The sequence below is a fragment of the Chitinophagaceae bacterium genome (assembly GCA_016717285.1).
Lineage (GTDB): Bacteria > Bacteroidota > Bacteroidia > Chitinophagales > UBA10324 > JACCZZ01.
The window spans coordinates 924,557-1,039,899 of record JADKFU010000005.1 but is presented as its reverse complement, the minus strand read 5'-3'; the positions used below and the strand labels follow the sequence as shown (position 1 = coordinate 1,039,899).

Annotated in this window: 102 protein-coding genes, 6 tRNA genes and 3 pseudogenes (2 of these 111 running past the window's edge); 45 read left to right on the top strand and 66 right to left on the bottom strand. The window is 40.3% G+C overall.

From position 1 onward, the window contains the following. The 17 genes and pseudogenes from IPO83_14165 to IPO83_14085 all read left to right on the top strand — a co-directional run. Window positions 1-428, top strand: the 3' portion of a protein-coding gene (locus tag IPO83_14165) for an ABC transporter ATP-binding protein (GenBank protein ID MBK9732396.1). 337 nt of this gene lie to the left of the window's left edge; 428 of the gene's 765 nt are visible here — the last part of the coding sequence; the start codon falls outside the window, past its left edge; it ends in the stop codon at window positions 426-428. Between the two features lie 593 nt (window positions 429-1,021). Then, window positions 1,022-1,471, top strand: a complete 450-nt coding sequence (locus IPO83_14160; protein ID MBK9732395.1) for a hypothetical protein — start codon at window positions 1,022-1,024, stop codon at window positions 1,469-1,471. Beyond that, window positions 1,468-2,388 (top strand): IS3 family transposase, encoded by a 921-nt coding sequence (locus tag IPO83_14155; GenBank protein MBK9732394.1) that lies wholly within the window; start codon window positions 1,468-1,470, stop codon window positions 2,386-2,388. The genes IPO83_14160 and IPO83_14155 overlap by 4 nt, the downstream gene beginning before the upstream one ends. 206 nt (window positions 2,389-2,594) lie before the next feature. After that, window positions 2,595-2,783, top strand: a complete 189-nt coding sequence (locus IPO83_14150) for a hypothetical protein (GenBank protein ID MBK9732393.1) — start codon at window positions 2,595-2,597, stop codon at window positions 2,781-2,783. After that, entirely contained in the window at window positions 2,761-2,856 is a 96-nt protein-coding gene (locus IPO83_14145; GenBank protein ID MBK9732392.1) for a hypothetical protein, read from the top strand. The genes IPO83_14150 and IPO83_14145 overlap by 23 nt, the downstream gene beginning before the upstream one ends. Then, window positions 2,849-3,403: a DUF3050 domain-containing protein gene (locus IPO83_14140; GenBank protein MBK9732391.1), complete on the top strand. Its 555-nt coding sequence runs from the start codon at window positions 2,849-2,851 to the stop codon at window positions 3,401-3,403. Before IPO83_14145 ends, IPO83_14140 begins: the two co-directional genes overlap by 8 nt. Next, complete coding sequence (locus IPO83_14135) at window positions 3,400-4,281, top strand: amino acid ABC transporter substrate-binding protein (protein ID MBK9732390.1); 882 nt, start codon at window positions 3,400-3,402, stop codon at window positions 4,279-4,281. Before IPO83_14140 ends, IPO83_14135 begins: the two co-directional genes overlap by 4 nt. A gap of 4 nt (window positions 4,282-4,285) precedes the next feature. Further along, on the top strand, window positions 4,286-4,951 hold the full coding sequence (locus IPO83_14130; GenBank protein MBK9732389.1) for an ABC transporter permease subunit: 666 nt from the start codon (window positions 4,286-4,288) through the stop codon (window positions 4,949-4,951). A gap of 119 nt (window positions 4,952-5,070) precedes the next feature. Further along, window positions 5,071-5,685 (top strand): annotated as a pseudogene (locus tag IPO83_14125) (ATP-binding cassette domain-containing protein). Continuing rightward, entirely contained in the window at window positions 5,669-6,121 is a 453-nt protein-coding gene (locus IPO83_14120) for a hypothetical protein (protein MBK9732388.1), read from the top strand. Before IPO83_14125 ends, IPO83_14120 begins: the two are co-directional and overlap by 17 nt. Next, complete coding sequence (locus IPO83_14115) at window positions 6,099-7,517, top strand: hypothetical protein (GenBank protein ID MBK9732387.1); 1,419 nt, start codon at window positions 6,099-6,101, stop codon at window positions 7,515-7,517. The genes IPO83_14120 and IPO83_14115 overlap by 23 nt, the downstream gene beginning before the upstream one ends. A 146-nt stretch (window positions 7,518-7,663) precedes the next feature. Then, the gene (locus IPO83_14110; protein ID MBK9732386.1) at window positions 7,664-7,852 is read left to right on the top strand and encodes a hypothetical protein; all 189 of its coding nucleotides are present in this window, start codon (window positions 7,664-7,666) and stop codon (window positions 7,850-7,852) included. Then, window positions 7,849-8,043: a hypothetical protein gene (locus IPO83_14105; protein MBK9732385.1), complete on the top strand. Its 195-nt coding sequence runs from the start codon at window positions 7,849-7,851 to the stop codon at window positions 8,041-8,043. Before IPO83_14110 ends, IPO83_14105 begins: the two co-directional genes overlap by 4 nt. An 18-nt stretch (window positions 8,044-8,061) precedes the next feature. Continuing rightward, window positions 8,062-9,354, top strand: a complete 1,293-nt coding sequence (locus IPO83_14100; GenBank protein MBK9732384.1) for a hypothetical protein — start codon at window positions 8,062-8,064, stop codon at window positions 9,352-9,354. Window positions 9,355-9,491: 137 nt separating this feature from the next. Further along, window positions 9,492-10,136: a hypothetical protein gene (locus IPO83_14095; protein ID MBK9732383.1), complete on the top strand. Its 645-nt coding sequence runs from the start codon at window positions 9,492-9,494 to the stop codon at window positions 10,134-10,136. 1,369 nt (window positions 10,137-11,505) lie between these two features. Continuing rightward, window positions 11,506-12,219, top strand: a pseudogene (locus tag IPO83_14090) (transglycosylase domain-containing protein). 13 nt (window positions 12,220-12,232) lie between these two features. Next, window positions 12,233-13,153 (top strand): hypothetical protein, encoded by a 921-nt coding sequence (locus tag IPO83_14085; protein MBK9732382.1) that lies wholly within the window; start codon window positions 12,233-12,235, stop codon window positions 13,151-13,153. Window positions 13,154-13,724: 571 nt separating this feature from the next. On the opposite strand, the gene IPO83_14080 is transcribed toward IPO83_14085, so the two are convergent. The 3 genes from IPO83_14080 to IPO83_14070 all read right to left on the bottom strand — a co-directional run bounded on the left by IPO83_14080 (window position 13,725) and on the right by IPO83_14070 (window position 16,473). Further along, window positions 13,725-14,870 carry an IS91 family transposase gene (locus IPO83_14080; GenBank protein MBK9732381.1) on the bottom strand — a complete coding sequence of 382 codons (1,146 nt, stop codon included), beginning with the start codon at window positions 14,868-14,870 and terminating at the stop codon, window positions 13,725-13,727. 2 nt (window positions 14,871-14,872) lie between these two features. Further along, window positions 14,873-15,760, bottom strand: coding sequence for a tyrosine-type recombinase/integrase (locus IPO83_14075; GenBank protein MBK9732380.1), 888 nt, complete (start codon window positions 15,758-15,760; stop codon window positions 14,873-14,875). 467 nt (window positions 15,761-16,227) lie between these two features. Then, complete coding sequence (locus IPO83_14070; protein ID MBK9732379.1) at window positions 16,228-16,473, bottom strand: hypothetical protein; 246 nt, start codon at window positions 16,471-16,473, stop codon at window positions 16,228-16,230. Window positions 16,474-16,717: 244 nt separating this feature from the next. On the opposite strand from IPO83_14070, the gene IPO83_14065 reads away from it, so the two are divergent. Next, the gene (locus IPO83_14065) at window positions 16,718-17,275 is read left to right on the top strand and encodes a bifunctional (p)ppGpp synthetase/guanosine-3',5'-bis(diphosphate) 3'-pyrophosphohydrolase (protein ID MBK9732378.1); all 558 of its coding nucleotides are present in this window, start codon (window positions 16,718-16,720) and stop codon (window positions 17,273-17,275) included. A 265-nt stretch (window positions 17,276-17,540) separates the two neighbouring features. On the opposite strand, the gene IPO83_14060 is transcribed toward IPO83_14065, so the two are convergent. Continuing rightward, window positions 17,541-17,735: a hypothetical protein gene (locus tag IPO83_14060; GenBank protein ID MBK9732377.1), complete on the bottom strand. Its 195-nt coding sequence runs from the start codon at window positions 17,733-17,735 to the stop codon at window positions 17,541-17,543. A 242-nt stretch (window positions 17,736-17,977) separates the two neighbouring features. Between IPO83_14060 and IPO83_14055 the strand changes: the two genes are divergently transcribed. Further along, window positions 17,978-19,684, top strand: a complete 1,707-nt coding sequence (locus tag IPO83_14055) for a DUF262 domain-containing protein (GenBank protein ID MBK9732376.1) — start codon at window positions 17,978-17,980, stop codon at window positions 19,682-19,684. A 194-nt stretch (window positions 19,685-19,878) separates the two neighbouring features. Then, window positions 19,879-20,406, top strand: coding sequence for a hypothetical protein (locus IPO83_14050; GenBank protein MBK9732375.1), 528 nt, complete (start codon window positions 19,879-19,881; stop codon window positions 20,404-20,406). 493 nt (window positions 20,407-20,899) lie between these two features. Here the strand turns inward: IPO83_14050 and IPO83_14045 are convergent, their stop codons facing one another. After that, entirely contained in the window at window positions 20,900-21,061 is a 162-nt protein-coding gene (locus IPO83_14045) for a hypothetical protein (GenBank protein MBK9732374.1), read from the bottom strand. 304 nt (window positions 21,062-21,365) lie between these two features. Here IPO83_14045 and IPO83_14040 point away from each other — a divergent pair, with 304 nt between their 5' ends. From IPO83_14040 to IPO83_14020, 5 genes are all read left to right on the top strand, one after another. Then, window positions 21,366-21,608 (top strand): DUF433 domain-containing protein, encoded by a 243-nt coding sequence (locus IPO83_14040; GenBank protein MBK9732373.1) that lies wholly within the window; start codon window positions 21,366-21,368, stop codon window positions 21,606-21,608. Next, a complete protein-coding gene (locus IPO83_14035; protein ID MBK9732372.1) occupies window positions 21,592-21,912 on the top strand; it encodes a DUF5615 family PIN-like protein in 321 nt (106 codons plus the stop codon). The genes IPO83_14040 and IPO83_14035 overlap by 17 nt, the downstream gene beginning before the upstream one ends. A 517-nt stretch (window positions 21,913-22,429) precedes the next feature. Further along, window positions 22,430-22,633, top strand: a complete 204-nt coding sequence (locus IPO83_14030; GenBank protein ID MBK9732371.1) for a hypothetical protein — start codon at window positions 22,430-22,432, stop codon at window positions 22,631-22,633. Next, a complete protein-coding gene (locus IPO83_14025; protein MBK9732370.1) occupies window positions 22,630-23,046 on the top strand; it encodes a hypothetical protein in 417 nt (138 codons plus the stop codon). Before IPO83_14030 ends, IPO83_14025 begins: the two co-directional genes overlap by 4 nt. Window positions 23,047-23,483: 437 nt before the next feature. Continuing rightward, window positions 23,484-25,622: a T9SS type A sorting domain-containing protein gene (locus IPO83_14020; protein ID MBK9732369.1), complete on the top strand. Its 2,139-nt coding sequence runs from the start codon at window positions 23,484-23,486 to the stop codon at window positions 25,620-25,622. Window positions 25,623-25,800: 178 nt separating this feature from the next. Here IPO83_14020 and IPO83_14015 read toward each other — a convergent pair whose 3' ends face one another. The 18 genes from IPO83_14015 to IPO83_13930 all read right to left on the bottom strand — a co-directional run bounded on the left by IPO83_14015 (window position 25,801) and on the right by IPO83_13930 (window position 45,899). Next, window positions 25,801-26,043 carry a hypothetical protein gene (locus IPO83_14015; protein MBK9732368.1) on the bottom strand — a complete coding sequence of 81 codons (243 nt, stop codon included), beginning with the start codon at window positions 26,041-26,043 and terminating at the stop codon, window positions 25,801-25,803. A gap of 13 nt (window positions 26,044-26,056) precedes the next feature. Continuing rightward, window positions 26,057-27,379 carry a cell division protein FtsZ gene (ftsZ, locus tag IPO83_14010; protein ID MBK9732367.1) on the bottom strand — a complete coding sequence of 441 codons (1,323 nt, stop codon included), beginning with the start codon at window positions 27,377-27,379 and terminating at the stop codon, window positions 26,057-26,059. A gap of 223 nt (window positions 27,380-27,602) precedes the next feature. Continuing rightward, on the bottom strand, window positions 27,603-28,907 hold the full coding sequence (ftsA, locus tag IPO83_14005) for a cell division protein FtsA (protein ID MBK9732366.1): 1,305 nt from the start codon (window positions 28,905-28,907) through the stop codon (window positions 27,603-27,605). A gap of 28 nt (window positions 28,908-28,935) precedes the next feature. Then, window positions 28,936-29,796, bottom strand: a complete 861-nt coding sequence (locus IPO83_14000) for a hypothetical protein (GenBank protein ID MBK9732365.1) — start codon at window positions 29,794-29,796, stop codon at window positions 28,936-28,938. A 36-nt stretch (window positions 29,797-29,832) separates the two neighbouring features. Further along, complete coding sequence (locus IPO83_13995) at window positions 29,833-31,203, bottom strand: UDP-N-acetylmuramate--L-alanine ligase (protein MBK9732364.1); 1,371 nt, start codon at window positions 31,201-31,203, stop codon at window positions 29,833-29,835. Between the two features lie 253 nt (window positions 31,204-31,456). Beyond that, window positions 31,457-32,557 carry an undecaprenyldiphospho-muramoylpentapeptide beta-N-acetylglucosaminyltransferase gene (gene murG / locus IPO83_13990; protein ID MBK9732363.1) on the bottom strand — a complete coding sequence of 367 codons (1,101 nt, stop codon included), beginning with the start codon at window positions 32,555-32,557 and terminating at the stop codon, window positions 31,457-31,459. Next, on the bottom strand, window positions 32,541-33,689 hold the full coding sequence (locus IPO83_13985) for a cell division protein FtsW (protein ID MBK9732362.1): 1,149 nt from the start codon (window positions 33,687-33,689) through the stop codon (window positions 32,541-32,543). Before IPO83_13985 ends, murG begins: the two co-directional genes overlap by 17 nt. An 86-nt stretch (window positions 33,690-33,775) precedes the next feature. Then, entirely contained in the window at window positions 33,776-35,110 is a 1,335-nt protein-coding gene (gene murD / locus IPO83_13980; GenBank protein ID MBK9732361.1) for a UDP-N-acetylmuramoyl-L-alanine--D-glutamate ligase, read from the bottom strand. Window positions 35,111-35,199: 89 nt separating this feature from the next. Then, window positions 35,200-36,447: a phospho-N-acetylmuramoyl-pentapeptide-transferase gene (locus IPO83_13975; GenBank protein ID MBK9732360.1), complete on the bottom strand. Its 1,248-nt coding sequence runs from the start codon at window positions 36,445-36,447 to the stop codon at window positions 35,200-35,202. Window positions 36,448-36,535: 88 nt separating this feature from the next. Next, a complete protein-coding gene (locus tag IPO83_13970) occupies window positions 36,536-38,002 on the bottom strand; it encodes a UDP-N-acetylmuramoyl-L-alanyl-D-glutamate--2,6-diaminopimelate ligase (GenBank protein MBK9732359.1) in 1,467 nt (488 codons plus the stop codon). Next, window positions 37,999-40,104: a transpeptidase family protein gene (locus IPO83_13965; GenBank protein ID MBK9732358.1), complete on the bottom strand. Its 2,106-nt coding sequence runs from the start codon at window positions 40,102-40,104 to the stop codon at window positions 37,999-38,001. Before IPO83_13965 ends, IPO83_13970 begins: the two co-directional genes overlap by 4 nt. Continuing rightward, a complete protein-coding gene (locus tag IPO83_13960; protein MBK9732357.1) occupies window positions 40,094-40,501 on the bottom strand; it encodes a hypothetical protein in 408 nt (135 codons plus the stop codon). The genes IPO83_13965 and IPO83_13960 overlap by 11 nt, the downstream gene beginning before the upstream one ends. A gap of 27 nt (window positions 40,502-40,528) precedes the next feature. Further along, entirely contained in the window at window positions 40,529-41,425 is an 897-nt protein-coding gene (gene rsmH, locus IPO83_13955) for a 16S rRNA (cytosine(1402)-N(4))-methyltransferase RsmH (GenBank protein ID MBK9732356.1), read from the bottom strand. A gap of 76 nt (window positions 41,426-41,501) precedes the next feature. Beyond that, a complete protein-coding gene (gene mraZ, locus IPO83_13950; GenBank protein ID MBK9732355.1) occupies window positions 41,502-41,963 on the bottom strand; it encodes a division/cell wall cluster transcriptional repressor MraZ in 462 nt (153 codons plus the stop codon). 216 nt (window positions 41,964-42,179) lie between these two features. Further along, entirely contained in the window at window positions 42,180-43,313 is a 1,134-nt protein-coding gene (locus IPO83_13945; GenBank protein ID MBK9732354.1) for a T9SS type A sorting domain-containing protein, read from the bottom strand. Between the two features lie 151 nt (window positions 43,314-43,464). Continuing rightward, on the bottom strand, window positions 43,465-43,980 hold the full coding sequence (locus tag IPO83_13940; GenBank protein ID MBK9732353.1) for a shikimate kinase: 516 nt from the start codon (window positions 43,978-43,980) through the stop codon (window positions 43,465-43,467). 96 nt (window positions 43,981-44,076) lie between these two features. Then, window positions 44,077-45,303, bottom strand: coding sequence for a DoxX family protein (locus tag IPO83_13935; GenBank protein ID MBK9732352.1), 1,227 nt, complete (start codon window positions 45,301-45,303; stop codon window positions 44,077-44,079). Beyond that, window positions 45,300-45,899: a DUF1599 domain-containing protein gene (locus IPO83_13930; protein MBK9732351.1), complete on the bottom strand. Its 600-nt coding sequence runs from the start codon at window positions 45,897-45,899 to the stop codon at window positions 45,300-45,302. The genes IPO83_13935 and IPO83_13930 overlap by 4 nt, the downstream gene beginning before the upstream one ends. Between IPO83_13930 and folP the strand changes: the two genes are divergently transcribed. From folP to IPO83_13910, 4 genes are all read left to right on the top strand, one after another. Next, window positions 45,872-46,738: a dihydropteroate synthase gene (gene folP / locus IPO83_13925; protein MBK9732350.1), complete on the top strand. Its 867-nt coding sequence runs from the start codon at window positions 45,872-45,874 to the stop codon at window positions 46,736-46,738. The genes IPO83_13930 and folP overlap by 28 nt on opposite strands. Next, a complete protein-coding gene (locus tag IPO83_13920) occupies window positions 46,722-47,522 on the top strand; it encodes a TIGR00159 family protein (protein ID MBK9732349.1) in 801 nt (266 codons plus the stop codon). Before folP ends, IPO83_13920 begins: the two co-directional genes overlap by 17 nt. A gap of 91 nt (window positions 47,523-47,613) precedes the next feature. Further along, window positions 47,614-49,659, top strand: a complete 2,046-nt coding sequence (locus IPO83_13915) for a S9 family peptidase (GenBank protein MBK9732348.1) — start codon at window positions 47,614-47,616, stop codon at window positions 49,657-49,659. Between the two features lie 242 nt (window positions 49,660-49,901). Next, window positions 49,902-51,593, top strand: a complete 1,692-nt coding sequence (locus IPO83_13910) for a gliding motility-associated C-terminal domain-containing protein (protein MBK9732347.1) — start codon at window positions 49,902-49,904, stop codon at window positions 51,591-51,593. A gap of 93 nt (window positions 51,594-51,686) precedes the next feature. On the opposite strand, the gene IPO83_13905 is transcribed toward IPO83_13910, so the two are convergent. Continuing rightward, window positions 51,687-52,214 (bottom strand): tetratricopeptide repeat protein, encoded by a 528-nt coding sequence (locus IPO83_13905; GenBank protein ID MBK9732346.1) that lies wholly within the window; start codon window positions 52,212-52,214, stop codon window positions 51,687-51,689. A gap of 248 nt (window positions 52,215-52,462) precedes the next feature. On the opposite strand from IPO83_13905, the gene IPO83_13900 reads away from it, so the two are divergent. The 8 genes and pseudogenes from IPO83_13900 to IPO83_13865 all read left to right on the top strand — a co-directional run bounded on the left by IPO83_13900 (window position 52,463) and on the right by IPO83_13865 (window position 66,441). Then, a complete protein-coding gene (locus tag IPO83_13900) occupies window positions 52,463-53,743 on the top strand; it encodes a hypothetical protein (GenBank protein MBK9732345.1) in 1,281 nt (426 codons plus the stop codon). Between the two features lie 133 nt (window positions 53,744-53,876). Beyond that, the gene (locus IPO83_13895) at window positions 53,877-54,827 is read left to right on the top strand and encodes an ROK family protein (protein ID MBK9732344.1); all 951 of its coding nucleotides are present in this window, start codon (window positions 53,877-53,879) and stop codon (window positions 54,825-54,827) included. Window positions 54,828-54,866: 39 nt separating this feature from the next. Further along, entirely contained in the window at window positions 54,867-57,215 is a 2,349-nt protein-coding gene (locus IPO83_13890) for a beta-N-acetylhexosaminidase (protein MBK9732343.1), read from the top strand. A gap of 9 nt (window positions 57,216-57,224) precedes the next feature. After that, window positions 57,225-57,932 carry a copper homeostasis protein CutC gene (locus IPO83_13885; GenBank protein ID MBK9732342.1) on the top strand — a complete coding sequence of 236 codons (708 nt, stop codon included), beginning with the start codon at window positions 57,225-57,227 and terminating at the stop codon, window positions 57,930-57,932. A gap of 1 nt (window position 57,933) precedes the next feature. Continuing rightward, window positions 57,934-60,603, top strand: coding sequence for a glycoside hydrolase family 2 protein (locus IPO83_13880; GenBank protein MBK9732341.1), 2,670 nt, complete (start codon window positions 57,934-57,936; stop codon window positions 60,601-60,603). Between the two features lie 54 nt (window positions 60,604-60,657). Beyond that, entirely contained in the window at window positions 60,658-62,130 is a 1,473-nt protein-coding gene (locus IPO83_13875) for a TPM domain-containing protein (GenBank protein ID MBK9732340.1), read from the top strand. A gap of 284 nt (window positions 62,131-62,414) precedes the next feature. Continuing rightward, a pseudogene (locus IPO83_13870) lies at window positions 62,415-65,226 on the top strand (GH92 family glycosyl hydrolase). A gap of 276 nt (window positions 65,227-65,502) precedes the next feature. Next, window positions 65,503-66,441, top strand: a complete 939-nt coding sequence (locus IPO83_13865) for a DUF4421 family protein (protein ID MBK9732339.1) — start codon at window positions 65,503-65,505, stop codon at window positions 66,439-66,441. 26 nt (window positions 66,442-66,467) lie between these two features. Here the strand turns inward: IPO83_13865 and IPO83_13860 are convergent, their stop codons facing one another. The 18 genes from IPO83_13860 to IPO83_13775 form a co-directional block, all read right to left on the bottom strand. Next, window positions 66,468-66,977, bottom strand: a complete 510-nt coding sequence (locus IPO83_13860) for a YkgJ family cysteine cluster protein (GenBank protein MBK9732338.1) — start codon at window positions 66,975-66,977, stop codon at window positions 66,468-66,470. A 174-nt stretch (window positions 66,978-67,151) separates the two neighbouring features. Beyond that, window positions 67,152-67,739, bottom strand: a complete 588-nt coding sequence (locus IPO83_13855) for a riboflavin synthase (protein MBK9732337.1) — start codon at window positions 67,737-67,739, stop codon at window positions 67,152-67,154. A 127-nt stretch (window positions 67,740-67,866) separates the two neighbouring features. Next, on the bottom strand, window positions 67,867-70,560 hold the full coding sequence (locus IPO83_13850) for a gliding motility-associated C-terminal domain-containing protein (protein ID MBK9732336.1): 2,694 nt from the start codon (window positions 70,558-70,560) through the stop codon (window positions 67,867-67,869). Between the two features lie 163 nt (window positions 70,561-70,723). After that, window positions 70,724-71,170 carry an NAD(+)--rifampin ADP-ribosyltransferase gene (gene arr / locus IPO83_13845; protein MBK9732335.1) on the bottom strand — a complete coding sequence of 149 codons (447 nt, stop codon included), beginning with the start codon at window positions 71,168-71,170 and terminating at the stop codon, window positions 70,724-70,726. 70 nt (window positions 71,171-71,240) lie between these two features. Next, complete coding sequence (locus IPO83_13840) at window positions 71,241-72,038, bottom strand: hypothetical protein (GenBank protein MBK9732334.1); 798 nt, start codon at window positions 72,036-72,038, stop codon at window positions 71,241-71,243. Window positions 72,039-72,066: 28 nt separating this feature from the next. After that, window positions 72,067-72,513, bottom strand: a complete 447-nt coding sequence (locus tag IPO83_13835) for a GNAT family N-acetyltransferase (protein MBK9732333.1) — start codon at window positions 72,511-72,513, stop codon at window positions 72,067-72,069. 102 nt (window positions 72,514-72,615) lie between these two features. After that, window positions 72,616-73,287 carry a DUF998 domain-containing protein gene (locus tag IPO83_13830; GenBank protein MBK9732332.1) on the bottom strand — a complete coding sequence of 224 codons (672 nt, stop codon included), beginning with the start codon at window positions 73,285-73,287 and terminating at the stop codon, window positions 72,616-72,618. Between the two features lie 14 nt (window positions 73,288-73,301). Continuing rightward, window positions 73,302-74,132, bottom strand: a complete 831-nt coding sequence (locus tag IPO83_13825) for a hypothetical protein (protein MBK9732331.1) — start codon at window positions 74,130-74,132, stop codon at window positions 73,302-73,304. 134 nt (window positions 74,133-74,266) lie between these two features. After that, window positions 74,267-75,472 carry a YHYH protein gene (locus tag IPO83_13820; GenBank protein MBK9732330.1) on the bottom strand — a complete coding sequence of 402 codons (1,206 nt, stop codon included), beginning with the start codon at window positions 75,470-75,472 and terminating at the stop codon, window positions 74,267-74,269. A 75-nt stretch (window positions 75,473-75,547) separates the two neighbouring features. Beyond that, window positions 75,548-76,240, bottom strand: coding sequence for an SGNH/GDSL hydrolase family protein (locus IPO83_13815; protein MBK9732329.1), 693 nt, complete (start codon window positions 76,238-76,240; stop codon window positions 75,548-75,550). 143 nt (window positions 76,241-76,383) lie between these two features. Next, window positions 76,384-76,827 (bottom strand): hypothetical protein, encoded by a 444-nt coding sequence (locus IPO83_13810; protein ID MBK9732328.1) that lies wholly within the window; start codon window positions 76,825-76,827, stop codon window positions 76,384-76,386. Window positions 76,828-77,013: 186 nt separating this feature from the next. Further along, window positions 77,014-77,466, bottom strand: a complete 453-nt coding sequence (locus IPO83_13805; protein MBK9732327.1) for a VOC family protein — start codon at window positions 77,464-77,466, stop codon at window positions 77,014-77,016. 279 nt (window positions 77,467-77,745) lie between these two features. Next, the gene (locus IPO83_13800) at window positions 77,746-78,243 is read right to left on the bottom strand and encodes an SRPBCC domain-containing protein (protein ID MBK9732326.1); all 498 of its coding nucleotides are present in this window, start codon (window positions 78,241-78,243) and stop codon (window positions 77,746-77,748) included. Between the two features lie 301 nt (window positions 78,244-78,544). After that, on the bottom strand, window positions 78,545-78,910 hold the full coding sequence (locus IPO83_13795; GenBank protein MBK9732325.1) for a DUF2200 domain-containing protein: 366 nt from the start codon (window positions 78,908-78,910) through the stop codon (window positions 78,545-78,547). A 269-nt stretch (window positions 78,911-79,179) separates the two neighbouring features. Further along, window positions 79,180-79,929, bottom strand: coding sequence for a succinate dehydrogenase/fumarate reductase iron-sulfur subunit (locus IPO83_13790; GenBank protein MBK9732324.1), 750 nt, complete (start codon window positions 79,927-79,929; stop codon window positions 79,180-79,182). A 93-nt stretch (window positions 79,930-80,022) separates the two neighbouring features. Beyond that, window positions 80,023-80,373, bottom strand: a complete 351-nt coding sequence (locus tag IPO83_13785; protein MBK9732323.1) for a four helix bundle protein — start codon at window positions 80,371-80,373, stop codon at window positions 80,023-80,025. A gap of 105 nt (window positions 80,374-80,478) precedes the next feature. After that, window positions 80,479-82,395, bottom strand: coding sequence for a fumarate reductase/succinate dehydrogenase flavoprotein subunit (locus IPO83_13780; GenBank protein ID MBK9732322.1), 1,917 nt, complete (start codon window positions 82,393-82,395; stop codon window positions 80,479-80,481). 10 nt (window positions 82,396-82,405) lie between these two features. Further along, entirely contained in the window at window positions 82,406-83,092 is a 687-nt protein-coding gene (locus IPO83_13775; protein MBK9732321.1) for a succinate dehydrogenase cytochrome b subunit, read from the bottom strand. A 283-nt stretch (window positions 83,093-83,375) separates the two neighbouring features. Here IPO83_13775 and IPO83_13770 point away from each other — a divergent pair, with 283 nt between their 5' ends. The 3 genes from IPO83_13770 (at window position 83,376) to IPO83_13760 (ending at window position 88,557) form a co-directional block, all read left to right on the top strand. Further along, the gene (locus tag IPO83_13770; protein ID MBK9732320.1) at window positions 83,376-83,981 is read left to right on the top strand and encodes a hypothetical protein; all 606 of its coding nucleotides are present in this window, start codon (window positions 83,376-83,378) and stop codon (window positions 83,979-83,981) included. A 319-nt stretch (window positions 83,982-84,300) separates the two neighbouring features. Next, window positions 84,301-85,998: a DEAD/DEAH box helicase gene (locus IPO83_13765; GenBank protein MBK9732319.1), complete on the top strand. Its 1,698-nt coding sequence runs from the start codon at window positions 84,301-84,303 to the stop codon at window positions 85,996-85,998. A 525-nt stretch (window positions 85,999-86,523) separates the two neighbouring features. Continuing rightward, complete coding sequence (locus IPO83_13760) at window positions 86,524-88,557, top strand: SBBP repeat-containing protein (protein MBK9732318.1); 2,034 nt, start codon at window positions 86,524-86,526, stop codon at window positions 88,555-88,557. A gap of 41 nt (window positions 88,558-88,598) precedes the next feature. Here IPO83_13760 and IPO83_13755 read toward each other — a convergent pair whose 3' ends face one another. From IPO83_13755 to IPO83_13745, 3 genes are all read right to left on the bottom strand, one after another. Next, the gene (locus tag IPO83_13755; GenBank protein ID MBK9732317.1) at window positions 88,599-90,716 is read right to left on the bottom strand and encodes an aryl-sulfate sulfotransferase; all 2,118 of its coding nucleotides are present in this window, start codon (window positions 90,714-90,716) and stop codon (window positions 88,599-88,601) included. A gap of 279 nt (window positions 90,717-90,995) precedes the next feature. Next, window positions 90,996-91,487: a DUF3276 family protein gene (locus IPO83_13750; GenBank protein MBK9732316.1), complete on the bottom strand. Its 492-nt coding sequence runs from the start codon at window positions 91,485-91,487 to the stop codon at window positions 90,996-90,998. A 140-nt stretch (window positions 91,488-91,627) separates the two neighbouring features. After that, a complete protein-coding gene (locus IPO83_13745) occupies window positions 91,628-93,436 on the bottom strand; it encodes an ABC transporter ATP-binding protein (protein MBK9732315.1) in 1,809 nt (602 codons plus the stop codon). Window positions 93,437-93,613: 177 nt separating this feature from the next. On the opposite strand from IPO83_13745, the gene IPO83_13740 reads away from it, so the two are divergent. After that, window positions 93,614-94,720, top strand: coding sequence for a Glu/Leu/Phe/Val dehydrogenase (locus IPO83_13740; protein MBK9732314.1), 1,107 nt, complete (start codon window positions 93,614-93,616; stop codon window positions 94,718-94,720). A gap of 132 nt (window positions 94,721-94,852) precedes the next feature. Next, on the top strand, window positions 94,853-95,797 hold the full coding sequence (gene nusB / locus IPO83_13735) for a transcription antitermination factor NusB (GenBank protein ID MBK9732313.1): 945 nt from the start codon (window positions 94,853-94,855) through the stop codon (window positions 95,795-95,797). A 102-nt stretch (window positions 95,798-95,899) separates the two neighbouring features. On the opposite strand, the gene rplK is transcribed toward nusB, so the two are convergent. From rplK to IPO83_13645, 18 genes are all read right to left on the bottom strand, one after another. After that, the gene (rplK, locus tag IPO83_13730; GenBank protein ID MBK9732312.1) at window positions 95,900-96,337 is read right to left on the bottom strand and encodes a 50S ribosomal protein L11; all 438 of its coding nucleotides are present in this window, start codon (window positions 96,335-96,337) and stop codon (window positions 95,900-95,902) included. 201 nt (window positions 96,338-96,538) lie between these two features. Then, on the bottom strand, window positions 96,539-97,084 hold the full coding sequence (nusG, locus tag IPO83_13725; protein ID MBK9732311.1) for a transcription termination/antitermination factor NusG: 546 nt from the start codon (window positions 97,082-97,084) through the stop codon (window positions 96,539-96,541). 17 nt (window positions 97,085-97,101) lie between these two features. Next, the gene (gene secE, locus IPO83_13720; GenBank protein ID MBK9732310.1) at window positions 97,102-97,293 is read right to left on the bottom strand and encodes a preprotein translocase subunit SecE; all 192 of its coding nucleotides are present in this window, start codon (window positions 97,291-97,293) and stop codon (window positions 97,102-97,104) included. 34 nt (window positions 97,294-97,327) lie between these two features. Further along, window positions 97,328-97,400: transfer RNA gene (locus IPO83_13715), tRNA-Trp, on the bottom strand. 227 nt (window positions 97,401-97,627) lie between these two features. Beyond that, complete coding sequence (gene tuf, locus IPO83_13710; GenBank protein MBK9732309.1) at window positions 97,628-98,815, bottom strand: elongation factor Tu; 1,188 nt, start codon at window positions 98,813-98,815, stop codon at window positions 97,628-97,630. Window positions 98,816-99,103: 288 nt separating this feature from the next. Continuing rightward, a tRNA-Thr gene (locus IPO83_13705) sits at window positions 99,104-99,176 on the bottom strand. 68 nt (window positions 99,177-99,244) lie between these two features. Continuing rightward, window positions 99,245-99,317 (bottom strand) — tRNA-Gly (locus IPO83_13700). A gap of 137 nt (window positions 99,318-99,454) precedes the next feature. Beyond that, window positions 99,455-99,537 (bottom strand) — tRNA-Tyr (locus IPO83_13695). Between the two features lie 69 nt (window positions 99,538-99,606). Beyond that, a tRNA-Thr gene (locus IPO83_13690) sits at window positions 99,607-99,680 on the bottom strand. 289 nt (window positions 99,681-99,969) lie between these two features. Then, window positions 99,970-100,269, bottom strand: a complete 300-nt coding sequence (locus IPO83_13685; protein ID MBK9732308.1) for a ribosome-associated translation inhibitor RaiA — start codon at window positions 100,267-100,269, stop codon at window positions 99,970-99,972. Window positions 100,270-100,312: 43 nt separating this feature from the next. Beyond that, window positions 100,313-101,197, bottom strand: a complete 885-nt coding sequence (locus IPO83_13680; GenBank protein ID MBK9732307.1) for a tyrosine-type recombinase/integrase — start codon at window positions 101,195-101,197, stop codon at window positions 100,313-100,315. A gap of 58 nt (window positions 101,198-101,255) precedes the next feature. Beyond that, complete coding sequence (locus tag IPO83_13675) at window positions 101,256-101,453, bottom strand: 30S ribosomal protein S21 (GenBank protein ID MBK9732306.1); 198 nt, start codon at window positions 101,451-101,453, stop codon at window positions 101,256-101,258. 327 nt (window positions 101,454-101,780) lie between these two features. Beyond that, complete coding sequence (locus IPO83_13670) at window positions 101,781-103,049, bottom strand: glycosyltransferase (protein MBK9732305.1); 1,269 nt, start codon at window positions 103,047-103,049, stop codon at window positions 101,781-101,783. A 72-nt stretch (window positions 103,050-103,121) separates the two neighbouring features. Continuing rightward, window positions 103,122-104,165, bottom strand: coding sequence for an NAD-dependent epimerase/dehydratase family protein (locus IPO83_13665; protein ID MBK9732304.1), 1,044 nt, complete (start codon window positions 104,163-104,165; stop codon window positions 103,122-103,124). Between the two features lie 269 nt (window positions 104,166-104,434). Next, entirely contained in the window at window positions 104,435-105,379 is a 945-nt protein-coding gene (locus IPO83_13660) for a glycosyltransferase family 2 protein (protein MBK9732303.1), read from the bottom strand. Window positions 105,380-105,387: 8 nt separating this feature from the next. After that, on the bottom strand, window positions 105,388-105,915 hold the full coding sequence (locus IPO83_13655) for a DUF4199 domain-containing protein (protein MBK9732302.1): 528 nt from the start codon (window positions 105,913-105,915) through the stop codon (window positions 105,388-105,390). A gap of 3 nt (window positions 105,916-105,918) precedes the next feature. Then, window positions 105,919-107,187, bottom strand: a complete 1,269-nt coding sequence (locus tag IPO83_13650) for a dihydroorotase (GenBank protein ID MBK9732301.1) — start codon at window positions 107,185-107,187, stop codon at window positions 105,919-105,921. Beyond that, a complete protein-coding gene (locus IPO83_13645) occupies window positions 107,188-109,218 on the bottom strand; it encodes a BatA and WFA domain-containing protein (protein MBK9732300.1) in 2,031 nt (676 codons plus the stop codon). 237 nt (window positions 109,219-109,455) lie between these two features. Here IPO83_13645 and IPO83_13640 point away from each other — a divergent pair. Further along, window positions 109,456-109,529 (top strand) — tRNA-Pro (locus IPO83_13640). Between the two features lie 27 nt (window positions 109,530-109,556). Here IPO83_13640 and ruvB read toward each other — a convergent pair. Next, window positions 109,557-110,585, bottom strand: a complete 1,029-nt coding sequence (gene ruvB / locus IPO83_13635) for a Holliday junction branch migration DNA helicase RuvB (protein ID MBK9732299.1) — start codon at window positions 110,583-110,585, stop codon at window positions 109,557-109,559. Between the two features lie 252 nt (window positions 110,586-110,837). Here ruvB and IPO83_13630 point away from each other — a divergent pair, with 252 nt between their 5' ends. Both IPO83_13630 and IPO83_13625 read left to right on the top strand, forming a co-directional pair. Further along, the gene (locus tag IPO83_13630) at window positions 110,838-112,094 is read left to right on the top strand and encodes an asparagine synthetase B (GenBank protein MBK9732298.1); all 1,257 of its coding nucleotides are present in this window, start codon (window positions 110,838-110,840) and stop codon (window positions 112,092-112,094) included. 25 nt (window positions 112,095-112,119) lie between these two features. Further along, on the top strand, window positions 112,120-112,647 hold the full coding sequence (locus tag IPO83_13625; GenBank protein MBK9732297.1) for a hypothetical protein: 528 nt from the start codon (window positions 112,120-112,122) through the stop codon (window positions 112,645-112,647). 30 nt (window positions 112,648-112,677) lie between these two features. On the opposite strand, the gene IPO83_13620 is transcribed toward IPO83_13625, so the two are convergent. Both IPO83_13620 and IPO83_13615 read right to left on the bottom strand, forming a co-directional pair. Then, the gene (locus IPO83_13620; protein ID MBK9732296.1) at window positions 112,678-114,597 is read right to left on the bottom strand and encodes a hypothetical protein; all 1,920 of its coding nucleotides are present in this window, start codon (window positions 114,595-114,597) and stop codon (window positions 112,678-112,680) included. Between the two features lie 132 nt (window positions 114,598-114,729). Then, a protein-coding gene (locus tag IPO83_13615) for a purine-nucleoside phosphorylase (GenBank protein MBK9732295.1) crosses the window boundary here: on the bottom strand, window positions 114,730-115,343 show its 3' portion. 199 nt of this gene lie beyond the right edge of the window; only the last 614 of its 813 coding nucleotides appear in the window; the start codon falls outside the window, past its right edge — the gene reads right to left on this strand; the stop codon is at window positions 114,730-114,732.

Genomic DNA, 115,343 nt, shown 5'->3' with positions numbered 1-115,343 from the left:
ATTTTAATGTTGTTGAAAAAATCCTTTGTGATATAGGATTAGAACATCTAAGAGAAAGATACTATACAGAATTAAGTGGAGGAGAAAAACGCCTAATTTTAGTTGCAATGGCACTAGCTCAAGAAACAAGAATAATTTTAGTTGATGAGCCAACAACATTTTTAGATTTCAAAAATGCAATGATTGTAATAAATAAAATTAAAAACCTTTCAAAAGAATTAGGAAAATTAATCGTAGTTACAATGCACGACATTAACCAAGCAATCTCTATAGCTGACCAAGCATTAATTTTGTATTCAGAGGATTGCTTTGATTTTGGCAATGCCGATGTTACAATTAATGAAATCAATTTGCAAAGGCTTTATGGAATGGAATTTAAGACAATGTATGACGACAACTTTAAATTTATTGTTCCAAGAAGAGGTTGAATAAAATGAAATACGGATTTTAAAAAATTATCAAATGTCTTCAAAGTGGTATACCGTCGACTGCCAAGATTGTGGTTCAGAAATTTCAGTTCATTAGGACTGGGACAGAACACAGACTTTGTGCAAATCTTGTTAAATGATGACACAATTATTCGTTTCAAAGAAAACATAAGGGGATTTATTTTCAAGGAGAAATATACAGACACTAATAAAAAGAAAAAGTAATGAATACAAACCTTGACATACAAATATTCGCAGAGGGAGAAGCACATGCACACAACAGCGGGTTTAAGAAATTGGCGGTTCAGTGGTTACAGGAAGTTCAGTTTTCCAATGAAACATTTGTGGTAACAGACAGTTTACGGGTCCGAAATCGCCAACTTCTTAAACCCACAAACCTTACCGGAAACCCTAAGAGGACAGTGCTAACAGTAAACGAACAGACATGAAACGAACAATTTTGGACACAATTACAGACAGACTGACCACCAACCCGACCAGCCAACGATTCGTTTTTTAATTTTTTTTGCCAACGCACAAATTTTTTAATTTGACTTGTCCTGAAATAGGTTTACACTAAAACAGTGTAAAAAATGGACAAGCAAAAAAGAAAAATCATTCAAAAAAGAGGGAAGCACTATTCAGAAACGGAGCGTAATGCCATTATCCGGGAGATGCTCAAAAACAATTGGACCAAACAATACACTTGGATGCTCTACACCGGTGAAGTTGAAGAAAGAGGGCAAGTGCTGCGATGGATGCGAAAGCTGGGTTATGTAGGCAAGATTGAGCATAAGCAATTCGTGAGCAAAAGAAGCATTCGTAGATTTGAAATAAAATCTACAGGCATGGCTAGCAAGAAAAAGCCGGAAGGAGAACCGTTTGAAGTTTTACAATTAAAGAAGCGTGTTGCTGAATTAGAGAAACAATTGAAAGATGCCGAGATGAAAGCTATTGCTTACGCTACAATGGTTGACATTGCTGAAAAAGAATTCAATATTCCGATTAAAAAAAAGTTCAATACCAAACCATTAGGGAAATGAAAACCAATTTTTCACACATAGGACTTGCCAGATTATGTGGATGGTTTGGTATCACCAGACAGGCATATTACCAGGAAATGTGGAAGGAAATGGAAGTGGGCATTGAAACAGAAGTGCTGCTCAAAGAAGTGCAGCACATCCGTAAAGACCACAAGAGAATCGGAACACGAAAGCTCTACCAAATGCTTACACCGGTGATGATGGAACATCAGATAAAAATCGGTAGAGATAAATTGTTTGACCTCCTGTCCGCCCATCAAATGCTCATACGCAGACGGAGAAGAAACATACGGACCACATTTTCCAATCACTGGTTACGGAAATATCCGAACCTCATCCGGGGCTTTATCCTCACTGCTCCAAATCAACTTTGGGTAAGCGATATTACTTACTGGAAAGTGAACAACATGACGGTTTACATCACTTTTATTACAGATGCCTATTCACACCGCATTGTCGGGTATAACCTTGCCGAATCATTAGAAGCAATAGAAAGCATCAAGGCATTGCAAATGGCTCTCTCTGCCTTGGGGGCAGAGAGCCATTTGAATCTTATCCATCACAGCGACAGAGGGCTTCAGTATTGCAGTGGTGCGTATGTAAAATTATTGCTTGACAGCAGCATTCAAATCAGTATGACTGAATCAGGTGACCCATTAGAGAACGCTGTTGCGGAAAGAGTAAATGGAATTTTAAAAGAAGAATATTTAGATACACAGCAAATCAAAACAGTGAAAGAAGCAATTGCTTACTTGCACAAAGCAATTAAACTTTACAACAGCAAACGACCTCACATGAGCATCAGTAACTACACTCCTGATGCAGTTCATCATGCAACAGAGCCAATTGATGTACAGAGATTGTGGAAGAATTATTACCCAAATAAAAAACCAACTGTAAACTCATATCAGGACTAACAATAAATTTGTAAATGAATAGCAGGATTAATTTTAAAAACTGTAAACTTTTTTCAGGACGAGACACAAGAGTGTTTTCTCCCACGCTCTATTAAATCCGCAATTCAGTTATCCAAATCCTACTCTCATAAATAACCCAAGATAACGCAGTTCAACGCAGCCGACTTTTACCTTTGCGGTCATGATTAAAATAAAACTGAGTTAGAATGAAATTATTTCTTGACGACCTTGAACTCGAAAAGTCAGGTCTATCCGAACAGATTAGAAAGGTAACAATCGAATTGCAGCAGCATCCGCTTTACAGCACTGTAAAAACAATTGAAGACATAAAAAATCTATATGCAGTTTCAGGTATGGTGCGTGTGGGATTTTATGGCACTATTAAAATCGCTTGAACAAGGTTTGTTAGTTGCCGATGTTGAATGGGTTCCACCACAAGACGGAAGGATAGGGCGCATACATCTATGAGATTCTTTTAACAGAAGAAACCGACATTACTGATTCCGGTTCTGGTCATTGCAGTCATTTTGAAACTTATTTGAAAGGAATGAAACAAGCAGGAGCAGATACAAAACCTATTGAAATTTTCATTTCTAACTTGAAAGCAAAAAAAAGTTTTGATGCAGCAGTTGTAAATACAGGAATACCTGATGCAGCATTGGAGTTTGTGAGAAACACTTTGAAACATGCAAAGTCAGATTTACCAAAAGCCGTTTCCGTTTTTTGTTTAAGCCGTGAGGGAATAATACCCGGCATGTTCACCACATTTCTTGAAAACATAAATCTGCAAAACAACCTTTCCACCTTTCACTGGTATTTAAAGCGACACATTGAGGTTGATTCAGACAGCCACGGGCCTTTAAGTGTGAAATTGTTTAAGATGGTAGTTGGCAATGACAAGCAACAACTAACGGAAGCATTGGAAGCAGCTTTAGATGCACTTACCGCAAGAAAAAAATTTCTCGACACAATACTTAATCACATTCAATTAAAATCAAAAAAAAAATTAAAATGAAAAAACAAAAAGCACCGTTCATCAGCTTTGCTGCACTTGTGTTGGCAATGCTATACCTGTTTACAGGTTGCACCAATGGAGGCAAGCCCATTGTGCAATCACAAAGCAATCTATCGGTTTACGACCGTGTCGTAAAAGATTCTGTTATCCGTTGCGGTTACACTATTTACCCTCCGGGCTGTATGAAAGACAGTTCTGGTAAATTAGTCGGAGTATTTGTTCAAACGCTTGAAAAAGCAGCAAGCGATTTAGGATTAAAAGTTCAGTGGGTGGAAGAAGTTGGATGGGAAACACAAATTCAAGGTTTGGAAAATGACCGTTACGATATGATAGGCAGTTCTGTTTGGTCAAATCCTAAGAGAGCAAAACTGACTACACTCACAATACCGCTTTACTTTAGTCCAATTGATATTTATGTTCGCAACGATGAAAAGCGTTTCGATAATGTTTCTGATTGGAGCGTATTAAATGACCCTCGATATAAAATTTCAGTTGTTGACGGTGGCACTGGTGATGTAATCCGCAAGAACCGTTTTCCAAAGGCAACGGCAGTTTCATTACCTGAAAATACTGATTTCGGAACTTCATTCCTTGATGTCGTAAATAATAAAGCTGACTTTCTTTTGATGGAGCCGTTTCAGGCAAGCAAGTTCATTCAGAGCAATGGTTACAAAGTGAAAAATATTTCTGCCACCAAACCGCTTTACATGTTTGGCAACAGTTACATGTTCAAACGCAGTCAACCCGAATTTGAACATATGCTTAACACAGAGTTTCAAAATCTGATTAACAACGGTTATGTGGATGACCTGCTCAGTAAGTATGAAAAATTTCCGAACAGTTTCTTGCGAGTGCAGAAACCTTACGCTATAAAATAATGACATGAGTGTTTACGAGATACTTTCAAATTATCACAAAGAGCTTTGGTCAGGGCTGAAGGTTACACTTCAGCTTTGCGGCTTTGTGTATCCCATTGGAATTATCTTGGGTTCACTCATTGGGATTGCAAGACACAAATGGAAAATCGTTGCGGGTATTCCGGGCTTCGTTTTTTCACTCATTATTTCTTCAACACCCATTTTAGTTTTTCTTTTTTGGTTGCACTATCCCTTGCAATTCATGTTGCAAATTGTAGTTGACCCTTTCATTACTTCCGCTATTGCTCTTAGTGTTGTAATGACGGTAATTGTTTCGGAGCAAGTGCGACATGCACTCAATGATTTCCCAACTCAATACTTGCTTTCAGCAAGAGCATGTGGATTAACGACTAAGCAAATCGTGATAAAAATTCAACTGCCTATGATATTCCGGCAGATGCTTCCCAATTTATTGTTTGCAATGGTTACAGTGTTGCAAGCAACACTGTTCACCAGTATGATTGGACTGAATGAAATTTTCAGAGTAGCACAGCAAATCAACAGCGACATTTATCAGCCCGTGCAGATTTACACTGCACTTGCAATATTCTTTATCGGTGTTTGTGCAGTGCTGAATATTTTGGCGTTCTGGCTAAAGTCACGATTAAAATGGAGTTTCTCCGAAGTATAAAAACAATGCTACAAGCCATCAACATATCAAAATCTATTGCCGGAAGAAAAATTCTTTCGGAGATTGATATTGTTGTCACTCCAGGACATGTAGTTGCACTTGTAGGACCAAGTTGAGGTGGCAAAAGCACACTCCTACGCAATCTTTCATTACTCGAAAAACCTGACACAGGTAAAATTATTATTGATGAAAGGCACTTTAATTTTCCGATGAACGGAAAATTTTTTCCAAATCACATTCACCCTTTGGTGTCAGTCGTATTTCAGCAATTTCATTTATGGCCACATTTAAAAGTAAAAGACAATTTGCTGATGCCATTGCAACAGCAGCGCATCAGTTTTAGTCAAACTGAATTTGATGAATTGACAAATTATTTTGAGGTGGACACTCTGCTAAAAAGATTTCCGCATCAAATAAGCGTTGGACAAAAACAGCGCATCGCTTTTATTCGTGCAGTGCTGTTGAAACCAAAATATCTTTTGCTTGATGAAATTACAAGCGCACTCGACATTCAGCACATTGGTAAACTGCTTCGCTTTGTAAAACAACTTTCACAGAAAGGAACAGGAATTTTAATTGCAACACATCTTATTGGCTTTGCAGCCAATATAGCTGACCAAATTGTTTTTTTGAACGAAGGAAAAATTGTTGAGCAAGGGAACAAAACTATTTTGAAGCAGCCGCAAACGGAATTATTCACCAAGTTTCTAACCTACCTTGAATATGCTGGCTAAAGGGTATCACATACAAAGATTAAAGCCGGAGGTTGAGGAAAATATCCGAGAAATTCTTCGTGAGGGTTCTGAAAAAGTAATCGGGATTCTCCACGAACACTTCAAAGATTTTGTTCCTGACGATAGTGAAATGTTTTTTGAGCAAGTGCTTATTCAAGTGGCAACAACAGTCAGTAAAGTCGCTTCACTATCGGAATTAAATTTTGACCAAACGAAAAAAAAACGAATTGCCTTTTTGCCCGGCTTCACCATGAAAGGCAAGGACAAAAAACGGGTAACACACAAAGTAAAGTTTGAAAAAAAATTTATTCCCTCTGATATTGCTTTTAATATTTCAGGCAAAGAAAAAGTAGAACGGGTAAAGGAAGTAGTTACGAATCAGGCATTGCTTTACTATCATTTGTTGGAGCATCATGATGATGATACAAAATTTTGAACGGTGGCACACACCAGTTTCTTATTACCAACGCTACCAGTTTAAGAACGGAATCAAAATATCACTTAGACCTGTTGCAGGTTTTACGGGTAAGAAAAATTCAAAGCCGCAGGATGAAATTACTTTTCTCACCATTGAAGTTGATTTCAAAAAACTGAATACAGTTGAAAAACTCTACAATCATTTTGACAATAACTTAAATAAAGGAAACCCTGAACTCAGGTGGCCTCTTAATGTTCAGGACAAAGAAGGCGACTACATGAAAAAGATTTCTACTTACAAGATGCGGGGCTATCTCGTTTCGCTTTGGTATAAAATACTGCACGACACGAACAAGGAAAATATTCCTGAATGGTTTACTGAGTGCATAGATTTTGCCGATACATCGGGCTTTGAAAAACTTAAAGAGCGTTTACAAAAATTGCAGAAAGCAATTGCAAATAGTAACGGTGAGCATTATTCTTTTTGGTATAGTTTGGCATTTAATCATCTTCCAGATTTCACTGCACCTGATGAGCCTGTAAAAGAAACTTTAGGTTCTGCAATGCTCATGACGAATTTTGAATTGAAACCACAATTCTTTTTTTGGGTGCAGCCGTGGGTGAATAGAGTTTACAGGCACATACGGGATTTTGAAACTCTTGAAAAAGCAATTTCAGCTACGAGGCAACAACTCATGAGTGTTTACGCTGGTGATAAAAAATACCTCCCGAATATAGTTCAAGGTGATAGATTAGTAAGGGCTGACCATGCTTACAAACACGACAAGGAACTCATATATTATTATCAGGAATTTTTTGGCAAAGAAACGGAAGCTACCATCAAAGAGCTATACGAGAAAGCCATAACCCTTGTAAACTCTATTACTCTTATCCATTTAATACAACTGAATTATACTTCGAGTATTCCGTCAAATCTTGAAGCAGTAATTACAAAATATCGTAAGGAGGTTGATAAAATTTTGCCGTCAAAAAATTTTGGTTTTAATGCCTTACTGGAAAATCACACTGATTCCAAAACAAAAATTCTTTTCAAGAATAGATTATTGGGGAGAATGGCTACCTTAATTTTTTATTGCAACTACAAATATTCAATTGAGCAAATTCATTCCATTCTTACACACAAGGTGAAAGAAATTGGAAAGACACACGGTAATACTAAAAACTGTTACAGTGTGTGTCGGGCAAACTACTTCATAGATGAACTTGTAAGCAACAACGATGATAGTGCGAAGGAACATTCTATTGAAAAAGTAATGCAATCTGTTTCACCACATGAAAAAGAGTTAATAGAAGCATCAAAGAAAAATTTTGACAGATTTTTGTCAAGTGTTTCTGATATTGATGCTACTGAAAAGACCACATTAAAAACACAACTCACAGCAATATTTCGCTAAATGATTTTACATTTTTGGTTCAAATATTTAAGCAGATAATCTCAGATAATCTTTCGGGTAACCTGCTAAATCACCGCTTAGATTATACGAGTTACAGTTCCCTCCTCCTCTAAGAACCCGACCTTTGGCTCATAATCAAAAAGATTATGAAGCCAGTTTTACAAAACAAAATTTTATCGCAGCAACAGCAGCAATCGCCTTCGGTGAAGATGATTGACCCTGCTGTTTTTTACCGCATTGTAAATGCACGGCATTTGAATTTAAATCAACTGCTAAAAGAAACTTTCACCGCATTCAAAACAAATTCTCAAAAAATCAAAACTGACAGCGCATGAAACCTACAAACAAATTCAACGAAACGGTAAACACCGCTGCACCGGAAAAGAAAAGCAGTAGCCAACCCAACGGCCAACAAGAGCAACCACCAATAGTCGGTTCGCTTGAAAACATTGAAGTTGTGAAGGGCTTAATCAACCACCACATTGAGTGGGCTTACAACGATACAGACCCAAACAAAAATTCCTAACCAATAAAAATTAGCAACATGGAAAAAGTCCTACATTATTATTATCAGGCGCAAAAGGATGTTCGCCTTAATAGCATCCCACACCGCAAACCCGATGGCACATATAAATGGTGCAACGGGCAACTTGAAATTTTGAACGGAGAAAAGTTCAAGCAGCTACGGCTAAACAACAACGAAGTTGAACACCTGACCAACCGTAAGACCAACATCAAACGGGAAATGTTGGTGTATCAAAACCCAACCGGAAAACTTTCAAACGAGGGTGAACGGTTGTCGGCAAACTATCAACCGGAGATAGACGATGAAGAACTCACTTTGCGTGGAGCAAAATCCGAGTTGAGAAAATTTGAGGATGATATGTTGAATCGTGGCGTGGTGATACCGGACGGAAAAGCGAAGGAGAAAACAAAGAAGCCGGAGCCGAAGAAAAAAAGCAACGGCTTCAACTTCAAAACCATTTTCAGTTTCTTGGGCATTTGGTTGGTGGGTGAAATCTTTATGACTTATGTGCAGTGGAACGGCTTACGCAACGATAAAGGAATTGAGGACATGGTAGTGCGTAGCTTATCGTTTGGCGTTATTCTTTTCCTTGTTCACTTGGTGGCACACTTCAACCGCAACCGCAAGCGGTTGGTTTATCCAATCTTTATTGGTTTCAGTTTGCTAATGCTTATGACTATGTTGTTTGCACCGCTCCTTATTAATAAGGCGTATCCGGCAGGTGATGATGCTGCAACAGTATCGCAACAGTGGTCGCTTACAAATGCACCTGCAACAACAACAGGCGCAATAACTACAAATCCATTTTGGATTGAGTTCTACCGTGAGAACGAAATGATACCTGCCATTTTATGTTTTCTGTTTTTTGTGGCGATGCAAAGTTTTATGAATAACAAGAAGAAAGAAGAACCCGAACAAGCAGCAGAGCCGGAAGAAAAACCTGAATCGTTACATGACCACATTTTAAGAAGGCGTGAATACCTGACAGAAAAAATTTCTGAAAGCGAAAGCCGCTTAAAAGAGTTTAAAGCAAAACAGCGTGACGAAATCACAAACACCACCGGCAGTTTGCAGGACATTCTTGTAAAACTTGAAGCTATGAAAAATGAGTGGGCAGAGCTTGACAAAAAAATTGCTGCCATTAAAACCACATCGGAAGAATTTCTCACCGACCTTGAAATAGAGTTGAACGAATACAGCGTAGAGTTTTTAGATGTGCTGAACAGTGATGAAGTAAAACACTCTTTGGTATCACCCGAATGGCAAACCCGTAACGACATTTCTAACTTCTATAAAATCCAAATCGAATAACCATGAAACAGCAACATTTTATTTTGCGATTGATAACCGCCATTGCGCTTATACTCCCGTCATGCAAATCGCTAATTGAATGTGACAGCATCGCACCAAAGCAAGCGACTTTTTTAATGGATGTAAGCGACAAAAAATTGTTTGCCGACATTGAAAATGATTTGACAACCAACTTCCCCGGCTTCATGCAGAAGTCAGGGCTTGGCAATATTACACCGTGTCAGAGTTTCACTCTTTCGTTTGCACACATGAGCGCAAAGGAGGATTTGAATATTGCATCTGCAACCATCGCCATCAATCGCAAAGGTCAGAGCAAGAAAGAAGAAAGCAGACAGGCAAACCCTACACCGCTTGTTCAACTTATGCAGAAAAAAATAAGCGACTATAAGCAATTGACGGAAGACCCACTTATGACATCAGGCAGCAACATTGCAAATGTTTTGTTGAAGGCAATCATCCAATCAAACCCAGATGCGGAAAATTATTTTTTTCTTTTTTCTGACATGTATGAAAATAATTTGCAGCTAAATCTTTACAAAGGAGTGCCGGACAAAAAAGATGTTCCGAAAATTATTTCAAGGATGATAGAGCCATCGGTGCTTGATAAATTTCATAAGCTACAAAAGGAAGGACTGCAAGAAAAAATAATTATAGTCATGAAGCAAGAACCATCAGGTAGAAAAAATCAGCGTGCCGTTAAAGATTTTTGGATAGCTGTATTTTCTGAACTCAAATTACAAACTCAATTCGTTGATAATCTCACAAACACCATTGACCTATGATTATACTTTTAGCTCTACTCACATTTGCCGTTTTGCTTAAAGTCCTTCAAATGCTTTTGAAGGATTTCACACGGTTCATTTGGAAGAAAACAACTTCCATCAGTTTGCCCAATTCGTTTGTTGACTTTGGCGAGTATGCAGTAACCGCATTTTTTGTTGTGGCGCTATCAGTATTGGGTTTGTTGTTTTACAAATTCGGAACAGCATTTTTTGCTTACATATTTTCAGGCGACTTGATTTCTTTTTTCGTTACGCTAAGAGGCGTGTTTTCCGTTGAGAGCGATATTCAAAACCCTTTCAGTTTTCAGCACATTGTTTCAGGTTTGGTTTTAACTCCGGCACTTCAGTTCGCAACATTTTATTTCATCTACCGGAGCATAAGGACATTTATGTTTTCCATTAACCGGACTTTCGGACATTCATATTCTGAAAGCGATGTTCTGTATTTCGGTTTTCTTTCTTCACTCTTTTTCATCTTGCTTGAAATTATTTTTTACAGTCAGAACATTCCGACCGTTTCAGGCGTGGCACATTTCACCTACTTAGCGATTTCAAAAATTTCTGCCATCACTTATTACTTAGCAGTAGCACACATTCAACTTTTGAAAAATGAGGAATACAAAAACTCATTGCCTACTTATGTTCATTTGAAAAAGCGTGAGTCGGCTGTAGTTCTTTCTCCTTTGAAAATTATTTTGGTGACATATTTCATTGGTGTAATTCTTAACGCACCATTTTGCACCGGAACACAGTTCATGCAAAACAATTTGTGGGTGATTCTCATTTTCGTTGTATCATGCGCTATCTTCTTTTTCATTTTGCGTTTCTTCCTTTCAGGAGGGTTCAATTATTTAGGTGTGGTGATGTTGGCTGAAAGTTCAGAACACTTAACTGCAAACGGGAAACTGTTTGAAGCGAAAACTGAAATAAGAATTTTTATTGCAACAGCAGTAATTGCTTTTCTGTTTGCGATTCTCAAACTGAAATTATTTTTCGTAATCATTTTCCTTTTCACAGTTGTAATACTGCTTTACATTTTTCTTCATGCTGTTTGCTATTTGGCAGGGCTTGCTTTTTCAATCGGTAGAATGAAATGGAAGAAGCAAGAGCCGGAGGAAATAAAAGGCGAAGTCGTAGGAAAGTATTTGCTGACAACAATAAAGGCAGCAGCGAAAGCAACAACGCCAATGTTTGGTTTTATCTTTTTTGTTTTTGTGCTGTTCAGTTTTTTTCCAAAACATTTTGTTCATACAAACGAAAACTATGTTCACTCTGTTTTTGATGAAACGGGAAATCCTTTGTATGTAGAACACACAGAAGGGAACGGATGTGTGCCGGTGGCACACTCACAAATTCCTAACTTCTTTTCAAATGCCTTTACTTACAGGAGGACAGAAGTTTTACAAAACAGAATAGTTGGTTGCCACAGAAATCAAATTGGCATGGAATATCACTTGCAACTTTCTATCGTTTCTTCACAGGCGGAGGTGGCTCAAATCTGAACATGCAATTGATAAAAAACATTGCGTTCCCAAAATCATTTCCGCAAGATGTTCAGCGCAAATTTTCTGAAAGTTTAGCAGCGTATCAGTTATCACTTCAAACTTCTGACACTGCAATCATCACGGACTACCTGAATGAGATAAGCATGACAGGAGGAAAAAATCAAAGCGGAGTAATGCAAGGAAGTTTATACACTTTCGGTTTGCCAATCACTGAATTGAATCCGCTTGAAATAATGTATTTGGTAGCGACACTAAAAAGAGGTTCGCAATTTAAAACGCAAAACGGTTTCATCAATTATCAGGATGCAGCAGACCACAGCGAAGAAATTGCAGCAGCATTATTAGAGCAAGCAAAATCGTGGGAGGAACAGGGCTTACTTACAAAGCGTGAATACAACAGTTTGCGAAACCAAGAGTTGCGGTTTGTAAACAAACCTTACTGGACAATTTGCGGAACAACAACAAATCAATTTCTGCTAAAGCAGATGAAAGAATCCAAGGTTAAGTGTATCGCATACAATTCAAGTATCACATTCGCTAATCAGCAACACATTACAAACGCTGTAAAAAAAGTTTGATACAGAGTTTCAATTGTTCAAAAGAATTCAAGGTTTCGACCTTTACACAGCAGCAGTTGTTGTTGATGTGAAAACAGGAAATGTAATTGCTCATTACGGAAGCGAAGGAGTTACTGACCTGACACAGTTTGCCGGAGGCAATCCGGTTGGTAGTATTATCAAACCGTTCATCTTGCTTCAAATGCTTGAAGCAGGTTTTAAGTTTGACAACATTTCACTTTATGACGGACAGATAAAAGGTAAACGCACTCCGAACAATTACAGCGGACATTATTCAAACACGAATGTTGGCATCAATGAAATTTTGGGAAAGTCGCTCAATGCGCCAATGGTAAATATCCGACAGGTAACAGACCCGTTGACTTTATTCAACAGCGTTGAAGAACATTTTACTGACATGAATATTTCCAACGACAACTTTTTGCATTTAGATGATGCGAACAGAAGAACCGAACACGAAATAAATTATCCGTTAGGTAGCCGCAACATGACTTTGTTTGAAATTGCACAAGCATATCAGACGTTATTTAACGGTGGACAATGTTTGCAGCTCTCCGTATTTTCATCTGCTTACGACCCGTATAAAAACACCACACAACAATTCAATCAGAAGCAGCGACAGGTTTACAACCATGACAACGCTGACTTGATTGCGACTGCACTCAATAACGCCATGCAAACAGGAGGAACAGGCACACACATAAAGAGTTTACTTCCGCAGGATGTTACCTTCTATGTAAAGACAGGCACATCAGACGAAGCCAAACACGGTTACACAGTTTTGTGTGACGGAGAAACATTGATTGTAACATACATCTCTTACGGAAAAGTTGAGAACGATTATTTGAAGTTAGGACAACTTCCAATTCCATTTGAATCCGGTGGAAGAAGTGCAGGTGTATTAGCAGCAGACATTTACAACGAACTGAAATAAAAAGCCAACGCACATTGCAAGCACATTTTATTTTTTGCAAACGCACAAAGCCAACGCAGAAAAAAATAAAAAGAGCTTGCAATCTTCCACCCAAAAAGAAATTCAATTTATTTTTCTCCCACCCTACGGTGTTTTAATTTTTTTTGCCAACGCACGGTGCCAAATCGGACGGACAGTTCTTCTAATGTAGAGTGCTTTTAATTACCTTCCTGCGGACATTGAACAGAACCGCTTCGTATGAACAGCAAGGCAGCACATAACAACCAAGGCTTCGTTGCGTGCGGAGCGCGAACAATGAAGCCGATGTTGCACGGAACCTCCGGTAGTTTTTCCCGGTGATTTGAGCTACTTGTTTTTTGTTATGGGGTTTGCGTTATTGTGCTGCTTAATGATACTGCAACATTGCCCTTTTGATTTGAGGACGATATATCCAAAGTCCTGCTGCTAAAATATTTTTGATACCTGTTGCTATACATTTGATGCTGATCTGATCATTAAGGATGGATTTTATTTCTCTGTGGCTTGTTTTTTTCACCTCCTGTCAAAGCTTCGCTACTCCGATCAATCGCGATTATTTTTTTTCACTCAACTCTTGTTTTGATTTTTCAATGTTTAAGTAAACACGTGGAGGCCCACGCTTAGGCAACAACTCAATGGTGATCATCGTGGCCGTTTTGCAACACGGACAAATCTTCGGATCAAATGTTTTTAATTCGCGCACTTCACTTTGTACCGATGTGATGGATGATGTCTGGGCTTTGATCACAGGAAGGGCCACCTTCTTACGCGTGCTGCTCAGTATGCCGTAATGGCGGATTCTCACAAATCCTTTCGGCAGGATGTGCAGCGTGAACCTGCGGATGAACTCCATCGCATGTAAAGTGAGTTCCTGCTTTGATGCTCCTTTACGGTAATCTTTGTAAGTGAACCTTACCGTATCTTCTTCAATAGCTGTGATGCGGTGATTGCTGATCGCGATCTTATGCGTGTATCTGCCAAGGTATTCAACCACACTCTGCCCATTGCCGAAGGCGCGTTTGGCATACACTACCCACCTGTTTTTGAACAGTTCATTGAGCAGCTTTCTATCTACATCAGGGATTCTTTGTTTCAGTGCTGCAACATATTTTGCCCTGAACACCTTGCTCATTGCCTTTGCAGGAAAAAGATACTTGCCGTTGCTTTTCGCCTTTTTCCATTTGCCAGCCCGGGTCAGTCCGCCTCCGGGAATGATGCAATGCAAATGCGGATGAAGCGTCAGTTGTTGTCCCCACGTATGAAGGATGCTGATCATGCCCGTGTCGGCTCCAAGATGTTTTACATCACCGCCAAACACTTTTACCGTATCCCATGCTGCATCAAACAAAGCGTCATACACTTTCCCTGATTGGTGCATGGCAAGTTTGTTGAGTGTATCGGGCAAGGTGAACACCACATGGAAGTAGGGAACTGCAAGCAATTCTGTTTCCCTGTCCCTGATCCATTGTTCCCGCTCCTTTCCCTGGCACTTCGGGCAGTGACGGTTTCTGCAACTGTTATAACTCACACGAACAGTACCGCAAGCAGTACACACATCCTTGTGTCCGCCAAGAGCTGCGGTTCTGCAGCGCATGATCGCACCCAGCGTACGCAACTGCCAGGAGTTTATTTGCGGATGTTGTTCCACCTGTAGCCAGTGCTTTTCTAAAAGACCGGCTACTTCATAAACAGCCTGCATCCTTAACTCAGGTTGTAAAGCGTATCGAGCGGGCTGAACGGTTTTTGTCTGCCACTCTGTGCTATGTGCAGATAGACCATCGTCGTTTCAATGTGTGAGTGACCCAGCAACTCTTTGACCGATACGATGTCCATGCCATCTTCGAGCAGGTGTGTGGCATAGCTGTGCCTCAGCGTATGCACATTCACCTCTTTGCGGATGCCCGCTTTTTTACTCAACATTTTTACTGCCCACTGAACACCGCGTTGTGAGTAGCAGCGGTCCGTCTCTGGTTCTGATGAACTCAGACTTCCGGTAAATAAATACGTCTCCGGATTTTCTGCTTCGATATAACTGCTGATGCCGCGTGTCAATAATTTTCCAAGAGGTACGTAACGGTCTTTGCGGCCTTTGCCTTGTCTGACCAGTAACATGCTGCGATCAAGGTCTATGTCTTTTAACATAATACTGCGCACCTCTCCACAGCGCAGTCCGCAGCCATACAACAAACTCACCAGCAAACGGTGTTTGAGTAACACGGCTGCTTTGATGATGGCTTTTACTTCCTGTCGGCTCAATACTACAGGAAGCTTCTTTTCCTTCCTGATGCTCGGAAGTGCGATGCGTTTGTCCTTCAGTCCTTCTAAGCGGAATAAAAAACGAAGTCCGTAAACGGTGTGTTTGAAATAGCTCTCCGATGGAGTGCTGTCGCGTAGCAGTAAATGCAGGTAATCCTCGATCTGGTCATCTTCCAGTTCGGTGGGAAGGCAATTAAAGTGCAGCGCGATCTGCGAGATATACCGGCTGTAATTCTTTAACGTGCTTTCACTTCGCCCTGAAGTGTGCATCTTCCTTTCGAAGCGGTGATACAGCTCTCTGAACCCTGTTACTTTAGCACAGGCACTGGCCACCAGCGTATCTCCGGTGGACTGTTGTAAGGCAAGTTTTTTTTCATGTTGAATGAGTTTTTTGTTACATTGATTCGGTAAACGTAATAAGGTTGGAGATGGGAGAAAAACTACCGGAGGTTTAGTGCAACATAAGATTCCTCTGAAAATATAATCCTTTCAGTTTAATAGTTTCGGCAATAGAATTTTTTACTCACGTTACCGTGATTTATTTATGCCGTAACCAATGTCTGGCCGTTTGAATTTAGTGTTACTGTTGACTACACAGTTGCCTTTTTTCGGAATCAAAAAGTTGAATATTCCTCTGCGAGTTGATCTTGCCCTGATTGCTCAAAACTTAATCGCTCATGAATGTGTTCTGCAAATTTCCCCAGACCAGGTCCGGAGTTACAGATAGGCAGCTTAAAAGTCAGTTTACCCAATGACGGGATCACTATAATCTTATCGGCCATGTACGCTATTGAAAAATGCTATGAGGCCTTGCGCTTGGCAAGACGGTCAGCAAAATATTGTCCTCCGTATTCTTTGTATTCCAAAGTGCCTTTGATGATTTTGTAAATGATCCGTAACAGCTTTCGCGCTATCACTACAATGGCTTTTTTAGCATGCATCCGCCTTGTAAGGTGATAATACTGCGCACGCCAGTAACTGCCTTTGTGAATGCCAATGCCGGCGGCACGCCTGAGTTGTGGCTTAATAAACATCGAGGTTTCCATTGTTGATATTCGTTTGGTGAACCTCCTTCTACGATTAAATAACCATTTTCATTCGCATGTGTGTATTTTTGGTCATGGAGCTTAAAAGAAATTGAAAAAGAGGGGCTTTGACAGGTAATCAAACAGTTGTTCTTTCTACTTACATTTGTGGTTAAACGAAAGTGTGTGCATCTTATCCCCTCTTTTTTCAACTTCTTTAATCCCTTCTTCGTTTGTGGCAATGCTAGAACGACAAAAAAATAACATGATTGAATTACAAACCAAATATCAAAAAACTATAAAGTTTGCGGCTAAAAAGCATGCAGACATTAATCAATTAATTCCTGGAACAAACTTGCCATATGTTGTTCATTTGAGCAATGTTGCAATGGAAATTCTGATTGCGGCTCAAAAGACTGAAAAGTTTGATTCCGAGTTTGCAATTCAAGTTGCTTTGCTTCATGACATTTTAGAAGATACAGAAACTACATTTGATGAAATTGCTAATGAATTTGGAAAAGAAATTGCTCAAGCTGTTTTAGCACTGACAAAAAGCTCTAAAATAACAAAAGAAGATAGAATGAACGATAGTCTAAATCGTATTAAAGAATTACCAAAAGAAGTTTGGGCTGTGAAATTGGCAGACAGAATAACAAACTTACAAGTTCCACCAGAACATTGGAGTATTGAAAAGATTACAGAATATCAAAAACAAGCTATTCAAATATATAATTCACTCAAAGGGGGAAATGAATATTTGGAAAACAGACTTCTTGAAAAAATATCAGACTATTTAAAGTATTGTGTGACTGTTAACAAATAAGCACAGCCGCTAACATATAAGGATTAAACGCGCGCAGCGAAGCGGAGCAGCGATTTAATCCTGTGTTGAAAGAAGCTTCGGTAGCCCCTCCCATGTTGACTTACAGCCTTATGGGGATTTAATAAAATCAGTGCGATTCCGGACAGGCAGTCTGAGTCAATTTCAGCTTGCAGATATGTTGTTGTACCCGGTTTTGTAATACCATTTTGAGCAGATTATTTTTTACGGCTAATCTTTTTTGGCTGACGGCTCCGTTTTTTTTCAGTTAAGCACATAGCAACCCTATTCGCCATTTTGCAGCAAAATTAATCGGTGATTTTTTGTTGGGTATTTTTCCTGGTGTGCTGCTCTGATCAATCGTTACGCGCTCCATAAATTTTGAATACGCAGCCGCAAAACCCGCTACATGAATTTTTGCCTGCGACACTAATGTGGTCTTTGATTTTTTGTTGTTGCTCATTTTTATGGTTTTTAGATTGGAGCACGTATTACAAAAAATCCGTTACATTGTGATGATAGTTAAAATGGGCTACCGAAGGTTCTGTTCAACATGGGCTTATACGTTAGTGGGCACGAAGTGCGGACAGGAAAAAGTGTTTCATTTAGTTAACTTTATTGCGGGCATGCACTTGATCGCTTCAAACGCCCACCAACGCAAAGCCCCATTCGTTAGCGGTAACCTTAAAATGACACATCACGACTATGAAAATAACATCATTAGACAGAGAGATAAGAAAAGTATTTGAAACAGGGTATTATAATATTCCAAGATTTCAAAGACCTTACTCATGGGAAAAAGACCAGGTTACAGAATTCTGGGATGACACCATTAAAGACAGCGAGACTGATTATTTCATTGGCTCAATAGTAGTTTATAAGAAAAATGACGAATTGTTTGGAATTGTAGACGGCCAGCAAAGGCTAACAACAATTACAATGGTGTTATGTGCCGTAAGAGATTTTTATATTTCAGAAGGATTGGTCAATCCTGCAAGAGGCGTTCACGCATTGATAGAAAAAATCGATCTAAATAATGAACAAAAGTTCGTTTTACAGACCGAAACTTCCTACCCATATTTTCAAGAACATATACAAAAATATGAGGAGCCGGAAATTGATATTGAATATGGAGTTGAAGAAATCAATCTTAAAAAAGGATTTGAGCTCATTAACAAATTTATTAAGCAAGAAATAGATCTAATCAAAACTAACAAGCAGTTAAGTAAAGAAAAGCGAGACAAGGCAATTCAAGATAAATTAAATGATATCAGAGACAGAACTCTCAAACTTAAAGTAATATATGTTGAATTAGATGATGAAGATGATGCGTATGTAATATTCGAGACCTTAAATACCAGAGGTAAAGATTTAAGTGTTGGGGATTTAATAAAAAATCATCTGACAAAAAACATTAGAGCAAAGAATTCAGGTGTTGACATCCCGAAAGACAAATGGAAAATTATTCGTGACAATATTGACAGCACTTCCAAGGATTTGGAAATTGATACTTTTCTTTTGCACGTTTGGCTTTCCAAATATGAATTTACCACTACCAAAACTCTATTTAAGAAGTTCAAGAAAAACATATCAAAATCCGAAGCAAAGACGTTTTTAGATGGCCTTGTTACTGATAGTGTCACTTACAAAAACATTTTTGATACCGACACAAAAAAATGGACCAAAAATGAACTTCCATTAAAGCAATCTCTATCAATCCTTTATGGCTTTAATGTGACACAGCAAACACCTATGGTGCTTTCAATAATGAGAGAATACAATGCGAAAAGATTAAAATATAAGTTCGCTAAAGAAGCTTTAGAGGCTATTGAACATTTTCACTACATTTTTACGGCTATTACTTCGCAACGGTCTTCTGGAGGTGTAGCTTCAATGTATTCTCAATATGCTCGAAAACTTTCAGAAGCAAAAGATGACACAGAAAAGCTAAAAGTGATTCGAGACCTTCGGCAAAAGATGAGAGACCGCATACCAACCTATGATGAATTTTTAGCCGCCTTCAAGACTCTTGAATTCACCAATGGGTATACGAAACAGAAAAAAATAATTCAGTATACGTTAGCAAAAATAGATGCGCACTATAATAAAAGCGGTGTTTCTATTAATTACGATGCAATGACGCTTGAACATATTCTTGCTCAAAATCCGCCAAGCAAGTCAAAAGATCATGATGAATATTATGGTAAAATCGGAAACTTGCTTTTAATTGATGAAAAAACTAACAATGACTTAGGGAACAAACCATTTAGCGGTAAAAAGACTATTCTTCAGAAGGCAAGTATTTATGTTGATGATGTATTGAAAAATGCAACAGACTGGACAACATCTGAAATTGAACAAAGAACTATCAATTTTGCGAAAGTTGCTTATAATAACGTTTTCAAAATTTGACAATCGAAAGGCTACCGCTAACAGCGTATATAAGAAAAAAGCCACGAAGCATTTTTTCATTTACAAAGTTGATGGTGTGGCTTTCTTCTTATATACGCAATCGTTAGCGGCAATGCTTCGTCTTCGATGAGGCGACTGTGTAAACAACTGGTTTTTCAAATATTTCTAACCACATTTTTCCCTATCTTTAAAGTGTGGTAAAGAAAACAAAATATCAGGTAGGAATTGAGATTGATACGTTGACAAATAGTATTCTCAACACCATTTCTGGTGACAGTTTCCCAACGGATATTCACCACATTACAAAGGCAGATTTAAAGAACACGACCAAAAAAAGTGGCTGGCTGTTTAACTGGGCAGGTGAGTGCAGACTTTCTGACCGGCAAGTTTTCAAACTGACAATTCGTAATAACCCTGAAATCGTTCAAGGACTTTTAAGTATAAGTGATTACAATGACCACTACTATTTACATCTTGTAGAAAGTGCACCTTTCAATTTAGGAAGGAACAAACTTTATGAAGGGGTGCCAGGAAATTTGTTTGCCTTCACTTGTAAAACTTCGTGGGACAAAGGTTATCAGGGTTTCGTCTCATTTACTTCAAAAACAAAGCTGGTTGATCATTACGAAAAAACTTTAGGAGCTACTCATGTAGGTGGAAACAAAATGGTAATCTATCCTCAAGAGGCACTTAAACTTATCAGAAAATATTTTCCAATTTAAACAATAATCAAAAATGGGATTCATCAAAGAACCGGCAGGCATCGACTTCGTAGTTGATCCGACTCCGTTGACAAGCACAGACAGAAAAAAGATAAGTGAAATTATTGCTTATTATAAAGCTACAGGCCGTAAAATGCCTATTCAAAAGACAACGTCTCGGAGTCATACTACTCGATCCAGAAAGAAGGTGATTGCATAACTCAACCGACACTCTTTCGTGAATATAATAGCACATGCCGCTAACAAATAAGGATTAAACGCGCGCAGCGAAGCGGAGCAGCGATTTAATCCTGTGTTGAAAGAAGCTTCGGTAGCCCCTCCCATGTTGACTTACAGCCTTATGGGGTTTTAATAAAATCAGTGCGATTGCGGACAGGCAGTCTGAGTCAATTTCAGCTTGCAGATATGTTGTTGTAACCGGTTTTGTAATACCATTTTGAGCAGATTATTTTTACGGCTAATCTTTTCTGGCTGAAGGCTTGGTTTTTTTCAGTTAAGCACATAGCAACACTATTCGCCATTTTGCAGCAAAATTAATCGGTGATTTTTTGTTGGGTATTTTTCCTGGTGTGCTGCTCTGATCAATCGTTACGCGATCCATAAATTTTGAATACGCAGCCGCAAAACCTGTTACATGATTTTTTGCCTGCGACACTAATGTGGTCTTTGATTTTTTTTGTTGCTCATTTTTATGGTTTTTAGATTGGAGCACGTATTACAAAAAATCCATTACATTGTGATGATAGTTAAAATGGGCTACCGAAGGTTCTGTTCAACAGCAGATTTGCAATAGTCGGGGTTTCGTACTCCGCAGACAGTTTAACAACTACACAAAGTTCATTGCTCCGCATCAACATTTATGGTAAAACCCCGCCCATCGCAAATCTGCAAACCGTTAGGCGAAAGCAAAGGAGCCCCATCGTAATTTGAAAAGCGGTCGGTTTTTTATAGATTTACATATGCAAAACATCAAAGACCTTATTACTATTGATCCTGAAACTATGGGTGGACAGCCTGTCTTTAAGGGTACGCGGGTTCCTATAGAATCACTTTTTGATCATTTGGAAGGTGGCGTTTCTCTTGACGAATTCCTTGATGAATTTGATACCGTTTCGAAAGATCAGGCAATAGCAATAATGGAAATAGCAAGCAAAATACTTTCTTCAAAAAATATTGATGAATTGTATGCTGCTGTTGCTTGACGAAAACATACCCAAAAAACTAAAGAACGATTTTCCCGGACACGAAGTTTTTACAATAAAACAACGCGGTTGGAATGGGTTAAAAAATGGCATCCTGCTTCAAAAACTTATAGAAAACGATTTTCATGCGCTGATCACTTTTGACAAAAATCTTCAACACCAACAAAATTTCTCGAAATATCCAATAACTGTTTTTATACTTAGTGCACCTATAAATACATATTCTGCCTTAACAAAACTATCACCGCAAATACTTGATTTTTTAAATCAACCTCTGATTCCCGGACCAATTGAAGTGTCATAGATTGCATTCGCCTAACATATAAGGATTAAACGCGCGCAGCGAAGCGGAGCAGCGATTTAATCCTGTGTTGAAAGAAGCTTCGGTAGCCAATCCGATGTTGACCTACAGCCCTATGGGGATTTAATAAAATCAGCGTGACTCCGGACAGGCGGGCAGAGGTAATTGATTAAGCATTATCAAGAATCTCTTTTTGCAACTCATTTCAGAGGAACAAAAATGATGATTGAAACACCAGCGGCAAACAAATTAATTAATCAGTATTTTAAGAAATAGAAACAATGGGACTAATCAGAGAACCAAAAAATGTTGACTTTACTGTTCTGGACAAACCTGGTTAAATGAACATTTGCGCTTCGTATCAAGTGTAGTGCTCGCAGACAGTTTGTGCTCCGAAATCGCCAACTTCTTAAACCCACAAACCGTTATGCACAACCTTATGAACCAAATTCAACATCAACCTGCTTGTGCATGAAACGAACATTTTCCCATATCTTTGAAACAATAAAATTGATATGCAATGCTAATAGAAAGAACACGCGATGAAGTAATAATTCGCCTGCCATCCTACGTGGACACGGAAGGACTACAACGCTTTGTGGACTATTTGAGCTATAAAGAAGCAACATCAAAATCCAAAGCCAAACAATCCGATGTGGACAAACTTGCTAAAGAGGTAAAGAAAGGTTGGTGGCTAAAAAACCGCGACCGATTCATCAAGTGAAAATAATCGTTGATACCAATATTATTTTCAGTGGACTGCTTAACACAAACGGAATAATTGGCGACTTACTTTTTAATTCTGATGGTATTTTTGAGTTTTATAGCTGCAGTTATATGCGATCTGAAATTGAAAAACACTGGGAGAAACTGAAACGCATTTCTAAGCTTTCGGAAAGTGAACTTGAAGAATCACGATTCAAAATATTTGCGAAAATATATTTCATCAACGAAGAACTTATTCCAGAAAAAACCTGGTTAGCTGCTGAAGAAATCACTAAGGATATTGACATTGATGATTCTGATTTCGTAGCACTAACAAAACATCTAAAAGGATATCTATGGACAGGCGACAAAGAGCTTTACAGCGGACTCAAAAGGAAAAACTTCAAGCGAATTTATAACACCGCAGACTAAATCGCCCTTAGAAAGGCAAGAGGTTAACCTGAATGGGCACTATGCTGAATGAATAGCAAGGCAGCGCATAATCGAGTAGGCGACCGTGATTGAAAATACTCACGGTGCGCCTCTCACATCACTGCGAAGATTATAAATACTCATAGTGAGTAATAATTTTTTGTTATACCGGCACTGTTGCACAACGCCATTTCCTTCCGCATGCTAAAGTCCTTATTGCATAATTTGTTTTTGACTGCTGCATAAAATTCAAATACGTTCGAAGATTTCGAGAATGATAATTGAATTGAATATGAAGAAAACAAGCTCAGAGGAATAATTTCCACGTTCCCGATTGATGAGAATTCCACAGAATCAATGATATTAATCATCCTCACTCATAATTTTCATCCTGTAATTAGGAAAGAAATTTGCTGAGTTTTAAAAAAATAGCTTCCATGATAAAAATTTTCAACTCCTTCAACAGGGTATCCCCTTTTTTTCCGCTGCTTATTTTCCTTGTATGTATTTCAAATACCTCCTTTGCTCAAAATCCACTGGAAAAACAATGGGATCACAGTTATGGCGGTGCTGATGGTGATTTCCTCTATCATTTAATTGCAACTCCCGACAGCGGCTTCGTTGCGGCTGGTGATTCACAATCAGATGCCACGTTTGAAAAATCACAAAACAATTGGGACAATTCCTCATTTCCAACTTATGATACCTGGATCATCAAATGCGATGCGAATGGTATCAAAGAATGGGACAGAACCCTTGGAGGCACTGACGATGAATTCGTTTACAGTGTGACTACCACATCAGGTGGAGGTTATATGGTTGCCGGCAGAACGCGATCACCGGTGAGTGGTGATATATCCCAATCACCCATCGGAGTCTTTGATGTGTGGGCCGTAAAAATTGACGCTGATGGTAATATCGAATGGGAACACCGGTACGGTGGTAATGGAAACAATGGTGTTGGCGCAGTGCTTCAATTAGCTGATGGAGGATTTCTGTTCGGCGCGTATACCGATGCACCTGCAAGCGGTGATGTGAGCGATCCATCTTATGGAAGCACCGATTTTTGGGTTTTCAGAACAGATGCCTCCGGAAATATAGTTTGGGATAAGCGATATGGTGGGAACGAAAGTGAAAACATCAGTGACATGTGCCAGACTGCTGATGGAGGCTTCCTGCTTGCCGGAGGTTCTTTATCCAACACCAGCGGTGTGAAGACACAGAATCTTTATGTAAATAATAAGTCAGATCTATGGTTCGTAAAAATTGACTCTTCAGGAAATTATCTTTGGGATAAACAACTTGGCAGCCTGAATGATGATTATAGAATGGACCTGCTAAAGACCAGTGATCATCAATATCTGCTCGGTGTTTCAACGGATGCCGGAATAGGAGGTGATAAAACCCAACCAACAAATGGTATCACCGATTTTTGGATGATTAAAACCGATACATCGCTCAACGTAATATGGGATTTGTCTATCGGTGGCTCCGGTCACGAAGATGATTTTGGAAACATTTCCGAAAATGCAAACGGCGAATATATGATTTGCGGTACCTCTTATTCAGATCCCGGGTTCTGGAAATCCGAACCTAACAATGGCCCTGAAAATACATGGATAGTGATGGTGGATTCCAACGGAAATAAATTATGGGATAAAACTATTTTAACGGGTTATACGCATGAAGAAACAGGATTAGGAACACAGCTAAAGGACGGATGCTATCTCTTTGCCAATAACGGTGACGCCTTTACACAGCAGGAAAAGACAGATCCTTCTCATAGCTTTGATTATTGGTGCATCAAGTATTGTGACACTTCATTTCAAGAACCTTCGACGCCTGTATCGGTATCGGCATTTTCAGCATCACCAACAGAAGTTTGCGAAAAGTACTGTACAGATTTTATTGATTCTTCAGCAAACAATCCCACTTCCTGGCAATGGTCATTCCCGGGCGGAGTGCCTGCTACCTCCACTCTTCAGCATCCTGTCAGCATTTGCTACAATGATCCGGGATTTTTTGATGTCACGCTTATTACCTGCAACCAATATGGATGTGATACATTGACGTTGCTACAATACATTGAAGTACACCCAACTCCCGATCCTCCTGTAATTTCACAAAATGGAAATATTTTAACTGCCACCGGTGGTGGCACCTATCAGTGGCAGTTTAACGGACTGGATATACCGGGTGCTACGGGCCAGTCCTATACAGCCACTCAAAGCGGAATCTACCTGGTGACGGTAACAGATAGTAACGGCTGTAACAATTTTGCAAGTATTACGGTTGAAGTGGTGGGTATCAATTCGATTTCCAAAAACCTTTTCCTGCACATTTATCCGAATCCTGCTGATGAGGTACTGCACCTCGAATTAGCAAGCAACCGTTCTGTACCTGTCTCCATCAGCATAAAAAACACCGTGGGACAAGTGATATTTTCCTCTCTTGAAAAAATCGTTACAGGATCCAATCTAAAAATCATTTCCATCGACGAATATCCGCGGGGAGTTTATTTCCTGGAGATCAGGATGGATGATGGTTTCATAGTAGAAAAGTTTAGTATCGAATAATGCCGGGTGAAGTTCTGTCCTACCGTTTACTGCTTTATCCTCAGGTTGGTGTTTTCACCAACCTGCAATAAACTCAGAAACTGTTCGGTGAAAATACCGACCATAGGCACAAAAAAGGAGAGCATCGCTCTCCTATTCACTATTAACTATTGACGATTCACTTTTCAACGTTCACTATTCAATCCACTCTATCCTTCCCATGTAAAAATGAATTATTCTTCTTCAACTCCGGCAGCTTATTAGGATCGTCAGAATTTTCTACAAAGTAAGGAGACAGGTTGGATTCAGATGAATGATCCACATCTTTCAGATTAATGCCACGGCGCAAGTAGGCAGGTTCCTTTTCCATTTCATTGATAGCTGCAGGATTGGTGAGCTTGAAGCTGAGGTTTTTCAGCTTGTTCACCCTGTCACGCGCCATATTTTTTGAAAGGTCAGGGTTTTGATTTTCCGCCACCAGTGCTGCCGCTCTTCCAGAATTTCACGCACATCTTTTCACGCAAAGTAAAATCTTCCCTTGCATCAGATACATCCTGTTCGGCTGTCTCTTCCTTCAATTCAATTTTTAATGTGGGCGTGCTGAATGATTTTTCCGAAAGATCGAACTCGAATGGAATTTCCGGATTCATCACTTCATGCTCTGCATCACGCTCCGGTTTTACCTGCAACTTTGGCTTGCGAATGACAGGTTGTTCCTTTTCGGTCATCGTTACCTTTGCAACCTCAGGTTCCGCCTTCACTTCAGTTTCCAATGTATGCTTCACCACGCTTTTCTTTGAAAGATCTTTGCGCTGTGTGGAAGTGGCTTCAAATCCTGTTGCAATCACCGTAACACTGAGCTTCTCTCCCATATTTTCGTTGTAGCAGTTACCCCAGATAATATTGGTTTCAAATCCTGCTTCGCGCTGAATGTATTCTGTGATCTCACTCACTTCATCCAGTGTAACTTCTACAGAACCTGATGTAATGTTCACCAGGATATTTTTCGCACCACGGATGTCATTGTCATTTAACAATGGAGAATTCAAAGCAGCTTCCACCGCATTCACCGCGCGGTTCTCCCCTTCAAAGGAAGCCATGCCCATTATGGCGACACCACTGTTACGCATAACAGTATTCACATCTTCAAAATCCACGTTTACATAACCGGGCACTGTTATAATTTCCGCGATACTTTTTGCAGCGTTGGAGAGAATATTATCAGCCTGTGAAAAGGCAGCACTCAAGGTGAGGTTACCATGAATCTCCCGCAGCTTGTCATTTGAAATCACAAGCAAGGTATCTACATGATTTTTCATTTCGGAAATTCCATCCGACGCTTGCTGAAAGCGGCGTGGCCCTTCCGCCGAAAACGGACTGGTGATCAGTCCTACGGTGAGGATGCCCATCTCTTTGGCAATCTTAGCAATCACCGGCGCTGCACCGGTGCCGGTACCCTTACCCATTCCTGCAGTGATGAACAACATCTTGGTGTTTTTTTCCAAAAATGCTTTCAGCGCATCTACAGATTCCAGCGCTGAACGTTTGCCCACTTCGGGATTCATTCCTGCACCTCTGCCTTCTGTGAGGTTGACACCTAATTGAACTTTGTTTGGAACAGGACTCATCTCAAGCGCCTGCCTGTCGGTGTTGGCCACTACGAAGTTTACGCCAACGATTCCCTGGCGAAACATGTGGTTCACTGCATTACCTCCTCCGCCACCTACACCAATTACTTTGATGATGGAAGCCTGTTCTTGTGGTAAATCGAATTGAATTGACATTTGGTTGTTGTTAGTTGTTAAAGTTTCGTTGGTAACTGGTTGTTAGTCGTTAGTCGCTAGTCCTTAGTCCTTAGTCCTTAGTCGTTAGTCGTTAGTCGTTTAGTCCTTTAGTCCTTTAGTCCTTTAGTCTTTTAGTCTTTTAGTCTTTTAGTCTTAAGTCTTTTCGTCATCATTCCTTAATTCTTCGAATCATTAGCACATCGGCACATCAAAACCTTCATTTAAAATTCTCATCGACGCCCTCGGTGAAAAAATTTTTCGCGGTTTCAAAAAAAGAACCGAAAAACTTTTTGGGTTCCTTCTTTTCTTCGATCAGCACATCAGTTGTTTGGGTGATGGTTGGCGGAAGTTCTTTAGAGCGTTTGTAGTTGTAATCTTCAAATCCTTTCAGAATAAGTCCTACGCCCGTTGAATACATCGGATGCTTTACATTTTCAAGTTTCACCGGAGCAAGATGTTCGATCGGTAAGCCGATACGTGCATCTAAACCGGTTACATATTCTACGAGTTGCACCAGGTTTTTTAATTGTGCTCCACCACCGGTAACCACTACGCCTGCGATGAGTTTATTTTTATATCCTGAAATATTGATCTCTGAATCCACATGTTCCAGAATTTCTTCCATGCGCGCATTGATGATATTAGCAAGATTGCGCACAGAAATTTCTTTTGCATCCCTTCCACGTAATCCGGGAATAGAAACAATCTGGTTATCCATAGAAGGATCAGCAATGGCACTTCCGAAACGCAGCTTTAATATTTCCGCCTGGTTACGCATCACCATGCATCCTTCTTTGATGTCGTCAGTAATCACATTGCCACCAAAGGGAATCACATACGTGTGCCGGATAATGCCATCCTGAAAAATTGCGATGTCAGTGGTACCGCCACCAATATCCACCAATGCAACGCCGGCTTCTTTTTCTTCTTCACTCAAAACTGCGGCTGAAGATGCCAGTGGTTCAAGAATCATATCTACCATATTCAGGCCGGCCTTCTCCACACATTTCTTAATGTTTTGAGCAGCACTGATCTGACCGGTGATGATGTGAAAATTTGCTTCGAGTCGAATGCCTGCCATTCCCACAGGATCTTTAATGCCGGCTTCATTGTCTACAATATATTCCTGCGGCAATACATGAATGATACGATCACCCGGATTCACCACCAGTCGTTTCATATCTTCAGCAAGCTTGCGGATATCATCATTGCAGATTTCAGTGTCCATGTTGTCGCGCACGAGGATACCACGGTGCTGCAGACTTTTAATGTGCTGGCCTGCAATGCCGACATACACATTTTTTATTTCAACACCTGAATGATCCTCCGCTTCCCGGATGGCTTTGGTAATGGCATCCACTGTTTTATCAATGTTGGCTACCACACCGCGAGATACGCCAAGGGATTCTGACTTGCCCATGCCCACCACTTCGATCTTTCCGTGTTCATTTTTGCGCGCTACGATAGCACATATCTTAGTGGTTCCGATATCAAGTCCGACAATAAATTCTGAGTTCATCATTGTTTCTGCAGTTTAATTTTTTTAAAAATCAATGTTTCGTTGTGTCAGCGACTGCTGTTGAATCAATCTTTGCAACTACTGTGTTTTTTATCAAGTCTGCTCCAATTCTCTTTTTGCAATACACTTCGTTTTTGTATTTCAGGTTCACTTCACTGTAGCCATTCCATCCAACATGATTCAATCCATCCTTGTAGAAAATTTTCAACTTAGAAAATTTCTCCTGCAGATCGTTGGTATCTCCCAATAAAATAGTGTGATTACCAAGCGCGGGTATCAGCTCAAACTCTTTTTTACTGTTTACGACAACCTGTTCAATGAGCGATGTGAGGAATGTATCGCGGCTGATGAAAGCTGCAAGTGCATACAGTTTTTGTTGCGTCACTGAATCATTTTTATTTGAATTTTCTGCGCCGGCCAAAATGTTACCGGTAGCTACCGGAACACGAGCCGTAAATTTACTGGAGAGAGGCATCTTACTTGCGTGTTCATCAAGGTAATAACCCACACCCTGATTGTTAATAACCCTTAAGATAGGAGTGCGTTGCTGAATGTTAATCTGTATCGCTCCCAATGCATCCACAAACAACTCCGCATTTTCTACATAAGGATTGTTTTCAATCACGCGTTCAAGCTTACCATAATTCACTTCGCTGATCGGTTTTGAATGGTCAATATTCACCTGGTCATCCATTAACATTTTTGTTACATCCTCTTTCGAAAGAAACAACACGCCATTGGATTCGTCGATGTTAACTTTTATGGATTGAAAGGAAAGATGCTGTTGCTTTTCAATGGCAGCTCCCAGCAACACCATCATTCCACTCACGCACAACACCCAAAAGGTGATGATGAGAATAGGTTTTACTTTACTCCAGAACTTTTTCATCATTACAAAAAATTTCTTTTAATCAAACAAGGGATGTTATTATACCATTTCTTTTTCCTTCAGCATTTTTGCAATCGGCTCCACGAACTGATCAATGTCACCGGCACCAACAGTCACCAGCACCTCCAGTTTACTTTTTGACAATTGCTGCAACAAATCATTTTTCTCCACCACACATTTTTCTACGGAAGTTATTTTATCAATCAGCATTTCCGAATTCACGCCTTCAATCGGTAATTCTCTTGCAGGATAAACGGGCAGCAGCATTACTTCATCTGCCAGTGACAAGCTCTGTCCAAATCCTTCAGCAAAATCGCGGGTGCGGGTGAATAGGTGCGGTTGAAAAATGCAGGTGATTTTTTTTCCGGGAAAAATTTCGCGCACTGATTGCAGGAACGCCGTGATCTCAACGGGATGATGCGCATAGTCATCGATGTACACTACCATTTTATTTCTGACAATAAACTGAAACCGACGCTGCACTCCTTTGAACGAATGGAGCGCCGACCTGATTTCATCTCTATCAATTTCAAACAAGGAGGTTACTGCAGCTGCAGCAATAGCATTTTCAGCATTGTGACGGCCGGCAATGGAGAGATGTATATTGTTTATTCTTGCAGTTTTACTTACAAAGTCGAATGCATAGGTTCCATTCTCGAGCCTTGCATTTACAGCATGAATGTCCCCTTTCGATTCTTCTAACCCGTAATAAACAGTAGAAACATTTTCATCTGAACGACTGAGGAAAGAAAGGTTTCTTTTCGTGAACAGTGTTCCGTGATTCTTTATCTTTTTTGCGAATAGCTGATAGGATTGCTGAACTTCTTCTTTGGTTCCATAGATGTCAAGATGGTCAGGATCGCAGGATGTTATAACTGCGATATTGGGATGCAGCTTCAAAAAGGAGCGATCAAATTCATCTGCTTCCACCACTACAATATTATTTTTTCCCGCCAGGAAATTAGTGCGGTAGTTTGCTGTGATACCACCAAGAAATGCAGTGCAATCATAGCCTGACGATTTGAAAATATGCGCAATCATGGATGAAGTAGTGGTCTTGCCGTGGGTACCGGCAACTGCAATCGTAATCATATCTTTTGTCAGCTCTTCCAGCAAATCAGCACGCTTGATGATCGTAAAATTATGTTCACGGTAATACAGCAATTCTTTGTGATCTGCAGGAATGGCCGGTGTATAAACGACGAGGTCCACATCTTTGGGAATCAACGAGAGGTCTTCTTCAAAATGAATCTGCATTCCTTCTTTGCTCATTTCCGCAGTTAATGCTGATGGTGTTTTATCGTATCCTGAAATCCTGTAACCATTCGCATGAAAGTATCTCGCAAGTCCGCTCATACCAATGCCACCGATGCCGATGAAATAGATGGAGTGAATGGTGGTGAGGTTCATGAGAGAATTAAGAATTAAGAATTAAGAATTACGAATTGATGTGCTGATGTTTTGATGTACAAATTTGCCGATGAACTGATACCTGATGACTAAGAGACTAAGAGACTAAGAGACTAAGAGACTAAGAGACTAAGAGACTAAGAGACTAAGAGACTAAGAGACTAAGAGACTAAGAGACTAAGAGACTAAGAGACTAAGAGACTAAGAGACTAAAAGACCAAAAGACTAATGACTAATAACTATTAACTATTGACTATCGACTCAACTGAATCACCAGCTTCGCAATATCATCATCCGCATTTGGCTTCGCAAGTTGTGCGATGTTGGTTGCAAGCTTTTGCTGAAGTGATCCATCTTTTAATAATTTCAATGTTGTTGCTATTAATTTTTCTTTTGCTTCTTCGTCTTTAATCATCAGGGCTGCATCCTTAGTTACCAGCGCAAGTGCATTTTTTGTCTGGTGATCTTCGGCCACATTAGGTGATGGAACCAGGACGCAAGGTTTTTTGCAGATGCACAACTCAGCAATAGACAGAGCGCCAGCCCTTGAAATCACTACATCTGCAACAGCGTAAGCGAGATCCATTCTGTCAATGAACTCTTTCACTTTAATCTTCTCTTCCATTCCTTTTGCTGCTGTTGCATTCATTTCAAAATAACGCTTGCCGGTTTGCCAAAGCACTTGTACCTCTTCATTCATCAGTTCACTTAAATGGGACTGTATGCTTTCATTAATCGTTCTTGCACCCAAACTTCCACCAATCACCAATATCGTTTGGCGCTTATCATTCAAGTCAAAATATTGTAACCCTTCTGCTCTTTTTCCTTCAAGATTCAAAATATCCTTACGCACCGGATTACCGGTGATGGTGATTTTTTCTTTCGGGAAAAACTGCTCCATTCCTTCATAGGCCACGCAAATCCGTTTCGCTCTTTTTCCTAAAATTTTATTGGTGATACCTGCAAATGAATTTTGTTCCTGGATCAAAGTCGGAATGCCACTCATTGATCCGGCATACAGCACGGGCCCGCTTGCATAACCTCCAACACCTACCACCACATTGGGTTTAAATGATTTTATTATTGAAGAAGCTTTCATCAAACTGTTGATCACTTTAAATGGCAATAACAAATTCTGTAATGACAAACTGCGTTGCAATCCTGCAATCGGCAAACCTTCGATCCGATAACCTGCTTTCGGCACTTTCTCCATTTCCATTCTTCCCAGGGCACCGATAAAAAGAATATCAGCAGCAGGATCAATTTTCCGGATCGCATTTGCAATCGCGATAGCCGGAAAGATGTGACCACCCGTCCCGCCTCCGCTGATAATTATTTTAACCCGCTGCTCCATCTTCCTTTTCTTCTTCTTGTTCCACGTTACGGCTCACACTCAGTATGATTCCGATGGCAAGACTTGTAAACCACAACGATGTTCCGCCCATGCTTACCATCGGCAACGTTACACCCGTAGTTGGTAAAAGATGCACCACCACTGCCATGTTGATCAAGGCCTGCACCACTAAACTGAAACTTAATCCAACGGCCAAAAAGGCACCGAAAGCGCCCGGACTTTTGGTAAATAACTTGATGCAACGCAAAAGAAAAAAGAGATACAACACAATCAGCACTAATGCGCCTATGAAACCATATTCTTCGATGATGATGGCAAAAATGAAATCAGAATAAGGCGATGGCAGAAAATTCCGTTGCGTGCTGTTGCCTGGACCGACGCCAAATATTCCACCGTTTGCAATTGCAATTTTTGATTGCTGAACCTGGTACGCTTCCTGTCCGTCGCCAAAAAAATCTGAGAGCCGGCTTGCCCATGTATCTACACGTGCATGAAACGAAGTGTTCATCGCAATGATAATGATCAGTGAAAGCAGCAAAAGGCCTGCACCACCCATAATGGCAATGTATTTCATATTGATACGACCAATAAACATCAGCAGCAAACAGGTTGCAAATAAAATGGCCGCTGTTGAAAGATTAGAAGGTGCAATTAATCCGCACACCAGCATTGGCGGTAACATGACCGGTAAAAATCCCGATTTAAAATCTTTGATGTTGCCCTGATTTTTTGCCAGCACTCTTGCCAGATAAAGTATGAGTGCCAGCTTTGCAAGATCAGATGTCTGAAAAGAAACATTCACTACTGGAATGGTAAGCCATCTTCTTGCATCATTTATTTCTACACCAAAGATCAGCGTGAAAAAAAGCAATGGAATAGAAACATACAGCAATAGCTGGGCAATACGCGAATAGTAAGTGTAATTAATCTTGTGTGCAACGTACATCAGGAACAACCCAAACAAAATCATCATGCCTTGTTTTACGAGGTAATATTCCATGTTACCACCCTGGTATTTAAAAGCAAGCGATCCTGTTGAACTGTACACTGCAAGCATGGAGATAATGGATAGAAAAATCACTACCAGCCAGATATATTTATCGCCTTGTGTTTTCTTAAAAATATTTTCCACCTGAACTGAAGCGGTCTCCATTGCTGAAAAAATTATGAATGATGAATTACAATTTGGATTTTCATTTAATGCGCTTTGGTAAATACTTAGAGCGACCGCACTTTCTCTTTAAACTGAAGTCCGCGGTCTTCAAAATTCTGAAACAGGTCGAAGCTTGCGCAGGCAGGTGAAAGCAACACGCAATCACCATTGGTGGAGAGGCGATAAGCTGTCTTTACCGCATCAGCCATGCTTTCCGTATTTACAATCATATCAACCGAGCGTGAAAATGCTTCGTGAATTTTACGATTGTCTAAACCCATGCAAACAATTGCTTTCACTTTTGATCTCACCAGGTCAATAAGCAGTGAATAATCATTGCCTTTGTCAACGCCTCCGGCAATCCATACAATAGGTTTATGAATACTTTCCATCGCGTACCACACGGCGTTCACTGACGTCGCTTTGGAATCGTTGATGAATTCTATGCCATGCACATCAGCAACCCATTCAAGGCGATGCTCCAATGCACTGAAATCCGATAGTGCTTCACGCGTAGTTTCCTTTCGGATGTCGAGCATAGAACCCACAATACCAGCAGCCATGGAATTGTACACATTGTGCTTTCCGCGCAATCCTAAATTGAATAGTGACATAGAGAAGGTGGTATTATTTAGATGAAAAATGATTTCGTTGTTTTCAATCCAGGCGCCGTGTGCAAGTTTTTTTTCCTGGGAAAAGCTTATTTTTTTAGAAGCGATGGAATGGCGATTAAGTGCCTTTACTGTTTCCACATCATCTTCACAATAGATGAAGTAGTCAGCTGCTGTTTGCTTTATTGCAATGCGGAATTTTGCGTCAGCATATTCATTGAACTGATAGTGATATCTGTCAAGGTGATTATCACTGAGATTGGTGAGTACCGCGATGTGTGGTTTGAATGCATAGCAATCATCTAATTGAAAACTGCTGATCTCCGCCACATAATAAGCGGTGTCGTGTTCTGCCACCTGTTTGGCAAAACTTTTTCCGATGTTACCAACCAGTGATACATCAAAGCCGGCCTTATCAAGAATATGATGTATGAGTGAAGTAGTAGTTGATTTTCCGTTGGTGCCTGTAATCGCAATAATGGTTGACTTCGTATAGCGAGATGCAAATTCAATTTCAGAAATGATAGAAATTCCTTTTGACCTTAACTGTTGTATCAACGGTGCTTTTTCAGGAATGCCCGGACTTTTAATGATTTCATTTGCTGAAAAAATTTTTTCCCCGGTATGAAATTTTTCTTCGAAAGAAATTTCATATTGCTGCAACACAGATTTGAATTCCTCTTTGATCAGTCCTGAATCAGAAACAAACACATCAAACCCACGCAGCTTCGCCAATACAGCGGCTCCTACTCCACTTTCTGCTGCTCCCAATATGACGATTCGTTGCATCTATTGTTTATTAACTAATCACTATTATCTATTGACTATTGACTATTGACTATTGACTATTCACTACTCACTACTCACTACTCACTACTCTATCTGATCTTCAGTGTCACCATCGTAACAATAGCCAGCAGAATTCCCACAATCCAAAACCGCGTTACAATTTTCGGCTCCGCATATCCCAGCTTTTGATAATGATGATGCAGTGGTGCCATTCTGAATATTCTTTTTCCCTCACCAAATTTTCTTTTCGTGTATTTGAAGTAAGTCACTTGCACCATTACAGAAACAGTCTCTACCAAGAAAATGCCGCAGAGGATGGGAATCAATAATTCCTTTCTTACAATGATGGCCATCGTTGCGAGAATGCCGCCTAATGCAAGTGAACCGGTATCACCCATGAAAACCTGCGCGGGATAAGCATTGTACCAAAGAAATCCAATGCATGCACCGATCAGTGCCGCTGCATATACCAGCAGCTCACCCGAATTCGGGATGTACATGATGTTGAGATAATCCGCTGTAAGAATGTTACCCGACAAATAAGCGAACACACCAAGTGTGGCTCCAATAATAGCCGAGGCTCCGGTTGCGAGTCCATCAATACCATCTGTCATGTTGGCTCCGTTGGAAACAGCGGTGATGATGAAGATGACGATGATGATGTAAATGATCCAGGTATATTTTTCCGCACCATCGCCCATCCAACTGATCAGCTTTGAATAATTGAATTCATGATTTTTTACAAATGGAATGGTCGTGATTGGAAGTTTAGCATCAACAAAACGTGCTGACACTTTTTCAATCTGTGTAGAATCGGCAGCGATGAGGGGAATTGCAATGGGTGTATTCACCAATTCTCTGCGAATGACAACGCCCTTATTAAAATAGAGAATGGATCCGATAATGATGCCCAGCACAACCTGACCTACAATTTTAAATCTGCCCGCAAGTCCGCGTTTATCCTTTTTGAATACTTTGATATAATCGTCAAGAAAACCAACTAAGCCCAGCCATACGGTAGAAATCAGCATTGTGATCACATATACATTTTCAATGCGGGCAAAGAGCAAAGTCGGGATGATGATGGCTGCCAGAATAATCAGTCCGCCCATGGTTGGTGTTCCTTGTTTCTGCATCTGTCCTTCCAGCCCCAGGTCGCGAATGGTTTCACCAACCTGCTGCCGGTGAAGAAATTTGACAAGCGATTTTCCAAATACAAGAGAGATCAGCAATGAAACAATGATGGCCATGCCGGCACGGAAAGAGATGTAATCAAACATCCCTGCGCCGATGAAGTCGCAACAGGTCTCGAGGTATTTGAAAAGATAGTACAGCATGGTTATCTGTTAAACTCAATCACCAGTAGCATTAAAATTTTCAACGGGTGATTTTTTTATTTGTTTATGAATGATTGTATGCACTTAATTATTTCTCCATTTGAGCAAATGATTCTCCCAATACCTTCTTATCATCAAATGGATATTTCACTCCTTTTATCTCCTGGTATTTTTCATGTCCTTTGCCGGCAAGTAAAATGATATCGCCCTTTCCACACAAGGACACAGCGGTCCGGATAGCTTCCTTCCGATCAGGTATGGTAAGTACCTTTCCGATCTTCAATGGAATAATACCTTCCTTCATCTGATCAAGAATGTGTTGCGGATCTTCACTGCGTGGATTGTCTGAAGTGAATATTACGCGGTCACTAAATTCAGTTGCAACCTTTGCCATTATTGGTCGCTTTGCAGTGTCGCGGTCACCACCACATCCAACTACCGTGATAAGTTGTTCATTGCCTGTGCGGATTTTTTTTATTGTGAGCAATACTTTCTCCAATGCATCAGGTGTATGCGCGTAATCAACAATGCCCATAATCTTTTGCTGATCACTGATCACATAATCGAACCTGCCTTCTGCTGGTTTGAGCTTGCTGAGTTGTGTAAGCACCGCTAATTTATCTTCGCCCAACAACACTGATGTGGCATAGATTGCCAGCAGGTTATAAGCATTGAAATTTCCCACCAGCAGTGTGTACAATTCCTGGCCATCAATCATTAGCTGCATTCCCTGGAAAGAAGTCTCGACGATGCGTGCACGGAAATCACCCATGCCGGTAATAGCATACGTTTGCTTTTTTGCCTTTGTGTTCTGCAACATCACCGGTCCGCGTTTATCATCTGCATTCACCAGTGCGAAGGCATCTGAAGGCAACTGATCAAAGAGTTGCTTCTTTGCATTGATGTAGTTCTTAAACGTTTTATGATAATCGAGGTGATCGTGAGAGAGATTGGTGAATACTACTCCCGTGAATTTTATGCCTGCTATCCTTTGCTGATGAATGGCATGCGAACTTGCTTCCATGAAACAATGCGTGCAACCACTCTTCCACATCTGATGCAGAAGCGCACTGATCTGAACCGCATCAGGTGTTGTATGTGAGGAAGGAATCACTTCTCCGGCAATCCTGTTTTCTATGGTGGAAAGCAGCCCACATTTGTAATTCAGTCCGGTAAAAAGATTATAGAGCAGCGTAGCGACTGTTGTTTTTCCATTGGTACCGGTAACCGAAACAACTTTTATTTTTTCGGAAGGATTATCGTAAAAATTTTCCGCGATGATTGCCAATGCCAATGCGCTGTCACCAACTCTTATGTAAGAAATATTGTTTTTCTTAAGCTCAGTGAGGTTTTCAAATACAACAGCCACTGCACCTTTTTCAATGGCGGTATTAATAAATTCATGTCCATCCACAACAGTCCCTTTGGTGGCGATGAACAGACTTCCTGCTTTTACTTTTCGTGAATCAAAGCAAACACCGGTGATCTCCATATCAGTGGTGCCTGATAATTCAAGGAGGTTCACTTTGTATAATATGTCTGAAAGCTTCTTCACAAACTCAGTGCGATTGAAATTGATTGTCCTTTTTGTATGCTGGAACCGGGCGCAATGCTCTGCGACAACACAGCACCTGCACCTGATACATTCACCAGCAAACCACAACTCTCCAATAAATAAAGTGCATCACGCAAACCCATTCCTTTCACATTCGGTACTATGCCTGCCTGCTCATTGATATTCATATCCACGAGTTTCATATCAGTTCCGCTTTCGACCGTAACCCATGGATGATCACTTTGTGATTGATTTTTGATGCCGAGTTCTTTGCATACATAAAGCAGGTCACTCTTGCTGCCCGCCTTTGCCAATGGTTTCGGCAAAGAATTATTTGCGAGCAATGCAACAGCGGGATGCACATCAAGATCTGTTGCATAAACCTTATCAGCAATTTCCTTAAATACAGGAGCAGCAACTGCAGCACCATAATAGACTCCTTTACCCGGTGCATTCACTACTACTATACAGGAATACAATGGATTTTCAGCAGGAAAATAGCCAACAAATGAAGATTGATAGACACGAGTGGCGTAACCATGTTTCTCGTCTGCAATCTGTGCAGTACCTGTTTTACCGGCTACTGTATAATTCGGATTGCGGAGATTTCTTGCAGTTCCGCTATCAACCACTTCTTTCAGAATAATTTTAAGTGATTGCAAGGTTTGATCTTTGCAGATCTTTTTGTTTAACACCACCGGTTCAAATTCTTTTACCGGCAATCCATATTCCTGAATTTGCTTTACCAGATAAGGCTTCATCATTACGCCATTGTTTGCAACAGCATTGTATAACGTGAGCATTTGCAGCGGAGAAATCTGAATTTCATAACCAACCGACATCCAAGGCAAAGAATAGCGTGTAAATCTTTTGTCTTTTGTGTTCTTAATATACGGCTGCTGCTCTCCGGGAATTTCAATGTTCAACTTTTTATCCAGGCCCAATGCACGCAGGTGTGCTAAATACCTTTCGGGATCCTTGTTGTAGTGTTGTTCAACCAGTTTTGAAACACCCACATTGGATGAGTGCGCAAAAGCTGATCGCACTGTGATACGGGTAAGATTATGACGTTCTGCGTCACGCATCGTCTGACTCCAGAACTGATGCGTACCTTTTTCCACATCCACGGTGTCTTCAATATCAACGTAACCATCATCCAGCAATGCAAGTAATGAAGCGAGTTTGAATGTAGAGCCGGGCTCATGCGATTCTCCCACCGCATAATTATAGTCTTCCCAATAAGTGCCTTGTGCAGTGCGCCCTAAATTCGCAATCGCTCTGATGGCACCTGTCTTCACATCCATCACTACCACACAACCATGATCGGCTTCATTAGTAACAAGCGTTTTTAATAATGCGTGCTCAGCAACATCCTGAAGGTTTACATCAATAGTGGTAATGACATCTTTTCCATTTTGCGGCTCCATTTCATTCTTATCATTGATCGGAATAAATTCTCCACCGGAAACTCTTTGCATTAATCGTTTTCCGGGAACTCCTGTCAACTGATTATTGAATGAACCTTCCAACCCGACAGGTTGCACTGTTGCATCACGCATGTATCCAATAGTGCGGTTGGCGAGTTCTTTATAAGGATAAGCACGCTTGTTATCCTGTAATACTATCAGTCCGCCTTTGTATTGACCCAATCTGAAAACAGGAAATGTTTTCATCTCCAACAATTGCGGATACGTGACATTTTTCTTTACCAGGAAATAACGGTCACCTCTTTTGCGCGCTGCTGAAAACAATTTCTTATAATCGGTGTAGGACTTATCACCGAACAGGTGCGACATAGATAAAGCAAGCGAGTCAACATTTTTAAAGAAGATGTCATTCGTCAATCCATCAGCCTTCATATCCATCCGAATTTCAAAACTGGGCAATGAAGTGGCAAGCATCCTTCCATCTTCCGAATAAATATTTCCACGTTCGGCGAGCACAGGCATATACCTGGTGGAAATGCTGTCGGCCATTGAACGGTATCGCTGGCCTTCTACCGTTTGGATGTAAAAGACTTTCCAGGCAATAGCAATGCCCAGCAACATCATAAAGAGGTATGCCAGGCCTATCCGCCAGAAAATATCTTTCTTAATGCTCATCTTTTTTTGCGATGATTTTTTTAGGTGGTTCACTCAGTTCCTTCAATCCTGTTGGTTCTACCAGCCTGGCTACTTCAGATTGCTTGCTGATATTTTCCAATTCTGATTTTGTGGTCATGTATTCCCAGCGCATTTCATTCATCTTCTTTTCAATGAGGTTCAACTCACGAATATTTTTCTCAGCGTAATGCGCGTTGGCGATGTAGATAAAAGCTGCTGTGGCCAGAAAGAACACAAAAGGAAGATTGCGGATGATGGTTTGATGGTGCACCCAACGACTCAGGTCAAGTGACTCATACAACCAATTCCGTTTGGAAGAAGCAGGTTTCTTTTCCTTCGGAACTTCTGCCTTCTCTTCCGGTGGTGCTTGCTTTTTTTGATTCGCTGCTGCTGGCATGTTTCTTATTATTACAGATATTTCCTATCAGGTTTTTTCGGCAATACGTAATCTTGCACTGTGTGATCTTGGGTTTTCTTTCACCTCTTGCTCACTTGCTTCCATTGGCTTTTTATTGATCAGGCGAAAATGTTTTTCTTCCTTCCCAAAAAAATCTTTTATTGCTTCGCCTGAATTATTTCCATGACGCATGAAGTTTTTTACAATGCGGTCTTCAACCGAATGATATGAAAGCACGACTAATCGTCCGCCCGACTTTAACAGTTGTTTGCTCTGTTCAAGAAAATCCTGCAGCACAGCGAGTTCATCATTCACTTCCATTCGCAGCGCCTGGAATACCTGTGAGAGATAGCGGTTTTGATTTCCCTTGATAACAGGCGCAATCGCTGTGATGAACTTACCTATCGTATCAATTCTTTGAGTGAATCGCGCCTCAGCAATGTGAATGGCCAGTGTACGAGCATTGCGTACTTCGCCATACTCCCCAAAAATTCTTTGCAGTTGTGATGAAGCATATGCATTCACCACTTCTTCAGCAGTAAGTGCCGCACTCTTATCCATGCGCATATCCAACGGACCATCCAAACGATGTGCAAAACCACGTTCTTCCGTGTCAATCTGGAAAGATGAAACTCCTAAATCTGCCAGAATACCATCCACTTCACCGATACCATTTACACGCAGCATTCTTTTCATGTGCTTGAAATTCTGGTTGATAAAAACAAAGCGTTCATCCCGGATCAGGTTGGCAGTAACATCAATGTCCTGGTCGAATGCGATCAATTTGCCGTGTTTTATTTTTTCAAGAATTGCTTTGCTGTGTCCACCTCCGCCAAATGTCACATCCACATAAATTCCACCGGGCTGAATGCTCAGACCTTCTATACACTCTTTCAACATCACCGGAACATGATACCCTGACATTCATCTCTATTTTATAGCTTGTACACTTCTTCCAATAATTCCTAATTCCTAATTCCTAATTCCTAATTCCTAATTCCTAATTCTTATTCAACCTACCCATCACCTCTTCCGCCAGTTTCACAAAGTCACGTGGCTCTTCATCCATTTGTTTGCGATAGAGTTTATCACTCCATACTTCAATTCGATTTGCATAACCGAACAGGATGATATCTTTTTTAATATCTGCGGAATCGCACAATGATTTTGGAAGCAGCAACCTGTTTGTTCCATCTAATATCAATGGCGTTGCGCCTCTGAAAAAGTAACGGGCGAAATCACGATTGTCCTTCACATATAAATTCAGGCGATTTACTTCTGCACTGATTTCTTCCCAATCATGTTTTGCATACAACACCAAACACTTTTCAAAACCACGGTGAATAACAAACTGATTTTTTGCTTTCACAGGCACCTGCTTCTTTAATGCAGCAGGAAAAAGCAATCTCCCTTTTGCATCAAGTGTACACGGAAATTCGCCCAGGAAGCGGGTTTGAGCCATTGTTTGGTTTTAAAACGAATCAAAAATATAAACATTCCTCCACTTTTTACCACTTTTTACCACATTGTGGATAAAATATTTATTTGCCTTCCCATGCAATAATTTTTAAAGGATCAGGAGTAGATCATGAATCATCATTGAAAGAGAAGATCATTCCGGAAATAAAAAAAGGAGTTCCACATACCAGCAGAACTCCTTCAGCAATGAAAAATAAGTTTATCTCGAAACAATGAATGATTTAGTAAGCACCTTATCGTGGTGAATCCACTGAAAGTGATATACTCCTTCAGCATATCCCTCAACATTCAGCTCAATAGCGTCAGCATTGTTTGCTATCAGAGATGCATTTACCAATACTCCCTGTGAATTATAAATTCTCCATTCATGATTTATAGAGGTATTTCCGCTTAATTCAATTTTCATTATATCACTACCGGGATTAGGAAAAATGTTCAGTGATTCAGTCAGCATTAGGCTTTCCGCACTTAAGTAATAGGCCTCAGTATGTAAATTGATCATTCTGCGATGCACTGAAAGCAGATTTCCATTACGGTATTCCTTCACACAAATACTTACCATATAAATTCCCACTGCGGTGGGAGTCCCTGTTATTTCTCCTGTTACCGGATCGATGGCCAATACAGGATCGGTATTCATTGGATAGTACCCGGAATATCCGGCATCATATATCATTTCAGGATAGGGAGGTGGCAAAGGTGGATTGGGATAAGGATTAAATATATCTGCACCGGCTATGCCTGTGCATAGCTCATAAACTAATGAATCACCATCCGGATCTATGGCAGAATGATCAAAATTAATTGGTACCCCAGTACAAAAAACAGTGGGAGGATACGAAATAAATACCGGGCTGCTATTACAGGAAGCGACACTTGCATCCGGAATGGTAGCGAATATTGATAAACCAGTATTATAGGGATTAACAATATTATTGACGATATAAGTAAGGCAACAACGCTGGTAAACCATTGTATAACCTCCGGGAGATGGTGGCAGGTTAACACTATCAATGAAAACAGCTTCTTCCACGCAAACAAAAGGAACGGGAATGCCGCAATTACTCGCCACTGGTATGGTATCAGAACCGGGAAAAGCTATATGAAGCGTGTTTACTAAATCACCGGAACTGTTAAAAATAAAAACATTGGTAGGATCATCAAACAAGATCTCAACGTTATAGCAATCGCGGTAAACTTTTACTTCAATTTTGTAATTATTATTGCCAAGACAGGTGTAACTCAATTCACCGCCAATGATATGTGATGCCTCAGCAGATTGTATTCTGAATGCAAAAAAAAGGATCAGAAGAATGTAGAATTGGTTTTTCATTGTTTGAGTTTTATCAATTAAATAAAGGGTTTCTGAATCTCCGATAGATTAATATCAATTGAAAGATAACAACAATTTTGAATAGCAGTGAAAGTTAAATGACGAATAATCCTGTGCAAAAAGATGTTCCTGAGCGGATCCAAAAATAATTTTAAATAATATTTCTCACTTTCAGTTCATGCACCAGTTTCTTTCCATTCAAAGAAACAGCATCGACAATAATTTTTGCCGACAAATAAAATTTTTCCCGCTCCCCAAGTTTCTGGTTAATGAAGTCAATAACTTCATCATTTGATTTTCCACGGAGCAAAGGCCTGTGGTCCTTCTCCTTCTTCAACCGGTCGGCCAATAATTTTGGAACAGCTTTTAAATAAACCGTAGTTCCATGTTCATTCATCCATTTCATGTTGTCAAAAAAACAGGGCGCTCCTCCACCAGTGGATAACACAAGTTTTTCTGATGCATGAAATGATTTCAGGTACTGCGATTCCTGTTCGCGGAAATAAGATTCACCCTTTTCTTCAAATAACTGCGTGATAGTAGCACCTTCTTGTTTTTGAAGGTATTCGTCAAGATCAATAAAATCATACTGTAATAAATAAGCAAGTTGTTTCCCTACGGTTGACTTACCGCTGCCCATGAAACCGATGAGAAAGATGTTGGCCATTGAGTAGCGAGTCGTTAGTAATTAGTCATTGGTCATTGGTCATTCATTACCAGTAAATACAGAAGGGCAAATGTCCTGACTCATAATTCTTAATTCCTAATTCTCAAAGTATTCCTCCGCCACCTCATCATACGTCGGAATATCATTGTAATGCCATTGACCAAGCACTTTAGATCCTTTAAGCAGTACAAGTCCCGGATTGCTGCGGATGATTGTTTTTAGCACCGTTCCGTCTGCATAGTAAAATGGAAACGGAGCATTTAAATCATGGCGTATAGGATCAAGTAATTCATAAGGCGTTGATGTTAATCCCATAAACTGAATCTTATTTTTTTCACATTCACTGGCAAGTTGATTTACTTTATCAAATGCATCCTTATTAGTTTTCGTCATGTCCTGCGCAATCAGCCAGAAATGGTAATTCGGTTCATCCAGCACCAATGATGTAGCATCCTGATTGTCGTTGTCCCACACTTTGAAATCGGTAATCTTCGGCTTCTCTCCTTTCACCACAATTTCGCTGTTGCTTTGAACGAATTCGTGGCTGTCCATCCAAAGCGAGTCCTGCCAAGGCAATGATTTAAGATTTTTCGCGCTGAACCAGGCTGACTGTTCCTCATTGTTATTGGTCATCACATAATCTCCGGTTTCGCCAGTCCTCTTGTCTTTATAAGTGAGTATAGTAACATACTGATCCGCTGTTTTTCCTTCCGGAAGCGTCATTTGTTCCCGAATATCATTACCAACTTTATATGCCCGAAAATCAATGATGGGCAAATGCTGATAACAGTAGATGGTCATGTAACTGCAAAGTGCCGCGAATGCAACAACCAACACAGTGCCCATAATATTCTTGCTGAATAATGGTTTAATGCGATGCCGGAATGCAAAAATGAGCAGGATAAAAACCAGCAACACTACGTCCTTATTAAACGATTGCCACGGTGTGAGGTGCAACGCATCCCCAAAACATCCACAATCAGTAACAGTATTGGTAATGGCGGAATAGCCGGTGAGCCAGGTAAAAAATACAATTAAAAGCAACATTAGCCACGACGTAAGTTCCATCTGAAATCCAATGAGCAGCATGAATCCCAACACCATTTCCAGCACACAGAAAAACATAGAGAGGTACACGGAGATATTACGCAGCCATAAGAAGAACGACGATATAAATCCAATTTTCGAGGTATCTTCAGCAAAGACTTCGAAATATTCATCCAGCTTAATGGAGAAACCAACAGGATCAACGGCTTTTACAAAACCGGAAACAATAAATAAAGCGCCGATCAGGACGCAGATAATCCGCAAAAATTTGTTCATTTCTGTTCACTGATTTTAATGAGCGCAAAAATAGCGTAATTGATAATATCATAAAGGTTCGCATCAACGCCTTCTGATGCGAAGGTCCGGCCGTCGTTCTCTTCCATCTGGCGGATCCGAAGTATCCGCATCAGTATCAGGTCGGTGAAAGAACTGATCAGCATATCGCGCCACGCTTCACCATAATCATGGTTTTTGGCCATCATCAATTCTTTGGCAGTCGTAATTTTTTCAACATACCATTGCATCAATTCTTCGTGTGCGATATTCTCTTCAATACGTTTTCCAAGAGTCAAACGGATCAATGCAATCACAGAATAATTGACAATGCCGATGAACTCGCTGTCCATTTCTTCCGATACCTTTTTTACTTCCAACCGGTCGATGGTGCGGATGCGTTGCGCCTTGATGAATATCTGATCAGCCAGTGATGACAGTCTTAATATTCTCCACGAGGTTCCATAATCTTTGGCTTTCTTCGAAAACAGTTCTTTGCAGGCATTGGCCTGTTCATCAAATTGCTGACTGGTTTTGCTTTCCAATTTTTTTGGGGATATTTTTACAAACAATGGCTGCGAAAAATACAATCTTTTCATCAAAGACGACACTCAATTGCCGCGGCAGGTTATTGGACCTTTCCATACCTGTTGTAATGGGCATCATCAATGTTACGCCTGATTCATTTTATGATGGCGGAAAATGGGAGGATGAAAAATCACTTTTAATACGCGCAGAAAAGATGTTGCAGGAAGGTGCAAGTGTTCTCGATGTAGGTGGCATTTCAACAAAACCGGGTGCGGTTACTGTCTCAGAAGAGGAAGAATTAAGAAGAGTTATTCCTGCAATTCATGCCATTAACAAACAATTTCCCGAAGCAATTATCTCTGTGGATACCTGGAGAAGTAATGTTTTGAAAACGGCTGTTGAACATGGAGCTTGCATTGCAAATGATATTTCAGGTGGCACATTAGATATTAATTTATGGAAGATAGTGGCTGAAATGAAGTTGCCATACCTACTGATGCACATGCAAGGCAAGCCTGACAACATGCAATTAAATCCGCAGTATGAAAATGCCGTGCGGGAAATTTTTGATTGGCTGAAAATTAAAATTCTGCAACTGAATAACCTTGGAATCCACGATATCATTATTGATCCCGGTTTTGGTTTTGGAAAATCTGTTGAACATAATTTTCAATTGCTGCGTGAACTAGCTGCATTCCGGCTGTTTGGATTGCCTATATTGGCAGGCGTTTCGAGAAAATCAATGATTTGCAAAGTGCTGAAGGTAAATCCGGATAAGGCGCTGACCGGAACTACGGTATTGAATACCATCGCTTTGCTGAATGGCGCTTCCATTCTGAGAGTACATGATGTGAGAGAAGCAAAAGAAGCGATACAATTAATTCAACAACTACATGCTGCTGCTGTTTAAAATATTATCACACGAATTTTCAGTGATCGATGTCATTGACATCGTGCTGGTCATTTTACTAATGGTGGAGATGTACCGCCTTGTGCGTGGCACATTAGGGATTAATATCTTTTTCGGGATGCTGCTTATTTACTGCATTTACCTGCTGGTGAAATTTCTGAAACTTCATTACCTCACTGAAATTATTGGTCTGTTTGTGAATGCCGGCGTGTTCGCTTTATTAATTGTGTTTCAACCGGAGATAAGGCGCTTTCTGCTAAAATTAGGTAAAGCGGGACTTGGTGACCGTGAAAACATTTGGGACTTTATTCGTGGTAACAAAAAGCAACGCACAAAACAGCAGGATCAGGATGTAATTGAAATGCTTAAGGCAATTGAATATTTTTCGAAAAACAAAACAGGTGCCTTGATGGTCTTCTTTTCGACTTTTAAACTGAATGATTTTAACAGTCCAGGCGTGAAAATAAATGCTGTGATCTCTGCAAAACTACTCGAGAGTATTTTTGAAAAAGCCAGTCCGCTGCATGATGGCGCGGTGATCGTATCTCAAAATAAAATTGTGTTCGCCGGAACCGTTTTGCCTGTTTCGGAAAGTCCTTCAGTTCCTGAACGCGCCGGTTTACGACATCGTGCCGCCATTGGCATTACGGAAGAAACAGATGCTATTGCTGTAATTGTGTCTGAAGAAACCGGCACCATCTCATTTGCCCGTAATGGAAAAATACAGTCTCTTGCAACTGTCAGCGAACTAAAACAAGTGTTGAACGAAGCATTGGCAAGTTAACAATTGCTTGATTTTATTTCCGCAGCAAAAATCAAATCCAAACCCTTTATTAAATCATTTGCACTCTTTGCATTTTTAAAAAAAATCTACCATGAAATACTACTCCCTGATTGCATGCTTCCTGATAAGTGTTTTAATTGCTCAGGCACAAGAAAAAAAGCCCATCACGCATGAAGATATGTGGCTGATGAAAAGAGTGGGTGCACCTGCCTTAAGTCCTGATGGTAATTGGGCAGTGTTCAGTGTTACAGAACCATCTTATGATGAAAAAGAACAGGTAAATGATATCTGGTTAATAGCAACAGACGGTAATTCGCCTGCGAGAAAACTCACTGCAGGCAAAGCAGCGGAAAGTGGATATACCTGGAGTCCGGATGGGAAGTTCATTGCATTTGTAGCAAAGCGCGATGGAGATGAAGTATCGCAGATTTATACGATGAATATTAAAGAGGGCGGTGAAGGACAACGGTTCACAAATTTATCAACCGGCGCATCTGCACCGAGATGGAGCCCTGACGGGAAGATGATTTTGTTCAACAGTTCTGTTTTTCCATTGTGCTATACTGATTCATCCAATAAAAAAGCAACAGAAGAAAAGAAGAAACTCAAATACAAAGCACGTGTGTACACTTCTTTTCCGATTCGTGACTTTGACCATTGGTTAGATGAAATGCAGGATCATGCATTTGTTCAATCTATTGAACCGGGAAGTACAGCAAAAGATCTTTTCACAGATGCCACCATAAGTAAATCAGCAGGTTTCCATTATACCGGTGCGAACTGGAGTCGCGATAGCAAAGAAATTATTTTGGTAATCAGTGACGATGCGAATACGGCCGCTTACCAGGAACCATCGTCGCAATTATTTAAGGTGTCAGTAAATGGCGGAGAAGCAACAAAGCTAACGGCAGATAAATTTGATTACGGTAATCCGCAGTTCACAAAAGATGGAAAATATTTACTGTGTTACAATTATCCTGTTGGTGATTACAAAGTTTATAATCTGAACAGGTTGGTTCGTTATGACTGGCCTTCCATGCAAAATAAAAAAGTGATCAGTGAAAAGCTTGACCGGCCGATTAACAATTATGTGATTGCCGGTGAACAGATTTACATGAGCGTGGAAGATCAGGGCAGGGATAAAATTTATACGTTGTCAGTTAACGGTGGAGATCCAAAATCATTAAGCGCTGCAACAATGGGTTGTTTCACAAACATCAATCTGGGTATCGCAAACAATCAGGTGCTTCTTGCAAACTATGAAACAGCTTCCAGTCCGGCTGAAATTGCAAAACTGAATGCCGATGGCACGCATGTAATGCTCACTACATTTAATAAGGAGAAGCTCGCACAACTTGATCTTCCTGCTGTTGAAACCGTCTGGTATACCAGTAAAAAAGGAAAACAAATCAGGAGTATGTTAGTTAGACCAGCAGGATTTGATGCGGCTAAAAAGTATCCGTTGTTTGTTGTGATACATGGAGGGCCTGCCGGATCATGGAAAGAAAACTGGGGCTATCGCTGGAATTATCATTTGCTTGCAAAACCAGGTTATGTTTTGTTGATGACTGATTATACGGGCTCAACCGGTTATGGTGAAAAGTTTGGACAGGATATTCAGTACGATCCCTTCAAAGGTCCGGGTGATGAAATTAATGGCGCCGCTGCTGATGTGATAAAACGATTTTCATTTATTGATGGATCCCGACAAGCTGCCGGTGGTGGAAGTTATGGTGGACATCTTGCAAACTGGTTGCAGGCCACCACCACTCATTATAAATGTCTTATCAGTCATGCCGGGCTGGTGAACAGCATTTCTCAATACGGCACCAGTGATGTGATTTATAGCCGGGAAGTGATGAATGGTGGCACACCATGGGCTGATTCAAAAGTGTGGAAGGAACAGAATCCTTATAAGTTTGCTGCAAATTTTAAAACCCCAATGCTTATCACAGTTGGTGAATTGGACTATCGTGTACCCATCAATAATTCCATCGAGAACTGGCATATTTTGCAGCATCAGAAAGTGCCAAGCAAGCTGATTGTATTTCCCGATGAAAATCATTGGATTTTAAAAGCTGAAAACAGCCGGTTCTTTTATCAGTCTGTACAGGATTGGTTGGCGGAGTATCTTTGAGGAGTGGTGAGTAGTGAGTTGTTAGTCATTGAGTCATTAGTCATTGCAGCTATTCACAAGGAGCAACTTGATTGTTAATGGGCATATGCTCCGGCTTCGCCGCAACAATTAAACAATTAAACAATTAAACAATTAAACAATTAAAACAATTGAGCAATTCAATCATATAACCACTCAATCTTAGAATTTGACTAATTTCGAAACTTCCGTTGTTGCACCTTTTGCTTGAATCAAACCAGGAAATGAAACCAGTTGCGCTTATTATTTTTATACTGCTATCATTTTTTTCTTCTTCACTTTTATCACAAACGCTCAGTCTCACACAAGATCCAACCTGGTTGAATATCGGTGACCTCGATATTCCGGGCAATCAGATAACAGTGGAAGCGCTTATCTATAAAGATGGTTTTAGCACCAAGAATATTGTCAGCAAACATTCTTTTCCTGATGATGTGAATTACCTGCTCCGGCCGCAGACCTTTGAGTTAACAACGTACGTAAGCGGTAACAGCGGAGCCACACAGTTTTTGCAAATGTCGAATCCGTTTACACTTGATGTAAAAACATGGTATCACATTGCAGGTACTTATGATGGCACTTCGGTAAAATATTATGTGAATGGTTGTCTGGTGATTGAGAAACCATTCAGCGGCAATCTTTTTCAAAATGATTTTGCTGCAGCAATAGGAAATCAAAGCTTTAATCAGGGCGAACAATTTTTAGGAAAAATAGATGAAGTGCGGATATGGAATGTCTGCCGCACGCAGGAACAAATTTCGGCCAACATGCTCGACCTTCCGAATCCCACTACGCAAACCGGCTTGCTGGCTTATTACAAATTTGAAAACGACTTCACCAACAGTCAGGGAAATGCTACATGGAACGGAACAGCCATGGGCAATCTTTTTTTTGCTTCCAGCCAGATTGATCTTCCTTCATTCAAAATTACAGACATCGAAACAACGAACTCCGATTGCAGTTCGCTCCACAATGGAACGATCACGGTTTCCACCAACCGGCCTAATTCACTTTTTTCTATTGATGGCAACACTTACCAAACCAGCAATATTTTTACAGACGTTGATGCCGGAACTTATACTATTTACGTGAAGTCGCCGGAAGGATGCATCATTGACAGCTTCACTACCGTGATTGGGAACAATATTTCGTTTCCGGTATTTCTGTCCGGAATTATTTGCGGCAATGAAAATTATCTCGGCCATACTACCACAGGAATTTATGTTGACACTGTAAAGACTGCAGGCAGTTGCGATACCATCAGAACACTTGATTTAACTGTCAATCCTGTTTATGAATTCAATGATGCAGTTACTTTATGTCCGGGAGAAGTGTATGATTTTCATGGAACCACTCTTTCAGCAAGCGGGACGTATGTAGCATCTCTTAAAACTGTCCTCGGATGCGATAGTGTCTATACACTCGATCTGGAAGTTTTACCCGCCACCTTTCTTGGTAACGATACGCTCATTTGCATTGGCAAATCATTCGATATACAAAGTCCTTCACCTAATACACTGTGGTTTGATAACACCACTTCTCAAATAAAAACAGTAACCAGTACAGGTTGGTATTCAGCAACGATGAAAGATGCCGCAGGTTGCGATGTAGTTGATTCTATCTACGTCCAGTTTAATATCCAATACTTTGTACCGAACGCATTCACACCTGATAACAATGGAATCAACGATGTATTTGTACCTATCTTTTCAGGCCAGCAGTTGACAAATTATACCCTGAAAATTTTTGATAAGTGGGGTAAACAACTCTTCAGCTCCAACGATCCCGCAGAAAGCTGGGATGGTACTTTCGAAGGAAAAGTTTGTCAGATTGGAGCTTATGTATATTTCCTTACAGTAGAAACAGGGATCTGTGACCGTGTAACGGCCAAAGGAAATGTGAGCTTGATTAAGTGAAGGAAAAAAGTCGTAAGTCCTTAGTCGTTAGATAGGTCATACCTCATGAGAGTAGCGTTTCATCGGCACATTACAAAATTGTCACATTAATTCCTAATTGATTTGAATCGAATCTTTCGCCTGAATTTCTTTCAGCAACTCATCCGGTGACTTTCCCATGTTTTGCAATTCAAGCTGCACATCATTGGTCATTTTTGCATCCGCTGCAGAAAACTTATCGAGATACAACTGATATTTTTCATTAGCCTTACCGTAATTATTCAAAACATTGGCGTATAAAAATCCCTGCAGAAAAACAGCATTCCTGGCATGTTTGGAATCAGGATATTCACGATATACTTTGTCAAATACATTTACAGCCTGATCAAATTTGCGTTGCTTCTGATACAGCATTCCCAATTCAAATAAATATTGGGAAGCCATTGTATCCTGGGGATATTTCTGGATAAAAGCGCCAATAGTGGTCTCTGCTTTCCTGATGGCAGCAGTATCAAGCTTGTTATCATTAAAGCTTTGGTTCACCATTTCAAGATTGGCTTTCAATTCACTTTCCGTTTTCTCTTTTTGTGATGTACAGGAAACTATTATTGCAAGCAACAGACATAATAATGGGTAACGCATGTTTTATTTTTTTGCAAACCTACGGGAATTCAATTCAAAAGGAGAAAGTTGATGTAAATTGCTTCATTGTTTAATGGTTTAATTGTTGCCGCGAAGCGGGAGTATGATCTGAACTTGCCCTACAGTTCATTGACTGATTGAACTACTCCCCGGCTCCACCGCAACAATTCAACAGTTTAACAATTTAACAATTGACCATATAACCATTTAGCCATTCAATTAGAGTTAACTCCCAACTTACCAACAGCATGTCCAAATATTTTCTCGTACTCATCCTGCTCGTGTCTGTAAATGTTACCACGGTATTCAGTCAGAAAACCCGATTTGCAACTCCTGCTGACTTGAAATTTGACACCTTGGCAAAAAAAAATATTTCAAAATCATGCAGTAACTATGCTTCCTATTTATATGATTCATTGCACGCTGATTTCACTCCCATGCGAATAGTCCGCATCAATTTTCATGTGATACAGGATGGAAATGGAAAAAATAATTTTTCAGAGAAAGAAGCGGAAGTGTTTCTTAAACAACTGATAGCAGATGCCAACGGAAGATTAGGAAGCAATGAAAAAATGTTTTTGCCAAAAGACAATACCACAGAAGTTGTTCCCATACCTTATCGCTATGTATTAGCCGGAGATCCGGGCAATCCTGATGACAACGGCATCTATTTACACCGCGACGATACCTTGTTTGCCATGAATAAAAAATCGAAGAAGCAAGACAATGTGTATGATCGCCGGCAATATGAAAAGTATGGCGTGCAGAAAGAAAAAGTGATCAACATTTTTTTAATCGAACATTATCCTGACAGCGTTGCCAGCGCTACTTATAAAGCATCCAGCGATGGAGTCGGAATGGGCTCGTGGGCGAAACTGGTAGGAACTTACAATCTGTGGAAACATCCCAACATTTCAGCAAAGGGTGATACTTTTCGTTTTGGCTCCTGGGATCTTTCCGGACTCATGAACCATGAGTTGGGGCATTGCCTGGGCTTGTCACATTCCTGGAATGTAGATGATGGTTGTGATGACACACCGAAAAATCCGGGTTGCTGGAATTTTGGTCCACCGCCTTGTGAGATCTGTTCCAACAATGTAATGGACTACAATAATTATAAAAAAGCATTTACACCCTGCCAGATCGCCAAAGAGTGCATGAATTTCTACAATGATAAAACATCACGACGGTTCCTCATTCCTGACTGGTGCACTTACAACCCTGAAAAATCAATCACCATTGCAAACAACGAACAGATAGAATGGAATGGGTCGATGGATGTATTTGGTGATTTGATTATAGAAGACAATGCAACACTCACTATTCATTGTACAGTTTCAATGCCACCCGGATCTAAAATAATATTGCAACCTAAAGCAACACTAATCATGGACGGTTGCACCATTACCTCCCGCTGCGACAACGGAAATTGGGAAGGCATCGAAATTTCTTCCACTAAAAAGTTCACCTCAACTATCATCTCTAAAAATAAAGTGCTCATAGAGAAAGCAATTAACAGTCTTCAATAGCATATTGTTATCCATTCAACGGTTGTATAAAAATAATGTCAGGTGATGAGTTCTTTAGCTTTGAGGCTATCCGGCCTTACATTTTGTAATCGGAATAATTCTGCTCATCTTAACCGGAAATTCATTGAGATTCATGATGAAAAAAATAGTGGTTGGCATTGACATTGGGGGAACAAGCACAAAGTTCGGATTGGTGGATGAAGACGGAATAATCCTGCGACAGGAAACTGCCAAAACACCCAACTTTAAAAAGCCGGAAGACTTTGCCCATGTGATATCATCTTCTATCATTCAACTTTCGAAAGAACTTAAGAATGTGGAACTCGTTGGTGCAGGAATCGGAAGTCCCAATGGAAATTATTACTCCGGCACTGTTGAATTCGCTCCTAATCTTCCCTGGAAAGGCATTGTTCCTTTGGTCAACCTTTTTAAAGATGCACTCAAGCTGCCCGTCGTTTTGACCAACGATGCCAAAGCCGCAGCTATCGGCGAAATGCGATTTGGTGGCGCTAAAAACATGAAGCATTTTATTTTCATCACACTCGGCACCGGGCTCGGAAGCGGCATCGTTTCAAACGGCATGTTGGTTTATGGCAATGATGGTTTTGCAGGTGAGATGGGACATACCATTATTAAGGAAGACAGTAACCGGCTTTGTGGTTGTGGTCGTTATGGTTGTCTTGAAACCTACGCTTCGGCAACGGGTATCCGCAAATCTTACCTGAAGTTTCTCGCGGAAAAAGATAAACGCTCACCAGTTGAACCGGAAATGATTGATGCTTCCTATATTTTTCAACTCGCTAAACAAGGTGACGAAGAAGCGTTGAGTGCATTTAATTATACCGGTCACATTCTTGGTATTGCGCTCGCAAACGCGGTAACTTACTTAAGTCCTGAAGCTATCTTTCTCTTTGGAGGACTGGCACAATCCGGCGAATTAATTTTTAAACCCACACGTGAAACTTTTGAAAAGAACCTGCTGAAGATTTATCAGGGCAAAGTAAAAATTCTTCCATCGTTGCTGAATGATGGTGATGCTGCCATTCTCGGTGCAGCCTCTTTAATCTGGCATGAATTGAATTAACAGCCCACTTCCAAATCTGCAATACAAGAACATCGTTAAATGATTCGTTTCTATTTTTCTCTTCAATACTTTCTCATTTTTTGTGCCTTTCTGTTTTTGCAATTTCATTATAACAGTCCTGCTCACGCTCAAACTACTGTAAAGTCCGGAATCATTCCATTGCCGGTGTCAGTGAAAATTCTACCGGGAAATTTTGAGTTATCAAACGCCACTCATATTACCTGGAACAATCCGGACGATGCTGCTACTGCATCCATATTCAATTCACAATTGAAACAACAGTATTCAATTGTAATTCACGAAGAGGCAAACAGCAATCTTGAGACAAATGTTATTCGCATGCAGCGTATAAATGCCGGCGAATTGCCTGCTGAAGGTTACAGGATTTCTATTGATGAAAACAAAATCATTATCCAGGCAAAAGATGGTGCCGGAATATTTTACGCATTGCAAAGCTTACTGCAATTGTGTCCTCCTATGGCTGCTTCCGGTAAATTATTAATTCCAAAAACTATTCTTATTGACTATCCACGTTTTAACTGGCGCGGCATGCACCTTGATGTTGCCCGTCATTTTTTTTCTAAAGAACAAGTGAAAAAATATATTGATTATCTCGCCGCTTATAAATTCAACACCTTCCACTGGCACCTCACTGATGATCAGGGTTGGCGGATTGAAATAAAAAAATATCCGCTTCTCACATCGGTTGGCGCATGGCGCGATGGAACATTAATCGGTCATTACAGCAACCAGCCACAGTTCGATTCCATACGATACGGAGGATTTTATTCACAGGAAGATATCAGGGAAGTAGTGGCTTATGCACAAAAACGTTTCATCACTATTGTTCCCGAAATTGAAATGCCCGGACATGTATTGGCGCTTTTAAGTGCGTATCCGGAATTAGCTTGTTCCGGCAGTTCATTTAATGTTGCAAAGAATTGGGGTGTATTCAACGATGTATTGTGCCCGACAGAAGAAACAATTTCATTCATGCAGAATGTATTGCTCGAAGTAATGGAGTTGTTTCCTTCAAAATACATTCACATCGGCGGTGATGAATGTCCAAAGGAACAGTGGCAAAAAAGTGTCTATTGCCAGAACCTGATGCAGCAATTGAGATTGAAAAACGAAAATGCACTGCAGGGATATTTTACCAGGCGAATAGAAACATTTGTAAGTGCACATGGAAGGAGTATTATTGGGTGGGATGAAATTCTTGAAGATGGCTTGTCAACAAGCGCTGCTGTGATGAGCTGGCGGGGAATTGACGGTGGAACCGCGGCTGCCTCTTCAAATCATAACGTGGTGATGTCACCTACAGATTTTTGTTATTTTGATTATTACCAATCGCAGAATACGCATGAACCTCTTGCCATTGGTGGTTATGTTCCGCTTGAAAAAGTATATGCATTTGAGCCGATGCCGCCTGCACTCGCTACAGATAAACAATCTTTCATCATGGGCGGACAAGCCAATCTATGGACAGAGTACATCGAATCTTTTTCAAAATTGCAATACATGATCTTCCCGAGAATTTGCGCGATGAGCGAAGTGCTCTGGAGTCAAAAAGAAAATCGCAACTATGCTGATTTTGTTGCAAGACTTTCCGCGAATCATTTTCCGGAATTTAATGCGGCAAAAATTAACTACTCCAAAGCTATACTGGAAGCTAAGTTTGCCTTAAGACCCAATGAAAATGGTGCAGGAATTATCGCCCGTCTCTTTACTGACGATCCTTCGGCAACTATTAATTATAACCTCAGCTCCTACGAAAATGAAATCCTATCCGCCACCAACAACACTCAGTTTGAACGCGGCCCGATTGATTTACTGATCACACATTCTGTAATAATGAACATAAAGTCGAAGGATGTGTCAGGTAATTTGAGTGCTGAAAATGTGCAGCAACTGGAAATAAATAAAGCTACCGCCAAGAATATCACGTTACTCAATGCACCGGATGCCAAATACAGCAACGGCGGACCTTTTACGCTCGTGAATGGAATCGTTGGTCATCTTCCATGGAATGGCAGTGAATGGCTCGGATTTTCAGGAAAAAACATCGAAGCAATGGTTGATCTCGGCAAGTCAGAAATGATTTCCAAAATATCTCTTGGTGTATTAGATGATGAAGGAAGCTGGATCTATCTTCCGCAACAGGTTACTGTTTCCATTTCTTCCGACGGAAAAACTTTTCGGACAGTAGGTACAAAAAATAATGAAGCGATAAAAAAAACAGGTGGAAGAAAAGCCACTTTTACTTTTACTAAAACTACAACCCGCTACATAAAAATAATAGCGGTGAATGCAGGAAATATTCCTGCCGGGAAAGCAGGATCCGGAAATCCTGCCTGGCTTTTCGCGGATGAGATTGGAATCGAATAATCATCTCTCATGCAGAAGAAAAAATTAATCTTCGAGGTTTGTGCGAATGGGATACAATCCGCCATCAATGCGCAATTGGCGGGAGCTGACAGAATTGAGCTCTGCGAATATTTGGAAGTGGGAGGATTGACGCCACACGACAAAATAATCCGGGACGCAAAGGAATTGATTCATATTCCGATTCATGTGCTTATCCGTCCCCGCGCGGGTAATTTCGTGTTTTCGGAGGAAGAATATGATTGCATGAAAGAGGAAATTATCCGTTGCAAAAAAATGCAGGTCGCTGGAATCGTAACAGGTGTCCTAAATCCTGATCGCACCATAGACAAAATTCGTTGCGCCGAACTGATGGAACACGCTCATCCGCTTTCCATTACCTTTCATCGGGCCTTTGATGTGGTGCACGATCCAATACAATCGCTGAAAGAATTGATTGAGCTAGGAGTTGACCGCGTGCTTACTTCAGGTCAGCAAGAAAATCCATTGGCAGGCGCTCAACTGATCAAAGAATTAATGAACCATTCTAATGGCAGAATATCCATCCTGGCTGGCGGCGGAATTACGGAAGAAAATATTTCCGCCATTGTGAAAGAATCCGGAATCACTGAAATTCATTTCTCCGCAAGAAAAAAACAAGTTGATGGAAGTTATGTTTCAGATTTGATGCGGATCAAAAACATGATGCAGGCAGCTAATGATACTTTCATAAACCTCTAACGTGAAAAGTTTAGCAAAAGAAAAATTTACTTCGTTATTTTTCATTGCCTTCCTGTCGTTGATTGATCTCTTCTGCCTGGATATCAGCGCAATCGCGCAATCTGTTTCTATTTCACTCACCTCTGAGAACGGTATATCCTGGCAATTTCGAAAAGCCGGTGATTCAATCTGGCTTCCCGCAACCATTCCCGGAACAGTCCACACTGACCTTCTCGATAATCATTTGATTCCTGATCCTTATTATAGTGACAATGAAAAAAAAGTGCAATGGGTAGAAAACGAAGACTGGGAATATCAAGCTTATTTTTCCTGTCCTGCTTATCTGCTCAGTCAAAAAAACATTGAATTGCAATTTGACGGATTGGATACTTATGCTGATGTTTATCTGAACGACACATTGATCCTGCGTGGAGAAAACATGTTCCGGATTTACACAGTCGATGTACAACGACTTTTAAGTCGTTACTCCCCTCCATCCATATCCAAAGACACCGTACAACAACTTTTAAACGGTACCACCAACCACCTTCTCATTCACTTTTACTCCGCAACCAAAAAAGGAACTCAAATCATCAATCAAATTCCTTATCCACTTGCCGGTGATGTAGATGGCAAAACAGTAACCCGCAAAGCGCAGTATCAATATGGCTGGGATTGGGGACCGAGACTGATTTCGTGCGGCATTTGGAAAAACATCAACCTCATTGGATGGAGCCCTTTTAATTTAGAGCATGCACTGGTCAATCAGGATTCGTTAATCAATGACTCAGCTTACTTATCAATTCATGCTCTTATCAATTCCAATGTTGAAAAATCCTATTCGTTTACTTTTTCAAATACATCAGGAACAGAATCTGCTACAACTATTTTTGATTTGCAAATTGGAATGAATGAAGTTATCATTCCTCTTAAAATTTCTCAACCGCAACTCTGGTGGTGCAATGGATGGGGAGAACAGAAATTATACAACCTGCAACTATGCATTGATGGAGATTTATGTGCCGTTTTATTCCGTACAAAATTCGGAATCAGAACATTGAAACTGGTGCAACAAAAAGATTCGATCGGTTCGGGATTCACATTTGAACTGAATGGTATTCCCGTTTTTATGAAAGGCGCCAACTACATTCCGCCTGATAATTTTATTCCGCGTGTTACCCATTCAGATTATGTAAAAATAATTGATGATGCAGTTGCGTCAAATATGAACATGCTTCGGGTTTGGGGAGGAGGCGTATATGCGGACGATGCGTTTTATCAACTGTGTGATGAAAAAGGCATTTTGATCTGGCAGGATTTTATGTTCGCAGGCGCGATGGTTCCCGGTGATTCTGCTTTTGTAGAGAATGTGAAACAGGAAATAAAAGACAATGTGATCCGGTTGCGAAACCATGCGTGTATTGCCCTGTGGTGCGGTAACAATGAAATTGACGAAGCCTGGCACAACTGGGGCTGGCAGGCACAATATCATTATGAGGAAGCTGCTCAGAAAAAAATATGGAATGATTATTTGAATCTGTTTCAAACTGTAATTCCTGATGTAATTCATCAATATGATCCTCAGCGGTTTTATGTCCCCTCCTCTCCTGAAATTGGTTGGGGTCATAAAGAAAGTTTGCAGCAGGGCGATGCGCATTATTGGGGTGTCTGGTGGGGGAAAGAACCTTTTGATATCTACAATCAAAAAATTGGGAGGTTCATGAGCGAGTATGGTTTCCAGGGTTTGCCTGCCATGAAAACGATCAATAAATTTTCATCTACAGAAGATTACAGCCTGAAATTTACAGGAGAAAATAAATTTTCAGATGTAATGAACATTCATCAAAAGCATCCAACGGGCTTTGAAACAATAAACGAATATCTTGAAAGGGATTACAACACGCCGAAAGACTTTGAAAGTTATGTTTATGTTTCGCAGCTATTGCAACGCGATGGAATAACTACTGCAATTGAAGCGCACCGCCGTGCAAAACCTTATTGTTCGGGTACTTTATACTGGCAACTGAATGATTGCTGGCCGGTAGTTTCATGGAGCAGTCGTGACTATTATGGCGAATGGAAGGCCCTTCAATTCGCTGTCAAAGAACTATACAAACCATTTTTGATTTCAATAATTAAAGAGGATAAATATTTTAAAGTGTTTGTTGTTTCAGATTCATTAGCGGAGGTAACCGGTTTATTAAAATTGGATTTGTATGATTTCAACGGAACAAAGATAAAGTCGGCTGAAAAAATTGTTACAGTAAGTGCCAATCAAAGTCAGCTTGTATTTTCACTCGACGAAAAAAAACTTCCAAAGAATTTTGCAGCCGGCAAATCTGTTTTAGCTGTTTCATTCGCTACAGGTGAACATCTATTGGCCAAAAAGAATTATTTCTTTACAAAACCTAAAGACCTCGCGCTTCCAAAATTGACAATTGAACAGCATATAAAATATCTTGACGATCATTCTTTAGTGAAAGATTTTCCCTACCAATATCAAATTGAACTTTCCAGCAATCATTTTGCAAAAGACGTCTATCTTGAATGTCAAAACGAGGACTTGAAATTCAGAGAAAACTTTTTCGACCTGTTTCCGAATCAAAAAAAAACAATCAATCTATTTTCAAAAAGCAAAATTAATGTTACCGATCTTTCGATAAAGATTACGTCACTGGTGGATAGTTATTAATCATTTCCATTCAATGTATCGCTATATTTTCATTGGTAGAAACCTAACTCAAAAATGCTACTCCTTCAAAAAATATCGTGTACACTGTTCCTGATCATCTGCTCTTCTCTGGCCTATTCAACAGGAATATATACTGTGGAGAATCTACCAGATCCAAAATCATCGCCTGGTTTTCAGTATGTCAGCAACCCTGACCATGTGCTTTCGGAATCCACTGTTGCTGGCATTGATTCTCTGTTAAAAAACCTGGAGCTCACCACCACTTGCCAGGTTGCAGTGGTAGTCGTTAATTCAATTGGTGAAACGGTTCCCAAGTCTTTTGCTACACAATTATTCAACTACTGGGGAATCGGTGATCGCGAAAAAGACAATGGTCTTTTGATATTGATGGTCATGGATCAAAGATCGATAGAATTTGAAACCGGCAAAGGCATGGAAGGAATTTTACCGGACGTTACCTGTAAATACATTCAGGAACAATTTATGGTGCCTTATGCCAAAGCCGGAAACTATGATGCCTGCATCTTTGGTGGAGTTAAAGCTGTGATCACGTACATTACTGATCCAAAGAATGCACCGGAAGTAATGGCTGAAAATTCATCCGCTTTTGGTCAATCATTTACAGATCCACTTCAGGAGCCCTTCAGTTTTATATATCTGATTGCGGCAGGAATTATCTATCTCTTGTTGCTCATCATCTTTCGCCCGAAAAAAAATGAACCTGGAATGAAGGAATATGTTGCGAAGTATAACGACAACTCCTACTGGTGGGTGAAAACACTGATAATAAATATAGGATTCCCTGTTGCATATCTCTGGTCACAATTTACGTATGACCCACCGCTGACCATAGCGGAATTCATCATCGCATTTTACATTTTTCTGATTGTGCTACTCATCGAACACAGACTCAGAGTCAACCAATACATTGAAAAATTTTATGAAACGGATCGTGCTGCCGCTCATCTTGCACTCACAAAATCAAACCGATACTGGACGATCACTTACTTCCTGTTTCCGATTCCTTTCCTGCTGTATAAATTTTTTAAAGACCAAAAGCTTAAGAGAATCAGGAATGCACCTTATACCTGCGACCATTGCAGCAGCCTGATGACCAGGCTGGATGAAAATTCAGACGATCAGTATCTATCAAAAACTCAGTTGGTGGAAGAGCAGATTCATTCGGTAGATTACGATGTTTGGCACTGCTATCATTGCGGGAATCAGTCAACACTTATCTATCCCAACATTTCGTCTAAATATTCCGAATGCAAACATTGCAAGGCACGCACAAGCTATATCAAAGGACGCATTACAACGAAACCTCCCAGCTACACCTCTTCAGGAGTTGGCAAAAAAATTATTGATTGCATGAACTGCCATCAAACTGATGAGGTACCCTATACAATTCCTATGCTGGTGCATAGCAGTAGTTCAGGTGGAAGCTCAGGTTCTTCAGGAAGCAGTGGTGGGTCTAGCTGGGGCGGTGGAAGTTCAGGTGGCGGTGGCGCAGGATCGAGGTGGTAAGTTTTTAAATACAGAAAATGAAGAGTTGCTAATTGGTGATTGGAAAAAGACTCTTGATTACATTTGGAGCACAAATTTTATTTCTGGAATTTCGCTCCTCACATCCAATCAAATCCGTGAATAGAAAACTCTCCTTTTTTACACCACTGAAAGTTGTTTTTGTTGCCTTCTTTTTGTGCCCACAAATTTCTGCTGCACAATCTTCCCTCACCCAATTCGTAAACCCCTTCATTGGCACAGGAGGCCATGGGCATACTTTTCCCGGAGCAACAATTCCATTTGGAATGATTCAACTTTCTCCTGACACACGTATTGATGACAGTTGGGATGGCTGCGGCGGTTATCATTACAGCGATTCTGTGATCTATGGATTCACACACACGCACCTTAGCGGAACGGGAGTGAGTGACTATGGCGATATTTTATTAATGCCAACATTGGGTGAACCTGTTTTAACGCCGATGAAAAACGGAAACTTCAAGGATGGATACGCTTCTCATTTTTCACATGCACATGAAGCTGCTGCACCGGGATATTATGCAGTGCATCTTGACGATAACAATATTGATGTTGAATTAACAACTGCATCAAGAGTGGGCATGCACAAATACACATTCCCGAAGTCAGAACAATCCAATATCATTCTCGATCTCGCTCACCGTGATGAAGTAATTGAATCATCAGTAACCATTATTGATGGACGGCATGTGCAAGGTATGCGCCGTTCAAGAGGATGGGCAGCTAACCAGGTGGTTTATTTCGCAATCGAATTCTCCAAGCAATTCAATACGTATGGAATTTCTGTAAATGGGGTGATGGCTCCGGCGGAGCAATTGTCAAACTCCAATGAACAGGCCGGAAAAAATATCCAGGCATTCTTTCAATTCAATACCAGCAATGGAGAAGCTATTCTTGCAAAAGTTGCCTTGTCGGCCGTCAGTATGGAAGGTGCACGAAACAATCTCGAGCGTGAACTACCGACCTGGGACTTTGAAGAAGTGCACATAAATGCAGATGCAACCTGGAATTACAGGCTGAATAAAATAGAAGTGAAAGGCGGAACTGCTACACAAAAAAAAATATTCTATACCGCTTTATATCATTGCATGATTGCGCCGAATGCCTATAATGATGTTGACAAAAACTATCGCGGCAGAGACGGACAGGTACACAATACAAGGTCGACCTATTACACAGTTTTTTCACTGTGGGATACCTATCGTGCTTTACATCCGCTGCTTACTATTCTTGCACCAAAAGAAACAGGCGATTTCATACAAACCATGTTGTTGCAATTCGAACAAGGGGGAAAGTTTACCAGTATGGGAATTGTCTTCCAACGAAACCAATTGCATGATCGGCTATCATGCTGTTTCAGTAATAGCGGATGCCGCAGCAAAAGGAATAAAAGGTTTCGATTATAACAAAGCGCTGGATGCAATGAAGGCGAGTGCCGGCAGCAACAAGTTCGGTTTATCTTCCTACCGGGAAAACGGATGCATCAGTGTTAGTGACGAAGGAGAGTCGGTTTCCAAAACGCTGGAATATGCGTACGATGACTGGTGCATTGCTCAAATGGCATTAAAGATGAATGATACTGCCACTTATAAAACATTTATTCAACGTGCACAATTCTGGAAGAACCTGTTTGATCCTGAAACAGGTTTTATGCGTCCAAAGAAAAACGGAAATTTTATTTCACCGTTCGATCCTTATGAAGTGAATTTCAATTATACGGAAGCCAATGCGTGGCAATACCGGTTTGCCGTTCAACAGGACATTGAAGGATTAAAAAAAATGTCCGGTGGTGCACAAAAAATGGAAGCCGCGCTGGACTCTCTTTTTTCCACCACCTCGAAAACATCAGGAAGAGAACAATCAGACATCAGCGGACTGATTGGTCAGTATGCACATGGTAATGAACCAAGTCATCACATGGCTTATCTGTATGATTATACAGGCAATCCCGGAAAGACGCAGTCACTGATATCTGAGATCATCAACAATATGTACCACGATTCTCCTGATGGATTGATCGGAAATGAAGACTGCGGACAGATGAGCGCATGGTACGTGCTAAGCGCAATGGGATTTTATCCTGTAACTCCGGGCTCACCGTATTATGCGATCGGCACACCATTGTTCGACACTGTAAAAATTCATCTCGATAATCAGAAGACCTTTACCATCGTCGCGCACCATGCGACAGCAAAAGATATTTACATTCAATCAATGAAAGTTAACGGACAGCCAACGGATACCTTTTATCTTTCACAGTCTATGATTCTGCAGGGAAAAACGGTCAGCTTTCAAATGGGAAGTCAACCCCGAAATCAACCAAACTGGGTTACCGCTCCTCCTTCAGCTATCACCGCATTTCCAATCGTAATGAGTCCGGTGATTGTGGCAAAGGATAATTCCTTCCGCGAAAACATGATTGTATCCATTCAATCACCTGTAACCGGAAGTAAACTTTATTACACATTGGATCATTCAGCGCCAGGAAAAAAATCTCCCCCTTATGTAAAAGCATTTTCTATTCATGATAATACTACCGTGAAAGCGGTGGCCATCAATAATAAAGGAGAGGAAAGCAAAATAGTAACAGCAGATTTTCGCAAGACTGCATTCAACTGGAATGTAACTTATCTTACAACGTACAATCCGCAATACAACGGAGGAAGCGATCTGGTATTGATTGATGGTGAGTCGGGCAACAAAAATTTCAAAAGCGGAGCGTGGCAAGGTTGGTGGGGAAATGATATGGAACTGCAGATAGACCTCGGAAAAATTCAAAGTGTTAGTTCAGCCGGAGCAGAGTTTTTGCAGGATCAACAGGCCTGGATCATCCTGCCCTCACAATTGGATATAGAAGGTTCCGCAGATGGGAAAAGTTTTACACGTCTCTCCACAGTTCAAAATAATATTTCTCCCATGGAATCAAATGCAATCGTACAGCAACTTAAAGCAGAATTTGCCCCGCAGCAGGTAAGGTATATTAAATTGAAAGCGCATAATTATGGCAAATTACCTGTAAAACACTTGTCAGCCGGCAATGATGCCTGGATATTCTGTGATGAAATATTTATCAGGTAGCAAAAGAAAATTGCTGACGATCCATGAGCTTGATTATCTTGTAACCGTACCATTAAAGGCAGCATGAGTATTGCCATCACCGATCACTATAAAATAGCTGGAGTACAATTCCGGGAAATTAATACAAGCTACCTACAGGTAAAAATCATTAATAAATAAATGAATAAGCAAAGCATGCAGTACATCTTTCTTCGGGTCATGAAATCGTTGGTAATGCTCGGGCTTTGTATTTCATTCCAGGCTTCAATTCCTGCCTTTGCCCAATTCCCACGGTTCATGACTGCAAAGGTTGTATATGACACCTCATTCCTCAACCGGGCGCCTTCCAGGTGGTCAATCAGACTCTATTCTATTACCAAATACCAACAGTTTAGGATGTACAGTGGTTCTACAGAAGCAGGACTTCGATATGCACCGAATAAATTTTATGGAATTGGCGGCGGTGTATCATATAACCGGCTCAATCTGGATCTCGCTTTTCATTCCATTGCCAACAAACCTCAGAATGACTCAGAGCATGAAAGCTCTACATTTGATTTCATTGGTTCTTTATATGCAGGTCAGCATCTCTTCGAAATCTTCCTTCAGCAAAGCAAAGGCATGTTTGGCTCCTACGAGAAGAGCGCGGCGGTAACATCTACCATCAATGATACCACCATCGGTTACCGGCCCGACATCACAGCATTTAACATGGGAGTAGATTATAATTTCCTGTTCAACTCGAACAAACTAACCTTCGCATCGCTGATAGGAACGGAGATTCAGAAAAAAAGCGCGGGCGGACCGATGGCCGGTTTATTTTTTTCGTCCTACAATTTACACGCAGACAGCAGTATTGTGCCTGCTGTTTATGCCTCAGTTTTTGAGGACCATGGCGAATTAACCGATATCAATACGTTTAACATCGGACTGAGTGCAGGTTATGCTTACACCTTCGTATTCCCGCTTCACTTCTTCTTTACTATTGCGCTCACACCTGGCTTCTCCTTCTCGAGAAGTGAAGTGAAAGCATATAATGAATGGTATGTTGCAGGTAATCCGGTTAAAGTTTCTCTTAAACTTATTACACGAGGCGCATTGGGTTACAACGGGAAAAAGTTCTACGGCATCCTTTCCATGGTGAATGATCAAAGTCTGATTAATATCAGCAATGAAAATCAATTTCAGCAGGATCTAGGTAAGATCAAATTTGTAGTCGGATACCGTATAAAATAAAGCGCGCAATTATTTCTGCGGAAGAATTATCCAAACTGCAATTTAATCTTGTCCACTATTTCACTCACAGCCGGACAGATGCCGATATTCTCATAAATCACATCAAGCTGCTCAGGTGATAGCCGGAGTTTTGCAGGAGGATAAGTTCTGCAACCCATTGGTCGTATTTCATAAATCGAACATTTATTATCATCACCTAAAAAAGTGCAGGGTAGCTTCTTGGTAAAATATTCATACTCCGGAACAGCTTTCAGATATTTTTTTATAAATTCTTGCGAAGTCATTCCAAAGTGTTTTGAAATGCGCTTTACATCCGGCGTCTCAAAAACAGGCTGTGCAATCTTGCAACAGTTCGCACATTCAAGGCAATTGGTATGGGCAAAAACCTCATCATTCACGGCCTTAAATGCTTTTTCAAGTCCCTTGGGCTTATCTGTCTTGAATCGCTCAAAGAGTTTCTTATTGCTTCGTCGTTGAACCTTCGCTTTCTGCTTTACTTTTTCTATGAGTCGCTTAAACTTTGCTGTTGTTGCCATTCTGTTTTTTATCGGGCGCTAATGTAGGGAAATGGGGCGTTAGTAGTGAGTAGCGAGTAGCGAGTCGTTAGTCTTTTAGTCTTTTAGTCTTCAGTCATTGGTCATTAGTCATTAGTCATTGGGTCACCCTGCTCAACTGTCATTTGTCAATTGTCCACTGTCAACTGTCAATTCTCAATTCCTCTTCAACATCCTCTCCACATACTTCCCAATAATATCATACTCGATATTCACCTCATCAAAAGGTTTAAGATGCTTGAACGTAGTGTGTTCAAACGTATAAGGAATAATGACTACGGTAAATTTCTTCCTGGTGGCTTTCACTACTGTTAAACTCACGCCGTTGATACATACAGATCCTTTTTCTACGAGTAAATTACTTTTCGATTCACTGATCTTAAAAGAATAAACCCAACTGCCTTCTCTTTCATCCACCTTGCTGCACAACACCACTTCATCTACATGTCCTTGTACTAAATGTCCATCCAGCCTTCCGTTCATTAACATCGAACGCTCAAGATTCACAGCGTCACCTTGCTGTTTGTTTTTCAAATTAGAACGTTGCAGTGTTTCTTCCACCGCTGTTACTGTATGTGTGTTGCCTTCAATATTTACCACCGTAAGACATACACCATCATGTGATACACTCTGATCAATCTGCAAAGCAGCCGAAATAGTCGATTCAATTGAAAAATGAACGTTGCTTCCCTCCTGTTTTAATTCGACTATTTTTCCTGTTGTTTCTATGATTCCCGTAAACATTCGTTGCTGATTTTCTATTTCCTGATAGGGTATTTTTATAATGTGTGCTGACCCTCATTTTTTTCAACGATGAATACTGAAATGTGTCGCTGAATATGCTGGCTCCATTTGCAAATCCAGGCATCCATCACCTGAACAAATGAATATATCCGCTCAAAGTGGGAAATGCTTTTGCATCACCATTCGCAAAAACATCACATACATAATAGTAGGTGCCGGCTGCAACATCCTTTCCTGTCTTCAGATCTTTTCCGTTCCAGCCAATAAAAGGATCTGTGGTCTGAAAGACCAAAGCTCCCCACTGGTCAAAAATCTTTATGTCAATTTTCTCTACAAAACGTATCGGCAGAAAGGGATGAAACAAATCATTTCTTTCATCACCGTTAGGCGTGAATACATTCGGTAATTCATACACCGGACAATTTTCAACACAAACCACAGAGGACTTCGGGCCTTCATTCGCATAAGAATCAACGGCAGCCACTGCATAACAACCTGCAATAGTGTTGTCCTGCGTATGAATAAAAAAGGTATCGCTCAATGAACCGATCAATGCCAGAGGCTGATCTGCAGTGCCTGCAAAATATACATTGAAGGAGATTACATCATCTGCGCAGGTATGGTTTGGATTATTCCAGATCAGTTCATTGGTAAAACCTGTCAGCGCAAAGTTCTCTGTATTGCAAAGGTTCTTGATGTTAAGTGCCGGTGCGCAAGGACCAATAGAATCTACCGGAACATCACAAACTTGCTGAGAAAGATTTATGATCGGATTAATAAAACCGGGCGCCGAATAGCTGCCCTCACTCTTTACGTAATAGCATTGTTCCACTCCATTGGCCAACGATCCATCAGTATAGCTCAATGTTGTGCTTACTCCAATCGAATCAAATGTTCCAATGGAATTTTTACGGTAAACAGCATAGTATGCATTTTGCCAGGGCACATTTAAAGTCCAGTCAACCAGCACAGCATTATCAATTCCTGTTGTGTTCACAAAAACACTGGAAGCTATTTCTGTTTCACCGATAAAATTTCCGTTTGAATAAAAACCTATTTTATACGAATATGGATTATCCAAAGTATTCAACCCATCATCATTATAGGTCGAGTCGTTTAGCGTTCCAAAGGTTAGTGCGCTGAATGAATCTATGCGTTGCAGGAGGCCTCCGGGCATACCGACCGATCGCCAGATTACATATTTATACGGACCAGGATTTTGAAGCGTGTCAAGATCAAGCGGGCTCGGTTTTGACCAGGCGATGTACATAGTTCCGTTATTGGTGCTTGTAGTGGTCACGCTTACATTGGTGATCACAGGCACTTCTTTCAAAAGCTGCGCGCATGCTTCCGGAGATGGAAGACTTTCAACATTATTATAATAGAAACCGGCAGGCTCAGGTGTCTTATCAGCAAACTCTGCAAGAATACGGTAACAATACAATTTTCCTCTTTCAGCATTCACATCAAGAAACTGGTAATCTGCCAGGTATTGTGCAATTTTTATGTATCCCTTTCCATTTAAACCCACATCACAATTATTAACTACAAACGGATTACTGCCCTCTTTTCTCCATACTGAAAATCCAATGAAACGCGCCGTACCCGCACAGGCATAAGGATTGGCCCACGAAACCAGCACATCATTTCCGCTGGGCACTGCTACTACACCTTGCGGAGGTGGTGCCACTACAGTAATCAGCCAGTTTTTAATATCAACTAATGGAACTGAATAACTGTCCTGTGCTTTAAAGATTACCTGGTAAAAAGGTCCCCTCACATGATCGCAGGTGGTGTTCCATTCAAAATTTCCCACTGCTTCACCGGTTCCTGACACCGAGGAAAATGTAGCCGGACTGATCGCTAATTCATAAGGACCGCCATTCGAAGTCATGGTTACATGTTGACCAACATCCTGATCAGTGGCCACAACTTCCAGTTCAAGCTTTGCACCTGCAATTACACAGGTATCAAATATTGCTGCAATTACCGGTGGATTATTATTAGTACAATTCACGATAACTTCCATGTCACGCACCATGGTTCCTATGCAAATTCCTTTGCGGAATTCCTTGATAAGGATTGCAAAATTGTAAATATCACAGAAGATTGGTGTAGACCAGACGACTTCACCTGTTGCATGATCGATAGTAAATGTTTGTCCGGCAGGTGTGCCTGGAATTTGGTTAGGGTCTACATAGTTTTGAACCGGAAGACTTGCTCCTTTCCTGGGAACAATAAATTCAAAGGTCAGACTGTCGCCATCCGGATCATACGCATTCGGATTGTGGATGAAGGTCTGAAAAGCATTGCCAAAATCTATCGGCGGATTCAATAAGATCGGCGAACTGTTAAATGCATAAAACTGCGGATCAGGAATCTTCAGCGTATCCTCAATGTAAAAAGGCTCATTCACTGAATTTCCGCCATTGATATTGATGATGTCTGTGATGCGATTGGGATCTGTCATCGAAAGCACGTAGGATCCCATTCCCGGATACGTATGAACTCCTGTGTATTCATTGTATTTGATGTCGTTGCCGATGTATACACCATTCCCACCGCCATTTGACCTGGCCAGGGTATCCCTTGTGTTATCACCCCAAACTATTTCGAGGCTGTCGCGGTCTGCGGCTACAGAACTTTCCTTGGTGTAAGTAATAATGGTTGCCTGGTACGTAAATCCGGAAAGATGCTTATAGATGATTTCTCCTGCACGGTTGTGCGTAGCATTAGCATTTGAAAAAAATACCAAACTGAAAACAACCGATAAAACGATTGCTGGAATTCTTCGATAAGATGGCATGAAATAACCCTGCATGGTAATTTTAAGTAGTAACGCAAATTACAATTATTTCGGGAGCTGAAACAACGAGGGAGAAGTTTGAATGGTTTGAAAAGTTTAGATGGTTTAGCGTGTTTAGATTGTTAATGAGGTTACGCTTGTTTATCCTGGGGAAACGAGAACTTTTTCCATTCGAATCTTAATCATTTAATGAATCAATCCCTTGTTGCTTGAGTAGTGCAAGATGATCCTTCATTACTTTAACTTGTTCATTTGGATGTGCTTGCCAATTACAAACTTCTCCGACAACTCTGAATGGATGCATTGACCGATAAGATTTCGTGGGATTACCGGGGAATTTTTTATCCGTCAAGTCAGGATCATCTTCAATTAAGCCTGTAGGTTCTACTAAATAAATTCTTTCCTTTCCTTCGCCAAATGCAAGTTCAGCTCCCCAGATGGCAGCGTCCAGCGTACCGGTCAGAAAAATATATTTCGCATTTTTTCTTTTTCCATAATTTGAATTGAATCCCACTTCAAGCAAATCACCAACTTTCAGCTCAGCTCTTGTCCCATGAAAGTATGTCTGAGCAAACGGGGTTGCACCCTGTCCGTCAAACTTGGGTTTTTCGCTGTTTTTTTCCATTGCCATAAATTCTTGTTTTAGTTGAGCTATTATAATTACAACTGATGCTGACAATCTTTGATTTTAGGCACTAATATTTTTCAGTAACAAACTCCACCCAACCTTTCTCAAAGTCGGATTCACTTACACCCAAAACGGTTTCAATGTCAACGTAAGATGTAATTAAAGCCGGCAATTTGTCTTCACCCCATTTTTCCACTATATACTCAATAATGGTGTAGCCAACATTATAAATCTGATTACTGCTGTTTAAATCCTTAAGGGTAAGGTTCTTTCTCATTCCATATTGTACACTGATGCTATTTACCATACCAGCTTCGTAATCGCAAATAGCTTCCCAAAACCATTGAGGATATTCCTTGATAAACTTCTCTTCAAACATTTTGTCAAAATCTCCTTTGCTCGCATTTCCCCATTTCTCCTGTTCTTCCTTTATAAGAATGTTCAACTGAACACAATGCGTAAATTCATGAAGGGCTGTCTTTATAGGGTCATTGGGAAGAATACTGTTGAACCAGTTTGTCCAGAGTATATGAAACTCGTCAGGGCCTCTGCTTGTCCCATTTGCAGTACTGCTCAAAAGACCTGTTCCTATATTAAAATCAGCCTTTGTCGGATGAATAAATACCCAAATCATCTCATGGTCAGGATCAATTAACCTGGACCGAATCCTGTCATAGTTTTTTTCAAGAGTTTCTCCAACTTCCTGCGCTTCTTCCGGATAGATTCCCTGATAAGAAATAATAAAATGGCCGGTCTTTAATTCTGTTGGTTTGTCCACGACAGAAATACTTCTATATGTTTTTGCGCCGAAATAGATAAGGACGAGTCCACCAACTACCAAAAGAAAAATCTTTACTTTTTTCATTGTTCACTTATTCGCGTTCATTTTAATGTTAGCTGAGTTCTTCATTAAGTATCCATAACCAGGCATCTCCGATTTCATCATCTTGAACCACTTCAGAAAATTGAAATCCGTTTTTCTCCAAAATTTTAGTTGAAGCATTATGTTCAGGAGCTGTCTTTGCTGTGATTGTCAGATTAGGGTTCGCCTTTTTTGCGATGGAAAGTAATTCTTTGCACGCAAAAGAAGCAATTCCTTCTCCTTCAAATTCTTCAAATGTCCAATAAGCAATTTCAACTTTTCCATTAAAAGGTTGTCCTGTAAAACTGCAAGAGCCAACGATTCTATTTTCTCTGATGATGAAATATCCAACCCAAGGCACATTGAATCCAATTTTTGGGTAATAATCCTCGTACATGCTTAGTAAGGCCTGGCAGTCTTCTGAACCGAAAATCTTGTCATTTTTATTTTCGTGAAGGTTTATAATTTTTAACTCCATTTCAGTTTATAATTTGTCGTTGGTTGCTTATCGTTTCATGTTTCGCGGCATTACCGCTAACACTTTGCTGCTTACCTCATTTCCATTAAACCTTCTCCTTTGTCAAATTTGTCTGGAGCTTTTTATTATTAAGAATGATATTGCCGCCATCCATACACACCCAATTATAATACTCAATCTTTGCAATACGCCAGCAAGTTCAACTAACCCTCTCACCTGTTTAAATCCAATGCCGGCGAGAATAAAAAATGTCAGAATACCAATTCCTGATAAGAATGAATATGCTGCCCAGCTATTATTATTTGCTTCTTTAAACCGGTTTCGCATTTTAAAAATTGCGATTGGTAAACACACAAAAACGATAATTGAAAAGAAGTCATGAAGATGCCCGTGAATCGTGAATTGGGCAACAGCAAGAGGTTCTGTTGTCGGATAACCATATACAGGATCAGAAGAAAAAAGTCCGGCACCAACCAAACCAAATCCGACTGCTCCTATTAGTCGTGATATCCAGATTGAATTTTTTAATGATGGTGTAGCCTGTCTAAATCCTATCGCGGATAAAAATATTAATACGCCGGAGATTATAAAATTGGTTATTTGAATCCATCCAAATTGTCCGATTGACAAAGAACTTATTGGAAATTTTAAGGGCGTATAACCTTCGCGTAATTGTCCCTGAATAAGAAACATCGCTATAAATAAAATGCAACCTGTTTGTCCGCAAATAAGCAGTGCTTTTGTTGTTTTGCTAATGCCGTTATTTAAAATCATTTTCCTTCTGTCCGTCATTTTAATTGCACGTGTATATGATCGTCATGTCTAACCGCCTGGCAACCATGAAACCTTATTTTGTCTGAAGTTAATTTTAAACGTGTCTTTAAATGTGGCTCCATAAAAATTTTCCCAATGCAAGGCTGGGTTACAAAAAAGTTTATTAATTCTCTTGTCTTGTCACTGTCAAAAGCAAAATCCTTTTTGCTGTCTTGCGAAATAACTTTAGTCAAAAAACTATATTGCCAATAGCCCTTCCCGGCACAAAATGCAGCCGTGTTTTTTTCATTTTGTAAGGGCTCTTCACAAATTCCGTAACCAATAAATGAAGGACACTTATTTGTTGATTCACCTGTCTTGGCATCACGATAACAAAAAGAAAGGTCAATTTTTTTACCATCATTGTGACTAAGGTGAGGAAGAAGAGGGAAATTGTTAATGAACGGAAAGTTAGCATCCAAATAATTTACGGTTGTCCCCGGGAATTGGTTATTCATTTGCGTTGCCACTTCAAATGCTGATTGTCTTAGCTCTGGTCTGACGTAGTTACGGTTAAGAAAGCAAGTCAAAATGTTTAGAGGTCGCAGGTGCTTCGTTTCAGTAAATGGTAGTGGAACTCGTCCCAAGGATTTTGCAAGAGCGGGAACAATTATGAAAGTCGTCAGTAAATAAAGCATCATAAAGGATGTGAACCTGATAGTAACTTTTAGAAAACTGTTGCTTGTCCACGTGTCAATAAATCTGTATGTCAAAAGTGAAAGCAAATAAACAAATCCTCCCACCTGTGTCAAAATCGTTAACAGGGAGAAAAGTATAATTGTCAAACTAACTTTTAAAAATTGCAAGGTCTGTCTTTTCGGTCACACAAAGCATTTAGAGTTCTATTCAACTAACTGGCTCAAATAAAAGTATATAACCGCATCAGTGATAAATGGAATTAAATATAAAGCATTACCAGCGACGCCATCCTCCTGCCAATCTAATGCTCAATACTTATTTTTTGTACTGCCGATTTTGTATTTCCTTGTAACTTCAAATAATAAATTCCGCTTGATAAATTTTCTACATTAATTATATAGGGAACTGCCGGTTGAATATTCTTTTCTGAATGCACTATTTGTCCGGATGCATTTAATAATTGTGCAGCTAAATTATTGTTTTCACCCGGTGCAACAAATATTGTCAGGTAATCATTAGTTGGATTTGGATAATATTCGAATGCTATTTTTTGGTCAATAGTAGAAATCCCTGCAGCACCTGGTGTGTAGGTTACCACCGTTTCTGTTATGATGTTATGTCCACTATTCGGACCAGTATTGCCTGCTTGCACGATACCGAAATAAGTTGGTCCTAAGACATATGGATAAACAGGATATAAATTCGCGTCAATAGTTACAAAATATGCATAGATCCCATCGGGATAATCAGGTGTTACACAAAATCTTCCATTGTGAATATCTAAATCTCCGGCACCACTTACAAAAGTTCTGTCTTCAATAAAAGCACCCAATGGATAGGTTGCATCTACAGCAGGTCCGTTTATTCTTGTTGTTCCTGTATTCATTTCATAACTGCTGGTCATTCTTTTAATTGCCCCGGTTCCATTTGTGTTGGCATAACCATATGCACCATAAACAGGAAATCCGTCAAAAGCATATCCGATGATGGGCGAATGTTGTGTACTGTCTGCATCATTATACAAGCAAGTTGGATTTACGTGCAGGTGATATTCACTTTGCGCATTCGGGTGTCCCAAACAATTATCAAAACTTATCCCTTCATAGTAAAGTGCATCTCTGTTCCAGACGCCTGCATTGTTATAACTCATTCCATCCTTCGGATTAAAAATACTTACGCCATTACTCCAAACACCCACGTGTCCCAGTGGTGTATTTGTTAAAGTGCCGGTATTTTGAACCGGATTACGGGTGATTTTAAAAACAAAATTTTTGTTCTCCGGAATATTTGGATTTGCTGTCCACGGACCGATTGTATAATCCGGAATACAGGTAGCACTTACATAAACATTGTTAGTTGAATATTGAACTTGCTGCACATTGGTCAAAATTCCTGCATAACCTGTTGCACCTGTTGTGTTGATTTTCCATGAAGTAATTTCAGGTGTTAGTTGAGCAAAAACCGTATTGGCCAACAATATTAAAAGGAAAGTGTAAGTGTGTTTCATTTCTTAATCCTTTTCAAAGTGTTTATTAAATTCAATCTTTCCTGGTATTCCATCGAATGTGAAGACAATAACCTACTATTGCTTTAAGGCTTCTGCAATCGCACGCTCCACCAAAGGTTCCATCACCTTATATCCAATCAGCGTTGGATGAACGCCATCATCAGCATATTTTTTGTCCAACCCTTTTCTTTCGTCCACCATCGAAGTATAGTAATCCACGTACACCAGTTTGTTTTTATCGGCAAAGGTTTTAATCATCTTGTTCAGCGTGACAATCTTTTCCGCAGGTTGCAATCCCGGTCGCCATGGATAATCAAAAACAGGAAGCACAGAAGACAGCACAACGCGGATGTTATTGGCAATAGCAAGTTCTGCCATTGAAACAATATTGCCGAAAATGTTTTCAAGCGAAATAGGACCTGTGTTCTCAGCGATATCATTCGTTCCTGCAAGCAGCACCACTACCGCAGGTTTTAATTCAATAACATCATCTCGAAACCGAACCAGCATTTGTGAAGTGGTCTGTCCGCTGATGCCTCTGTTGATATACGGCTTGTTGCTGAAAAAAGCGCTGTCTGTTTCTAACCATCCCTGCGTAATGGAGTTGCCCATAAACACCACCCGTTTTTCATTCGCTGAAGGAGGCAACAACTTTTGATTGGCGGCAGCATACTTGTTCAGATTTGCCCAATCAGTTCTAAGCGGATCATCCTGACTGAAAGCAGGGAAACGGGATAAAGACAGCAACAAAAAAATCAGGTTTCGCATAACGACAGGCGCAGAGGAGCGCATCACAAATCTAATCACTTTTCTAAGGCAGTTGACGTCTTCACCTCATCAAATGAATCATTTTAATAAAGAAGTTTACATGTCCAGCCTTGACATGCATTGTCCTTTGGATACTATTTTCTTTATAACCCCGGAATCAAATGCCAGCCCGGGAAAGGTTTTACGGTTGCGCAATTGGGACCTCCATCTTTACCTGTTCCGGGAACTTTCGTCTCCAGATGTAATGAAGCGTCATCCAATAATAGTTTGATTGTTTCAGATGAGATATCACGCAGTGGAATTTTCAACCGACGACTCCAGACTGAATCTATCTGTCCGGCATTTGTACCTATGTCTATATAAATGAACCGTTCTTTTGAAGCTCCATGAACATAAGGACCTGCAAAATCAGGTAAAGACGTTTTAGATTCCTTTAGCAAAACTTTAAATTCAAAGCAGAGATCTGCCTTATTTGATCTTTGCTTTTGTATTGTTTCATAGTTATTTCCCTTACCCATTTGAATGCCAAAGTCAACTCCTGCCGGTGGGTTTTCCAAAATGATTCTTATAGATATTTCCTGCTTCATTTTTAATACTTATAGTTAGAATTTTTGAAAACCAGCTGGCTCACATAAACGGTTTGCAACGTCCTGGCATTTGTGAAGGCAATTCATGGAACGTTCAGCCAAGATCAAATTCCCATTGAAAATGTATTGTTGAATTTATCAACTAAAGTTGAGCATTGAACGCCGGGCCATAACATGCCCCTTTCCTTATTTATTACCAAGTTCTTCTGCCAGTCCAATAAGAATCCCTTCAGCCCCGCGAATGTAACATAGCCGGTAAGTGTTCTCATACTGAACTACTTCTCCAACGAGTTGAGCACCATGCTTGATGAGCCTGGACACCATTTCGTCAATGTCTTCAACAGTGAACATGATACGAAGATAACCGAGTGCGTTCACAGGAGCAGTTCTGTGATCAGCTATAGTAGCCGGACTTAGAAATCGCGAAAGTTCGAGCCGGCTGTGCCCATCAGGCGTAACCATCATAGCAATCTCTACACACTGAGAACCCAGTCCGGTTACTCTTCCAGCCCACTCTCCTTCGATAGTGGCTCTTCCCTCGAGCTTCAACCCTATCTCAGTGAAAAACGAAATGGCATTGTCGAGTGATTCCACTACGATGCCTACATTATCCATTCTCAATAATTTATTTTTTGCTATCATTTTAAATCCGCCGGTTAACGAAAAAGCTTATTCGAAGCGACAGAAAGGTACGGAAAAAGGGTGCCGCTTTGAGGGCCACCAAATAAATTTTCCTTGCTGCAAAAATTTTGAGATTGAATGGAATGGGAAGTCATCTGATGAATTAAAAACAATTGGCAAGAGACAAAATGTGTTGAATCATCCGATGACTCCATCAATACCGGACATTAGTATTCCAATCTGGAAACACAATCCGGAATTTTATACAAATAACGAGGCATTACGGTTATACAAAAACTATTTTTTCGGGAGTCCCCATTTTTCTATGAGTTCCTTATTAAGCGAATCATCTTCTTTCGTGTTGGGCTTTCCTTTTCCCGTTGTAATTAAATCCTTTATACTGCCTTGTATGTAACTTGTCCATGCATCCTGGCAAACATTATAGCATTCATATTCAGGTGTCAGACCAGATTGTGTGAATTGAAGTTGCGTCTGGTTATCCTTTTCAGAAATTTCAAAAAATATTTTATTGCCTTTCCATTCACTTTGATCCTTTGTGAAATTGAATTGATTTTCCAACACCAGCCAAACAACTTTTTTGCCCGGCACCATTTCAATGATCTTCATTTTACAGATATGAACATCTTTATAGTGGTATAGAAATTCCGCGTCCGGTTTATCGGTGTTGCCATCAATGTTTTCACTCCACCATCCACGAACATTATTGATCGCATTGAAAACTTCTTCCGGTGTATTGTCAACCAGAATAGTTGTTGTGAAATTTTTGTTCTCCATGAGTATTGGTTTTTGATGATCGTTTGAACAATAATTGTCTGTTACTGAATTAAAATTGTCAAACTAAATTTTATACTGCAAATCTATTGGCTGAATAGTAATGGCAAGCGGTGTAATATGGACATTGTAGCAGGTTAATTTGGACTAAGATAAATCCTCTCGTAGCTAAAGATAATTTTAGTAATCGCTAATTGATTCAGGAAGCAAATACATTTAGGAAGTTATGTCCCGATAGGTTATAAGCAGTGCGTTTGCCCTTTCTATGTTAAGTGAAAAGTTATTCAATCATTCATCGGTCACACTAAGCAACACGTAAAATCTTTTCCATCTTCCGGCCTTTCGCCAACTCATCTACCAGCTTATCCAAATACCTTACTTGTTGCGTTAACGGATTTTTGATTTCTTCCACCCGATAACCACAGATTACACCGGTAATTAGCGCAGCATTAGGATTTAAGGTGGCTCTTTGAAAGAATGTTTCAAAAGTCACTTTTTCTTTAATGAGTGTTTGCAGTTTTTTTTCATCAAACCCTGTTAGCCACGCTATCACCTGGTACAGTTCATCTTTTGTTCTGCCTTTCTTCTCCACCTTTGTTACATAAAGCGGATATACGGTCGCGAATGTCATTTTTGCAAAGCGCTCATCGTGATTGTTTGCGTTGTTCATGTCTTCTTTTTGGAAGTTTTCTCTCAGACTATTTTATTGCTGTGCTCAGCAAAGAGTTTGAAAAGTTTATAGGGTTTATGATGTTTAGATTGTTTGTTCTAAAGTGAGTTATTGGAAGAGTGTTGTAGCCTTTGAATTTTTTTTTGGTTTTTTTTTTTTTTTTTTTTTTCTGGAAAGTTCAGGAGTTATAATTGGCAAGAGATTGTTGTGAAGCCTTGTTGTGGCCTTCACGCGAAAATTTAAAATGTAATGCATGCTGATTTACTCAATCACTTATTTTCAGTCATACTAGCCCACAGATATTCACGATTCAGGCGCGCGATATTCATGGCGGAAATTTCTTTTGGGCATTCCGCTTCGCATGCAAGTGTATTGGTACAACTTCCAAATCCTTCGAGGTCCATCTGCGCTACCATATTCAGCACCCTTTGTCCACGTTCCGGTTCACCTTGCGGCAGCAAAGCCAGGTGTGAAACTTTTGCACCCACGAATAACATGGCGGAAGAATTTTTGCAGGCAGCTACGCAGGCACCACATCCAATACAGGCAGCCGCTTCAAAAGCGAGATCAGATTTTTCTTTTTCAATCAATATGGCATTCGCATCAGCAGCTTGTCCCGTATTAACAGACACAAATCCTCCTGCCGCTATAATGCGATCGAAAGAAGTCCGGTCAGTCACAAGATCGCGTAATACTGGAAATCCTTTCGCACGCCACGGTTCAACAGTAATCGTATCACCATCCTTAAAATGACGCATGTGCAATTGGCAAGTGGTGGTAGCTTTCATCGGTCCATGAGGGCGGCCGTTGATCACCATGCTGCAGGTGCCACAGATTCCTTCGCGACAATCATGATCGAAAGCAACCGGATCTTTTCCTTCATTGATCAACTGTTCATTCAACACATCAAACATCTCCAGGAAAGAAGCATGCTCATCCACATCGGCGAGCTGATAGGTTTCAAAGGTTCCTTTGTCATCTCGATTCTTCTGGCGCCAGACTTTTAGGGTTAGTTGCATCGGTAATTGTTGAATTGTTTAATTGTTTAATTGTTATGCAGCCTCTTCAGATAGTTTCGTTGAATTACTCTTTTAAATTTTCATTGGTGAAATTTATGAATGAATTGCTTTGGGTAATTTCTTAAGTTCCGTAAAAATATGATCGTACTCTTCATCTTTCAAAAGTGTTCTCACTTTTGATTTCTGATTCCAATCCAGGCATTCCGTAGTTTCTCCAAGGCTTATTCTGTAATGTTTCACTTTATCTCTCTTACCATATCTGCCCCAGCCTTCAGCAATATTTGCGGAAATGGAATCTGCTGCATTTGCAAATTGACTTCCAATGCTATTCCTTGCAAATGAATCCCAACTCCTCACTACATCCCAGATATAATTACTTAAGTGAAAAGCTATCCGGTAAGCTTCCACATCACTAAGCTTCATGAATTTCTTTTGATTTTCCATAAAATCAATATTTATAGTTCCAATAAAATCCTTACGCAAAAAAATCCACTTCATCAACCCACTGACCCCAACAATTTAACAATTAAACAATTTAACAATTAATTACTACTTATAACTCCTCTGCGTCGGATGCACCACCTCATACTTCAACTCCTCCTTATGCAACTCCGCCAACACATCTTCTCCTTTAAATTCATAAGCACTCACATACATGAACCCATCATCACGGCGCAATGCTTCGCCTTCCGCTGTCTGGAATTCTGTTCTGAAGTGGCCTCCACAACTCTCTTCACGTGCCAGCGCATCCTGTACCATCAGTTGTCCCAGCTCAATAAAATCTGCTACACGACATGCTTTTTCAAGTTCCTGGTTGAATTCGTTTTCCGTACCCGGAACACGTACATCACTCCAGAAAGCAGTTTTAATTTTTGCGATTTCAGATGCAGCTCTTGTTAAGCTTTCACGGTTACGCGCCATGCCGCAATCATCCCACATCACTTTTCCTAATTGCTTATGGAAATAATCAACTGACTTCGTGCCCTTGTTATTTACGAAAGCGGAAAGACGTTTTCTCACGTCTGCTTCCGCATCTGCAAACTCACTGCTGTTGGTATCCACTTTTCCTGATAAGATTTCACCCGACAAATATTCACCAATGGTATAAGGCAAAACAAAATAACCATCTGCTAAACCTTGCATCAATGCAGAAGCACCAAGCCTGTTTGCACCATGATCAGAAAAATTACATTCACCTGTAGCATACAAACCAGGTACGGTAGTCATCAGGTTATAATCCACCCAAAGTCCTCCCATGGTATAATGCACTGCCGGATAAATCATCATCGGAGTTGTGTATGGATCGTCTGCAGTGATCTTGTCATACATTTCAAACAGGTTACCATAACGCGCACTTACCACCTCCTTGCCTAACCTTTTTATGGCATCTGCAAAATCGAGGTAGACAGCGAGACCAGTTGAACCTACGCCACGACCTTCATCACAAACTTCTTTTGCCGCACGAGACGCGATATCACGTGGCACAAGATTTCCGAAAGATGGATATTTTCTTTCCAAATAATAATCGCGTTCAGCTTCAGGAATATCTGCTGCTTTACGTTTTTCTCCCTTTGCCTTTGGCACCCAAACACGTCCATCGTTCCGCAACGATTCACTCATCAGTGTAAGCTTCGATTGATAATCGCCGTGCTGCGGTAAACACGTAGGATGTATTTGTGTGAAGCATGGATTGCCGAAATAAGCCCCTTTCTTATAAGCGCGCCAGATAGCAGTGGTATTACAACCCATTGCATTGGTAGAAAGGAAAAAAACATTTCCATAGCCGCCCGTTGCGAGCACGACAGCATGTGCACCATGCCGCTGAATTTCTCCGGTTACCAAATCACGCACAATGATGCCGACGGACTTGCCATTCTTAATCACCACTTCCAGCATTTCATGCCGCGTGTACAACTCCGCATTCTTCAAACCTACCTGACGCTCTAATGCCTGGTAAGCACCAATCAGCAATTGTTGTCCTGTTTGACCACGAGCATAAAACGTTCGTGAAACCTGCACACCACCGAATGAACGGTTGTCGAGCAACCCACCATATTCACGTGCAAACGGAACACCTTGTGCTACACATTGATCAATAATACTCACACTTGCTTCAGCAAGCCGATATACATTGGCTTCTCTTGCACGATAGTCACCACCTTTTATAGTATCATAAAACAGTCGATAAATGCTGTCGCCGTCGTTGCGATAATTTTTGGCAGCATTAATACCGCCTTGCGCGGAAATAGAATGCGCCCTGCGTGCACTATCCTGAAAGCAAAAAACTTTTACATTGTAACCCAGCTCAGCCAGTGATGCTGCAGCGGAAGCGCCGGCCAGACCGGTTCCTACTACAATCACATCTAATTTTCTCTTGTTTGCAGGACTCACCAGTTTAACGGTAGAGCGATAAGTTGTCCATTTACTTTCCAGCGGACCAGCAGGAATTTTTGCATCTAAAGCCATTGCTGACGAATCATTTTAACTGTTGAACCAAATACCAGTAAACAGGCAAAAACATGAATCCACCGGTGATGACGATGGTGTAAAATTTTCCAAGACCTTCAATCGCGGGAGTATACTTAGTATGCATAAGTCCCAATGAGCGAAACGCGCTTTGAAATCCATGCCACAGGTGATAACCCAATCCGAACATCGCTACGAAGTAAAGTAGCGCATAGGGAAACGAGCCAAATGCTCCTACCGTTTCTTTAAACAGGTTCACATTTCCGTTTGCATCTACACCGAAATCTTCATCACCAAATTTTAATTCGTAGAAAAAATCTTTTAGGTGAATCACCAGGAAAATTAGAATGATAACGCCTAAAATTCCCATGTTGCGCGAATACCAGGTACTGTTGGAAGTTCCCGCAGAAACGGCATATTTAACCGGTCGCGATTCCCTGTTTTTATACGAGATAACTGCCGCCTGAATAATGTGAATAATAAAACCTGCAAAAAGCACCACCTCCATGATCTTGATGAGGATATTGCTTTCCATGAAATGGGTAAATGCATTAAAGGTGAGTCCATTATCAGGCACAAGCGTAAGCAGGTTTCCGGTTAAGTGAACAATGAGAAACGAACAAAGAAAAAGTCCGGTAAGTGACATTACAAATTTTCTTCCGAGGGTAGAAGTGAACATCTGGGTAACCCAACTCATGGAGGATAATTGATTTAGTAAGTGAAAAGTATAGGATGAAAATCTGTGCGTCCGAATGCTCCGGCAATTGTTCCGAACAATGCAAAATTAAAGCACGAGCGCTAATGTAGTGAATGGAATTGAAAGAAATTATAAGTGCTGAGCTGATTGAGTATTCAATAATTGTCTGCGATATGACTTGCTGAATTTCAAGGTCAGTGATTAATGCAAGCTATTTTTACCAAATTTGCGACTGAACATTAAAAGATTTTCAATCGCACTTTCACAAATAAAATTAATCAACATGCAACGATTTTTCTTCATCCTCCTGTTAACCTCGGGACTCTTCTTTCAGAATGCTCTATTTGCTCAAGATGAAAAAAGCAGTAGCGATAAAAAAAGTGAGATTTCTTTTCAATTAGGTCTGAATTGGAATAAGCCAGTTGTAGATGAAAATGAATTTGTGACGGATAGTAAAATCGGCTACCAGATTGGCCTTTCTTATATGCGGGGCAAACATTTTTGGTGGCAAACAGGTTTATACTATTATCATTTTGCTTCCACTGTTGCATCAATAAGCAACGCTGAGATCGGCAATATTTCGTATTCTGAAATCAAGGTTCCGCTTTTAGTTGGACTGAGTTTGTTACCAACTACAAATAATGCATTTAACATTCGTGCTTTTGCAGGCGCATTGCCGGGCTTTGTTGTAAGTAAACAAGCTGATGATGAACTTGGAATTTCGGAGGACGAATTTACCGGCTTTCACTTCGATCCTACACTTGGGCTGGATGTTGATGTGCTCATTGTAAGTGCAAGAGTTGGATATGCTTATGGTGTCACTAGTATCCTGAAGGATGACAAATCGCATCCATCGTATGTATATCTTTTTTTAGGAATCGGATTCTAATCGTAAGCAAACAAAAACAATCCAGGTTCTGCCATTTGTGTATCGGAAGTTGATCTATCGTTCAACAGTAATTTCGGTTTGAGTCTGAAGACGGAATAGGAATTGGGAATTGGGAATTGCAATGACTTGCATCGACTCGTGTATTTCAGGTTGATCGGTTTTCAATATTTATATATTGTTCTGTCATGTCTGGAAAAGCCACTTCTATTTGAATGTTCATATACCTGTCAAACTATATTAAGCGCTTACTCCCTAATCTGCCCAATACGCCGTACCTTGCGGCCATTAATTCTCACCCAATTACCTTAATCAAATTTTAATGCAATCTTTTTCAGACCTCGGGCTATCACAGCCAATTCTGGAGGCTATAGAAACAATGGGCTTTGTAACCCCCACTCCAATTCAGGAAAAAGTGATTCCTGGATTATTAGTCAATAATCGTGACCTTATTGCCCTCGCCCAAACCGGTACAGGTAAAACCGCTGCTTTCGGATTACCGCTGATACAATTGATCAATCCTGACCTGGCGCATACGCAGGCATTGATACTTGCTCCAACCCGTGAACTGTGCATGCAAATCACGAGCGACATTAAGAGCTACGCACGACGGCTTCCTGCAATAAAAACAGTTGCAGTGTATGGTGGTGCAGGCATTATGGAACAAATGCGCACCATTCGCAACGGAGTTCAGATTGTGGTGGCAACGCCGGGGCGTCTCATTGATCTTATTGGAAGAAAGGCCGTCAACCTCAAAACTATAAGCTTTGTAATATTGGATGAAGCCGATGAAATGCTGAACATGGGTTTCCAGGAAGACCTTGATGAAATTTTAAAATCAACTCCTGCGGAAAAAATGACCTGGCTTTTTTCAGCCACCATGCCACCCGAAATCAGGCGCATCTCTAAAAAATACATGAATAATCCGTTCGAGGTGCAGATCGGAACAGCGAATACCGCCAATGAAAACATAGAACATCAATACTATGTAGTGAACAGCCGCGAGAAATATTCGGCATTGAAACGGATTGTAGATTTCACACCTGACATTTATGGAATTATTTTCTGCCGTACGAAAGCGGAAACGCAGCAGATAGCGGAAACACTTATTAAAGATGGATACAACGCAGATTCCCTCCACGGAGACTTGCAGCAGGCACAACGTGATAAAGTGATGCGTGCTTTCAAAAGCCGGACCCTGCAACTGTTGGTGGCCACTGATGTTGCTGCACGCGGAATAGATGTGAATGATGTATCACACATCATCAATCTTCACTTGCCTGATGATATGGATTTTTATACGCACCGCAGTGGAAGAACGGCACGTGCAGGAAAGACCGGCATCTCCATGGTATTGGTTGACGATCGCGACATTTCGAAGATCAGACAACTGGAGAAAAAAATTCAGACAAAATTTGAACGTAAAAAAGTCCCTACAGGATTGCAGGTTTGCGAACAACAACTGCTTGCATTGATTAAACGTGTGCATGGTGTAACAGTAAATGAAAAAGAAATGTCACCCTTTATGCCTTCCGTAATGGAAGAGTTTAAAGACCTGAGCAAAGAAGAAGTTATTAAACGTTTTGCTTCTATTGAATTTAACCGGTTCCTGGATTACTATCGCGGAGCTCGTGACCTTAACATACAGGAACGTACTACTACTTCCTACCGTGACCGTGACTATGCTTCTTCCGGAGAATCTCACAATGGTGAACGCATGTTCATCAATCTTGGGAAGATGGATGAGCTTACCGAAGAAAAATTATTGGGAATCATCCGGCAGGCTACTCAATTGAAAGGCAAAGAAATAATGAACCTCAAGCTCAAAGGAGCGTATTCTTTTTTTTATGTTGATGATCAATTTGTAAACCCCGTAGTGCATGCTTTCAAAGGTGCATCTTACCGTGGCAGGCGCATTCGGGTAGAAGTACAGAATGAAAATGAAGAACGCCGTGAAAGAAAACCACACCGGAAAGGCAGTTCATCATTTCAAAAACCGAAAGAAAGGAACAGGTACTAGCGTTTCCTCACGTCAATAGACATCAATCTTTTTTTAATAACCTTTAACGTTATTAAAAAATCATTTTATCAGTTGAGAGTGGTATTACTCAGCAGTTGATCGGGTGTAGGAGTTATCTATTGCCTCCGGTTTCAACCAGTGTAATAATTGGCCGTTGATAGATAACGGAATGGCCCGGTTGATCAGTCATTATTTATTTTGGCTGATAATGAGTAATCCCCACAAGCCGCACTCATTCTTTCGAATAAATTCAACCCAATTCAAAGAATGGATTTCAGCTTTTTGAAAAGGAATTGCATTTCATCCTTCTGATGCGCCTCTATATGGCGTTAATTAATACGCATATAAATTTGTTTCCTTTATTCTATTAAACTTGACTTAACTTGGTAGATGAAAAACCAAAGCAGGAAATACTGAGTATATCAACGCGTTATTGAAGCAATCGTTAAAGCTTTCCTATCATAAACTATCTATTGAACAGATTGAAGGTGATGTCATTCTTTTAAACTTCTGAATGCATTTTTTATGAGACAGTTATTCAATTCATTTTCAAAGGACCCATTTGAAAAACAAACAGTTAAATTACTTCATGCTGGCTGCTTGTTTTTTATTTTCCTGTGTCTTGCAATTTCTTCTGAAGCACAATACAACATTGTGGATTGGGGTGCCTACTTCAGCGATGATGCAACAGGTTGGAATTTTGAAGATGATGAATTGATTGATGATATAAAAGTGGACAACCAAAATCCGGAAAATATTTACGTAGTGGGAAGAACTCGTTCTGCATTAGGAACCACCGAATCGTGTCCGGGAAATCTCCTCTCTTTTGGAAAAGGAGATGTATTGCTTGCAAAATATAACCGTTGTGGTGAATTACTATATTCAAGATATCTTGGCAATAAAAAGAAAACTGATTATGCATATTCCCTTGCGATGGACTACGATGCTTCAGGAAATACTTTTGTATATGTAGCCGGAGAAATGAAGACCAGTGGAACAGGTCCCTTAGCATTTACATGTGATGGTGGTCCCACTCCGTTTCGTGATACTCCTGTTGGTACCTGGGACGGTTTTATCGCTAAATATGATCAGAAAGGTGACCTTCAGAGATGGACTTATTTCGGTGGCAATGATGCAATAACAGAAGAAGTGGATCAGATACTTGGAATAACCATTATCAATCACAAAGTTTTGGTGGTTGGTTACACTGAAAGCGCTGACTTGTATAAAAATGCAGTTCATACAGAGGATACTACTTTTGAAGGTGCGGGGGATGGATTCTTCGCAACATTCTCTTCAGATCTTCATTCCCTTGACTATTTTACTTACATCGGCGGCGCCGGAAAAGACCGTTGTCATGGCATCACGGTTTACCAGCAAGGCACAAATCCGCCGGATATTTTTATTGATGGCACTACGCCGAGTTCAAGTGGCATTGCAGAAGGCAATGCGTTTGATATTTCGTTAAGTGGGGACCTTGATGCGTTTGTTGGCAAGTGGGAAGATGATGATGGTGATGGCACCTACACCAAAACATGGGCTACATACATTGGCGGCACCGGCATCGAACGTGCGCGCGATATGGATGTTGACAATAATGGAAATATTATTCTGGTGGGTCAGACCAACAGCGCAAACCTGCCCTGGGCACACGGATACGACTCAACAAGAAATGGTCAGTTCGACGCCTTTGTAATCAAATTGCCCAACGCAGGTGGTGCTCCTTTTTGGGGTACTTATTTCGGAGGATATGCTGATGAAGAATCAGTTGGTTTGGTTTGGAGAAAAGGTGCGAAAGAAGATCATGTAATCATTGGTGGAATCACCTATAGCTCACAGAAAGAAAGTTGTCTGCCGGTTCCGAATCCCGACAATTTCACACCTTTTCCACTGAAAGATCCAATGCTTAAATACATCAATGGAAAACCGGGTGCAAATTATTGTCCGGGCACGGTTGGTGATGCCTTTATTGCTGAACTGTCGGATAAACCTGTCGGTCAGTCGCTTGTTTTCTCCACCTATTTAGGCGGCTCAGGCAATGAAGTAAATGGAGAGAATCAATTGAGTTACAATCCATCTTTCGCTATCACGAAGTATGGAGAATTGTATGTGGCCTTCAATTCAAGAAGCATTGACATTGCTGCGCAACTCGGGCCCTCGATACATAAACTTTATGGAAGTTACCACGGTGGTATTGATGCCGTGGTGGCACGACTGATTGACAGCAATGCATTTCATTATCACTGTACGGTATTTCGCGATGCCGGAGAAAATAACGGAACATCTGCTAATCAAATCATCGATGAAACAATGAATGTTTATCCCAACCCCTTTCATGATTTGATCCATTTAGAAGTTGTGGCAGATGATGCATCAGTGATTTCTTATGCAGTATTTGATCAGGTGGGAAAACTTATTGAGAAGAAATCAACAGAATTATATTCCGGTACCAATCAGCTTCCAATAGATCTCTCCCACCAATCAGCAGGTATGTATTTATTGCAGATAAGTCTTCCTGATAAGACACTACAGGTAAAGTTATTGAAGCAGGAGCGTTGATTTATAATTTGAATGTAAAATGGTTGCATGGTAACTGAATGCTACCTCACAACCAACTGTTTTCTATAAGTTGAATGGGAGCTTTGCAACGTTACCACGTAAATTCCGGATGGCAATTGATGCAGGTCTATTGTGTTAAAGTTAGTTCCCTTTACTGACATGAACGATTCTTCTAAACTGATCTCTCCAAGAATGTTGGTCAAGGAAAGAGTTACCTGAACTGATTGATTCATTCCAAATGATACTATTAATTTATCCGTGGCAGGATTTGGATACATTGCTATCGAAAACTGTTCACCGGAAATAAATTCAGTCATGGTACTCAGCGTGGTGAATGTGTCAACTCCGGAATAAGCAGAAGAATCCTGCACAGATGTGCAAACAGATTGTATGCGCCAGGCATAAGATGAATCAGATTGGAGATTCGAAAGTGTAATAGTATTGGTTTCAACCGGAATAGAGGTCCAGCCGGAAGCAGAGACCAGTTTGTATTGAAAAATAAAAGAGGAATTAAAATTGGGTACAGACCATTCAAGTACTGCCGAATCAGAAGTAATGTAAGTAAGCTCAAACATTGAATCTACAACAGGTGCACACCGGTTCCAGTCAAATTTATGTGCACGATAGGAAACATAGTATTCACTGTCGAAGTTAAATTCCCAAACAATATTTCCCGCTGCATCCACTTCTGAAAAGCGCGGTACCTGGTTAATATTTGATGACAACAATCCCCAGTCAATAAAAGTATTGCCATTGGAAAGACGTTGTACACTGCCCATGGCAGGACCAAAAACATTTACATTGCCGACCATCGGATGTTTGTATTTCCATACCATCGTAGCAACTTTATTGACCTGGTCAAGCTGGTATTCCTTTGCACTTGAAACATTCGGAGTTACATTATTACCATTGTTGAAAAGCGTATAATTTCCACTTGCGAGTCTTCGAAAATCGTGTTGCCCGCTGAAATGAGTAGCATCAGGATCGTCAACAAATGTAAACTGGTTATTGTCACCTCCCATCCTCCACATCATCTCGCCTGTTGTCAAATCAATCTTGGTAATTTCACATAAATGCCTGGAAGATAACAGCAGGTTACCATCCGCATCCAGTTCCAACGAATTAGAATGGGTCCAATCAAAAACCGGTTGACCTTGTGTGACTGCAATGAAAGCCCACCCAATAGCATCCGTATATAACATATGATCCCAGCTTCGCCACTGAAAAATCACATTCTGATCTGCATCAAGTTCCTGTATCACGCAACCAATCACATCTACTGTATCTAAACCTCCAAGGTCAGAGAGATCCTGATTCGGATGTGTGTCATAGCAAATCATAAAACTTTTTCCATCAGGATAAATCAGGAACTCATGTTCATCTGCACGGTAACCATTTCCCATGAAATACTGCTTTACCACATTGTAGGATGAATCCATCACATCAAAACAACTGTCTACATAATTGTAATAAGTGAGATATCCGTTTTTATTAATTGTGAAACCAATTCCGCGTTCATCATCAAATGTTGCATAAAGTGAATCACCTTCATTGCTGATTATGGATTTACCAAAACATCCATCACCACCTCTGAAGTTAAAGTAAAACACATCCTGCTTTAATTCATTACCTGTAGAAGTAATGGTATAAGTTGGCATTGCACAAAGATCCCGCACATCACCATCATGCGCGTCAACCGGTATTCCGGAGTCAATCAGCTCAATATCTTTTGCGTACTTAAGTGCTTGCCTGATACTTTCTTTATCATTGGATGAATAAACAGGATGAATATCAAACTGGAATGCAGTTCCTGAAATGAGTGCTCCATTTGTTTTGCGGAAGCCATCAGCCACATTCACATAAACCTGCTCGCCTTCTGAAAATTTCTTAAGCGGATAAATGACTATTGTCTTACCATCATCAGCCAATACAATCCGGCACGCATGTACCCCACTTAACGAACCGGTTACATGAATCAACAACGAACTTAAAGAAGACTTGTCAATCATTGATCCGTTTCTTAAAATAATATTTGTTTCAGGATGGTGATAGGTGCTGCCCGGAACCGGTGATACATATTGAAACTGACCACTCGCGGTTTTTGGTGTAGTGAAGACTAAAAATAAAAGGGCAAAAAATATAGCAGTAGAAATTTTCATGCCTTGGTGTTTAAATTTTATGATTGAAGGCACAAAATAACGCATTTGAAATCAAATCTGATGAGGGTAGTTGCAGGTTACATTTCAAAGTGTCGCTTTCAATAACGATAACCAGGTAACAATGTAAAAACACAGAAAACGCCCCTTTGCCATTATTCAAATGGCATAAGCTTTATGCAGAGAAGAAAAATACCTTACATAATATGAATGCTGAAACTGACATACTGTAATAAAAAAACTCCCTTTCAAGGGAGTTTTATCAATCAAATAAATTACGCCTTACCACTTTAAATCATCATCGTCAACATGATCGACGGGAGGAGGTGGTGGTGCTGATGGAGCCGGTGGTTCCGGTTGTACATCTTTAATGGGTTCATCAAAATTCTTGGCTGGTGCATCTGCGGCAAACGTCAAATCATGATGCTCAGTTTCAGCATCTCCTCCTTCCAACCTGTTCATTTCACGATTCTTCTCGTACTCAGCCTGGCGTTTCGCAAATTCGTCGAAATCATAGTGCGGCATCAACTCCGTCTTAACATGATCTATTGTTTCTGTAAGCGATTCAAGAAATTTGTTAAAATCTTCTTTATAAAGAAAAATCTTGAAACGCTCATAGCTGTCATCCTGGCGCTTCTTACTTTCTGTTATCGTAAGAAAATAATCATTCGCTTTGGTTGACTTCACATCGAAGAAATACGTTCTTCTTTTTCCTGCCCTCAGTTTTTTTGAGAAAACTGAATCAGATTTAAAATTTCCTTTTTTTTCCTCCACAGTATATATGTTTTGTTTCTAACCTTCGCAAATATATTGTTTTCCAATTCTAAATTCAAAATCTTTTCGTGAGCTGCGAAAATGGAACCATAAACGTTAGATGAAATTTAAAATAAATTCAGCCAGCAGCAGGATGATAGTTAAGAAACAGGAGCGTCAACTGCTCTTTTCTCCTCCAGGAGCTGGCGCTCAAATAATTCATAGTATACACCCTTTTGCCGCATTAGTGAATCATGATTACCCTCTTCTGCTATGGCACCATCATCAATCACAATGATCTTGTCAAAATTGAACAACGAAAATATCCGGTGCGTAATAATAATCGTGGTTCGGTCATGAAGAAACGTATCAAGGTAACCCAGGATATTTTTTTCTGTTTGCGCATCCACTGCTGACAGGCAATCATCAAATACAACAACCTTCGGATCTTTGATGAGTGCACGCGCAATAGATATACGCTGCTTTTGTCCGCCCGATAATGTAACACCGCGCTCGCCAACAATTGTTTCGTATTGTTCCGGGAGCTGCAGGATATCTGAATGTACAGCAGCATAAGTTGCCGCTTCCACTACTTTTTCTTTATCGAAATCTTCTGCCTCCATTCCAAAACCAATATTGTTAAATACAGAATCAGAGAATAAAAAAACATCCTGTGAAACATACCCGATCTGACGTCTGAGCGCAAACAAGTCCAAAGATTTAATTTCTTTTCCATCCAGCAATATCAACCCGGAATCAGGATCATACATCCGCACGATCAATTGTCCAAGCGTAGATTTCCCTGACCCTGTTCTTCCAATAATGGCCATTCGCTCTCCCGGCTTCACTGTAAACGATACATTTTTTAATGCGTGGATACCAGTTGTCGGATAAGTAAATGAAACATGTCTGAATTCAATCAGCCCTTTCACTTTCATTCCGGCTGAAGATTGCGAAGTAATTTCAGGTGTAACACGGAGAAACTCATCAATCCGTTTTTGAGACGCTGCAGCACGTTGAACCAATGCCATCACCCAGCCTACTGAGGCAATTGGCCATGTAAGCATATTGATGTAAATCACAAATTCCGCAATGTTTCCGGAGGTAATTTTCCCCTGGATTACCTGGGTTCCTCCAATAAAAATGGTCAGCACCGTACTTAACCCAACCAGTAAAAAAATGAGGGGAAAATAAATCGCTTCCACCTTTGCCAGTTCGAGATTATTGCCTCTGTAATTTTCACATTCCTGATTGAAATAGTTATTCATGAACTTCTCCTGCACATATGATTTGATGACGCGAATACCTGAAAATGATTCTTGTGAAATGGTGGTTAAAAAGGACAACTGCCTTTGAATGGCTTCGCTCTTTCTTTGAATGATACCATTCACATAATAAATGGAATACCCTAATATCGGTAAGGGTGCCACAGTATACAAAGTCAGCTCCAGGTTAACTCTTACCATGGTATAAATTACCATGATAAACAACACTAACAGGTTGATGGTGTACATAATTGCGGGACCAGTATACATCCTTACCCTGGAAACATCTTCTGTAATCCTCGACATGAGATCGCCGGTATTATTGCGCTTATAAAAATCGAGGTGAAGCTTTTGATAATGCGCGAAGATTTCATTTTTTTGATCATATTCTATCAGCCTTGACATCACAATGATGGTTTGCCGCATAAAAAACAAAAATATACCCCGAAGAATGGCCAGCACCACTACCACCATTCCAAAAAACAAAATTGAAATTCCAAACAGCTTCATGAATTCGTGATCGAGTCCGGATTTGCTGTAAAACTGATGATACGAAATCTGGCTGGTAATCATATCAACAGCGTGCCGGACCACCTGTGGCGAATAGACACCAAACAAATTGGAACACGTGATAAATACAATACCCATTGCCAGCCGCAAACGGTACTTATACAAATATTTATGGAGCGCTTTTAAATGGTTCATTGTGGGTTTCACAATCAGTGTTACATTGCCACCTCAAAAAAATAAAACTACCTTTGAGGCCTTCTCAGTGTCACATCTTGCAGAATTAATACCAAAGCAAATGTAGTGGTATTGGGTTCAAAAAAGAGGCACTAATTTTAATCAATTCATTGTTTAATTCTACAAAAATCATTCTTGATGGCTGTTGCTACCAACGCTCCCGCAGAAATTTCCACTCCATTTTCGGTATTTGACCGGATGGCCTCCATGGATCATGAAGAAGTGGTGTTTTGTCACGATAAATCTTCCGGATTAAGGTCAATAATTGCCATTCACAATACAGTGTTGGGACCGGCATTAGGTGGCACACGTTTCTGGAATTATGCAAGTGATCAGGAAGCCATTACAGATGCTCTTCGCTTATCCCGTGGAATGACTTACAAAGCTGCGATAACCGGCCTTCATCTGGGCGGAGGAAAAGCAGTGATCATTGGTGATTCGCGCAAAGAAAAATCTGAAGCATTGTTTCGCCGGTATGGAAAATTTGTTCAAAGTCTCGGCGGAAAGTACATAACGGCGGAAGATGTTGGGACCTCGAAAGAGGATATGGAATGGATTGCCCGCGAAACAAAATATGTTACCGGACTGCCGGAATATCTGGGCGGAAGCGGAGATCCTTCCCCATTTACCGCATTAGGTGTTTACATGGGAATGAAAGCTGCTGCTAAAAAAGTGTATGGCAATGATTTGTTACAAGGAAAAAAAGTAATCGTACAGGGAATCGGGCACGTAGGCGAACACCTGGTTAATTACCTGGAACAGGAAGGTGCAATAATTTATGTTACTGACATTTATGCAGACCGGCTTATGGCAATAAGCAAGAAGCATAAAGTAACCGCTGTGAAACCGGAAGACGTTTATATACAGGACGTTGATATTTACGCACCTTGTGCGCTTGGTGCCACGGTGAATGATGATACCATTCATAAACTAAAATGTTCCATCATTGCCGGTGGCGCAAATAATCAGTTGGCCATTGAAGAAAAACATGGCCAGATTCTGATCGACAAAGGTATTTTATATGCACCCGATTTTGTAATTAATGCCGGTGGACTGATAAACGTAGGGATGGAACTGGAAACATATAACCGCGAACGCGTGAAAACAGAGACTGAAAAAATTTATCAACGCACACTTGATATTTTCAGCTATGCGCAAGACAAAAAAATACCTACTTATAAAGCCGCGAATGAAATTGCGGAAGAGCGCATTCAAAGCATTGCGCATTTGAATGCAAGAAGATAATTATTACGGCAATGTGTGTTTTTCCCAGGCTCCTTACGGGAGAACATCTAATGGGAAAAGTATCATTAAAAACCGGTAATAAAACATTAATTTGTTTCAGTTCATTGACTTTTCATTTTTCAAAATCACAGGATGCTTTCCAGAAGAAATGTTCGTATTAAGGTAATGCAAACAGTGTATGCTCATACACATGACCATGAGAAAACTGTAGAGCGCTTAGAAAAAACGATGCTGGAAAACATTAACAGTTTTTACAGGGCATTTCTTTACAATTTGTATATACTTTCTAAAACCACTGAGTTTGTAATCCAGGATGTTCAGATTCGTGCAGGAAAACACATCCCCTCAGCAGAAGATAATTTTCTCTCTGTACAGCTTTTTCATAATTTCATTATTCAGCATTTTGTAGAGACGGAAGAAATCTATAAAGAAATGCGCCGGGAAAAACTAGACAACCGCATTGAAGAAGATTATTTCCGGCAATTCTTTCAGGCACTCAAAAAAACACCTGAGTACTATGCCTATTCCCATTTGGAAAATCCTTTGTTGCCGGATGACAAGGAAATCATCTCTTTCCTCTATAAGAAAATTCTTTATCCAAATGAAACATTCCAGCAACACATTGAAGATATATTTCCCGGATGGCTGGATGACAAAGATGCCATTTATCACTCAGTTATGAATACGATAACAGCTTTATCACCGGCTCAAAAATCATTTGTAGTAAGAGATTCAAAAGAGACAAAAGAAGAAAAGCAATTTGCTATTCAACTCCTTCGCAGCACACTTCACCACGAAACCGAACTCGATGAGTTGATTGCACCTTTTCTGGAAAACTGGGACAAGGAGCGTCTCGCCATGATGGATTTCATATTGATGAAAATGGCTGTGAGTGAAATGCTTTACCTGCCTGAAATTCCACTTAAGGTCACCATGAACGAATATATTGATCTTGCCAAATTATACAGCACTCCAAAAAGCGGTGAATTCATTAACGGCATTCTGGATGCCATAATGAAAAAGCTGAAAGAAGATGGAAAAATTCTTAAGGAAGGTCGTGGCGTAAAAGAAGATTGAATACCGGTTTCCTCATTGCTTGGCATAAAAAAACCCGTTCCTTAAGAAAGAACGGGTTGAAAATTTTGTTTGAAGTTGAATCTGCTTTTGAAATAAGGTTGCTTAAAATGGTGCTGTGCCTTCAACAGTCAATCCCATAGAGCGGGCTGTACCTGCTACCATTTTCATGGCCGAATTAAGCGTAAAGCAATTCAGGTCGCTCATTTTTTCCTCAGCAATCTTTTGAACCTGCTCCCAGTTTACACTGCCAATTTTATTGCGATTTGGTACTGCGCTGCCTTTCTCCTTTTTAGTTGCTTCCAGAAGTGATATGGCAACCGGTGGCTGCTTGATGATGAACTCAAAAGACTTATCCTTAAAAACAGTGATTACTACAGGCAATGTCTTTCCGGGCTTATCCTGAGTCTGCGCGTTAAATCGTTTGCAGAACTCCATGATGTTTACGCCTTTTGCGCCAAGAGCAGGTCCAATAGGAGGAGCGGGATTCGCTGCACCACCCTTTACCTGTAGTTTTATGAATGTTTCAATTTCTTTAGCCATTTTTTATTTTTTTTAATGCAGTTTCCCATTTACCGGGACCGCAGTTGTTTGGAAAAATGATGCACGCGATTTAAAATATCAATGAAGCTATCAAAACTGCCAAGTAACCGGAGTGAAGCATCTCAGGTCAACGAATCAACTTTCTTCTTTGATTATGATTTGACAGGCAGATAATAAATTATCCGGCTGCTGAATTTTAAGTTATTGCTTTTCTACCTGTGCGTAGTTTAATTCTACTGGTGTCTTTCTGCCAAAGATTTTTACAGTCACCTTCAATTTTTTCTTCTCCTCATTCACCTCTTCAATCAGTCCGATAAAATCATTGAATGGGCCATCTGTTATTTTAACATTTTCTCCAATAAGGAACGGCTCGCTGATGGTTTCACCAACCTCTGCCATTTCATCCACCTTACCTAAAATCCGGTTTACTTCAGTTTTACGAAGTGGCTGTGGCTTTGCACCTCCTAAAAAATTAATCACCCCTGAAATATTTTTAATCGCCGAAAACATATCGCCATTCATCTTTGTCTCATTTGCCTCAAGCAATATATATCCAGGATAAAAAGTGCGCTCTTTAATTACCTTTTTGCCGTCTTTGACTTTATAAACCTTTTCCATGGGAACAAGTACCTGGGAAATGATTTCATTCCAACCACTGCGGCTTATTTCATTTTCAATGTACTCCTTGATCTTGCGCTCCTTACCACTGATCACCCTCATCACATACCATTTTTTCTCTTCAGACATAACTGCTTTATTTTTGATTAGAATAAATGGTAAAATGTGGTCATCGCTAAGTCTGCAGCTTTATCCATTACAAAAACAATAAACGCCACGATAACTGCTGCTACCGTAACAACTACTGTACTTGCCTGCAACTCTTCCCACGTGGGCCACGAAACCTTGTGCATGAGCTCATTGTAGGTTTCAGTGAAAAAATTTGTGATTTGATTCATATAAATTATTAAAAACTGTTAACTATTTTTTCTGCACGGGTGGAAGGACTCGAACCCTCAGCCAATGGTTTTGGAGACCACTACTCTACCAATTGAGCTACACCCGTTTATTCCTTCAATCGAACACTCAACCTATGGTTTTGTCCCAACTTTAGTCGGGATAAAAATTGAGCTACACCCTTTTATTATTATCCTTTCAATCGAATATTCAACTAATGGTTTTGTCCCAGTCCTTTTCCTAATCCCAGATCAGCCAATAATGAAATTCCATTAATAAACTGGCAGCTTACAATCTGATGTTCTATCAAATTGCAAACTGCCAATGGAAATTTTACTACTTAATGATCTCAGTAACCTGGCCAGCACCTACCGTACGTCCACCTTCGCGAATTGCAAAACGCAATCCCTTTTCCATGGCAACAGGCGTAATGAGTTTCACAGAGATAGAAATGTTATCACCTGGCATTACCATTTCAACACCACTTGGCAATTGAACTTCTCCTGTAACATCTGTTGTACGGAGATAGAACTGAGGGCGGTAATTGTTGAAAAATGGTGTGTGACGACCACCTTCCTCTTTAGAAAGCACATACACTTCACATTTAAATTCTGTATGAGGTGTAATGGATCCTGGAGCACAAACTACCATCCCACGACGGATGTCATCCTTTTCAATACCACGTAACAGCAAACCAACGTTATCACCGGCTTCACCATCGTCCAAAATTTTTCTGAACATTTCAACACCTGTAACAGTCGATTTTAATGACTGGTCCTGAAGACCTATAATTTCCACCGGATCACCGGTATGAATCATCCCTCTTTCAATACGTCCGGTGGCAACTGTACCGCGGCCGGTAATAGAGAAAACGTCCTCCACCGGCATCAGGAAAGCTTTATCCTTAGCACGAACAGGAACAGGAATCTCTTTGTCAACGGCATCCATCAAATCCTGGATAGACTGAAGACCAGCAGGATCGTTGTTCAATGCACCTAAAGCAGAACCACGAATAACAGCAGCTTTATCACCATCAAACTTATAGAAAGTCAGTAATTCACGAATTTCCATTTCAACAAGTTCAAGCAATTCAGGATCATCAACCAGATCCACTTTGTTCATGAACACCACAACCTGTGGAACACCAACCTGACGGGCTAACAGAATATGTTCCCGCGTTTGTGGCATCGGACCGTCAGTGGCAGCAACCACAAGGATAGCACCGTCCATTTGTGCGGCACCTGTCACCATGTTCTTAATGTAATCGGCGTGACCAGGACAATCAACGTGAGCGTAGTGACGACTCTTAGTCTGATACTCCACGTGGGCTGTATTGATCGTGATACCACGTTCTTTTTCTTCAGGAGCATTGTCAATGGAGTCGTAAGACTTCACTTCAGCCAAACCCTGTTTAGAAAGCACGTAGGTAATCGCAGAGGTGAGCGTGGTCTTTCCGTGATCCACGTGACCGATAGTACCAATATTAACGTGCGGTTTGGTACGTTCGAATTTTTCTTTAGCCATAACTTAATGTTTGATGAAGGTTTAAAAATGTTAAAAAGCAATGTTCGAATGAAAAATGCATGCTATGAATTCAATCATTCACATCCACTTTTTGTGTCAATGATTCTGAAACGATCAGAATATCCTTCCCGCTTTGACGGGTTGCTCTTCCTCTGAGCTACATGACCACCCAATTTAATGGGAAAATTCAATCTTAATCTCACAACAGCCTCTGACTCAATAAACATCTAACTAACTCAATATAGCTTTACCTCTATTCAGCTATTTTCCTTTAATCCAAAATACCTGAGCCGATGACCAGAATCGAACCGGTGACCTCATCCCTACCAAGGATGTGCTCTACCAACTGAGCTACATCGGCGAACGCCTGCCAGTTTTTCAATTTACGGTCGGTTGTATTGCCAGCACCGGATTTAGTAAACTTTGCAGAGCGGGAGACGAGACTCGAACCCGCGACCCTCAGCTTGGAAGGCTGATGCTCTACCAACTGAGCTACTCCCGCTTATAATTTTTTAAAGTGCAAACGGATACATTAATCATTCTTCCTCCTCTTGCAATCTTTAAAAATAAATCAGTAAAAAAAGAACGAAATCATATGCCTGCTCCTGCAATTGAAAATCTTTCAATTTTCAATTATTGTGGGGAGAGGAGGATTCGAACCTCCGAAGTCATAAGACAACAGATTTACAGTCTGCCCCGTTTGGCCGCTCTGGAATCTCCCCAGGTTGTTTGTTTCAGCTCTCAGAACCAACAAGACTCCGCTAACTTCATCAAACTTTCACTATTCAAAGAGCCGATGGAGGGATTCGAACCCCCGACCCACTGATTACAAATCAGTAGCTCTGGCCAGCTGAGCTACATCGGCATTCATTTTCTCCGGTCAATTATTGTTAAAATGAACACCCAATTTTAACTGACTAATTAAGTCAAATCCTCAATTTTCAATCAAACATCCTGCATCTGTTCACCACTCCACCCGCCAATATAGCGTTCCCTAGCAGGCGGAATTTGTGAAAACAAAAAACCCGCATCGTTAAGAACCGCTCCTGTAAAGCATTTGAACAAATTGTAACAGGCACACTTATGTTCCGACCCCTCAAAAAAGGTGGGCAAATATACGGGAATAAATAAGAAACGAGAAAGTGTTTTAAAAATTAATTCCGGATTTTCTCCTTGTGCTTTTTCACTTGGCGGATTATCGAGTCGGCAGCCAGTTCAACAGATTCTTCAAACAATTTACTGCGCTCTTCTGCAAATAAGGTTTTACCCGGAATCTGAATCTTGATTTCAGCTATCTTATCTTTTACTGTCCCTTTGTTATGATCCAATTTTAATGTCACCTGTGCATCAATTATATGGGTGACTATTGAATCCAGTTTATGAAGTTTTTTCTGAATAAAACTCTCCAGTTTCTCATCAGTATCGAAATGGATGGAATGAATCTTCACGTTCATGGCTCACTTGTTTTTTTATTTGAAGAAAAAAGCTAAAGCAATATCAGGCCTTCGGATGGGCCTTCCTGTAAATGTCTTTTAGTTTATCAATTGTATTATGTGTGTAAACCTGTGTCGCTGCAAGACTGGAATGTCCCAGTAATTCTTTAATCGCATTTATCTCTGCTCCATTATTTAAAAGTTGTGTCGCAAAAGTATGTCGTAGCACATGTGGACTTTTTTTATCAACTGTTGTCACCTGTCGCAATACATCATGAACAATCGAGTAAATTTTTCTTGGGTTCATCGGGAGACCGGAATCTGAAACAATTAAAGATGGGAAAACAGCGCTGTTAAAAGTCTTGTTACGTATAGAAATATACTCCCTGACAGGTTCCTTTAACTGGGGATTAAAGGGGATGATTCGTTCTTTATTTCCTTTCCCCAGAACCTTGATTGTAAGATTAAAGAAATCAACTGATTGATCTGTAAGTTGAAGCAGTTCAGCGCGTCGCATTCCGGTTGCATAAAACAGCTCAAAAATAATCCTGTTGCGAAGGCCGGGAAAATCCTCACCAAAATCGAAGTGCTGCCATAGAAGATCCGTTTGCTTGGAGTTGATAAAAACAGGAAGACGTTTAGGTATCTTAGGTGCTATTACCTTTGTCATCGGATTATGATCAATCGCGCCATTCTTCAGGTTAAATTTGAAGAAAGTTTTTAAAGCTGATAATTTTCGATTGATTGAACGCGGACCTGTGCCTGATTCCATAAGTGAAACCAACCAGGAACGTATAAAAACATGCTGTGCCGACAGAATATTTTCTAACTCATAATTCCTTTTCAGGAAAAGGGAGAATTGCATCAAGTCGTTTTCATAAGCTACTATAGTGAGCTTAGAATAGCGCTTTTCGTATTGAAGATATTGAAGGAAACTTCTTAAATCCATCCCGATCACAAATGCTTACAAAACAAATATAGGCATAAGTTAGGGCGCAAAAGAATATTTATTGCGCTTCCATCTGACGGGTAACCTCATCACGGTAAACAGCTTTCAGAATTTCTCCGCGCCTTCTGACAGAAGGTTTTGTAAAAGACTGGCGGGATTTCAATTGTTTTAAAATACCGGCCTTTTCAAATTTCTTTTTGTACTTCTTTAATGCCTTGTCGAGGGATTCGCTGTCGCGGGTATCGATGATGAGCATGCTGGTTGTTATTTTTTTTGGACTGCAAAGATAGTCAATGAAAGTTAACGAGCAAATTGAATATTGAAGTAGGGTGTACGACACTTCCGCTACATGGTTTTTCTCGCATTGGCGCAAAGTACGCATTGCTAAACACCTTTATTTCCTTTGTGTTTTTGCAACTATACGGGTGCTTTTTCTAACATTTGCCAATTAATTCACCCGTAAACATAAAAAAACTTTACAAGCTGTCTTTGCATTTGATAATCATTAAGATAGCCTGAATCCTTTTTCGAGTCAAATCAATCTGCCAGATATCGGTTTAATCCATTTGTTGAAAAAAAGTTGTTAGCTCCGGTTATTCAAAATAGCCTTCACGTAATTGTCCCAGCTCATATCATGTGTGGAGGCTTCCACGTTTTGTTTTTGAATGGGATATTCAATAAACCTTAACATCTGTTTGGCCATTGATGCGATATCCTGTGGTTCAGCCAGGTAACCATTATATCCATCTTTTATAGTCTCAGGGAAATGTCCAACCCTTGTGGCCAATACCGGAAGATTGAAGTTGTAGGAAAGTGATTCAACTCCGGAAGGAGTCGCAGTGAGGTAGTACAAAACAATGCAATCACTTACCTGGAAATATTTAGGAACTTCTTCATTGGGAATAAAACGATTGATAACAGTCACCTGATTCTTTAAATTTAACTCATCAATTAGTGTTAAAGGGTTATAGTCCTGTTCGTTTTCACTTTGCTTAAGTACAAGAGATTTAGCCCACTTAAACAACATGTTCTTCACCCTTGAAGATAATTTCTTATTGTCAAGCGTATTCCAAAAACTCTCTCCCGCAATCAGCAACGAAACATCATTTCTTTCTTCAGCAACCATTTTAAACGCATGTATTACATTGTGCAATCCCTTGTATTTTCTAATGAATCCAAAAAAGAGAAATACATAGCGCTTTAAATGTAATTCCTCTTTTACTTTTTCTTTGTTGAAATGCAGATCAGGCTTGAACAAATCATAGATTGGATGAAATAATTTTATGATCGTCGGATTTTCATTCCGTCCCCGGCTTCCTGTTTCATTTACCAGAAATTTCTTTTCAGGATAAAGTGTCTGTAACTCATTTGCGGTTTTATAGGCATGTGCGATGTAGGTATGTGCAGAGGCTAATCCATAAGCACTGAAATATTTATCAATTGATGATGCTTCTTTTTGAATTACCAGATGACAATCAATCACAACTTCAGCCTTCCCTGAACGCATCAGCTTTCTTGCCATCCATCCAATTGGGAGCCCTTGCAATGCAATGGCCCATTGAAAAATCACTATGTCAGGCTGAAGCGAGTTGATAAAATTCACAGTCTTGTTCCAGGTAAGCGGATTATTATAATTTGTTAAATACGTGACCTTGATATGGGTTCCCTTCAGAAAGTCCAGTTTGCTATTTCTGTCAATAAAGTCTCTTGGAATGATTGCAGGATACTGTTGCGTCCAGGATACAATATGAACTTCCGCACCATGCTTTTCAAGGGCTTTCGCCAACGATGTATTATAGTTAGAGATTCCTCCTTTAAATTGAGGGCCTGGCCCAAAACAAACGACTTTCACAGCGCTAAATTAAAATGCTTTTAGGAAGAGGTAAAGAAACACATGTTCTATAAAATAATTATACAACTCAAGTCATTTGCTCAGTCTGGCTACTGCCGCCACATATACTCTTCTCATACCTTCCTCAACTGACACTTTTGGTTCCCACTGAAATTTATCAGCAACAAAAGTCATGTCAGCATAACGGGAATGAACTCCAACTGGTTTATCGAGCAAGGGTTTGATAGTTGGCTTATAACCGGCAAAGTCACAAAAGAGTGTTATGATGTCGAGAAAAGATGTGAGTTTCCCCGAACCAATATTAATTGCCGATCCGTCGTGAATATTATCCATTGCCATCAATATACAATCAATGCAATCATCTATGTGAACAAAGTCCCTTCCTTGTTTGCCACTGCCCCAAACTTCAAACGGATCTTCTTTTTTTGCAGCACGTGCTGCAATAGCAGGAACAGGATACGTGAGATCCTGATCTTCGCCATAACCAGAAAACGGACGAACGCAGGCCACTGAAATTCCGTAATATTTTGCCGCAATCTGCGCGAGGTATTCGCCTGTAAGTTTCGACCAGCCATAGGTCATATCCGGTTGTCCGAGATTTTGATCAAAACGGATGTCTGATTCCTTCAGTGCAACAGCTTCTGTATCGGTTTGCATACTAACTGGATACGCTGCGCTGGAACTCGGGTACAAAATTCTTGCAGGTTTGTAGGTACAAATCCAATAAAAAAATTCTGCATCAATTGAAAGATCAAGTGCCACCACCATTGGATCACCATCAATCTTTAAACGACCGCCCACTATCGCGGCGAAATGATATACATCAACAAATTTTGGAAAAGTGAATCCATAACGTGAATTAATAAAATCAGGATTCTCTCTGATCTCTATGAGGAATTTTCTAAAATCTCCCTTTCTAAAAATAAGGCGTCCGTCACAATAGATCTGCAAATCACCCAATACGGTAAAAGTTGAATCGGCCAGCCAGGTTTCCGGTGGAGTACCGGTTGATAAATCGTCTACTACAAATAAAATATCATTCGTTGTTTTTAAAAGTCGCTTCACCAGGTTTCTTCCCACAAAACCACATCCTCCTGACACTAAATGAATGGCCATACTTTCATTTTTTCACAAACATACTATTCTAATTTCATTGAGGCGGATGCAGCTTCTTGTTAGAGTGCAAGACAACCGGTAAGAAGAACTGTTCAATCCATCTTGACCATTAGCAATGTACAGAGACAGATCGCCAGGGTTTGTTTTCTGTTTACGGGACTGCATTCATTACCAAAATAACTCAATGCTATATTCGAAGAAATCAAACATTAATCAGATGGTGAAAGAAAAGCAACATACTTTTCGATTCCTCATTAAAAATCCGATGGTTACTTTTTCAGATTGACCTGCTGATCAATCTTGTAAGAATTCCGGTCAGCAGCGTTCCGTGAAACTAATTCAGCAAGAAAACCTGCCAGGAATAACTGCACACCAATTACCATTGTAACAAGGCCAAGATAAAAAATCGGTCGCTCAGTCATTTTGGTGATGTCGTAGAAAATCTTCCCGATAGACAGGTATAATAAAATAACGAATCCAAGAAAAAAAGAAACCAAACCCAGCGTTCCAAACAGATGCATAGGACGCTTTCCAAAACGAAAAACAAAAATGATAGAAAGTAAATCAAGGAATCCATTGATAAACCGTTCCCATCCGAATTTCGTTACGCCATACTTTCTCGGATAATGCACTACTTCCTTTTCAGTAATGTTGATGAAACCCGCCCACTTCGCAAGCATGGGAATGTAACGATGCATTTCACCGTACACTTCTACATTTTTAACAACATCCTTTTTGTAAGCTTTCAAACCGCAGTTGAAATCATGTATGTTGATTCCGCTCATCGAACGGGTTACGCTGTTGAACAATTTCGAAGGCCACCTCTTGGATACCGGATCATGTCTTTTCTTCTTCCAGCCCGAAACCAAATCAAAACCGTCAGCATTAATCATTTTATATAACTCCGGTATCTCATCAGGACTATCCTGTAAATCTGCATCCATAGTAATAACCACATCACCTTCTGCTACGGCAAACCCTTCACTCAGTGCTGCTGATTTGCCATAATTTCTTCTGAATTTTATTCCCTTAATACCTGAATTTTCTTTTGCAAGTCCGAGTATCATTTTCCATGACGAATCACGGCTTCCATCATCCACAAAAATAATTTCGTAGGTAAAGTGATTCGCATCCATGATGCGCTGAATCCATGCGGATAGTTCAGGCAGGGAATCCTGTTCATTCAACAGCGGTACAACAACTGAAATTTGCATGAAGACAATTATTGCGGTTGCTGCAGTTGCTGATTATCCTTTTTAAATATTGCAGCCACAATTAATGATAAAATAGACCCGAAGACGGCACTGCTTACCAAACTCCAGATTGCGATCCACATTGGTGAAGTGAATTTGCGGGTCCATTCCATAGCCATCTGAATCTGCGCGTCCGGCAGACCCTTATTAATCATATCCGTTTCTGCTTTTTTCAAAATTTCGGTGATCATATCAGGTGCAATAAAATTCATCATGATCAAACTGAAAACAACACCAATGGCTCCGGTAATGATGCAGAAGAGAAAACCGGTTTTAAATCCTTCTCCAAATGAAATAAATCCACCTAAATCTTTATCCCTGCGATCTTTTACAGCGAATACAAGGCCGGCTAGCATAATAATGTAGGTAAGCCAGTTCATGCTGTTGTTAAGATACATTCCGGTTATATACATTATAATTGAAAATATAAACATCGCTAATGCAGTAATGATCGCGTATTTCAAAGCCGTACTGAAAGCAGATTTTTGTGTTTCCATTGATTAGTTTTTTTGAAATTGATGATTATTATATATCGCTATCGGTTTACCGGTGAGTTTAGCTCCTATAAAAGGGGTGTTAAAAGACTTTGACTGGATATCTTCCTGTTTCAATTCCCATTCTATCATTGAATCAAAGATAGTAAAATTGGCTTCTGAAGATTCCTCAATAACAGGAACGGGCAACCCTACAATTTTTCTGGGATTCGACACTAATTTTTCAATAATGTTTTCAATTTTCATTACCTCCTGCAAGCAAGTATTGGCCAAAGCAAAACAAGTTTGTAAGTTGATGATTCCGGGATCAGCATATTCAAATTCCAGCTTTTTCCGCTCTTGATTTTGCGGCTGATGTGCTGAGCAAATCACATCAACAGTTCCGTCGCGTAAGCCTTCCTTCAGTGCTGCTATGTCGTCCTGTGTTCTCAATGGAGGAAACAATTTCAGATTGCTGTCATAGGCATGCAGGGCAGTATCATCAAGCATCAGGTGAACAGGATTCACTCCGCAGGTAACAGGAATTTTTTTAAGTTTTGCTTCCCGTATTCGGTCCACTGCTTCTTTTGTTGAAATACAACTGAAATGAACGCGCGAACCGGTATATTCAGCTAATTCAATATCACGAACCACCATCAGGTCTTCCGCAAGTGCAGGAATACCATGCATCCCAAATTGAACACTGCTTGCACCTTCGTTCATTACGCCATGTGGTGCGAGTGAATCATCGTGCGGATAATGAATGATTACACTACCGATTTTCTTAACATACAATAAACCCCTCATCATCAAACCCGCTTCCGCTATCGGATGCTGTGCATCTGAAAAAGCAATAGCTCCCGCTGCGGCCATATCGTATATCTCTGCAAGTTCTTTTCCTTCACACTTTTTGGTAACGGCACCTATCGGGAAAATATCCACGATCTTTCCTTTCGCCTTATTCAGAATGTATTCAACACCTGATTTAGAATCAATCACAGGCTTCGTATCCGGAAGAACGGCTATGCCTGTAAATCCGCCTGCTGCCGCAGCTTTTGATCCTGAAAGTAAATCTTCTTTGTATTCATAACCGGGATCGCAGAGATGCGCATAAAGGTCAAACCATCCGGGAGAAATATACTTTCCTTCCCCGTTGAATATTTCAATATTTGGAGGTGCTTCAATATGGTGCTTGATGGAAGAAATGGACCCATCGATAATCAGAATGTCTTTGGTTTGAAGATGAAAAGGAGAAGATGAATCAATAATTTGAATAGCGCGGATGAGTAGATTCATCTATTTCCAAAATTTAAGCAGCACAATTTCCAAAGCCATAAAGAGTAAAACAAAGATAACAGAAACTTTCCAGAGAGGCAATCCCAAATGCTGTCCTGAAATCACACCTGACAGGTCGCGACCGGTATTTTGAATCACTTTAATATTGAATGGCTTGCTGAATTGCAACAATTCGTCATTGGAAAGAAATTGCAAATCAGATTCGTCGCGATCATAGTTCATGGCAATGTATGATTTCACCTGGTTCGACTGATCCTGCAATGCATAGATGCCTGCCTGGTTGATTTCATTATTGATATTCAATACCACCTGGTTTATTATCAATCTCTGGGCTGGAATAAATTCCTGTTCCATTCCTTTCAGCCGTAAAACCTGTGCTCCTGTTGATAGGTCAGCCGGAACGCTTACCATATTATTCTTTCCTATTACCATTGCACCCGGTGATGCAGTTTCCTTAACAATGGCCATCTTATAAATCATCGGTGCAAACAATGGATTGAGTGGTAAATCTGTATAATTCTTATCAAGCGGCACTGTTGAAAGAAAGAGCAATCCACTTCCAACTGAATATTTGCTTATGAAAAATGAATGATCGCTGAATGAAAGCAATGGTTCGGCTGTAGTGTTGGTGCGTATAACGGTTAGAAAGCTTCCTGAAACCTGGGGAAGTGATAAATTCTGAGGAACCTGTTGAAAAACATCGGTAAATACCTGGTTTCGTGTATTAAGATCAGACACCGTTTTCTTTTGAATACTAAAGCCCGAAAAAATATCGCTTCCTGCATTTTGCAAAAATGAATTGTAGGTATTGATATCAGATGCAGCATCCGGAAAAACAAGCAAGTTGTTTCCTTGTTCCATAAATTTTTTCAGCTCAGAAGAAAGCCCGGAAGAAATCTGTTTCAGTCCATTAAGAATCACAAATTGCTGTTTTGAAAGATCAGCGTAATTCAACTGATTAAATGCAACATTCTGTAAAACAAAAAAATCATTTTTCCCAAGGAGTGCATTGAGATATGGATTTTCTGTTGATTCATTTATTACCATCACCTGCACATGTTCTGAAACAGGATACGTAAAAAAATAACTATCATCGAAAGTTATGGGATGATCAATCAACGATAACTCAGCCCTGTTCCATCCTGTTTCGGTAATTGTATAGCTGATGGTATCGTTGATTTCTGAATTCGCCTGTACTGAAAAATTGCTGATTGCTTTTGTTTGCTCATTAATCCTCAGGGTTAACCTGCCATTTTCCAACGACTGGTTGCCGCCGTTCTTTATTTTAACAAAGAGTTTCCCGGATTGACCGGCAATTTGCACCGGAGATTCCATCCAACAGGTATCAATATACACGTTGTCTGATTCCCTTGAATGTAAGGGAACAAGGTTTATCTGATACGTTGTATCTGCCGTAAGCAGGTTAAAATCAGAAAATTTTTTCTGGAAATCTGAAAGCACAAATATTGATTTCTGAGCTGCTCCCGAATTATTTAAGGACTGTTTTTGACGCGTAATAATATCACCGATAGTATGTGTTCTTGAAGAAATCTTCACTTCTTTAATCATGTTAAGCACTTCTTCTTTATCCACCAACCGTTGATGCCTGCTTTCAAAATCCTGCGTCAGCAATTGAAAAAGATCATCGGCACTGTAAGCACTTACAATTTCTGTGGCCTTTAATTTTGCGAGTTCCACTAATGGAACATCTGCAGCCAATTGCCCCATGCTGAAAGAATTATCAATAAACAGGCTAATGGCTTTTTTTCCTGTTGTAACAGCGGCCGTTTTACTCTTAATATAGGGTTGCGCAAAGGCAAGCACCAGAAAAGTGATCGCCAATATCCGGAATAAAAGTATCAAGAGGTGTTTAAGCCTGGATTTGGAATCAGTTTGTTCCTTAACCTCTTTTAAGAAACGGACATTTGAAAAATAAATCGTTTTGTAACGCCTGAAATTAAAGAGGTGAATGATGATTGGAATGGCAACAGCGGAGAGAGCAAACAAAAATGAAGGATACAGAAACGACATTGACAGATTTTCGATTGGTGATTTTCAGCGCTTGCGAAAGTAACGAAGAATGGTGAAATCAAGTTTAATTTACCGATTACCAATGCTGGAAATCATTTCACAAACGTTTTGTTTTCAGGTATTAGCGAAATGGAATACCACGAACCAACGTGAGAGGATGAAATTTATTCTGAGTTATTTTAATCGAATCATTTAGATTTGCTGCCTGTTCTTTAATTTCTTGTTTCATGTTTTAATCGGGGTGTGGCGCAGTTGGCTAGCGTACCAGCATGGGGTGCTGGGGGCCGGTGGTTCGAGTCCACTCACCCCGACTTTTTCATATTTAATGTTTTTTCCTATCATTCAAACAAAAAACCGGGTGCTTTTGGCATTGACTTTCCAAGATGCTTAAATGCAATCTGCGTAGCTTCTCTGCCGCGTGCAGTTCTTTTCAAATAGCCCTCCTGAATCAGAAAGGGTTCATACACTTCTTCAATCGTTCCTGATTCTTCTCCTACGGCAGTTGCGATAGTATTCAGTCCAACCGGTCCACCATTAAATTTTTCGATGATAGTGGAAAGGATTTTATTGTCCATTTCATCAAGACCATGCTCATCCACATTCAGCGCATTTAATCCATACCGCGCCATTTCAATATCAATCGTACCACTTCCTTTTATCTGTGCAAAATCACGTACTCTCCGAAGCAGGGCATTTGCAATTCGCGGCGTACCACGGCTTCTCCGTGAAATTTCCTCCGCCCCTTCTTCTGTAATAACTGTATTCAGAATTCTTGCTGAACGGTGAATTATTTTTTTTAATGTTCCGGCATCATAATAATCCATTCTGGAAGTAATTCCGAAGCGGGAGCGAAGTGGTGATGAAAGCAAACCGGATCTTGTGGTAGCGCCAACGAGTGTAAATGGATTCAGATTAATCTGAATAGACCTTGCATTAGGACCAGTGTCGAGCATGATGTCAATTTTATAATCTTCCATTGCTGAGTATAAATATTCCTCAACAACAGTGCTCAACCTGTGAATTTCGTCAATAAATAATACATCATGATCTCCCAGATTGGTAAGCAAGCCGGCAAGATCACCTGCCTTTTCCAATACAGGTCCTGAGGTGATTTTGATATTGACACCTAACTCGTGTGCAACAATGTATGCGAGTGTCGTTTTTCCAAGTCCGGGCGGGCCGTGCAACAGCACATGATCTAAAGCTTCTCCGCGTTGTTTTGCCGCTTCAATAAAAATCTTCAGGTTCTCAACAATTTTCGGTTGGCCTGAAAATTCAGCGAATACAGAAGGTCGCAATACCTTCTCTACTTCCAGCTCTGCTGAGTTTAGATTTTCTTCTTCAGGATCAAGATTTGGATTGCGCATGAAAGTGTTTCAAATTCAAAAGTAGCAAGAAAGAAATTGTCACTTCAATTCAACTCATTTAAAAATTACCAACTTCAACATACTTCACATTTGCCTAAATCACTTTTCAAATTACAACTTAGAAAATCCTCTTTTGCTGCGGCAGAATTTCTTTCAACACTTTCTTACTTTACAAAATAACAATTACATGAAGTCGTCAGATACCTGAAATTGGAAATCCGGCGTTTTCATAAAATGAACTAATTTCGAAACATGAAAAAGATAATTTTTCTATTCGCTCTCCTTTTATGTTTTAATTTTTCTAATGCTTCCATGCTGTTGTTGCCAATGGATTCCAAACAGGCGGACCATCTCAAAGCCTATGGCATCGCTTACTGGGTGTTGAACAAAAACGTTACCGTTGACTGGATGCTCAATTATCGAGGTGGCAGCTTTGCAATTCCCTATTTCGCGGAAGCAGAAAATGAATGTGTAGTAAGGGGTGTTACTTATGAAATTGTACCGGATGCCCAATACAATATTATTCTTTCAGGTATTGCAAGCCCGGAAGTAAACCAGGATATTGAAAAACTGGAGAAGCCTCCTAAAATAGCGGTATATTCCCCTAAAACAAAAGAGCCATGGGATGATGCGGTAACCCTCGTCCTCACCTATGCCGAAATTCCATACGATCTCGTTTATGATGATGAAGTGTTACAGGGAAAACTTGCTTTATATGATTGGCTTCACCTGCACCATGAAGATTTTACAGGGCAGTTTGGAAAATTTTATGCCGCTTATTCTAACGCAGCCTGGTATCAAAATGATGTGAGAACGGATGGCGAAACTGCTGCCCGTTGGGGTTTTAATAAGGTTTCCCAATTAAAGCTGGCTGTTGCTGATAAGGTCAGGGACTTTGTAGCAGGGGGAGGTTTTATGTTTGCTATGTGTTCAGCCACCGATTCCTATGACATCGCCCTGGCTGCAGAAGGCCTTGATATTTGTGAAAGCATGTATGATGGTGACCCTGCAGATCCCGGCGCACAATCAAAACTTGATTTTTCAAAAAGTTTTGCGTTTCAGAATTTCCTGCTAGTAAGAGACCCGCTTCAATATGAATTTTCAAATATTGATGCCACCAATTCAAGACGGGTTCCAATGGATCAGGATTATTTTACCCTGTTTGAATTCTCTGCAAAATGGGATCCTGTTCCAACCATGCTTTGCCAGGACCATACAAAAACCATCAAAGGATTTATGGGACAAACCACTTCATTCAGGAATGAAGTGATTAAGCCAACTGTGCTTGTTATGGGTGAAAATAAAGCGGCAGGTGAAGCACGTTATATTCATGGTGAATATGGCAATGGAACCTGGACCTTTTATGGCGGGCATGATCCGGAAGATTATCAACACCAGGTGGGTGACCCTCCTACTGATCTCGCTTTGCATCCCAACTCACCCGGTTATAGATTAATTCTGAACAATGTGCTTTTCCCGGCAGCAAAAAAGAAAAAGCAGAAAACCTAATCAGCCTTCTACTATCTTTGCCGCGATGATGTACCGTCTTACTACATTGTTTCCACTGCTCTTGCTTTTTTGCGTTGCCGACACACTGAATCTTTGCGGCCAGGTGAGTCAGAACAAAAGAAGTTTTCAATGCATGGATCAGAAGACATATGCAAGCTATGATTTGCTAAAAACTACCAGAAGCTATGGTAACTATGACCCGCAAAATGAATGGAGCCAATTACTTTCATCAAATGATATTATAAGAAAAAGCGTAGAACTTGAAGGCGGCAGGCAATATGCCATTCTGCTGGTAGCAGACAACAATGTGGAGGCAACGGCAATTGAAATTCGTGATCATTATGGAATTCAGTTAGAGTACCTATACAAAGTAACTGAACTGGATAAGGGACAAATTAATTTATTCTACACACCTGATGCAGATGGTTATTACCAGATTTATTTTCGGGTAATTGACGGAACACCCGGCTGTGTCTTTATGGCCGTATTAAAAGGTGATCTTGATCCTGAATTTGGTATTGATGAAGAGGAGGATGATCATGCTCCTAAATAGAAACCGGGTAGAAGGATCATCAAAAAACAGCTAATTCCAAAAGCGCCATTCTAACCCCAGCCTGAACGAACGATCAGGCATCGGCGACCGATAAACGGAAAAATATCCAGGTGCAAAAAGATCTTTATTAATATTCTGAAACATTGCAAAAGCCCTGACGCCCTTTATTTGTATGGTGATAAACAAATCAGCCACAGGATAATAGTGCAGGTAACCCAGATGCTGCTGATAGAATTGGCCTGTTTCCGGCATATATGCAGGCGCATAATAATCAGAATTATAGCGGACATCAATACCAATCTTGCTGGTTAAAGCGCCTTTAAACAAACGGTTCTGAAAATAAAGACTGTGCCGGGAAAAAAATTGCGGATAGCTGATAATAGTGTCATTGTTGAATAATTGGTATTGCAGCTCATTGTCGAAATGAAATCCCTTGAAACTAAAATCCTTCTGCAAGAAAAAAACATATCCCTGAAGTGTGCCATTAAATTGTGAAGGAAGTGCTTCCCTGTTCCAGTAGATGTAATTGCTTACGCTGAAATATTGTGCAGATAACTTAAGCCTCCACTTTTTCTGCAACCAGGCAACAGTAGCAACAGAAGTTTGAAATGCAGAGAAGTTGTTGTCCCATTTGAAATGATTTGAAAAATAGTTTTGTTGCACATAGGTCGGATGATTAGAGGATTGCTGTAGTTCAATCGTAAGAACACTTGCACCAGCAGTTTGAAATCCGCTCTGAAAATACAAACGGTAATCGCCTTGATTTCTATCTATAAGATTAAGCTCACCGGAAAGTCGGAAAACAAATTTAAAATTGCGTAATGAATCAGGAGGCGTCAACCTGTTTAATACGATGCCACTGATTCCATTTTGAATTTGTTCATCTCCAAGGTCTGATTGTATGTTGTAAAGATCATGGTGGAAAAAGGCATCTGCTGAAAAATTTCTCAGCACACCACTCCTTCTTTGAAGCATACGAAATCGCAATTCATTGCTGTAACAGGCATACTTAATGGTGTCGCGCGTTTTGACTGAATCTTTATAAACCACTGAATAGTAATCGCTGTCTATTGCAGCATCATTAAACCGGTAATTTCTATGCTCCAATCTGAAAAAATGCTGAATGCGGAATTCCGGCACCACTCTATTGTATGTTAAGGTATCATTACTCTTCACTGGTTTCCATTTTCCCAGATCAAATGCATTCTGAAAAAAGATCACATCATTTTTACCAGCATTCATTGCACTGTCAAGCAGCACCGGCTGGACCGACTTGTCAGAAAGAGTGGTGTCTACAAAAACATCGAGGTTTTCAACGCCTCCATTCTCCTCTACTTTTAATGAATTGAGTGTGTAGGCAACATTCAAATGATAGAATCCATTTTGGGAAGCATATCTGGTGAAAGCATCAAAATTGGTGATCTTTGTTACCTGCCGTTGATAAAAACCATCAGTTCTGAAGCGGTTTAAAGTGACTCCGACGCTCCATTGTGGTAAAATATTTTGTGTATGAATAAATGATGCGAGCACCTCCGATTTGGAACCCTGCTGATAACCAACCTTCGTATAAGGATGTTTTGAATCATAAAATTTGACAGCATTACTTTCTCGCCAGAACAAATCAAATTGATGAAATCCGATATCAAAAGCGGCATCCTTTGGCGGTACAAAAAACATGGGTGCCGCGGCTGCTCCCAAATGCCCGGTATGTAAAAAGCCGAACTCTTCTTCAACCGGATTAAACCTGTTAAAATGGGTAATTGTAGTGTCAAGAGTTTGAGCAATAGTCGGTTCCTGAACAAGAAAATAATTTGTCCAGTATGGATTATAATTAAAAACCGTATCCTGGGCATTTACGCTGTAATTAAATAGCAAGGAGAATATATGCACGACAACAATTCCTGCTATTCTCCAATTCAGCGTCCACAGTTTCTTATTTGAAGTTGACAATGATAATTTTTTTCGCCGGTAATTTATGAGCAAGTGTTATTACGCTGTGATGTATCTTACCTTTTGCCAGATTGAAATTGCGTTCATCATATCAGTTTTGACTGAAATCAACAACAGTAACAGAAAATGCAGTCAAAAATTTCCCACCAATTCTTTTAAAATTATTGTCATTCTCGGTTCTGCTTCCCGTGCTGCATTTACTACTTCCTGATGCGTGACGGAAACGGGCACCTCAGGGTTGCCCTCATCACAAATCACAGAGATGCAAAATATTTTCATTCCCATATGATTTGCGACAATCACTTCAGGCACTGTTGACATACCCACAGCATCACCTCCGATTATTCGCATGTACCTGTATTCTGCCGGTGATTCAAAGTTCGGTCCGGTTACGCCGATATAAACACCCTGATGACAGGTAATTTTATGTTTTTGCGCAATCAAAAGCGCCTTTTCAATGTACCTCTTGTCATACATAGCATGTTGATCCGGAAAACGTGGCCCAAGTGTTTCAATATTTTCACCGCGGAGGGGATTGTCGGAGTTAAGATTTATGTGATCGGTTACAATCATCAATTCTCCGATTTTTATATCAGGATTTAATCCGCCCGATGCATTTGTTATCAAGATGCTTTCAGCGCCTAACAATTTCATAACCCTGATCGGAAAGGTAACCTGGCGCAAAGAATATCCCTCATAGAAGTGAAATCGACCCTGCATCACGGCAACATTTTTACCATTCCAAA

Coding starts and splice junctions, on each gene's coding strand:
- IPO83_14145 (MBK9732392.1), top strand. CDS start 2,761: ATGGCACTATTAAAATCGCTTGAACAAGGTTTGTTAGTTGCCGATGTT.
- IPO83_14155 (MBK9732394.1), top strand. CDS start 1,468: ATGAAAACCAATTTTTCACACATAGGACTTGCCAGATTATGTGGATGG.
- IPO83_14100 (MBK9732384.1), top strand. CDS start 8,062: ATGGAAAAAGTCCTACATTATTATTATCAGGCGCAAAAGGATGTTCGC.
- nusG (MBK9732311.1), bottom strand. CDS start 97,084: ATGTCTGAAGAGAAAAAATGGTATGTGATGAGGGTGATCAGTGGTAAG.
- IPO83_13655 (MBK9732302.1), bottom strand. CDS start 105,915: ATGGAAACACAAAAATCTGCTTTCAGTACGGCTTTGAAATACGCGATC.
- IPO83_13905 (MBK9732346.1), bottom strand. CDS start 52,214: ATGCGTTACCCATTATTATGTCTGTTGCTTGCAATAATAGTTTCCTGT.
- IPO83_14060 (MBK9732377.1), bottom strand. CDS start 17,735: ATGAGCAACAACAAAAAATCAAAGACCACATTAGTGTCGCAGGCAAAA.
- IPO83_13890 (MBK9732343.1), top strand. CDS start 54,867: ATGATTCGTTTCTATTTTTCTCTTCAATACTTTCTCATTTTTTGTGCC.
- IPO83_13865 (MBK9732339.1), top strand. CDS start 65,503: ATGACTGCAAAGGTTGTATATGACACCTCATTCCTCAACCGGGCGCCT.
- IPO83_14055 (MBK9732376.1), top strand. CDS start 17,978: ATGAAAATAACATCATTAGACAGAGAGATAAGAAAAGTATTTGAAACA.
- IPO83_13745 (MBK9732315.1), bottom strand. CDS start 93,436: ATGAACCATTTAAAAGCGCTCCATAAATATTTGTATAAGTACCGTTTG.
- IPO83_14150 (MBK9732393.1), top strand. CDS start 2,595: ATGAAATTATTTCTTGACGACCTTGAACTCGAAAAGTCAGGTCTATCC.
- IPO83_13855 (MBK9732337.1), bottom strand. CDS start 67,739: ATGTTTACGGGAATCATAGAAACAACAGGAAAAATAGTCGAATTAAAA.
- IPO83_14110 (MBK9732386.1), top strand. CDS start 7,664: ATGAAGCCAGTTTTACAAAACAAAATTTTATCGCAGCAACAGCAGCAA.
- IPO83_14040 (MBK9732373.1), top strand. CDS start 21,366: ATGCAAAACATCAAAGACCTTATTACTATTGATCCTGAAACTATGGGT.
- IPO83_14065 (MBK9732378.1), top strand. CDS start 16,718: ATGATTGAATTACAAACCAAATATCAAAAAACTATAAAGTTTGCGGCT.
- IPO83_14030 (MBK9732371.1), top strand. CDS start 22,430: ATGCTAATAGAAAGAACACGCGATGAAGTAATAATTCGCCTGCCATCC.
- IPO83_13835 (MBK9732333.1), bottom strand. CDS start 72,513: ATGGAGTTAAAAATTATAAACCTTCACGAAAATAAAAATGACAAGATT.
- IPO83_14015 (MBK9732368.1), bottom strand. CDS start 26,043: ATGGCGCGTGACAGGGTGAACAAGCTGAAAAACCTCAGCTTCAAGCTC.
- IPO83_13810 (MBK9732328.1), bottom strand. CDS start 76,827: ATGAAGCAGGAAATATCTATAAGAATCATTTTGGAAAACCCACCGGCA.
- IPO83_14020 (MBK9732369.1), top strand. CDS start 23,484: ATGATAAAAATTTTCAACTCCTTCAACAGGGTATCCCCTTTTTTTCCG.
- IPO83_14105 (MBK9732385.1), top strand. CDS start 7,849: ATGAAACCTACAAACAAATTCAACGAAACGGTAAACACCGCTGCACCG.
- IPO83_14080 (MBK9732381.1), bottom strand. CDS start 14,870: ATGCAGGCTGTTTATGAAGTAGCCGGTCTTTTAGAAAAGCACTGGCTA.
- IPO83_13780 (MBK9732322.1), bottom strand. CDS start 82,395: ATGGCTTTAGATGCAAAAATTCCTGCTGGTCCGCTGGAAAGTAAATGG.
- IPO83_14130 (MBK9732389.1), top strand. CDS start 4,286: ATGAGTGTTTACGAGATACTTTCAAATTATCACAAAGAGCTTTGGTCA.
- IPO83_13995 (MBK9732364.1), bottom strand. CDS start 31,203: ATGAACCTCACCACCATTCACTCCATCTATTTCATCGGCATCGGTGGC.
- IPO83_13790 (MBK9732324.1), bottom strand. CDS start 79,929: ATGCAACTAACCCTAAAAGTCTGGCGCCAGAAGAATCGAGATGACAAA.
- IPO83_13875 (MBK9732340.1), top strand. CDS start 60,658: ATGCTACTCCTTCAAAAAATATCGTGTACACTGTTCCTGATCATCTGC.
- IPO83_13675 (MBK9732306.1), bottom strand. CDS start 101,453: ATGCTCATCATCGATACCCGCGACAGCGAATCCCTCGACAAGGCATTA.
- nusB (MBK9732313.1), top strand. CDS start 94,853: ATGCTTTCCAGAAGAAATGTTCGTATTAAGGTAATGCAAACAGTGTAT.
- IPO83_13660 (MBK9732303.1), bottom strand. CDS start 105,379: ATGCAAATTTCAGTTGTTGTACCGCTGTTGAATGAACAGGATTCCCTG.
- IPO83_13665 (MBK9732304.1), bottom strand. CDS start 104,165: ATGGCCATTCATTTAGTGTCAGGAGGATGTGGTTTTGTGGGAAGAAAC.
- IPO83_13645 (MBK9732300.1), bottom strand. CDS start 109,218: ATGTCGTTTCTGTATCCTTCATTTTTGTTTGCTCTCTCCGCTGTTGCC.
- IPO83_13760 (MBK9732318.1), top strand. CDS start 86,524: ATGAGACAGTTATTCAATTCATTTTCAAAGGACCCATTTGAAAAACAA.
- ruvB (MBK9732299.1), bottom strand. CDS start 110,585: ATGCGCAATCCAAATCTTGATCCTGAAGAAGAAAATCTAAACTCAGCA.
- IPO83_13740 (MBK9732314.1), top strand. CDS start 93,614: ATGGCTGTTGCTACCAACGCTCCCGCAGAAATTTCCACTCCATTTTCG.
- IPO83_13630 (MBK9732298.1), top strand. CDS start 110,838: ATGAAAAAGATAATTTTTCTATTCGCTCTCCTTTTATGTTTTAATTTT.
- tuf (MBK9732309.1), bottom strand. CDS start 98,815: ATGGCTAAAGAAAAATTCGAACGTACCAAACCGCACGTTAATATTGGT.
- IPO83_13755 (MBK9732317.1), bottom strand. CDS start 90,716: ATGAAAATTTCTACTGCTATATTTTTTGCCCTTTTATTTTTAGTCTTC.
- IPO83_13940 (MBK9732353.1), bottom strand. CDS start 43,980: ATGGCCAACATCTTTCTCATCGGTTTCATGGGCAGCGGTAAGTCAACC.
- folP (MBK9732350.1), top strand. CDS start 45,872: ATGGCTGCGAAAAATACAATCTTTTCATCAAAGACGACACTCAATTGC.
- IPO83_13785 (MBK9732323.1), bottom strand. CDS start 80,373: ATGGAAAATCAAAAGAAATTCATGAAGCTTAGTGATGTGGAAGCTTAC.
- IPO83_14070 (MBK9732379.1), bottom strand. CDS start 16,473: ATGGAAACCTCGATGTTTATTAAGCCACAACTCAGGCGTGCCGCCGGC.
- IPO83_13895 (MBK9732344.1), top strand. CDS start 53,877: ATGATGAAAAAAATAGTGGTTGGCATTGACATTGGGGGAACAAGCACA.
- IPO83_13920 (MBK9732349.1), top strand. CDS start 46,722: ATGCTGCTGCTGTTTAAAATATTATCACACGAATTTTCAGTGATCGAT.
- IPO83_13815 (MBK9732329.1), bottom strand. CDS start 76,240: ATGCGAAACCTGATTTTTTTGTTGCTGTCTTTATCCCGTTTCCCTGCT.
- IPO83_13770 (MBK9732320.1), top strand. CDS start 83,376: ATGCAACGATTTTTCTTCATCCTCCTGTTAACCTCGGGACTCTTCTTT.
- rsmH (MBK9732356.1), bottom strand. CDS start 41,425: ATGTCAGGGTATCATGTTCCGGTGATGTTGAAAGAGTGTATAGAAGGT.
- IPO83_13795 (MBK9732325.1), bottom strand. CDS start 78,910: ATGAACAACGCAAACAATCACGATGAGCGCTTTGCAAAAATGACATTC.
- IPO83_13935 (MBK9732352.1), bottom strand. CDS start 45,303: ATGAACAAATTTTTGCGGATTATCTGCGTCCTGATCGGCGCTTTATTT.
- IPO83_13900 (MBK9732345.1), top strand. CDS start 52,463: ATGTCCAAATATTTTCTCGTACTCATCCTGCTCGTGTCTGTAAATGTT.
- IPO83_13765 (MBK9732319.1), top strand. CDS start 84,301: ATGCAATCTTTTTCAGACCTCGGGCTATCACAGCCAATTCTGGAGGCT.
- IPO83_13965 (MBK9732358.1), bottom strand. CDS start 40,104: ATGAGCATTAAGAAAGATATTTTCTGGCGGATAGGCCTGGCATACCTC.
- IPO83_13775 (MBK9732321.1), bottom strand. CDS start 83,092: ATGAGTTGGGTTACCCAGATGTTCACTTCTACCCTCGGAAGAAAATTT.
- rplK (MBK9732312.1), bottom strand. CDS start 96,337: ATGGCTAAAGAAATTGAAACATTCATAAAACTACAGGTAAAGGGTGGT.
- IPO83_13975 (MBK9732360.1), bottom strand. CDS start 36,447: ATGCTGTACTATCTTTTCAAATACCTCGAGACCTGTTGCGACTTCATC.
- IPO83_14115 (MBK9732387.1), top strand. CDS start 6,099: ATGATGATGATACAAAATTTTGAACGGTGGCACACACCAGTTTCTTAT.
- murG (MBK9732363.1), bottom strand. CDS start 32,557: ATGGAGCAGCGGGTTAAAATAATTATCAGCGGAGGCGGGACGGGTGGT.
- IPO83_13650 (MBK9732301.1), bottom strand. CDS start 107,187: ATGAATCTACTCATCCGCGCTATTCAAATTATTGATTCATCTTCTCCT.
- IPO83_14160 (MBK9732395.1), top strand. CDS start 1,022: ATGGACAAGCAAAAAAGAAAAATCATTCAAAAAAGAGGGAAGCACTAT.
- IPO83_13840 (MBK9732334.1), bottom strand. CDS start 72,038: ATGAAAAAAGTAAAGATTTTTCTTTTGGTAGTTGGTGGACTCGTCCTT.
- IPO83_13885 (MBK9732342.1), top strand. CDS start 57,225: ATGCAGAAGAAAAAATTAATCTTCGAGGTTTGTGCGAATGGGATACAA.
- arr (MBK9732335.1), bottom strand. CDS start 71,170: ATGGAAAAAAACAGCGAAAAACCCAAGTTTGACGGACAGGGTGCAACC.
- IPO83_14035 (MBK9732372.1), top strand. CDS start 21,592: ATGCTGCTGTTGCTTGACGAAAACATACCCAAAAAACTAAAGAACGAT.
- IPO83_13945 (MBK9732354.1), bottom strand. CDS start 43,313: ATGAAAAACCAATTCTACATTCTTCTGATCCTTTTTTTTGCATTCAGA.
- IPO83_13820 (MBK9732330.1), bottom strand. CDS start 75,472: ATGAAACACACTTACACTTTCCTTTTAATATTGTTGGCCAATACGGTT.
- IPO83_13625 (MBK9732297.1), top strand. CDS start 112,120: ATGATGTACCGTCTTACTACATTGTTTCCACTGCTCTTGCTTTTTTGC.
- IPO83_14000 (MBK9732365.1), bottom strand. CDS start 29,796: ATGATGAAAAAGTTCTGGAGTAAAGTAAAACCTATTCTCATCATCACC.
- murD (MBK9732361.1), bottom strand. CDS start 35,110: ATGCAACGAATCGTCATATTGGGAGCAGCAGAAAGTGGAGTAGGAGCC.
- IPO83_13685 (MBK9732308.1), bottom strand. CDS start 100,269: ATGAACGTGAAGATTCATTCCATCCATTTCGATACTGATGAGAAACTG.
- ftsA (MBK9732366.1), bottom strand. CDS start 28,907: ATGATGAACTCAGAATTTATTGTCGGACTTGATATCGGAACCACTAAG.
- IPO83_13915 (MBK9732348.1), top strand. CDS start 47,614: ATGAAATACTACTCCCTGATTGCATGCTTCCTGATAAGTGTTTTAATT.
- mraZ (MBK9732355.1), bottom strand. CDS start 41,963: ATGGCTCAAACCCGCTTCCTGGGCGAATTTCCGTGTACACTTGATGCA.
- IPO83_13830 (MBK9732332.1), bottom strand. CDS start 73,287: ATGATTTTAAATAACGGCATTAGCAAAACAACAAAAGCACTGCTTATT.
- IPO83_13910 (MBK9732347.1), top strand. CDS start 49,902: ATGAAACCAGTTGCGCTTATTATTTTTATACTGCTATCATTTTTTTCT.
- IPO83_13680 (MBK9732307.1), bottom strand. CDS start 101,197: ATGGATTTAAGAAGTTTCCTTCAATATCTTCAATACGAAAAGCGCTAT.
- IPO83_13850 (MBK9732336.1), bottom strand. CDS start 70,560: ATGCAGGGTTATTTCATGCCATCTTATCGAAGAATTCCAGCAATCGTT.
- IPO83_13930 (MBK9732351.1), bottom strand. CDS start 45,899: ATGAAAAGATTGTATTTTTCGCAGCCATTGTTTGTAAAAATATCCCCA.
- IPO83_13960 (MBK9732357.1), bottom strand. CDS start 40,501: ATGCCAGCAGCAGCGAATCAAAAAAAGCAAGCACCACCGGAAGAGAAG.
- secE (MBK9732310.1), bottom strand. CDS start 97,293: ATGAATCAAATCACAAATTTTTTCACTGAAACCTACAATGAGCTCATG.
- IPO83_14135 (MBK9732390.1), top strand. CDS start 3,400: ATGAAAAAACAAAAAGCACCGTTCATCAGCTTTGCTGCACTTGTGTTG.
- IPO83_13860 (MBK9732338.1), bottom strand. CDS start 66,977: ATGGCAACAACAGCAAAGTTTAAGCGACTCATAGAAAAAGTAAAGCAG.
- IPO83_13800 (MBK9732326.1), bottom strand. CDS start 78,243: ATGGAGAACAAAAATTTCACAACAACTATTCTGGTTGACAATACACCG.